This is a genomic window from Streptomyces sp. NPDC038280, assembly GCF_055600045.1.
Genome location: NZ_JBVJYZ010000001.1, coordinates 522,483 through 634,337 on the forward strand (window position 1 = coordinate 522,483; position 111,855 = coordinate 634,337).

Consider the following 111,855-nt stretch of genomic DNA (forward strand, 5'->3'; position numbering starts at 1 on the left):
GGCGAACGTGGTGCCGGAGGAGTAGCCGGGTTCACCGGAGTCGTCGCCGAAGACCGGGACGGTCCACACCGAGTCGGTGGTGTCTCCCGCCGCCGCGCCGTCGAGCTTGTTCAGGCCGAAGACGTACTTGGTGCCCTCGCCCGTGATGACGGTCCAGTACTCACCGTTGTCGTCACCGTTCGCGGCGCCCGTGCCTTGGGTGACGGTGGAGGCGTCATCGTTCTTCAGCCGCCACGTGCCGCTCGTGTCGTCCTTGACCAGCTCGGTCGCTTTGCCGTTCAGGACGAGGGAGGCGTTCTCGTACTTCCAGCACAGATCGAACTTGTCCGCCTGGCCGTCGTCGTCACACGAGCCGTACTTGCGCTCAACGTACGAGGATGTGAGGTCAAAGCCCTCACCGATCACTGAACCCTGGTTGTTTGTGGACGCGGTTCGGCCGTCTACACTGCCTGAGTCGTAGGAGATCTGCAGATCCGGCTTCGGGCCGGCCGCCGAGGGCGGCACCCGCAGGGGGTAGGACCAGGTGAAGTCTCCTGACGAACCGCCTGCCTCCCACGCCGCGGAGGAGGCCAGCGGGGTGGCCTTGTAGTCACCAGCGGCTGATGTGGTTCCGGCGGTGAGGGCCAGCACCATCGTCTGCCCGGCGGCCGGCGACGCCGACATCGGTGAGGCGGACTTGGGTGCCGTCGGCTTCGGCTGTACGGACTTCGATGCGACAGCAGGCTGGAAGGCCAGATGTGCATCCAGTCGCTGTGCCTTGCGCCGGTTGGTGAACTCCACCGGGACACGGCTACGGCACTTCGCGGCGCCCGCGTTGGTCAGGGCGCAGTCGGGCAGTCGTACGACCTGGAGGCGACCGGCCCAGTCACCGCCATATGCGGAGGCGAACGCCGCGTAATCGATGCCGAGCTCGGCACTTCCCCCGCCGGCCGGACCGGTGACGGTCAGCACGACGCCGTTGACACCGAGCGCGGCGGCCTGCTTCTGATCAAGGACGTTGATCCTGACCGCATGGCCGACCGCGACTGCCTTCTTGCCCTTGGTTGTCTTCGGCTGCGCGAGCGTGAGCGGCAGAGCGCCCGGCTCGGCGCTCGCCGAACCCTTCGCCGGCACGGTGAGGGTGGCGCTGTCCGCCTTCGGCCAGGTCACGCTTCGTCCGCGCTGTTCGACTGTCGCGCGGGCGGCATCCTTGGCCGTGTTCGCGGCGGCCTTGCGCGCGATCGCTGCGTTCTTCGCGTCCGGCTTGGCAGTGAAGGGCGAGACCTTGTCTGCACGTGCGGCCTGCAGTTTCGGCTTACCCAGCGGATCGGCTTCGGCGGCGAAGACAGCAGGGGTGAGCAGCCCGGGCAGAAGTGAGAAGCCCGTGATTGCCGCGATGCGGCGCAGTGCGCCGCCTCGTGTTCTGCCCCGGCCGCCGCCGGGTGCGGTCGGTCTCAGCCAGTTCATGTGTGTCCGTTTCCCAAGTGGAATCGCCTGTTGGCGAGATGTTCTTGCGTGGCATGCCGAGGAGGCCGGCCCGGGCTAAGCGCTGGCCGACCTCCCCGGGAGTTACTCGTCGCCGGAGTCGCCCATGGCTGTGGTCCTGATCTGCGGGGCCGTCATCGCCCCGGTCCAGATGCGGACCTCGTGCAGAGCGCCGGGCAGGTAGTGCCCTGTGGTGCCGTTTGCGGAACCGCGTCCCGCGGCGAGCTCTCCGAGCCCCTGCATAGCCGTACTGAAGGACGCTTTGCCTTCCGAGGGCTGCTCGCTACTGGTGACGTAGAGATGCGTGTTGCCGTAGCCGGAGTCAGTGGTTTCGGTCGCGTCGTAGACGCCGGTGATCTGCACCCATGTGTTCATCGCGGCGGCGTCAGAAGCGATGGAGGCCGTCTCGACGACCTTGCCCGTGGCGTCCGTGGCAGTGCGGCCGAAGCGCAAGACGTATCCCGTTTCCGACACCTTCTCGGCCCACAGCGCCCAGGACGACTCCGACTTCGACGGCGTCTGCTGGCCCAGGATCTGGGCGCGGTAGCCCACCGGTTTGCCCGCCAGTGTGGCGCTGTCCAGCTTCACGTTCGCGGTCACGGTGAAGGATCCGGTTTCGTCGATGACCGGGCCGATGGTGGACATGGCGCCGGATACGCCGTCCAGGACCAGCTCGTTGTTCACCGGGTCCAGAGTGGCGCCCGTGGAGGAGAGGGTCATGGCCGGGCCGGAATACGGCGCCCGCTGTGGCACCGTGGTTCCGGACGCCATGGAGGCGTCCCAGTAGCCCACCAGCTCGACCGCCGGCATGCTGTCCTCCTTGAGCGCGCTCTCTTCGCGGATCTCGTCAGCGGTGAGCGGACGGTCCCATACGGCGACCTCGTCGATGCGGCCCAAGAAATGACGCCCGAGCATCGCCCGGCCGATGAACATGCCTTGCGTCGATGCGGTCGGGATGTAGGTGGCGTTGGCCGCGGCCAGCACCACCGGCGTGCCCTGGGGACGGCCGTTGATGAACAGTTGGATGGTGTCGTTGGCCTTGTTGGTGTCGTTCTTGGTGTCGAAGACGCCCGCCAGATGGGTCCAGACCTTGGCCGGAGGGTTCGACGTCTCGGCCCAGGAAGTGACGTAGGTGGGGTCCTGTACATCCGTCGCAGCGCGGTTGAAGGCCCACTTCTTCGTCGTGGCCGAGTAGTACAGGTGGAACAGTGTCCCGGAAGCGCCCGGCGCGGAGACCACCACCCGGTTCTCCGAGGTGTTCGTCAGCAGCGCCCACGCGGAGATCGTGAACGACTCCTTCGTGTTCAGCGGCGGCGCGTCGGTCGATGCGTAGCCGATCTGCTGTACCGGGTCGGTGACGTCGTCGTTGAGTGCCAGGGAGTAGTCGCCTGTGCCGCGGCGCCCCATGACCGACCATGTCGCCGCCTTGTTGCCCGTCTGCTGGCGCAGAGTGACCGGGTGGCGCACACCCTCGGTGGCGCTGTCAGCGGCCGTGGTGACCGTCGAGCCGGGCGTGCCGTCAGCGAAGTGCCAGCGCCCGACGGCACTCTTGGCAGGAGCGACCTTGAAGGCGACTTCCTTCGGGGTTCCCCAACGGTTGTTCACGTCCTTGGCCTGGACGGTCAGCACCTGGACACCCGACAGAGGCGGTACGGGACTGATGGTTGCACTGGAGCCTGTCTCCGTATGGGCAGTCTTCTCGCTGATCAGCTTCCACTGGAAGCCGGTGATGTCGGTGTCCGCCGCGTTCGACTTGATTGTGAACGTGGACGCCACCCCAGGTCCGCCTGCGGCCTTACATGCGTCGGCAGTGCACTCGCTGTAGAGAGGGTTCGTGGGGAAGAGGATCTGGGGTTCCTTCGGCGCGGTCGTGTCGACCTTGAAGTAGCACCACGTCGTCACCCCCGACCCCACACTGGAGGTGACTCCGTTGGTGGTCCAGAAAGAGCGCGTCCACGCCCGGTACCGGTACAGCGAGCCATCCGACCGGGGCGTGACACGGACTCTTTCCAGGGTGTTGTCCGGGTGGTATCCGCTGGTCGGAAGCGTCGCGGCCCATGACTTCACCCAGCCCTGGGCGGGATCGGAGCGCTCGACGTCCATGTAGGCACGCAGCGAGCCGGCATATTCGCCCGACTTGGGAGCCACGAGCGTCTGCACCATCGCCTGCATCATGGGATCCGACCGCGTCGAGACGGTCGGCGCGGAGGCATTCGTGGAGCAGTACTGCACCGTCCCGTTGCCGGGGATGAGACCGACGCTGGTGGGCACACCCGGCTTGGGCACATAGGTGACCTGAAGCTCGGCGTTCTGGTTGAACCGCTTCCAGGCTGAGGCATCACCCTCGTCCTTGGCCCGCAGCATCAGCGTCAGCCGGGAGATCGATCCGTCCGCCAGCGCGCGGACCGTCGCCCGCAGGTTCTCGTCCGTCTCGGCGCTGTTGTCATGGAACTCGATCCACGAGTCCGGCTGATCGGGCGAGCAGTTGGATCCGCGTCCCGCTGATACGTCACGGTCGCCCAGATGGTCCAGTTCTCTGGGGCCTGGCCAGCGCGTGGCCTCGGAGATGTTGTCGGTGCGCTTGAGGTCCACCCAGTGCGGGTTGCAGTCGAACGACCAGGTCTCGTAGGCGCGGAAGGTGGCGTCGATAACCTGCTTGCCGACGAGCTTGGTGGGCGCGAACTCGTAGTACATGCGGTTCGTGTACGAGGCACCTGTGGTGCAGTAGTACGGGCCTGACCGGCTGCAGTGGCCGACTCCGTAGTCGCCGTCGAAGTTCCAGAACCGGTCGCCGTCCGAAGACAGCACCGTGCGCTCGGAGTACCCCACGCCCATCGGCGGATCGATGTAGACCGGGTAGACGGTGTCCTCGCCCCGCAGGATGCCGAGGTCCGGCGTCACCGTGACCGCCCCGTCCGCCACCTGCACCGGCAGAAGAGCGCTCGCGTCGCCCTTGCCCGGCTGGGCCGGGTCCTCGGGCTCCGCTGCCGGCGCACCGGGGTTGTCCTCACCAGCGGTGTCTTCGGCCGGCGCCTCGAAGGCTTGCGTGCGAGCCATCTGCGTCTGAGGACCGGAGGAGGCGTCCCCCGCCGAATCCCACATCTGACCGGCCGGCCCCTTGAAGACCACATTGCCGTCCTCGTCGATGGCCCGCAGGCCACCACCCGGACTCGGCCGCAGAGCGAGGCCCTGGCCCTTGGCGGACAGCTTGATCTGTCCGAGCTTCGGGTTCGCGGCCGCCTCGGCGGACTTCACGACCAGGACCTCGCGGTAACCCTCGGAGGTCGCGGTCAGCTGCAGGTCGACCCCCTCGAACACCTCGGGGTAGGTGGCAGTGGCGCCGGCGAGCACCGGCTCGGGAAGGGTTCCCGGCCAGCCGAAGGTGAGCGCGCCCCTCTCGTTGGCCAGGCGGATCATCCCCTCACCGCTGCCGCCCCCGGAGAAGGACAACTGCACCACGGCGGCCTTGGGCCCCACCGAACCGTCCGCACGGTGTTCCAGGGAGGCGTCGATCGCTCGCCACGCCCCGTCCGCGCCCCGTACCCGCTGCGGAGTCGTCGACTGCGTCAGCGTGAACGTCCCATCCGGGTTCGCCATGGTCTGCGTGTACTCACTGCGCTCCGCGACCACCTCCACCGGCTCACCACTCGCGGCCGCCTGAGCTGATGCACCGGACAGCGCGAGGGACTGCGGCATCTGTGAACCGACTTCAGCGAACGCCGGAGCCGGCAACGCCCCCGCTCCGAGTGCCGCGGCCAGCAGCACCACTGCCACCGGTCTGAATGCGCGCAGGCTCACGAACATGACTCCCCCACCCCCGGGCCTCCCCAGACCCGTAATAGAACACACGGTCCATTAACGGTCCGCATGCGGACAGTACGGTTCCGCGGCCATCGAAGACAAGGCCGAAAAGGCGACACCGTTGGCGCGTACAGCAACCTTGCTGCCCACAAACCGCACGAATGGGATAAATCGCCTAGGTCCCCTCAAGTAGCGCTGTGGTGCAGCGATTTGGCTTCGCTTTCTAGTCGTGAAGCCCGGACATCGTTCGCTCGATGATCCAGCGGTGATTGCCAAGGCGGTTGGGCGTTTCGATGCCTCGGCGAGCGATGCGCGGCACGATCTGCCGGCGTCGCATGAGGGGAGCCACAAGGGGCAACACTCGGCGGCCGTCCACGGACTTCAGCGGACGCCCAAGGCCCCCGGACGCAGGGTCTGCCGGTTGCCGAACTCAGTCGCTCTGCCAACGTCATTACGCCGGAGGTCATGGCGGGCCGGGGCTCGGTCCCCTGGCTGTCCGGGCGCCGTGGGTATCCTGCGCCCGGTCGGCCGGGCAGACCGTCCGGGCGTGTGGAGGGGGAGATGCCATGGCAAGGGTCAGTGAGCGGCCGCGGATGATAGCCACCGGGGACGACCATCGCGTCACACCCGCCGAGTTGTTCTTCGATCTGGTCTTCGTGTACGCGCTCACCCAGGTCACCGCTCTGATGGCAGCCGGGCCGTCGCCGCTGCGGATGGTCGGGGCGATGGTGGTGCTGGCGCTGCTGTGGTGGTGCTGGTGCTGCTTCGCGTGGCTCGGGAACGTGGTGCGGGCCGACTCGGGAGCGATGTTCGCCGTGCTCGTCGCGGTGATGACGGTGGTCCTCATCGTGTCGCTCACGGTTCCGGAGGCGTACGCGGACAAGCCCGGCGGGCTGCCGTCGCCGTTGGTCTTCGTGCTCTGTTACGGCGCCGTGCGGCTGCTGCACCTGGCGTCGTACTGGGTGTCCGCACCGGGCGACGCGGTGCTGCGCCGGACCCTGCGCCGGACGGCGCTCGTATCGGTGGCGCCACCGCTGGTGCTGCTGTTGGCCGGGACCGCGTTCACGGGTGCCGGGCAGGTCGGGTTGTGGCTGGGCGCGGTGGTCGTGGACTACTGCGGGGTCTATGTCACCGGTTCGTCGGGCTGGCGGGTCAACTCGCCGGGGCACTTCGCCGAGCGGTACGGCCTGATCGTCATCATCGCCCTGGGCGAGTCGATCGTCGCGATGGGCGTCGGGATGGCCGACTTCCCGGTCACCGCACCGGTTCTGGCGGCGGTGGCTGCGGGCCTGCTGGTGTCGGCGGGGCTGTGGCGGCTGTATTTCCGTCAGGTCGGCGAGGTGGCGGAACACCGGCTCGGCGCGCTGGAGGGCGACGACCGTACGCGGCTCGCCCGGGACGCCTACACCTTCCTCCATCTGCCGTTGGTCGCCGGCGTCGTGCTGCTGGCTCTCGGGATGAAGAAGATCCTCCATCAGGTCGCCGACACCGGCCACTACAGCCTGTCGGAGCCGCTGCACGGCCTGGTCGCCTGGGCGTTCACGGGCGGGGCGGGTCTGTTCCTCCTCGCGACGGCGGCGATCCTCGCCCGGGTGGGCGGGCGTTGGTCGCCCGCGTTGCTCGTCGGCGGGGTGGTCTGTCTGCTCGGCGGGACGGTGATCGTCCTGGTTCCGGCGCTGGTGGCGCTGGGGCTGCTGAGCGCGGTGGTGACGGGACTCGTGGTGCTGCACGGGCGGACGGTGAGGGCTTCGGCGCCGGAGGCGGCCACTCCCTGACCCTGCCTACGGGGGCAGCCGGCCCCGGCAGGTGCGAGCTGCCGGGGCCGACCGGTCAGGACGGGCTCAGCGGCTCGACGTGCCCTTCTCTGCGCGAGCTTCCTGCGGCTTGCTGGATTCGCGTTCCTCGCGCGCGGACCCGCGCTCCTCGGGCGCGCGGTCCCGGGCGGCCTCGGCACGCAGCAGGGCGTTCATGACGGCGAAGGGGTCGATGGGCATGGCTGTGCTCCTTGCGGTGGGGGTGGATGCGGGCTGCGGGAGGTACGGACCTCTCAGCAGCGCAGCACCACAAACCGCAGGGCGACCGGAGCCGGGGTCCCCTCTGTGGGAGCGCCGGCGTCGGGGCGCTGAGCCGTACGGGGGCCGTGGAGGGTCACCGGATGCGCGGCGCCACGCGGCCGGACCCGGCGGCCCCGGCCCGGCGCGGTGGTCTCCGTCTCGGCCGTGTCCTGCTGGGCCTCTCCGGAGGGGTCGGGCGCGGCCGAGGCCACGGGGCGGGGCTCGGCGGTGGCCGGGGTGAGCCCCTCCGCCGAGACGCCCAGGAGCGCGGCGAGCACCAGGAGCGCCACCACGGCGGCGCGGCGCACAGCGGTGGCGGGGCAGGGCATGGGCATGGGCGCGGTCCTCCTGGACCTGCGTCCTACCCGCCCGCCGGCGGGCTCGCCCGGAACGGGCCCGAGTTCCGCCCGTCCGGGCTATGCCCCGTGCCCCGTCGGCGCAGCGCGTTGCTCCGACCGTGCGGGCCGTGCGGGCCGTGCGGAACGCCCGCGTCGTTCCTGCCGGGCCGAGTCCGCCGTACGTGCCCGGCCATGCGCCGGCGGCGGACGGGTGGTGCCCTGGGAGGACGGCCATCGCGTCCCGGCCCGCGAGCGCCGCGCCGCCATCCACGCGCACACCGGTGCACGCCCGCGAAGAGGCCGGCACGCCCTGGTGGACGGGCGCCTACCGGAGCCGGCGAACAGCCACGTCGAGAAGGAGAACGCGGCCACGGCGAGGAACGCGTCGCGGACCAGCCGGGAGCGCAGCACCCGCACGGGGGCGTGCGCCTTCGTCGTACGAACCCGACCATGGGCCCGTACACGAAGGCCCGTTCACCATCAGCCGGTTGTGTCCGGCCCGACGGGTTGGGCAATCGGAAGAGCTTCTTCCGCTTCTCTGCGGGGCGGTGAATCCTTCACCGCCCCCACCGGCACCTGCGGCCCGCTGCCCTCCCGCAGCCAGCGTCTGAGCACCTCGTGGACCCGCTCGGCCCCCACCAGTTCGGCCCCGTCGTCCACCGGCGCCGACAATTCGACCGGCGACAGCAGGAACGGCCGCGCCTGCTCGCCGCCCATGCCTCCGTGCGACCCGATCTGTTCCTCGAAGGCATGCACCTCGCCGGTCGCCGGGTCGTACCTCGAGTTGACCATGATGTCCGCGACGTGCGGGAAGCCGTCGGTGCGCCGTACCGCCTCCGCCGCCCCGGTCCCGAAGACGGCGAGCGGCCCCCCGTCGTCGAGCTCGTCGACCGGCACCTCCACATCCCCCCGGCCGAGCACCACGGAACCGTGCTTCCCGTCGGCCACGAGCAGGAACCCGATGCCGGGATGGTTGGCGAGGGTGCGCAGCAGTGCCGGGTGACGCCGGTCGATCTCCTCGCGGGTCATGCGGTGCGGCACGTCGGGGAAGGAGACCAGACCGAGATTGCCGGAGGACAGCACGACCGGGTCGGACCCCTTGGCGGGCCGCTCCTCGTCGCTCTCCGCCACAGGCCGGTGCAGCGCGCTGCGCAGCGCGTCCCGGGCCGCGTCACGGGCCTCCGAGCCGCTGCGCGTGCGTCCCGCGCGGCGCGGCACGGGCAGCCCGCAGCCGGCTCGGACGAGATCCCTCAGGCTCAGCCCGTACCGTCCCTCGAAGGACTCGCCGGGGCTCTGGCCGTGGTCGGAGAGGAGCACGATCCGGTACGGCCGCGGCGCGTGCTCGGCGACCTTGGCGATCAGGGCGACGGACCGGTCGAGCCGCTGGAGCACCTTCTCGGCGTCCCTGGCGTGCGGCCCCGAGTGGTGGGCGACCTCGTCGTAGGCGACCAGGTCGGCGTAGATCGCGGTACGCCCCACCAGCATGTCGCCGATCACCGCGGCGACCACCACGTCCCGCTCGACGACGGTCGCGAAGGCGCGGATCAGCGGATAGAGGCCGCCGCGCGAGACGCGCGGGGTCTCCTTGCGGAGCCGCGCCCGGAGGGACTGTCCGATCTCGCGGACGGCTTCGGCGACGAAGGAGCCCGCCGTACGGACGGCGTTGGCGGGGTCGGAGAAGTAGGCGAAGTAGCCCGCCCGGGAGCGGTTGCGGCGGCCCCGGCGGGCGGCCACCGAGAGGACCAGGGCCAGCTGCTCGGCGCCGCCGCTGAAGAGGTTGCCCCGGCCGGCGCCGTCCAGGGTGAGCAGTCCGCCGTCGCCGGTGCGCGCGACGGCCCGGCGCTGGAGCTCGACGGCGCTAGCCGGCCGGTTGCTGACCATCAGTCGGCCGGTGTCCTTCTCGTACCAACGGAAGGCGGGCACGTCGTGGTTGGAGCCGTGGAGGATGCCGAGCTGGCTGGCGCCGGTCTGGCTGGACCAGTCGGTGCGCCAGGGCGTGAGGCGGTGCGTCGTGCCGAGCCAGCCGGCCACGGTCGGCATCAGGCCGTCCGCGACGGCCTCCTTGAGCACACGGTGGCCGACACCGTCGAGCTGGAGGAACAGGATGCCCGGCGGGGCCTCGGGGCCCGCGTCCGCGCCCGTGCGGCGACGCTTGCGGTCGGCGAGCCGGTAGAGCCTGCGCCGGTAGGCGGTGTCGTCGCGCACGGCGAGGGCGGTGGAGGTCGCCGACGCCACCGCGGACATCACGGCGGCGACCACGACGGCCGTCTCCGGCTCGGCGGCCCCGCGGCCGTCGGGGATGAGCCAGAGCGCTATCAGGAGCAGCGAACCGTTGAGGAAGAAGACCAGCAGACCGAGGACCAGGGCCGGTACGAGCAGCAGCGCGCGGACGATCACCGGCCACACCAGCGCGCCGAGCAGACCGAACGCGCCGGCGCCCCAGGCGGCCGTGACGGCGGTCCTCGTGACGCTGTCGCCGTCGCCCGACTGGAGCCGGAAGTCAGGCAGGATCCCGGCGAGGGCCAGCAGGGTCAGGCTGGACACCGCCCAGACCACCAGCACCCGCCCCAGGGCGCTGCCCGCCCTCCGCCATCGCCCGTCGCCCACGCCGCGCTCGCCGCCCCTTCGCGTTTCGCCCGTTCGCGTTTCACCCTTTCCTGCTTCAAGCGTGGCACAACGGTCTCGGGTCACGGCCTGCGTCCATGGGCCCCGGTCAGAACCGCCGGCCCGGGCAGAACCGCCGACCCGGTCGCAACCGCCGGTCCCGGTCGGAGCCGCTCATGGCCGGCTCAGAGACCACTCCTGGCAGAACGTCGAACCGCTGACGGGCCGCCCGTGGCTCAGCAGCCGTTGTAACCGGCCGTCGGCATCGAGAGCCTGCGGTGTACGTCCGCCTTCATCGCCGCGTCGTACGTCGGCTCGTCGAGGCCGGCCGTCTCCAGGCGCACTCCCCGCCGCTCACACTCCGCCGCGAAGTCCCGCACCGAGGTCAACGCCCGCTCGAGGACCCGTTCGTTGGGGGCGACGAACAGGTCCACCGTGCCGGCATCGACATCCGCCCACAGGCCGCCGTGGTCCGGGCGCAGGCCGTAGAAGAGCAACTGCCGCACCACGACACAGCCCTTGTCCTCGGCCCAACGCGCGCACATGGCGTGCTGGCTGCGGGTGTCCACCAGAAAGGGGTCGCTGTCGAGTTCCTCCAGCGGGGTCAGACTGGCGATCGCCGCCACCCGTACGCCGTCCATGGCCAACCCCCTGTACACGCCGTTCACCGCCGACCCTACTCCGCTCCCGCCCTGCCCGGGGAGGGCGTGCGACGCCGGCTCGGGCGCCCGTTCGCGGCCCCGGACACTTACGCTCGTACCGAGGGCCGGGCCGGCCGGAGCGGTGGGGTGCCGGAGCGAGGAGGAGGTGCGGGCCGGTGGAAGTCACCTGGTGGGGTCATGCCACGTGTACGGTCGAGGACTCCGGGATCCGGGTGCTCACCGACCCGCTCTTCGTGCGTCGGCTGGCCCATCTGCGGCGGCGGCGCGGTGAACTGCCGCCCGCGCGGGCCGCGGTGGCCGACGTCGTGCTCATCTCGCATCTGCACTCCGACCATCTGCATCTGCCGTCGCTGTCCCGGCTCGCGCCCGGCACGCTCCTGGTCGTTCCACGCGGCGCGACGCGCGCGGTGCCCGGGCTGCGGCGCCTCACCGGCCTGCGGCTGGCCGAGGTGGGGCCCGGCGACGAGGTGAAGGTGCGGACACTGACGGTACGGGCCGTCCCGGCGCTGCACGACGGGCGGCGGCTGCCGGTGGGACCGCACCGCTCCCCCGCGCTCGGCTACGTCGTCGACGGCGCGGCGCGCACCTACTTCGCGGGGGACACCGGGCTCTTCGACGGGATGGCGAACGCGGTCGGGCCGGTCGACCTGGCACTGCTGCCGGTCGGCGGCTGGGGCCCCTACCTCGGGCACGGCCATCTGGACGCGGGCCGGGCGGCGCAGGCCCTCGCCTCCCTGGCCCCCCGGGCGGCGGTGCCGGTGCACTACGGGACGTACTGGCCGATCGGGATGGACGGCGTCCGGCCGCATGAATTCCACGCTCCGGGGGACGAGTTCGTACGACATGCGGCGCGGCTCGCACCGGACGTGAGGGTGCATCTGCTGGCGCACGGCGAGACGGCGCGTCCGGAGGTCGGCCGGTGATCGGGGAGATCGTGCGGCAGTTGCCGCCCGAGTCGACACAACAGGCCGTCGGTTATCCGACGCTGTTCCTGCTGGTGGCGCTCGGATCGCTGGTGCCGGTGATCCCCACCGGCGCGGTCGTGAGCTCGGCGGCGGTGGTGGCATTCCACCAGACCGCCCCGCTGACGCTGCTGTTCGTCTTCCTGGTGGCGGCCTTCGCCGCGTTCCTGGGAGACGTGACGTTGTACTGGCTCGGGCAGCGCGGGCTGCGGTCACGTGACGGCTCGCGCCGGCCGGCGGCCCTGCGCGGCCGGGCCGCCCCCGAGCGCCTGGAGCAGGCGCGGGCCAAGCTGCGGACCCATCAGGTGTCGGTGCTGGTGTTGTCACGGCTGGTGCCGGCGGGACGCATCCCGGTGATGCTCGCGTGCCTGCTGACGCGGATGCCGCTGCGGCGGTTCGCGAAGGGGGACGTGCCGGCGTGCCTGGCGTGGGCGGCGACGTACCAGCTGATCGGCATCCTGGGCGGTTCGCTCTTCCCCGAGCCGTGGGAGGGCGTGGTGGCGGCGGTGAGCCTGGTGCTGCTGATCAGCGTGGTGCCGACGCTGTGGCGCAGGCTCCGGGGCGCAGGGGCGGAGGACTCCGGCCGTCAGGCGTGAGACGCCGGGCACGGGGCATCGGCCGTCAGGCACCAGACGCCAGGCCCGGGGACCCGCCCGGCAGGCTCCACCCGCCGGGCACCGGACCCGGCGGCGAGGCACGAGGCACCGGGCGCGCGCCGGTTCCCGCCGGGGGCCATGCGCCAGGCGCCGCTTGCAGTCGCCCCACGCCTCTCGCCTCTCGCGCACCGGGCCCGGGGCTCGCCGGGAACGGGCCCGCTCGTCAGTCCGGCAGCACCCGGGAGCCGCCGATCGGCAGGTCCCAGAGGTCCTCGCGGGGCAGCCCGGCCCGCTCCCACGCGGCGCGGACCCGGGTGAGGGGCTCCATGACCGGCTCCGAGGAGAGCACGAACGTCGCCCAGTGCATCGGCGCCATCCGCCGCGCCCCGAGGTCCTCGAACGCCCGGACCGCCTCCTCCGGGTCCGTGTGCACGTCCCGCAGCCACCAGCGGGGCTCGTACGCGCCGATCGGGAGCAGCGCCACGTCGATGTCCGGATGTCGACGGCCGATCTCCTTGAACCAGTGGCCGTAGCCGGTGTCTCCGGCGAAATACACGCGCCGGTCGAGCCGGTCCGTGAGCACCCAACCGCCCCACAGCGAACGGCAGGTGTCGGTGAGGGTGCGCTTGGACCAGTGGTGCGCGGGGACGAAGTCGAAGCGGACGCCGTCCAGTTCGGCCGTCTCCCACCAGTCGAGCTCGGTGACCCGGGTGAAGCGGCGCCGCCGGAACCAGCGGCCGAGGCCGGCCGGACAGAAAACGGGTGTCTCGCGCGGCAGCCGCTTCATGGTCGGGGCGTCGAGGTGGTCGTAGTGGTTGTGGCTGATGACGACCGCGTCGACCGGGGGCAGGTCCTCCCAGCGCACCCCGACCGGGGTGATCCGGGCGGGGGTTCCGAGGATTCTGCGGGACCAGACGGGGTCGGTCAGGACGGTCAGCCCGCCGGTCCGGATCACCCAGCTGGCGTGGCCGGCCCAGGTCACCGCGACCGTGCCGGCGTCCACGACCGGCAGCGGGCCGGGCGCGAACGGCAACAGCGGGATGGAGCGCAGCCCCTCCGGCCCGGGGCGCACGGCGCCCTCACGGGCGAGCCGGGCGACGGCGCGCACGCCGGGGAGCGGGGCGGTCAACCGGTCGGCGAAGGTGGGCGGCCAGTCGCGGACCAGGCCGAGTACCTGCAGATGACCGGTGGCACGCGCCGGCCGCTGCTCCGGCGCCGGCAGCGGCACCTCCACGCCCGCCGAGCCTCCCGCGCGCTTCGTACGGCCCGCCTCCCGTTCCGCGCCCGCTCCCCTCTCCGTGCCCGTGCCCGTGCCCGCGTCGGACGGAGTACCCGTCTCCGTGTACGTGTCCGCGCCCGCCTCCGTGTACGTGCCCGTCCCCGTGCCGGACAGGATTCCCGAGCCCGCGTCCGGGCCCGTCCCGTCCAGCTCGTCCGTATCGGGGGTCGTACGGGTCGTACGAGTCGTCCCCGCCGTCTCTTCCGTCATCCGCGGACTCCGTTCTCGGCGATTCAACCCGGTTCGTCGACACGTGGTGCTTCGATGCGCGGCTCCTCCATGCGTGGCTCCTCGGTGCGCAGTTCTTCGAAGGCCGACGCGAAGGTCCTCAACGCCCTGGCGAGGTGCGGCAGTTCAAGTGGTTCCGGCGCGGAGAGGGACTCCAGCTGTTCTTCGGGGGTGGCCCCGAGGAGCGGCCCGGTGGACAGGCGCACCCGCAGCGCCCCCAGCTCGTCACCGAAGCGATGGCCACCGGGCACGGAGGCGCCGAGACGGCCGGTGAGGTGTTCCTCCAGCTCCATGGAGTCGGTGACACCGCGCGCGGCGAGGCCCGCCCGGAGCGGGCCGAGGTCGGCGTAGAGGTGGCGGCCCGCCTGCGGAGGGCGGGCGAGTGCCCCCGACGCGAGGACCACCCCGTGGACGGCGGCCGCGACGCGCGCGTGGAGGGCGTTCGCGGCGGCGTTCCGGTCGGTGACCTCGCCCGGTTCGCCGAGGGCGTGCGCGGCCGCCGCGGCGAGCGGGGCGGCGATGACGGCGCCGAGGGCGGTGAGGATGTCGAGCGTACGGGCGCGGCGCCCCGCGGACGGGGCCGCGGGCGGGAAGCGGGCGACGGCGAGTGGCCAGGCCGCCGGGGCGAGCGCCCCCGCGAGGTCACACAGCACGGTGACATCGTCCGGGCACATCTCGGCGGGGCTGACGACGACCGTGTCGTGCGGCCGGTGCAGGGTGTCGCGCCAGGTCTCGTCGCTGATGATGTGCAGCCCCTCGGCGACGGCCGCCTCGCAGGCCTCGCGCACGAGTTCCGGCGGCGCGACGGTGGCGGTGGGGTCGTCGGCGACGGAGAGCAGGAGCAGCGTCGGCCGACCGCCCTCGGCACGCACCCTGCGGACGGTCTCCAGGAGCGCGAACGGATCGGGCACGCCTCCGCACTCGGCGGGGGTCGGCACGTGGTAGGCGGGCTGCCCGAGCAGCCGGGCCTGCGGAGTCCACCAGGCGGGGCAGGGCCGGGGCAGCAGGACGTCGCCGCCGTGCGCCGCGATCAGGGCCAGCAGCAGCGGCTGGGGTCCGGGTGCGGCGGCCACGTCCTCGGGGTGGCCGCGCAGGCCCCGCCGCCACCAGTAGCCGGCGGCCGCCTCCCGCAGGACCGGGCCACCGCCCGGGGGTTCCGCCCCGGGACCGCCCGCGGCGGCGGCCAGGACGGCGGCCAGCCCGGGCGGCACGGGTAGTCCCGGCTCGGGGGCGGGGGGTCCGTACCGCACGGGGCCGTGCCCTTCCGGAGCCGCCTGCCGCATGGCCGTACCTCCGACGCTTCGAGCCCTGGTTCCTCAGTGCCCTTTATACGGAGGTTCCTGAGGGTTCGCCGCCTCAGACGGCGGTGACCGGGTGCTGGACGACCGTGCGGAAGAAGTACCCCGGTGTCGTGGACCGTCCGTCCCGGCCACGTGGTGGCCGCCGCCTCGTGGTGCGCGACAGCAGCCGCTCCCGACCCCGTGTGGCGGACGGGCTTCACGGCCGTCCGGGCGCGGCCGGTCAGGTGAGGCACCCCGTCCGCGGGCAGGTGGCGAGGAAAGGGGGCTCGTACGCCCTTCCCGTACCGCCGGCCAGTCGGCGCGGAGCGGTGGACACGGCACCCTGGGAGTCTGCCGGCGCCGCTGCCGGCGACTCTCCGCCCGGCCCGCTTGGACGCGGGACTCGGGGGTACCCGCGTGCCATGTCCGAAACGCACGCTCATATCGCCACGGGTCCGCTTCCGCGCGCCGTCCCCCAGTCGGCGCGGGCCCGGGTCACCGCCCTGCTCGGGGACTGGGACCGTGAGGTCTTCGACCGGGTGGCGCGACGCCACTGGCCCGGCGCGGACCCGGTGCTCCCCCGGCTGAGCCGCGCCGCCAACCACGGGGTGCTGTGGTTCGGGACAGCCGCGGCGATCGCCGTCCTCGGCGGCAGCGCGCGGTCCCGGCGGGCCGCCGTCCGGGGAGTGGCGTCGCTGGCGCTCGCCTCGGCCGCGATCAACACGGTGGGCAAGCGCTCGGTGCGCCGGGCGCGCCCCCTCCTGGACGCCGTACCGCTGATGCGGCAGCTGAAGAAGCAGCCGTTCACCACATCGTTCCCGTCCGGGCACGCGGCGTCCGCCGCCGCCTTCGCCACGGGTGTCGCCCTGGAGTCGAAGGGCTGGGGCGCGGCCGTCGCGCCGGTGGCCGGCGCGGTGGCGCTGTCCCGCGTCTACACCGGAGTGCACTATCCGAGCGATGTCCTGGTGGGCGCGGCGCTCGGTGTGGGCGCGGCGTTCGCGCTGCGCGGGTTCGCACCCACCCGGCCCCAGACGCCGGAGCCGGGGCGCCCGCACACCGACGCCCCGGCCCTGCCGGCCGGCGAGGGCCTGGTCGTCGTGGTGAACCGGGCGTCGGGTTCGGCGGAGGGGGCGGACCTGGTGCGCAAGGCCCTGCCGCTCGCCGAGGTAGTGGAGTGCGAGCCCGAGGACGTGTCACAGGAGCTGGCGAAGGCGGCCGACGCGTGCCGGGCGCTGGGCGTACTCGGCGGCGATGGGACGGTGAACCGGGCGGCGCCGGTCGCCGCGCGCCGCGGGGTGCCGCTCGCGGTCTTCCCGGGCGGCACTCTGAACCACTTCGCCCAGGACCTGGGGATCGAGTCGGTCGCGGACACCTGCGCCGCGCTGACCTCGGGCGATGCGGTGCGGGTCGACCTGGGGCGCTTCTCCCCCGGCCCGGACGGTGAGCCGTACGGCTACTTCCTCAATACCTTCAGCCTCGGCGTGTATCCGGAACTGGTACGGCTGCGGGAGCGCTGGTCGCCCCGCATCGGCGGATGGCCGGCCGGCGTGCTGGCCGCCGTGCGCGTGCTGCGCGGCGAGCATCCGCTGGAGGCGGAGCTGCGCGGGGAGCGGCGGCCTCTGTGGCTCCTGTTCGCCGGCAACGGCGTGTACGGAAGCGTGGGGCCCGCGCCCGCCCGGCGCGCCGATCTGGCGGACGGTCTGCTCGACGTACGGGTGGTGCACGGCGGCCGGCTGCCCGGCCTGCGGCTCCTCGCGGCCGCGTTCGCCGGTCCGCTGAGCCGCTCTCCCGTCCACGCGGCCCGTACGGTGCGCCGGATGCGGATCGCCTCGCTCGCTCCCCGGACGCCGGTGGCGTTCGACGGCGAGGTCACTGAGACATCGGGTGAACTGACGGTCGACAAGGCGGCCGAGGCGCTGGTCGTGTACTGCCCGAGGGCGTTCTCGTAGCCTCGCGGAAGGCCCGCCCCGGCGCCATGGCAAAAGCAGTGGCCGCGCGCCCCGGACAGGGTGAGACTCGGCCCATGTCAACGCCCGTGCCCCTGCCCGGTCCCATACCCGCGCCCAGCCCCGGCCCCACCCCCGCGCCCGCGGTCGCCACCGAGCCCATCCGCACCGCGCGACTGCTCCTGGAGCCGCTGCGGGCCGAACACGCCGAGGGGATGGCGGGAGTGCTCGGGGACCCCGCTCTGCACACCTTCATCGGCGGCGCTCCTGCCACCGTCACCGAGCTGCGCGCCCGGTACGGGCGGATGCTCGCCGGACCGGCCGACCCCGCGGTGTCCTGGTGCAACTGGGTCGTACTGCTGCGCGAGGACGGGGGCCCGGGCGACGGAATCCCGGTCGGCACGGTCCAGGCGACGGTCACCGAAGGCGATCCGCGGACGGCAGAGGTGGCCTGGGTGATCGGCACGCCCTGGCAGGGCCGGGGAGTCGCCCGGGAGGCGGCCCGGGCCCTCGTCGACTGGCTCTGGGACCGGCCCGTGAACCGGGTGATCGCCCATGTGCACCCGGAACACCACGCGTCGGCCGCCGTCGCGGCGTGGGCCGGGCTCACCCCGACGGACGTGCGCCAGGACGGCGAGGTGCGCCACCAGGCAGACCACTGAGCCGCTCGGTCACGGCGACGGACCCCGGCGGCTGAAAGGGCTCACTTCGACGACAACTGCCGCTCGCGAGAGGTCCACTTCGCGGGCGGCAGACGCATGCCGCAGCCCATTGCCGTCCATATTTCAAGACGCGTATCTCATGATGCGACATCAAGCCGTACCGTGGTGACACCACTTCACGAGAGGGAGCCCGGTCATGACGTACGCGAGCCGTGAAACCGCCGTCTACACCCACGGTCACCACGAGTCGGTGCTGCGCTCGCACCGCTGGCGCACCGCCGCCAACTCGGCTGCCTACCTCCTCCCCGAACTGCGCCCGGGGCTGGACGTGCTGGACGTGGGCTGCGGGCCGGGCACGATCACCGCCGACCTGGCCGAGCTGGTCGCCCCCGGCCGGGTGACGGCCGTGGACCACGCCGAGGACGTACTGGGCCAGGCGCGCGAGGTCGCCGCCGAACGCGGCCTGGACAACGTGCGGTTCGCGGTCGCCGATGTTCACGCGCTGGACTTCCCCGACGACTCCTTCGATGTCGTGCACGCCCATCAGGTACTGCAGCACGTGGGAGACCCCGTGCAGGCGCTGCGGGAGATGCGGCGGGTGTGCCGCCCCGGCGGCGTCGTCGCGGCGCGCGACAGCGACTACGGGGCCTTCGCGTGGTTCCCCCAACCGCCGGCCCTGGACGAGTGGCAGGACCTGTACCACGTGGTGGCCCGCGCCAACGGCGGCGAGCCGGACGCCGGCCGACGGGTGTTCTCATGGGCCCGGCAGGCCGGCTTCACCGACATCACGGCCACCGCCGCGACCTGGTGTTTCGCCACACCCGAGGAACGCGCCTGGTGGAGCGGGCTGTGGGCGGACCGTACGACCGCGTCGGCGTACGCGCGGCTGGCGGTGGACGGTGGGCACACCACCCCGGAGCGGCTGACGGAGATCGCGGAGGGCTGGCGCGAGTGGGGCCGCCAGGACGACGCCTGGTTCATGGTCCCGCACGGGGAGATCCTCTGCCGGGTCAACTAGGCTTCTCCGTATGGAGATTCTCGGTACCACGCTGCGCGTTTGCGTCGATGACCTGGAAGCCTCGGTGCTCTTCTACGAGCGCCTCACCGGCGGGCAGGCCCTGCGCTTCGAGCGCGGGGGCGTGTCGGTCGCGGCCGTCGGATGCTTCCTGCTGATGAGCGGTCCCGAGGAGGAGCTGGAGATACTCCGCAAGGTCGCGGCGACGATCGCCGTCGACGACGTGGACACGGCGTACGCCACGCTCAGCGAGATCGGCGCCAAGATCGTCGCCGGTCCGGTCCCCACCCCGGTGGGCCGCAACCTGATCGCGGTCCATCCGGACGGCTCGGTCTTCGAGTACGTCGACCGCCGGAGCTGAGCCCCGACGGTTCGGCGCGCCCTCGGGCGGCCACGGGGCCGGCCGGGGCGGCCCGACGGCCGTGGGGGCGGGGGGAGCGGGCAGGCGCGGCAGGGCCGCGCCTTCGCCCGATCCGGGTGGTACTCCTCCGCCCGGGGCAGCTGCCGGCGTACGGCTCCAGCGCCCTACGCCCCGGTCGGCCATGCCTCCGCCCCCGCCGCCCGCATCCGGAACTCAGGGCGTCCGGGCAGCGGTTCGTCCGCCCGCCCGGCACCCCGCCCGCCCTACACCCCACCCGGCACCGTACCTCCGCCCTCCGGCCGCATCCGGAACTCGTATCGCTCCGGCAGCGGTTCGTCCGTCAGGGACGTCCATGCCTCCGTCAGGGTCTCCGCGCCCTCCCGGAGGTCCGCCACGTCGAAGCCGCCGTCGAAGACGGCGCGCGCCGCTGCCGGGTCGCCTTCCGCGAGGAGCAGTTGCGCATCGATCAACCGGAACGCGCCCCGCTCCCGCACCGTCGCGGGAAGGCGCTGCCAGATCGTCCGCGCCCGGTCCGGGAGCTGGGCGGCCAGCAGGGTGGTGAGGGCCTCGCGGGCCAGCGCGACCGTCGCCGCCGTCCATGCCTCGCCCTGGTCGCGACGCTCCTCGCACAGGTCGCCGAACGCCTCCGCATAGCGTTCCGCGGCCCTGGAGAGGTGGCCGCCCTCGCGGTCGGCGACCGCGAGGCAGCGCAGCAACGGCCAGCGCGACGGCGCGAGTTGAAGACCCCGCTCCCAGCTGCGGACGGCCTGGGCGAGGTCTCCGGCGTGCCACTGGGCGACGCCGAGGTGGTACTCGGTGTGCGGCTCGGCCGGGGCGGTCTCCAGCATGTCGCGCCAGTGGGGCGCGACGAGCGAGGGGCCCGGCGGGGCGACACGGTGCGGGGACGGGAGAACGCCGGTGTGCAACAGCGCGAGCCACGGCGCCTGTTCGTCGCCGAGTGTCGACTCGTCGAAGGGGGTCCCGGGCAGTTTGTGGCCCGCGCGCAGGACTTCCAGCGCTCCCCAGCCCGAGCCGGTGGCGAGGGGCGTCACCGGCGCGGTGTCGGCGCTGGCCCGCCACGCCCGGTAGGCACTGTCCACGGCGGCGCGCGGCAGGGCGTCCTCGAGGCGCCGCTCGGCCTCCGCGCGCGCTGCTCCCCAGTCGTCACCGTGCACGGCCCGGGCGTCGGCCGCCAGCGGGCCGTACGCCTCCAGCCAGCTGAGCTCTTCGCCGCCCTCCAGCTTCAGATGCTCCAGCTGGGTTCTGGCCAGGCCGGCCTGTATCTCCGCGTATCCGGGCGTGCCGGGCTCGGTCAGCCACTCCTGCCAGCGACGTCCGCCCCGGCCCCGGCCCCAGAGGAACAGCTTGCGGCCGCGCAGCAGGTCGGTGGAGGTCTGCACGAACCCCTCGCCCGCCGTGTCGAGGGAGGCGATCCAGCGCCGGGCGGTGTCGGGCACGTCGTAGAAGTAGTCGGCGGGATACTCGCTCCGCAGCGGATGGCTGCGGTCGACGCCCTCGGACTCCGGTACGGGCACCCGGCGCAGGGTGCGGTCGTAGCCGTGGTGCCAGGCCTGGTCGGCGGGGGCGAGGACGCGGCCGTCCTCCGGTACGGCGATGTTGGTCCACCAGTAGAGGGGCGCGGGGCGCTCGTGCGGATTGCGTACGCGGATGCCGGCGTAGAGGAAGTCCGACCCCTCGGGCAGCCACAGGTCCACCTGGAACGGCAGGTCGCGCAGCCGCTCCCATTCCCAGAGGCGGACCATCTCCCCGCCGTCGGGGGCGGGCACGATCGCGGCGTGCAGCGGTGCGCAGGCCAGGGTGGAGTGGCCGGTGGCACCGATGTTCCACTCGATGCCGCCGGAGAACCAGGCGCCGTTGAGCGCGAACGCCGCGGGCTGGAACACCGGGTTGCGGTAGAGCAGTTCCCGCCCGGTCGGCTTGTGGTGCAGGGAGTGGATACGGCCGCCGAGACCGGGCAGCACGGTCACCCGGAGCCGGTCGTTCTCGATCACGATCGTGTCGAGGTCCATGGGCGCGCGCTCACGTCCGTAGCCGTCCAGGACGCGCGTGGGGAGCAGGGTGCGCAGCGGCGCGTAACCGATCTGCCGCGCCATGTCCCGGGGCAGGTCCTGCCGGGCGCGGTCGTCGAGCGCGTGCGGCACCTGCCGTGCGCGCAGGGCGGGGAGCGGGTTCTCGGGGCCCAACGGGGCACCGGGCAGGGTGAGTACGGCGCGTCGCACGCTTGTCATGACGACCATGGAACACGCCGACCCAGGCCCTGACCAGGGGCTTGGGAGGTCAGGCTTCGGTAAAGGCAGCCGCCGGGAGAGCGGTGGGCAGCGCGCCGGCCGGCTTCCACGGGCCGGCGCCGTGCCCGGGCGCCGCCCTTCCGGTTGCGCGCGCCGCCCGATGCCGCCGCAGTGAGGCAACGATCGCCTGCACGCCGCCGCGTGCGGCCGGCGTCGCCGCGGTCGCCCCGGCCCGCCGCCGCCCGGCCTCCGACAGCGACGGATCCGAGCCACCACTGCCGGAGAACCGCCTCTCCGGCGTCAGCGGCGTCCTACCGTGCCTCAGCAGCGCGCACCGCCTTCGGCCCGGACGGTGTCCGGACCGGCGTCGGGGACCGTCGAGTGGTGCGTCGTGCGTTCACACCCGGTCTGCACGACAACCCCTCGTCAGTAGTCGACGCGGTCGGACTTGGCCAGCCACGCGTCGAACGGCGCCGTGCGGTTCGGCAGGTCCAGCCGGTCGACCGGCATCGGCCACATCGACGCGGGCTGCTTGTCGAACAGGTCGTAGAACTTGCGGTCGTCGAAACCGGCCACCGCGGCGTCGTGCCGATCGGCGGCGTAGATGATCCGGTCGACTCGCGCCCACAGTGCGGAGGAAAGACACATGGGACACGGCTCGCACGAGGTGATCAGGACACAGCCCTCGAGCGAGAAGGTCTCGAGTCGCTTGCAGGCGGCGCGCATCGCGCTCACCTCGGCGTGCGCCGTGGGGTCCAGGGTCGCGGTGACCTGGTTGTTCCCGATCGCGACAACCTCGCCGTCCTTGGCGACCAGTGCGCCGAACGGACCGCCGCCGTTCGCCACGCTGGTGGTGGCCAGTCTGATCGCCTCGTCAAGCCAGGCACGCTCGAAGTCCTGGACGTGCGCTTCTTGGATGTGTGCGGTCATGATCACTCCTCTTTCGGAGACGGTGGGGACTTTCCCGGAGGCCCGCCCGTGCGGGACGCGCGCCCGGGGCAACATGTGGCACCCCGCGGATGCCATGGCGTTCACGACCGAATTGCGGATCTGGCCGTCCTTGCCCTTGATCTCCTCCATCCGTTCCTGACGGCGCCGCCGGTGAGGCAGTTCTGCGGGAGCAGAACTCGACTCCGCGTCGCCGACGTCGGCCGGGTGGATGTTCACCCGCTCCACACCGCGTTCGCCGCGGGCGATCTGCTGCCACACGGTGATCAGGCAGACGGTGGTTCACGGTGATGCCGATTGGCACGCCGGCACACCCTCGATCGGCGGCGCGTCCGGGCGTCGGCCCTGAGCGGCCGGCGCACCGCTGCACGGCTGATCGGAGGAAGTCCACGGCGCGTCCCTTGCTTCGGCGCAACGCGCCTTGCCCCGTTGCAACTTGTGTCAGGAGTACACAGCCGACCGAGTGACGCCAGCCAGGCATGAAAGACATGAAAGCGTCCCCAGGCTCTTCGTAGACTTATACAAGATCAAGTCAGAACCGCGGCGTGCATCAACTTCTCTTGTCGCGAAGCGCGGTTAGCGAGCACTCCGTCGCCGACACCGGTGGGCGTCCGAGGTGATCGCCCAGCGTTCGTGGTCGCGCCAGGCCCCGTCGATGAAGAGCATCGCCGGTGAGAACCCTTCGAGCCGGAAGCCGGCCCGGCGCACGAGCGCGAGCGAACTGCTGTTGAGTGGCTGGATGTTGGCCTCCAGCCGGTGCAGGCCCAGCGGTCCGAAGGCATGGCCGAGGACCAGGTCGAGGGCCTCGCTCATCAGGCCCCGGCCCGCCGCGTGCGCGAAGGCGCCGTAGCCGAGCGCGCCGCTGAGGAACGCGCCGCGGACGATGTTGTTGATGTTGATGAACCCCACGAGGGCGTCGCCGCGGGTCCGTTCGCAGACGAGAAGGCCGATCCTCGCGGGGTCGTCGGCGAGGGAGGCGGCGTACCGCGCGTACGCCTCATCCGTCAGGGGCGGGAAGAGCCAGGGCCGGTGCAGCTCCGTACTCTCGCGGGCGCGCGCGATGAACTCGGCGGAGTCCCCGGCGGCGAAGGGGCGGATGCCCACCCGTACGCCCTCGGCGAGGTATCCAGGGGAGCGAGGGGTGTCGGCCACCGGCTCAGACTAGCGAGGCGGATCAGGGAACTGGCCCCCGCGGGGCCGGGGCGGACGGGCCTCGGTCCCACGGGGGCGGTCGAGCGGCGCTCGCGCCGTGCGCTCAGTGGTGGCTGACGATCAGCTGCGGCTCGTCGGCGTCCGAGGCCTGGGCCGGATCCGGGCGCTGGATGAGGAACGCGGTGAGGACACCGATGCCGAGGAGCGCGAGCGCCGCGTACATGGCGTGCTGGTAGCCCGCCTCGGTGACACCCCCGGCGTCGCTGCCCGCCGTGATCATGGCGGAGGCGAGGGCGATGCCGAGCGAGGCCCCGATGCCGAAGCAGGCGCCGTTGAGACCGGAGAGCGAGCCCGGCTTGTCCTTGGGCGCGGTGGTGACGGCGAGGCCGTTGAGGCCGGTGAGCATGAATCCGCCGTAGGTGACCCCGAGGGCGGCCAGCGAGCCGACCAGGATCCACTCGTTGTGCAGGAAGAAGGTGGCGAAGACGAAGATCGCGAAGTTGGCGACCGCGCCGGTGACCACGATCCTGCGCCAGCCGAGCCTCGGACCGAGCCGGCCGGTCAGCGGGGCCGAGATCACGCCGATGAGCTGGATGGGGGTGAGGAAGAGGACGGCGGCGGTGACGGCGGAGAGTCCGAGGCCGACCCGGGCGTCCTGGGAGAACAACGGGATGGTGAGGGCGATCGCGCCGAACGCGCCGCCCAGGGTGCAGATGGTGGTGATCAGCAGCGGCCAGGCGCGGCGGGAGGCGAGCACCTCGATGTCGATGACCGGGTTCGCCGCGCTCTTCTGCGAGACGACGAAGAAGACGAGCGCGGCGACGCCGCCGAGCAGGAAGCCGAGGGTCAGCGGGGAGGTCCAGCCCCAGGCCGCGCCCTGGGCGAGGCCGACGAGGACACCGGTGAGACCGAGGGCGAGGGCGGCGATGCCGCGCGAGTCGAACCGGCTGTCGGCGTTGGTCGCGGGGACGTCGGGGACGTACCTGCGCACGCCGAGGAGACCGGCGACGGCGATCAGGGTGGAGCAGACGAAGATGCCGCGGAAGCCGATGGTGTCGGCGATCTGACCGCCGGCGATGGCGTCGACGCCGGCGAGGCCGCCGTTGACAGCGGTGATGACGCCGGCGGCCTTGCCGAATCCGGCCGGGGTGAGCAGCTGGTTCAGGGTGAGGAAGGCGAGGGTGAACATCGCGGCCGAGATGCCCTGGAGAATGCGGCCGGCGATGAAGATCTCGATGTTCGGCGCGAAGACGCAGAGCAGATTGCCGAAGATCAGGACGATCGCGCAGACGATCATCATCGGCTTGCGGCCGCGCTGGTCGCTGAGGCGGGCGAGCGTGACCTGGCCGATGGCCGCCATGAGGAAGAACAGGGTCTGGGACAGGCCGGCCGCCGCCGTGGTCGTGCCGAGGCGCTCGATGACATCCGGCAGCGCGGGACTGAGCATGGTGGCGTTGATCTGATAGCCGAGCACGGCCAGGACCATCGCCAGCAGCATGGGCCCGCGGCCCGCGAGATCGGAATCGGCTCCGGAACGCGTCCGGCCGAGTGTGGGTGACATGTCGGCCCCTTTGCCCTGGATGTCATGTCATGAACGAATCGGTTCAGCAGCCTTGTCAGACAAGTACTGCCGAAACAGGGTGAGGTCTACGCGCGTAAAACGTCAAGACCCCTGGTCCTGTGAATCTGGATACCGTTGCTCACCGGGGCCGTGTCGGCTTAGCTTGCCGACAAGTCAGTCAAGGAGGGGCAGTGGCAGTCAGCGGACCGCAGCGGCGACCGGTCGTGGTGCTCTACGAGCGGATCGCGGACGCCATCCACGAGGGCGTCTATCCGCCCGGCTCGACCCTTCCCTCGGAGCCCCGGCTCGCCGCCGAACTCGGCGTGAGCAGGCCCGCCCTGCGCGAGGCCCTCCTGCTGCTCCAGGAGGACGGCCTGCTCTCCGTGCGCCGCGGGGTCGGCCGGACCGTCAACGACCACCCTCCGCGCCGCGGCTTCGAGCACATCCAGCCCCTGGAGGAGCTGATCGGCGCCGGCTCCCCGCTGCGGGTGCGCGCGCTCCTGCGGGCCGTCGAGGAGCCCACCGACTTCACCACCCAGCACCTGCTCGCGCCCGCCCGCGCCGAACTGCGCTTCTGGGAGTCCCTCCTCGCCGGGGAGGGGACGGCGGCTGCGCTGAGCCAGGAGTGGGCGGCCGCCGACGACGTACTGGACCGGGCGCACCCGGCCTTCTCGGCGGCGCTGCGGAACACGCCGGCGCCGGACCGGACCTCGATGCTCGCGGTGCTGGCGGGCGCCTCGCGCGGGGTGCAGCTGAGCGCGCACAGCAGCGTGACGGCGACCCTGCTCGGGCAGCGGCGCGGCGAGCAGCTGGAGCGCCCGGCCGACACCCCGGCCGTACTGATCACCCAGGTGGTGCGGGCCGGGGAGACCCCGATCCTGGCGGCCAAGCACATGCTGCCCACCGGCGCGCCCGCGCTTCCGGTGCTCCAGTCCAGCTGATGTCCTCGTTCCGTGCGGCTGGGCGAGACGCGGGTCACGGCACGAGGGCGCAGGTGTGCCGTACACTTCCGCGCCATGCACTTGTCTGACAACTCTGCCGCCGGCACCGCCACCCCTGTTGCCGACTGGATCCGCAGCGCCCCCAAGGCCGTCCTGCACGATCACCTCGACGGTGGTCTGCGTCCCGCCACCATCGTCGAGCTGGCCCGGGAGTGCGGCTACACCGCGCTGCCGACCGAGGACCCGGCGGCGCTCGCGGTGTGGTTCCGCGACGCCGCGGACTCCGGCTCGCTCGAGCGGTATCTGGAGACCTTCGCCCACACCTGCGCCGTGATGCAGACGCGCGAGGCGCTGTTCCGGGTCGCGGCCGAGTGCGCCGAGGATCTGGCGGCGGACGGCGTCGTCTACGCCGAGGTCCGCTACGCCCCCGAGCAGCACCTGGAGCGGGGGCTGACCCTCGACGAGGTCGTCGAGGCCGTCAACGAGGGCTTCCGCGAGGGCGAGCGCCGCACCGGCGGCCGGATCACCGTCGGCACGCTGCTGACCGGCATGCGGCACACCGCCCGGTCCCTCGAGATAGCCGAGCTGACCGTCGCCCACCGCGAGCGCGGTGTCGCCGGCTTCGACATCGCGGGCGGCGAGATCGGCAACCCGCCGGCCAACCACCTGCCGGCTTTCCAGCACCTGAAGCGGCACAACTGCCACTTCACGATCCACGCCGGCGAGGCCGTGGGCGCCGAGTCGATCCACGAGGCCGTGCAGATCTGCGGCGCCGAGCGGATCGGCCACGGGGTGCGCATCACCGACGACATCCGTCTGGACGACGACGGCACGGCCCACCTCGGCCACCTCGCCGCGTACGTCCGCGACAACGGGATCGCCCTGGAGGTCTGCCCGACCTCCAATCTGCAGACCGGCGCCGCGAAGGACTACGCCTCGCACCCGATCGACCTGCTGCGCCGCCTCGGCTTCCGGATCACCCTGAACACCGACAACCGTCTGGTCTCCGGCACCACCATGAGCGAGGAGTTCCAGCACATGGTGGACGCCTTCGGCTACGGCCCCGAGGTCTTCGAGCAGTTCACGGTCGCCGCGGTCGACTCCGCGTTCCTGCCGCTGCCGGAGCGCCGCCGGATCATCGACGAGATCGTCCTGCCGGGCTACGCGGCCCTCACCGCGACGACCCGCTGACCACGGGAAGTTCGAGAACGCCGGTGTCCTGCGGGGCACTGGTGACCGTCACCGGCTTGACGCCCCGGTTGCCGAAGTACGCGTCGTCGCTCGCGGCGATCACGAACTCCATCCGGTGGCCGCTCTCGTAGCGGTGCACGATGCCGGGGAGCTCCACGGTGAACGGCCTGGTCGCGTCCGGGACCCGCACGGGTGCGACCAGCCGGTGGACGAGGCTCCTGGAGCCGTCGGGAGCCACGTCGTACACCTTGGCGAAGAGGACGAGCTTGTCCGCGGCGTCCCCGGAGTCCTGGACGCGCTCGGTCCTCGGGGAGACGACCTTGAGGGTGGCCTTCGGGGAACCGACGACCTCGACCGGCTCCTTCAGGGGCGCGCTGGTCCAGCCGAGGTAGGTGCCCGGGGTGTCGTGGGGCCTGGGGTCGGGCAGTCCGATCAGCCCGGCCAGCGAGGACTCCGAATGGCTCGTCGGAACCAGCCAGTTGCGGTACTCGCGGGCGCCTCGGGCGACCTCGGAGCGGTTGTCGACGAGCTTGCCGTCACCGGAGAGGTACATCTTCCGCGACAGGGGCGGCACGGCGGCCGCGGTGCCGTAGCCGCCGCGCCAGTCGCGGTAGTACGCGAAGGCCGGGCCGGTGTCCGTGGCCTGGCGCCCCTGGAGGTAGCGGTCGAACCAGGCCAGGACGCGCCGGCCGACGTACGACGTCTCCAGGTTGCCCTCGGCCAGGTTCAGTTCGCCGGGCACCTGGCCTCCGCTGTGTCCCCACGCCTGCCAGATCATCTTGGTCTCGGTGCCCTGCGCCTTGAGCTGTTCGTAGCTGGCCCGGGCCTCGTTGAGGTTGAAGAGACTGTCGGCCTGGCCCTGGACGAGCAGGGTGGGTGCCTCGACGCGGTGGAGGTAGGAGACGGGGGACACGCTGTGGGCGAAGTCCAGCATGTCCCGCGTCCGGTCGGCGGGGTACCGGCCGGAGTTGAGGAGCCGGACGGTGTCGCAGGCCCGGGTGACGAAGTGCAGACAGCCCAGTGAGTTGATCCGGCTGGGGTCGAGGGCGGGTGCGAGCAGCGGCTGGCCCTCCCCCATCAGGTAGAAGCCGTTGGACCACTGCCACTTGAAGGCTCCGGGCGTGTCCGAACGGGCCGCGCGTGCCGCGGCGTTGGGATCGAGCGAGTACGCCAGGTCGTTCCAGGTGATCATCGGGACGAGCGCGTCGACGCGATGGTCGACGGCGGCCGTGGCGAGCTGGACGGCGCCGCCGTACGAGCCGCCGATCATGCCCACGCGCGGGTCGCCGCGCCCGTCCCGGGTGACGAAGTCCGCCGTGGTGCCGTCGTCGGCAGCGCGTGTGCCGCCGAGGAAGTCGATGAGGCGCGAGGCGGCGCGGCCGTCGATGGCCGGGTCGTCGAGGGAGACGAGGCAGCCGGACTTTCCGAAGCCGAGGCCGGAGTAGACGAGGGCGACATAGCCGCGCGCGGCGAACGCCTTGCCGATGGCGTCCGTCGAGCCGTCCGACTTGCTTCCCCCGAAGCCGTTGGTGGCGAGGACGGCGGGGGCGCGGTGGCCGGCGTCGACTCCGGCGGGCCGGTAGAGATCCGCGTCCACCGTGCAGGTGCGGCCGCCCGCACCGACCGTGAACTTCAGTGCCCTGACGGTGTGTTCACCCGCCGGGGCGGAGGCCGTGGCCCCGGCGGGTGCGGCGAGCGCGAGTGGCACGGCCAGTGCGGTGGCGGCGACGAGAGCGAGCGGCGTACGGAACCTGGGCAGGGCACGGGACACGCGGACCTCCACACGGTGAGCGCCTTACCGACCGGTAAGTATCTGGCCGTGCTCATGCTGTGACACGTGTCATAACCCCGTCAACGCCCGTGACGGAGGTTTCTTGACGAAGATTCAGTGAAGGCGGGGGCGGACAGCGGGAGTTCAGAGCAGGGCGGGCGCGTCCAGGGTGAGCGTGCCCTCCTCCGCGTCCAGTACGGCGGGCAGTCCGAGCGGCACCGTCAGCGCCGTCTCGCTGTGTCCGAAGCCCATCTCCTCCACCACCGGCACACCGAGACCACCCAGCCGTTCGGCGAGCAGCGCCCGCACCTCCTCGTAGGGGCCGCACTCCACCCATGACCCCAGGCCGATCCCGGCCACCCCCTCCAGGAAGCGGGCCCGCAGCAGTTGGGTGAGGATCCGGTCCAGGCGGTACGGCTCCTCGCCCACGTCCTCCAGGAGCAGCAAGCCGCCCCGGGCGGAGGCCCGGGACCCCGGGGTGCCCAGATCGGAGGCGAGAAGACTGGCGCAGCCGCCCAGCGTGATCCCGCGCGCCCGGCCGGGGACGAGGGCCCGGGCCGTCTCCAGGCCGAGGGTCCGCACCGATTCGGGCTCGAACAGCGTGGCCCGCAGCGACTCCTGGGTCCGGACGTCCTTGAGGAAGGTCACCGCCGCGACCATAGGGCCGTGCAGGGTGGCCAGGCCCATCCGCAGAGCGAAGGCCTCATGGAGCGCGGTGACGTCGCTGTAGCCGACGAAGACCTTGGGGCCCGCCGCCCGTATCGCCGTCCAGTCGAGCAGGTCCACCATCCGCTGGGCGCCGTAACCGCCGCGCGCGCAGATCACGGCGGACACCGTCGGATCGCACCACGCCTCCTGGAGGTCCCGGGCGCGCGCCTCGTCGGTACCGGCGAGATGGCCGAACTCGGGGTGGCTGCACAGGACATGGGGCGCCACCACCGGGTCGAGCCCCCAGCCGCGCAGGATGTCGAGCCCGGCAAGGAGGCGGTCCTCCGGCAGAGGGCCGCTCGGCGCGACGACGGCGACCCTGGCGCCGGGCCGCAGACGGGCGGGGCGCGTCAGCGCTATGACGGTCACTTCTTGAGCTCCAGGAGCGGGACGTCGGACCTGGAGATCCCGAACGTCTGGGCGTACAGGGAGAGTTCGGCCTCCAGCGCGCGCACCATGGTGTCGGCCCTGCGGAAACCGTGGCTCTCCCCTTCGAAGGCGATGTACGCGTGGGGGATGCCCCGTCCCGCCATGCGGGCGAGGAACCGCTCGGACTGCGCCGGCGGGCAGATCACGTCGTCGAGCCCCTGGAGCAGCAGGAACGGGGTGGTGATCCGGTCGCTGTGGTGCAGCGGCGAGCGCTCGCGGTAGCGCGCGGGCACGTCGTCGAGCGGGCCGATCAGCGATTCCAGGTACCTCGACTCGAAGTCGTGGGTCTCGTCCGTGGCCCAGCCGAGCAGATCGAGGATGGGGTACAGGATGGTGCCGCAGGCGTAGAGGCCGGTGGTGGTGAGGGAGGCCGCGGTGGTCCAGCCGCCCGCGCTGCCGCCGCGGACGGCGAGCCGCGCCGGGTCCGCCGTGCCCTCCGCGGAGAGTGCGGCTGCCACTGCGGCGCAGTCCTCCACGTCGACGACGCCCCACTGCTCGCGCAGTCGGTCACGGTACTCCCGGCCATAGCCCGTGGAGCCGCCGTAGTTGACCTCCGCGACGCCGATGCCGCGCGAGGTGAAGTAGGCGATCTCCAGGTCGAGGACGAGCGGGGCGTGCCCGGTGGGGCCGCCGTGCGCCCACACGACATAGGGCGGCAGTTCGTCGCCGGGCGCGATCCGGTCGGGGTTGTGCGGCGGATAGATGTGGGCGTGGATCTCGCGGTTGTCCGGGCCGGTGAAGGTGCGGATCTGCGGTTCGGGGTAGTAGGCGGGGTCGACCGGGTCGTCGTGGGCCGAGCCGATGACCCGGGTCCGGCCGGTGACCGTGTCCAGCTCCACGACCTCGTACGCGCTGCGCGGGCTGGCCGCGACCCCGACGACACGACTGCCGTGGACGGCGAGGGTGGGGGCCCATTCGGTCCAGGGGCCGGCCGCGTCGACCAGTTCGCCGCTCTCCGGGTCCAGGATCCCGAGCGACGTGGAGCCCCTGCCGTGGATGACCGCGATCAGGCCGTTCTCCAGCGGATGGAACCAGCTGAGCCCGATCTTCCACAGCGGACCGCCGAACTCCTCCTCGCGCGGACAGAGCGCCACGGTCCCCTGCGGGTCCTCGCGGTAGAGGTTCCACCAGCCGCTGCGGTCGCTGAGGTGCAGCAGCTGCCCGTCGGCTGTCCAGTCGACCTGCGGGACCGACTCCTCGGGGCCGCCGAGGACGCGCGACGCGTTCGCGAAGGTGCCGTCGTCGGTGACATCGGCGAGCATCACCTCCGTGCCGTCCCACGGCATCCGCGGGTGGTCCCAGTCGATCCACGCCACCCGCCGGCCGTCCGGGGATAGCCGTGGACCGGTGACGAACCGGTGACGCCCGTCCGAGAGCTCGCGCACGGCCGAGCGGTCCTCGGCGGCCGAGCCGTCCAGCGGGACGGCCGCGATCACCCGGCGCACATCGGTGGGCGCCTCGCCGATGAACTCCTCCAGCACGCACCAGACTTCACCGTGGGGGCCACGGTCGGGGCATATCCGGGGATCCACCCAGCGCAGACCTCCGCCGGTCCCCGACACCGGGGTGAGCGGCCGCGGCTCCTGACCGCTGTCGGGCTCGTACGCGTACAGCCGCTGATCGGGGAAGTGGCAGAAGACGACGAGGGGGCCCGCGCCGTCACGGGCAACCCCCGCCCATGGCTGCCCGCCGTACTCGATGACTCTGCTGCGTACGTTCCAGGGAGCGGGCAGTACCGATTCCTCGACGCCGTCGTTCCTGCGACGCACGAGCGCCCGGCGGCCGCCCTCGAGGGGACGCGGCGCCGTCCACCACACTTCCTCGCCGACCACACCGACGCATTCGGGCCTGCCGTCGTGCGCGGCGGCGAGCGTGGCGTCGATCGGCGACGGCCAGCTGCCGTATGCCCCCGTGGGAACCATGTCCTTCCCCCATTTTTTTCTGTGCGGTGTACCCGGTCGTGACGATCCGTGCCCGTCGATGGGCACGGCTACGCGCGTTGCAGGTAGTGGTCGAGGACGCGGACGCCGAAGTGCAGCGCGTCGACGGGGACCCGCTCGTCGACGCCATGGAAAAGCGCCTGGTAGTCCAGGCCCACGGGCAGCCTGAGCGGCGAGAAGCCGTAGCCGGTGATGCCGAGCCGGGAGAACTGCTTGGCATCGGTGCCGCCCGACATGCAGTACGGCACGACACGGGCATCCGGGTCGAAACGCTCCACGGCCTCCCGCATCCTTCGGAACGCCGGTGAGTCGACCGGCGCCTGGAGCGGTACTTCGCGGTGGTGGTACTCCCACTGCACGTCCGGTCCGGTGAGCCGGTCCATGGTCTCGGTGAACTCGTCCTCGCCGCCCGGCACTACCCGGCCGTCGATGTAGGCCGTGGCCTGCCCGGGGATGACGTTGACCTTGTAACCGGCGTCCAGCATCGTCGGGTTGGCGCTGTTGCGGACGGTCGGCGCGACGAGGGCGGCCGCCGGGCCGAGCTTGGCCAGCAGCGCGTCCACGTCGACGTCGTCGGCCGTCAACTCCGTCTCGACGCCGTGCAGGGCGGCGAGCTCGGCCAGCGCGGCACGCACGGTCGGCGTGAGCCGCACCGGCCACTGGTGCTCGCCGATCCGGGCGACGGCCGCAGCGAGGCGGCTGACCGCGTTGGCCCGGTTGACCTTGGAGCCGTGGCCGGCCGTGCCGTGGGCCGTGAGCTTCAGCCAGGCGGTCCCCCGCTCGCCCGCCGCGATGGGATAGAGCGTCATGCGCGGGCCGGCGTGGAAGCTGAACGCACCGGACTCGCTGACGCCTTCCGTGCAGCCCTCGAAGAGTTCGGGGTGACGGTCGGCGAGGAACCCGGAACCGTCGACCGCGCTGGCCTCCTCGTCCGCGGTGAAGGCCACGACGATGTCCCTGCGGGGGCGGACCCCCCGGCGCGCCCAGTCGCGTACGACGGCGAGGACCATCGCGTCCATGTTCTTCATGTCGACGGCGCCGCGGCCCCACACGACCCCGTCGCGGATCTCCCCGGAGAAGGGGTGCACGGACCAGTCGGCGGGCTCGGCGGGCACGACGTCCAGATGGCCGTGGACGAGCAGCGCGTCGGCGGACGGATCGGTGCCCTCGATCCTGGCCACCACATTGGTCCGCCCGGGGGTGCGTTCGAGGAGGAGCGGATGGAGGCCCGCGCCGGCCAGCCGCTCGGCGGCGTACTCGGCCGCCGGCCGCTCACGGCAGTCACCGCCCCCGCGGTTGGTGGTGTCGATGCGGATGAGGTCGGAGGTGAAGGTCACGACCTCGTCCAGTGCCAGCGCGCCCACGGACGAGCCCTCAGCCATACTGCTCCTCCACCGCCGCCGAGACGATCGTCGTGACCGCCTTGAACGTGCGGATCGCCTCGTACATCGTCTCGCTGGTGTAGGCGACGCGACGCTCCCCGCTCGGTGCCGCGCCCGGGACGACCGTCGCCGCCGCGGCGAGGTGTTCCGCGTCGAACTCCAGCTCCACCGTGAACGGCCCTCCCCTTACCGGCTCGTGGCGTACGGCCAGGGCGGCGGCCTCCTTGGCGGCCGCCCGGATCGCGCCCGACGTGCGGGCGGGGGTACGGCACACCGCCGCGTACCGTGACACATGGTCCTTCACCGCGACCTTGAGCGCCTGCGGGGCGTAGCCGAGGGCGTCCTCGCAGGTGAGGTCGTCGCCGGTGACGAGGACGACGGGGACGCCGTACTCGGCGACGACGTGCGCGTTGAGCAGCCCCTCGCTCGCCCGCTCACCGTTGAGCCAGACACCGGTGATGGAGTTGGCGAGATAGGTGTGGGCGAGGACCCCCTCGGCGCCGGCGCCCGTGTGGTAGCCGACGAAGGCGATGCCGTCCACGTCCCCGTGCTGTACGCCCTCCACCATGGAGAGCGACTTGTGCTTGCCGGTGAGCATCTCGGCGCGTTCGTCGAGCCGTTCGAGGAGCAGATTCCGCATCGACCAGTGCGCTTCGTTGATGAGCACCTCGTCCGCGCCGCCGTCGAAGAAGCCGAGCACGGCCGCGTTCACGTCGGAGGTGAACATCGAGCGGCACCGCTCCCACTGCGGCATGCCGGGCAGCACATCGGCCGGCCAGGTCACACCAGTGGCGCCTTCCATGTCGGCGCTGATGAGGATCTTCACGACTCACCTGTCCCGTCGCGGGTCGTCCATGCCCGTGCCGCGTCACGTTACGCGCCGGAGAACGACCAGGCCAGAACCCCGGGCCGCTCATCGGGCGGGCCGGCGACGCCGTGGGGGCGCCGCCCGGTCCGCGCCGGGCGGCGCCCCGTCGTACCGGTCTCGGCCCTACCCCAGGGCGGCGAGGCCCTTCTTCAGATCGTCGGCGTTCATCACCGGGGAGATCTCGATCCTGGCTCCGAGCTGCTCGAACAACGGCTCCGCGATGCTGGGCATCTGGGAGCTGTCCTGCAGGTCGAAGACGAAGGTGGAACACCGTCCGCCCTCGCTGGGGCCGAAGTAGGCGGCTTCCGGCTTGAGCTGTTCCATCATCGTCTGCATGATCTTGGGAAGATCACCGTTCCTGACCGCCTCGTTCGCGGCCTTGGTGTCCAGATGGGCTCTCAGCATGACCCTCATCGCGCCGTTCCTTCCGTCCACCACGGTCGGCGCGGTTCCGCCCGCGCTCCCTGAGACCCGGTGACGTCCCACTCAGCCTCACGCCGGGCGATCAGGGGCGCCAACATCTCCTCCTCCGTCCGTGGGCGCGCTGGGCCGACGGCGTCAGGCGGCCCTGCCGACCACCAACCACTTCGACGGCAGCTCCAGGCGATCGCCGGCCGTCGTGTGCTCGGTCGTCATCAGCGGGAGGTCGCCCGAGGCGACCACGTCGAGTCCGGCCATGCCGAAGATCTCCGGCATGGCCGCGTCGGCCACCGCGCCCGGTTCGATGCCGTGCCGGAACACCGGCCGGAGCTTGGGCGGCGGGCCGGCCGGGCTCTCGGCCAGGCTCCTCAGCATCCGCCCGGCCGCCTCACCGAGCTCCACCACGAAGGCCCGCCCGCGCTGACCCACGAGCGTCGCTATCGAGTCGGCGAGCGCCTGCCTGTCCTGCGGCTCGCTCTGGTGCAGCACACCCCGCATGTAGACGTTGGCGTCGCCCAGTTCGGTGTGCAGCTGGGTGACGGCCTTCCCGTCGACGGCGTCGATCTCCCGGAACAGGCCCTCGGCGCCCTTCGGGACGGCACGACGGGCGTGGGTGATCGCGGCCGGGGCCAGGTCCACGCCGAGGACGCGGGGGAACCGGCCGGCGAGGTAGCGGGTCTGGGTGCCGTTCCCGCAGCCGAGGTCGATCAGGGGGAGTCCGGGGTCGGTGAGGTGCGGTTCGAAGACGCTGAGGTGCAGTCCGGCGGTGAGCGCGGGCTCGGCGTCCCAGATGACCGCGCCCGCCTCCTCGGGCGCCTCGCGCCAGAAGCCTTCCCAGGCGTCCTTGTACCGACTCGTCACGCTCATGGCCACTCCCCGCAGGACGACGGACTCCAAAGCCGGTCTATCGCGCGCCGGTGGTACGGACAAGCGCTGGGCCCGAACTTCACCGGTCGTTCGAACCGGACTCCCGCCCGGCGCGCGGCAGCGCCAGCTCGAACCAGACCGACTTCCCCTCGCCCGCGGGGCTCGCGCCCCACTCCCTCGCGAGCCGGCTCACCACCTTGAGCCCCCGGCCGGCCTCGGCCCCGGGGCCCGCTCCGAGCAGCGTCGGAAGGGTGTGTCCGTCGTCCACGACCTCGCAGAACAGCCCCTCGGCGCGCACCAGACGCAGTTCCACGCGGCGGCTCGCCGTGTGCCGCAGGGCGTTGGTCACGACCTCGCTGACCAGCAGCTCCACCGTCTCCGCGAGCTCGCCGAGGCCCCATTCGACGAGCCGTGCGCGCACCAGGCGGCGGGCCCTGGGCACCTGGGACGGCTCGGGCGCGAGCTCCCACCGGGCCACATCGTCGGCGGCGACCCCGCGCAGCCGCGCCATCAGCAGGGCGACGTCGTCCTTGCGCCCGCCGCGGGTGTTGAGGGCCCGGATGATCGTGTCGCAGGCGTCGTCCATGGAGGCCGCGGGGTGGGCCGCCGATTCGCAGAGGGTGGCGAGCCCGACGCCGATGTCCTCCCCGCGGACCTCGACCAGTCCGTCGGTGCACATGACGAGCCGGTCGCCCGGTTCCACCGGCACCCGCACGGTCTCGAAGGGCACCCCTCCGACACCGATCGGTGCCCCGGACGGCAGATCGAGCAGTTCGCTGCGCCCGTCGGCGGCCCGTACGAGCACCGGGGGCACATGGCCGGCGTTGGCGAGGACCAGTTCCCCGCCGATCGGGTCGTACACCGCGTACAGGCAGGTCGCGAGGTAGTGCTCGCCGAGCCGCTGCGCCAGGTCGTCGAGGTTCCGCAGCAGTCGCCCCGGAGGCAGGTCGAGGCCCGCCATGGTCTGTACGGCGGTGCGCAACTGGCCCATCATCGCGGCCGAGTTGAGCCCGTGACCCATGACGTCACCGACCACCAGCGCGGTCCGGGAGCCGGGCAGCTTGATGGAGTCGAACCAGTCGCCGCCGACGCGGCCGAGCAGGGTCCCGGGCAGATAGCGGGTCGCCGTGTCGCACCCGGTCATCCGCGGTGTGTTCTGCGGCAGCATCGAGTCCTGAAGGGTCTCGGCCACGCTCTCCTGGTACGTGTACATGCGGGCGTTGTCGAGGACGAGCCCGGCGCGGGCGGCGAGTTCGGCGCCGGTCACCCGGTCCATGTCGTTGAAGGAGGGCCGCCCGGGGTGGCGCAGCAGGATCATGAAGCCGAGCACCACGTCGCGTGCCTTCAGCGGGACGACCAGCATCGAGCGTCCGTGGAGCAGGGGGCGGATGTCGCGCTTCTCGAACTGTGAGGCGACGGCGTTGCTCATCTCCTCGCTGATGCGGGGCAGGAGGACCGGCTCGCCGCTCGTCATGCACTGGAAGAACGGGGTCTGTACGGGGAACTGCATGGTTTCGCCCACCGGCACCACGTCGTCCCAACGGCCCGGCTCGTCGACGTGCTCGACGGCCACGCGGTGCCACAGGGTGGTGGTGTCGGGCACTCCGTCGGGGAAGCCCTCACCGGCCATGATCTGCTCGCGCAGGTAGGTGCCGGCGAAGTCGCCGAAGCGGGGCACGACGGCCGCGGTGACCTCCTGGATCGTGCGGGTGAGGTCGAGTGAGGAGCCGATGCGGCCGCTCACCTCGTTGAGGAACTCGAGCCGCTCGCGCACGGCGGCGTACTCCAGGTCCTCGACCGGGTCGGCACCGGCCACGGCCCGACCGCGCGGTGCGGCCTCGGCGGCGGCCTGCCCGCGCCGGCCGCGCGCGGCCCGCAGGGGCACACCCCAGTCGGGGGTGACGGGCACCCGGGCGTGGTGACTGAACTCCACGACCGGATAGCCGAGTTCGAGTATCTGGGAGACGATCCGGGTGGACTCGCGGACGCTCATGTTGGGCAGGATCTCGGGCAGCCGCCAGGCCAGCTCCTCCGAGCCGTCGAACTCGGTGTGCAGGGCGAAGCCGGGCGCGATGCGCTCGAAGTCCTCCCGGTCGGACTCCTCGACACGGAACTGCTCGGCGTCCGCGGCCAGGACGAGCAGCCGCTCGCGACCCGGCCCGACCAGCGGATACGCCCACCAGAGGACATCGAGGCGGTCGGTGCGGCGCTCGGTGAGCCGGGCGCGTCCAGCGGTCGGATAGGCGGTGAGGCCGTTCAGCGAGGCGTCGAGCCCGCCTCCGAGCCCGTAGTACACGTCGTGTTCGCCGGGGCCCGGCGTGTCACCGGCCAGTGCACCGGTCACGGGGAGCAGTTCGACGGCGGGCTGCCCCACGGCGTCCTCCTTGGCGTGGCCGAACAGCCGCCGCGCCCCCGTGGACCAGTGGGAGACCAGGCCTTCGCCGTCGACGACGACCACGGCGAGCGGCACCCTTCCGGACGTGAGGAGAGGCGGCGACGACTCCGGCGGAACACCACTGGCCATGGGTGGAAGTCCTTCCTCGCGAGCCCGGGGCTCTGCGGCCTACTCCACGGTACGGCTACGCGCCCGTCGTGCGCCGGGCATCGGAGGAATCACCCGCGCGCCCGGCGGATCTCTGACAAAGGGTCAGTCCTCGTGCCCCAGCTGGAGATCGCGTTCGGTGCGCCCGCCGCCCGCGACCTGCAGCACGGTCGCGACCGGTGGATAGCCGGCGGCGATCACCGTGTACTCGCCGGAGGACAGATCGACGAAGCGGAACGCGCCGTCGGGACCGGTGGTGAGGGTGTCCACCACGTTGCCCGCAGCGTCGAGCAGGGTGACCCGTGCGTCCTCGACGGTCCGGCCGTCTCCCGCCCGTACCGTTCCGCGCAGGACCGCCCCGCCGGCCAGCTCGATGTCCTGCCGGGTCTCACGGGCGGCCTGCACGGTGACCGCGAGGGCGGTGGGCCGGAAGGCGGGGGCGCCGGCGGCCAGGGTGTACTCCCCCGCCACCAACTCGGTGAGCACATAGCCGCCTTCGCGGCCGCTGCGGGTGGTGGCGACGACCTCGCCCCGTACATCGGTCAGGGTCACCGCCGCGTCGCGGACCGGGGTGCCGTCGGCGGTGACGACGGTCCCCGCGAGCCGCCCGGCGCCGCCCAGGACCAGATCGAGCTCCACCGGCCGCTCGCCGACCGTCACGGTCACGGCCTGCGGCTGGTGCCCGCCGGCGGCCGCGATCATCACGTACGAGCCGGCTCCGGGCGCGCTCAGCGCGTACCGGCCGTCCTCGCCGCTGGCACCGCGTCCCACCTGCCGGCCTCGGACGTCGATGAGGGTGAGGGCGGCGCGCGGGACGCAGGAGCCGTCGTGGTGCTGGACGGTGCCGCAGACCGGGACTCCGGAGCCGGACGAGGGCTGCTGCGCCGCGCCGGCGGCGCGGGCCTGCGGCACGGTGGCGGGGGTGGGAGCGGCGTGGGACACCAGCGGTTTCTCCTTGAGGAAGAAGGCGAGGAAGAGTCCGAGCAGGAGCACCGGCACGAGGTACAGGAAGATGCGGGGCATCGCGTCCGCGTACGCCTGGATGTAGCCGTCGCGCAGGGCGGGCGGCAGGGAGTGCACCATCTGCGGAGTGATGGACTCGGGGTCGGGCAGGTGCGCGCCGGTGGGGAGGCGTTCGGTGAGGGCGTGGGCGAGGCGGTCGGCGAAGAGGGTGCCGAAGACGGCGGCGCCGACGCTGCCGCCGATCTGCCGGAAGTAGGTGTTGGCGCTGGTGGCGGTGCCGAGATCGGCGGGCGGGACGGCGTTCTGCACGGCGAGGACGAGGACCGGCATCACCAGTCCGATGCCGATGCCGAGGACGGCCTGCCAGACGCCGAGGTCGAGGCGTGGCGTGTCGGTGTCGAGCCGGGACAGCAGCCACATGCCGGCCACGGAGATCGCGCTGCCGAGGATCGGGTAGATCTTGTAGTGGCCGGTGCGGCTGATGAGCTGCCCGGAGATGACCGAAGCGGCGACGATGCCGCCCATCATCGGCAGCATGAGCAGCCCGGATTCGGTGGCGGAGGCGCCGTCGACCATCTGCAGGTACGTCGGCAGATAGCTGGCGGCGCCGAAGAGCGCGACGCCGATGACGGCGCCGACGAGGCTGGTGACATTGAAGACGGCGTCGCGGAACAGCCGCAGCGGGATGATCGGTTCGGGGGCGAAGCGCTCGACCACGAGCAGGAGCAGGGTCGTTCCGACGGCTCCGGCGGCCAGCCCGAGGATGACCCGGGAGTTCCACGCGTACTGGGTGCCGCCCCAACTGGTCAGCAGGACGAGGCAGGTGGAGGCGGCGGCGAGGAACAGCGCGCCCAGGATGTCGAGCCGCGCCCTGACGCGGGGCCTCGGGAGCTTCAGTACGACGGTCACGACGGCGAGGGTGACCAGCCCGAAGGGGACGTTGAAGTAGAAGCACCAGCGCCAGGAGACATGGTCGGTGAAGAAGCCGCCGAGCAGCGGTCCGGCGACCGACGCGAGACCGAAGGCGGCTCCGATGAGGCCCATGAAGCGGCCGCGCTCCCGGGCCGGGACGATGTCGGCGATGATCGCCTGGACGCCGATCATCAGGCCGCCCGCGCCGACGCCCTGGATCGCGCGGAAGACGATGAGCTGGTCCATGGTGCGGGACCAGCCGGCCAACGCGGAGCCGAGGACGAAGACGACGATGGCGAACTGGAAGACGCCCTTGCGGCCGAAGAGGTCGCCGAGCTTGCCGTAGACCGGCAGACCGACCGTCGCCGTGAGGAGATAGGCGGTGATCGCCCAGGGCATCCGGTCCAGACCCTGGAGTTCGCCGACGATCTTCGGCAGCGCGGTGGCGACGATCATCTGCTCGAGCGCCGCCAGCAGCAGCGCGAGCATCAGCCCGACGAAGACGAGGCGTACGCGGCGGGGGCTGAGCCCGGCGACGGTGGCGGTCTCGGCGGGCGGCCCGCCGGGGGGCGGTGGTTCGGAGGCGGGCGTGGCGGCCGTCTCCGGACTGGTTCGTGCGGTCTGCTCGCCCTTCACCAGCGTGATCCCGCCCACCGTCTGCTCCCCTCGTCGCGCCTGCGCGGGCCCATTTCTCGCATTACGCGACAACTGAGGGCAAGCGCGACGAGTTGCGCCGGAGGCGTGCGGGAACGGCTTATGCGCCGGTGGGAGCACCTACGGCGCACAACGGGCGCGTACGGAGAACCACCCGAACCGGTGACCGCCGCGACGCGCCCGGAGGGCTACTTCTCCACCTCCGCGGCGAGGTTGGCGAGCACCGCGTCGTAGATGCGCCCGAGTCCCTTGGGCGCGAAGGTCCGCTCGAAGAAGCCTCCGATGCCGCCCGCGCCGTTCCAGACGCTGGTGACGACCGCCTTCGAGCTGCCCTCGCCGGCCGGGGTGACCGTCCAGGTGGTGACCATCGAGGAGTTGCGGTCCTTCTCGACCAGTTGGCCGTCGCTGGGCTCGGTGACCTCGAGAAGGCAGTCGCGGACGCGCTTGCTGGTGGCCTGGAGCTTCCAGTGCACCAGTGTCCCCTCGCCGTCGCCGCCCTCGCGCACCTCGTACTCGCTGAAGTGCTCGGGCAGCAGCTTCGCGCGGGTGTCCTGATAGTCGGCCAGAGCGTCGAACACCGTCTCCGCGTCCGCCGCGATGATCCGCTCCGTCGTGGCCTCGACCTGCGCCATCCCTCGTCCTCCAGCACTCGTTCCTCAGGGGAGGCACCAGCCAACCACCCGGGCCGGGCCCGCCCAAATCCGGGTCGCACGATCATGGGAACGTGTGTTCTATTGTGGAGGACGTACGACGGGGAGCAGCGAGCGAGGAGGCGTCCATGCGCTGGGACAATCTGGCCGAGAACGCGGCCCCGGGCGGGGACGCCGCCCTGTTCGGCGCCGACGCGGTCACTACGCGCACCTTCGACACACCGGAGTTCCGCGGGATCACCTTCCACGAGGTGCGGGCCCGCTCGATCCTGAACCGGGTGCCGGGCGCCTCCCGGATGCCGTTCGAGTGGACGGTCAACCCGTACCGCGGCTGCACACACGCGTGCGTGTACTGCTTCGCCCGCAAGACCCACAGTTATCTGGACCTCGACACGGGCCTCGGCTTCGACTCCCAGATAGTGGTGAAGGTCAACGCGCCGGAGCTGCTGTCAAGGCAGCTCGCCTCGCCCCGCTGGCACGGTGCGCACATCGCCATGGGCACCAATGTCGACTGCTACCAGCGGGCCGAGGGACGCTACCGGCTGATGCCCGGGATCATCGCCGCCCTGCGCGACCGCGCCAATCCCTTCTCGATCCTCACCAAGGGGACGCTGATCCTGCGCGACCTGGAGCTGCTGAAGCAGTCGGCGGCGGTGACCGACGTGGGAACCTCCGTCTCGGTCGGCTTCGTCGACCAGGAGCTGTGGCGCACCGTCGAGCCGGGGACGCCGTCGCCCGAGCGCCGCCTCGACGTCGTACGGACCCTCACGGACAACGGCATCGGATGCGGTGTGCTGATGGCCCCGGTGATCCCCTTCCTGGGCGACCGCCCGGACCAGCTGCGTGCGACGGTCCGGGCGATCGCGGCGGCCGGGGCCACGTCGGTCACCCCGCTCGTCCTGCATCTGCGGCCGGGCGCGCGCGAGTGGTTCATGGCCTGGCTGCGGCAGCACCACCCCGAGCTCGTCGGGCGGTACGAGCGGATGTACGCGGAAGGCGCGTACGCCCCCACCTGGTACCAGCGCCGGATCACCCGGCAGGTGCACGAGCTGGCAGCGGAGTTCGGGATCGGTCCGGCGCGCCGGGGCGCGGCGCGGCGCATCACCGCCCCCGGTCCCGCCACCGCGGAGCACACCGACACGGGCACCGAGGCCACCCAGCTCACACTGCTCTGAGCGCGCGTGACAGCCCGCGCGTCCGCGCCGGCACCCGCGGCGGCCCGATTGTCAGTGGTGTGCGCCAGGATGTCGGCCATGACTGCGCACCTCACCCACATCGCCGCCCCCGAGGGCGTCGCGCCCGCCACCGGCTACACCCATGTCGTCGTGGGCCAAGGGCGTTTCATCGCCGTATCGGGGCAGATCGCCCTCGATGAGGACGGTCAGGTGGTGGGTGTGGGCGATCCGGCCGCCCAGGCCCGGCAGGTCTTCGAGAATCTGCGGCGCTGCCTCGCCTCCGCCGGCGCGGGCTTCGAGGACGTGGTGAAACTGACCTACTTCCTCACCGACATCGCCCATCTGCCGGCCGTCAGGGAGGCCCGTGACGCGTCCATCACGGGGCAGTTGCCGGCGAGCTCGGCGGTGCAGGTCTCCTCACTGGTCGATCCCCGGCTGCTGCTGGAGATAGAGGCCTTCGCGGTCCTCCCCGACTGATGGCCGAGCGCCTGGGCCTACCCGGCGGCGGGCGGGCGAGGGGGCCTGCTTCCGGGTCCTGACGGCCCGGCCGCCCAGGCCCCGCCTTCCGGACCGTGCCGGGCGGGCCGCCCCCGGGGCGCGTCTTTCGGGTCCGCCGTCCGGCGCACGCTCCGCGCAACGGCTAAGAAGACGGGCCCTCGCCCAGCTTGCGCAGTGCCTCGGACGCCGCCGGGCCGAGCCGGGGGTGGATGCGGGCCGCCTCCAGTGCCGGGCGGGCCCGCTCGTCCCCCAGCGCGCCCAGTCCCTCCGCGCAGGCGACGCCCACCCTCCAGTGCGGATCCCCGTCGGCCAGCCGCCGCTCCAGTACGGTCACGAGCGCCGGCACGGACTCCGGCGCGCGCAGCTGTGCGAGTAGCCGTACGGGCAACAGCGCGTACGCGACCCGCAGTTCATTGGTGGCGAGCGCCGCGGCCGCCCGTGCCGTGCGTGGGTCGCCGAGCCGGGCCAGGGCGTGCGCGGCGGAGACGCAGCGCTCCGGATCGCGGTGGTTGAGGAGCAGGACCAGGGCCTCGAAGGCCCGTCGGTCGCCGGCCACCCCGAGGCGGAAGGCGGCGATCTCCCTCGCCCACAGAGGCTGCCGCGGCTCGGTGAGGACGCGGGCGAGCTCCTCGCGGTCCTCGGTGGCAGCCAGCCGGCGACACGCCGCCGGACCTGCGGGCTCCTGCCGCGTCTCGTTCCCCAACCGATCGATCATCGAGCGGAGTTCCTCGGCCGTGGCGGTGTCCATGGCGGTCAGCGTATCGGCGACCCAGATCACAGTTCCGGTGCTTCCCGCAGACTGGCGCGCTCGTTACTCGCCGGTTAATCTCAGGTGAGCGGAACACACACCGCTGACTCGCCGGGCCTGGTGACGCAGCCCATGCGAGTGCTTGTCGGTTCGGCAGTTCTCTTACGACACGACTCCGGGACAGAGTCCGTCGGCTTCTTCAGTGCGGTCCGCACGCTCCGCGTGCGACCGGCCTCTCACGCACCGCACTTCGCGCCGCGTCTTCTTCGCGCCGTACGCCCGCCGCGGCCACGCGCGCCCCGCTCTCGCCTCAGTCGTCACTCACCCTGGAGTCCCCTGATGGACACCCCTCTCTCCACCATCGCCGTCGTCGGCCTCGGCACCATGGGCACCGGCATCGCCGAGGTCCTCGCCCGGGCCGGCCGTGAGGTCATCGGCATCGACATCAGCGACGCCGCCGCGCGCCAGGCCGTGACCACCCTGGAGGCCGCCACCGATCGCGCCGTGCAGCGCGGGCGGATCACCGAGGAGGAGCGCAGCAACGTCCTCGCGCGCTTCCGCACCTTCTCCGACCTGCAGGCCGCCGCCGACGCCGACCTCGTGATCGAGGTCGTGCCCGAGACGTACGAGGCCAAGCAGCAGGTCTTCCGCGCGCTGGACTCCATCGTCCGCCCCGGTGCCATTCTCGCCACCGGCACCAACGCCCTCTCGGTGACCCGGCTCGCCGCCGACTCGGCCCACCCGGAGCGCGTCCTTGGTCTGCACTTCTTCAATCCGGCGCCCGCGATGAAGCTGGTCGAGGTGGTCTCCTCGGTCCTCACCTCGCCGCAGGCGGTCGCCGCCGTCACCACCCTCGCCCACGAGCTCGGCAAGGAGCCGGTCGCGGTCGGCGACCGCCCCGGTTTCGTCGCCGACGGGCTGCTCTTCGGCTACCTCAACCAGGCCGCCGCGATGTACGAGGCGAAGTACGCCTCCCGCGAGGACATCGACGCCGCGATGAAGCTCGGCTGCGGGCTGCCGATGGGCCCCCTGGCGCTGCTCGACCTGATCGGGATCGACACGGCCCGTACCGTCCTCGACGCCATGTACGCGGAGTCCCGCGACCGTCTGCACGCCCCCGCGCCGATCCTGAAGCAGCTCAGCGAGGCGGGCTTGACCGGCCGCAAGGCGGGCCGCGGTTTCTACTCCTACGAGGCGCCCGGCTCGGCGGTCACGGTGCGCGACGCGCTGACCCCGCTGGAGTCGGCGGAGGCCGGGGAGGGCCGTGAGGTCCGTTCCGTCGGCGTCGCGGGCTCCGGGACCATGGCGAGCGGTATCGCCGAGGTCTTCGCCAAGGCCGGGTACGACGTGGTGCTCGCCGCCCGCTCGCAGGAGAAGGCGGACACCGCCAAGGCCCGGATCGCCAAGTCGCTGGCCCGTTCGGTCGACAAGGGCCGGATGACCTCCGAGGTCCGCGACGAGACGCTGGCCCGCATCTCGGCCGCCGGCTCGCTCGACGCGTTCGCCGACGTCGACCTCGCCCTGGAGGCCGTCGCCGAGGACCTGGAGATCAAGCAGCAGCTCTTCGCGACCCTCGACAAGGTCTGCAAGCCGGGCGCGGTGCTCGCCACCACCACCTCGTCGCTGCCGGTCGTCGCCATCGCGCGCGCCACGAGCCGCCCGCAGGACGTCATCGGGATGCACTTCTTCAACCCGGCGCCGGCGATGAAGCTGGTCGAGGTGGTCCGCACGGTCCTGACCGCCGACGACGTCCACGCCACCGTCCGGGCGATCACCACGAAGATCAGGAAGCACCCGGTGGACTGCGGCGACCGCGCCGGCTTCATCGTGAACGCGCTGCTCTTCCCGTACCTGAACAACGCGATCAAGATGGTCGAGGAGCACTACGCCTCGCTGGACGACATCGACGCCGCGATGAAGCTGGGCGGAGGCTACCCGATGGGTCCCTTCGAGCTCCTCGACGTGGTCGGGCTCGATGTCTCGCTCGCCATCGAGAAGGTGCTGCACCGCGAGTTCCGTGACCCGGGTCTGGCTCCGGCGCCCCTCCTGGAGCACCTGGTCGCCGCGGGCTGCCTGGGCCGCAAGACGGGTCGCGGCTTCCGCGAATATGCCCGGCGCTGATCCCGGCGCGGGGTGGGGAGGGCTGCTCGGACCTTCGGGCGGCCCTCCCCCGCAGGAGCGGTCTCCTGCACGGATGCAGTACGTTCAGGTCATGTCCCAGCCCGCCAAGACACCCCGTGCCACGCCCCCGCCCGACGCGCCGGAAAGTGCCGCGAGCACGCGCGCGGCCGCCCAGCGGCTCAAAATGCGCCGCGAGCTGGCGACGGCGGCCATGGAGCTCTTCGCGACCAAGGGCTACGAGGCGACGACGGTCGACGAGATCGCCGCGACCGCCGGGGTGGCCCGCCGGACCTTCTTCCGGCACTTCCGGTCGAAGGAAGAGGCGATCTTCCCGGACCACGACGACACCCTGGTGCGCGCCGAGGCGGTCCTGAACGCCGCGCCGGCGCACGAGCACCCGCTGGACACCGTCTGCCGGGGCATCAAGGAAGTCATGAAGATGTACGCGGCGTCGCCCGCGGTCTCGGTGGAGCGCTATCGCCTCACCCGTGAGGTGCCCACGCTCCGGGAGCGTGAGATCGCCTCGGTGGCCCGCTACGAGCGGCTGTTCACCCGCTATCTGCTGGGCCACTTCGACGAGCGCGACCACCACGACGGCAATGACGACCCGCTGCTGGCCGAGGTGGCCGCCTCCGCGGTGGTCACCGCCCACAACCATGTGCTGCGACGCTGGCTGAGGGCGGGCGGCCAGGGCGACGTGGAGAGCCAACTGGACCACGCCTTCGCCATCGTGCGGGAGACCTTCGGATCGGGCATAGGCGCCGGCCGCCCGGCCACGGGCCAGACCTCCCCGGCCGGCTCCGCGGGCGCCGCCACCGCGTCCGTGGAGGGCGAGGTCCTGGTCGCCGTGGCCCGCACCGACGCCCCGCTCGACGAGGTCATGCGCACCATCCAGCAGGCCCTCAAGGCGAACTGACACACCCTCACTACGACGGCCGGCCCCCCGCGGGGCCGGCCGTTTTCGTACGCCCTGACCTGCCATTCGATCGATCATCGCTCATGTGTGACCAGCGGATTGCATCTGAGTGAAATTGTTGGCACCCAGTGCCTTGCCAGGTGACACGGCGTGCCATACGTTGATGTTGTCCGGGCGGCCGGCGCGCCGAGTCCATCTCGTGCGCCGGCTGTCCCCACAAGCCATCGTGATTGTGCGCCCGGACGCCTGCGTCACAGGCAACCTCCCGCGCCACCCGCGCTGCCACGCACCACCCGCCGAAACCGACGGCACACCTCCACACACAGCACCGCCCTCTCCGCGGAGAGGTCCACCCTCAAAGAACGCGCATCGCCGGAGGCAATACCGTGAAGGAAATCCTGGACGCGATCCAGTCGCCGGACGCCACGTCCGCCGACTTCGCCGCTCTGCCGCTTCCCGACTCGTACCGCGCGGTGACCGTGCACAAGGACGAGGCCGAGATGTTCGCCGGTCTCCCCAGCCGCGAGAAGGACCCGCGCAAGTCCCTGCACCTCGACGACGTGCCGCTGCCGGAGCTCGGCCCGGGCGAGGCCCTGGTGGCGGTCATGGCCAGCTCTGTGAACTACAACTCGGTCTGGACCTCCATCTTCGAGCCGGTGTCGACCTTCGGGTTCCTGGAGCGCTACGGAAAGCTCTCCGACCTCACCAAGCGTCACGACCTGCCGTACCACATCATCGGCTCCGACCTCGCGGGCGTCGTCCTGCGCACCGGCCCGGGCGTCAACGCCTGGAAGCCCGGCGACGAGGTCGTCGCGCACTGCCTGTCCGTCGAGCTCGAGTCGAGCGACGGCCACAACGACACGATGCTCGACCCCGAGCAGCGGATCTGGGGCTTCGAGACCAACTTCGGCGGCCTCGCCGAGATCGCGCTCGTCAAGTCGAACCAGCTGATGCCGAAGCCTGACCACCTCTCCTGGGAGGAGGCGGCGGCGCCCGGCCTGGTCAACTCCACCGCGTACCGCCAGCTGGTCTCGCGCAACGGCGCCGGAATGAAGCAGGGCGACAACGTCCTGATCTGGGGAGCGAGCGGCGGCCTCGGCTCGTACGCCACCCAGTTCGCCCTGGCCGGCGGCGCCAACCCGATCTGTGTCGTCTCCAGCCCCCAGAAGGCGGACATCTGCCGCGCGATGGGCGCCGAGGCGATCATCGACCGCAACGCCGAGGACTACAAGTTCTGGAAGGACGAGCACACCCAGGACCCGAAGGAGTGGAAGCGCTTCGGCAAGCGCATCCGCGAGCTCACCGGCGGCGAGGACGTGGACATCGTCTTCGAGCACCCGGGCCGCGAGACCTTCGGCGCGAGCGTCTACGTCACCCGCAAGGGCGGCACCATCGTGACCTGCGCCTCGACCTCCGGCTACAACCACGAGTACGACAACCGCTACCTGTGGATGTCGCTCAAGCGGATCATCGGCTCGCACTTCGCCAACTACCGCGAGGCCTGGGAGGCGAACCGGCTGGTCGCCAAGGGCAAGATCCACCCGACGCTCTCCAAGGTCTACTCCCTGGAGGACACCGGCCAGGCCGCGTATGACGTCCACCGCAATCTGCACCAGGGCAAGGTCGGCGTCCTGGCGCTGGCGCCCCGCGAGGGCATGGGCGTGCGCGACCAGGAGCTGCGCGACAAGCACATCGACGCCATCAACCGCTTCCGCAACATCTGAGGCCCACACATGACAGAGCGTCAGAAGGACCGGCCGTGGCTCATGCGGACGTACGCCGGTCACTCGACCGCCGAGGCGTCGAACGAGCTCTACCGGCGTAACCTCGCCAAGGGTCAGACCGGCCTGTCGGTCGCGTTCGACCTGCCGACGCAGACCGGCTACGACCCCGACCACATCCTCGCCCGCGGCGAGGTGGGCCGGGTCGGTGTCCCGGTCTCGCATCTCGGTGACATGCGGCGGCTGTTCCAGGACATCCCCCTGGAGCAGATGAACACCTCGATGACCATCAACGCCACCGCCATGTGGCTGCTGGCGCTCTATCAGGTGGTCGCCGAGGAGCAGGGTGCGGACATCACCAGGCTCCAGGGCACCACGCAGAACGACATCGTGAAGGAGTACCTGTCGCGCGGGACGCACGTCTTCCCGCCCGGCCCGTCGCTGCGCCTCACGACGGACATGATCACCTACACGGTGAACCACATCCCGAAGTGGAACCCGATCAACATCTGCAGCTACCACCTGCAGGAGGCGGGGGCCACTCCGGTCCAGGAGATCTCGTACGCGATGTCCACGGCCATCGCCGTACTCGACGCGGTCCGCGCCTCCGGGCAGGTCCCGGAGGACCGCTTCGGCGATGTCGTCGCCCGGATCTCCTTCTTCGTGAACGCGGGCGTCCGCTTCGTCGAGGAGATGTGCAAGATGCGCGCCTTCGGCCGCATCTGGGACAAGGTCACCCGCGAGCGGTACGGCATCGAGAACGAGAAGCAGCGCCGCTTCCGCTACGGCGTCCAGGTCAACTCGCTCGGTCTGACCGAGGCGCAGCCGGAGAACAACGTCCAGCGCATCGTCCTCGAGATGCTGGCCGTGACCCTCTCCAAGGACGCCCGTGCCCGGGCCGTCCAGCTCCCCGCCTGGAACGAGGCGCTGGGGCTTCCCCGGCCCTGGGACCAGCAGTGGTCGCTGCGCATCCAGCAGGTCCTGGCGCACGAGTCGGACCTGCTGGAGTACGAGGACATCTTCGAGGGATCCCACGTCATCGAGGCCAAGGTGAGCGCCCTGGTCACCGAGTGCCTCGCGGAGATCGACCGGATCCAGGAGATGGGCGGCGCGATGGCCGCCGTCGAGTCCGGCTACCTCAAGTCGCAGCTGGTCTCCTCGCACGCCGAGCGGCGGGCCCGGATCGAGGCGGGCGACGAGAAGATCGTCGGCGTCAACATCTTCGAGACGACCGAGGAGAACCCGCTCACCGCGGACCTCGACACGGCGATCATGACGGTCGACCCGGCGAACGAGGCCCGGGTGGTCGCCAAGCTGCACGAGTGGCGCGACAACCGCGACGAGTCCCGTGCGCAGGAGGCGCTGGCCGCGCTGAAGGCGACGGCCGCCGGTGAGGGCAACCTCTTCGAGGCCACCGTGGAGTGCGCCCGGGCGGGCGTCACCACCGGCGAGTGGTCGTGGGCGCTGCGGGACGTGTTCGGCGAGTTCCGCGCTCCCACGGGGGTGTCGTCGGCCCCGGTCGCCGTCACCGCCGAGGCGGGCACGCCGCTGGCCGCCGTACGCGAGAAGGTGACGCGCACCGCCGAGGAGCTCGGCTCCGGGCGGCTGCGTCTGCTGGTCGGCAAGCCCGGTCTCGACGGGCACTCCAACGGCGCCGAGCAGATCGCCGTACGCGCCCGGGACGCCGGTTTCGAGGTGGTCTACCAGGGCATCCGGCTGACCCCCGAGCAGATCGTCAACGCCGCTCTGGCGGAGGACGTGCACTGCGTCGGCCTGTCCATCCTCTCCGGCTCGCACGCCGAGCTGGTGCCGGACGTGCTGGGCCGGCTGCGCGAGGCGGGAGCCACCGACATTCCGGTCATCGTCGGCGGGATCATTCCGAACGCCGACGCCGCAGATCTGAAGCGCGCGGGTGTGGCCGCCGTCTTCACCCCGAAGGACTTCGGTATCACGGAGATCATCGGCCGTATCGTCGACGAGATCCGCACAGCGAACAAGCTCGACCCTCTGGAGGTCCCCGCATGACGGTCAACCGTCTCCGCCCGCGCCGCTCCTGTCTGGCGGTCCCCGGCTCCAACCCGCGCTTCCTCGAAAAGGCGCAGGGCCTGCCGGCCGACCAGGTCTTCCTGGACCTGGAGGACGCCTGCGCGCCGCTCGCCAAGCCCGAGGCGCGGCACACGATCGTGAAGTTCCTCAACGAGGGCGACTGGGCCGGCAAGACGCGTGTCGTACGGGTCAACGACTGGACGACCGAGTGGACGTACCGCGATGTCGTCACCGTCGTCGAGGGCGCCGGCCAGAACCTCGACTGCATCATGCTGCCGAAGGTCCAGGACGCCCAGCAGATCGTGGCGCTCGACCTGCTCCTGACGCAGATCGAGAAGACCATGGGCTTCGAGATCGGCAAGATCGGCATCGAGGCGCAGATCGAGAACGCCCAGGGCCTCAACAACGTCAACGCGATCGCGCAGGCCTCCCCGCGCGTCGAGACGATCATCTTCGGCCCGGCCGACTTCATGGCCTCCATCAACATGAAGTCCCTGGTCGTCGGTGAGCAGCCGCCCGGCTACGACGCCGACGCGTACCACTACATCCTGATGAAGATCCTGATGGCCGCCCGCGCCAACAACCTCCAGGCGATCGACGGCCCCTACCTGCAGATCCGCAACCAGGAGGGCTACAAGGCCGTCGCGCGCCGCGCCGCCGCCCTCGGGTTCGACGGCAAGTGGGTGCTGCACCCGGACCAGGTCGCCGCGGCGAACGAGATCTTCTCGCCGTCGCAGGAGGACTTCGACCACGCCGAGCTGATCCTGGACGCGTACGACTACTACACGTCCGAGGCCGGCGGCAAGAAGGGCTCCGCGATGCTCGGCGACGAGATGATCGACGAGGCCAGCCGCAAGATGGCCCTGGTCATCTCCGGCAAGGGCCGCGCCGCCGGTATGCGGCGCACCACCAAGTTCGAGATCCCGGAGGCCTGAGGACCATGCAGTTCGGCCGCACCTACGAAGAGTTCGAAGTCGGCGCCGTCTACAAGCACTGGCCCGGAAAGACGGTCACCGAGTACGACGACCACCTCTTCTGCCTGCTGACGATGAACCACCACCCGCTCCACATGGACACCAACTATGCGGAGAAGACGACCGACTTCGGGAAGAACGTCGTCGTCGGCAACTACATCTACTCGCTGCTCCTCGGCATGTCGGTGCCGGACGTCTCCGGCAAGGCCATCGCCAACCTGGAGATCGAGTCGCTGAAGCACGTGGCGCCGACCTTCCACGGCGACACCATCTACGGCGAGACGACCGTGCTCGACAAGACGCCGTCGAGGTCGAAGAGCGACCGCGGCATCGTCTACGTCGAGACCAAGGGCTACAAGCAGGACGGCACGCTGGTCTGCGTGTTCCGCCGCAAGGTGATGGTCCCCACCGAGACGTACATCAAGGAGCGCGGCGGCGAGCAGCCCGGCCGCCCGGAACTCAAGGCGCAGGAGAAGTAGTCATGGCGCGACTCGCCCAGACCCACGGTCTGACCGATGTGCAGCAGGAGATCCTGTCCACCGTCCGGGAGTTCGTCGACAAGGAGATCATCCCTGTCGCGACGGAGCTGGAGCACCGCGACGAGTACCCCCAGGACATCGTGGACGGGCTCAAGGAGCTCGGTGTCTTCGGTCTGATGATCCCCGAGGAGTACGGGGGCCTGGGTGAGTCGCTGCTCACCTACGCGCTGTGCGTGGAGGAGATCGCCCGGGGCTGGATGTCGGTCTCCGGCATCATCAACACGCACTTCATCGTGGCGTACATGCTCAAGCAGCACGGCACGCAGGAGCAGAAGGACACCTTCCTGCCGCGGATGGCGGCGGGCGAGGTGCGGGGCGCGTTCTCGATGTCGGAGCCGGCTCTCGGCTCCGATGTGTCGGCGATCACGTCCAAGGCGGTCAAGGACGGCGACGAGTACGTCCTGAACGGCCAGAAGATGTGGCTCACGAACGGCGGAACGTCAACGCTCGTCGCCGTTCTCGTCCGAAGTGACGAAGGCCACCCCGAGGGCACCGCCCCGCACAAGTCGATGACGACCTTCCTCGTCGAGAAGGAGCCCGGCTTCGGAGAGGTCCGCCCCGGCCTCACCATTCCCGGGAAGATCGACAAGATGGGTTACAAGGGGGTCGACACCACCGAACTCATCATGGACGGACTGCGCATTCCGGCCAATCGCGTCCTTGGCGGCACCACTGGCCGAGGGTTTTACCAAATGATGGACGGTGTCGAGGTCGGCCGCGTGAATGTCGCGGCCCGTGGCTGCGGCGTCGCTCAGCGTGCCTTTGAACTGGGTGTCTCCTATGCCCAGCAGCGTCACACTTTCGGCAAGGCGATCGCGCAGCACCAGGCGATCCAGTTCAAGTTGGCCGAAATGGCTACCAAGGTCGAGGCCGCTCATGCGATGATGGTGAACGCAGCGCGCAAAAAGGACTCCGGGGAACGAAACGACCTCGAAGCGGGGATGGCGAAGTACCTCGCCTCCGAATACTGCAAGGAAGTCGTGGAGGACGCGTTCCGCATTCATGGCGGATACGGGTTCTCGAAGGAGTACGAGATCGAGCGCCTCTACCGAGAGGCTCCGATGCTGCTCATCGGTGAAGGTACCGCCGAGATCCAGAAAATGATCATTGGTCGTCGGCTGCTCGAGGAGTACCGATTCCAGGGTTGATTGTCGCATTTGGGTCGGTTTGGCCGCGAAGAAGATCACACCCTGTCATCTTCTTCCGGCCGTCGACTCGGCTTCTGGCTTGCCCAGTTGCGGCCCGCAACCGATAGCATCGCCCGAAAGCCGCCGTCCCCCGCCAGTGCGGCATCATCCGCTACGAAGGTCATCCATGCCCCACAGCCAAACCTCTGCACCTCGCGACAGCCGTGTCGGCGTACGCCTCGCGCGCGGAGCATCGCCGTGGCTCCTGCCGACCGTCGCCACCGCAGCACTCAGCCTTGCCCGTGCGCGCCGTTCCAAGCGTGCCGCGGCCATCGCCGTGCCCGCCACCGCTCTGGCGGCGGGCATGCTGTGGTTCTTCCGCGACCCCGAGCGTGAGATCGCTCAGGGCCGGGTGATCTCGCCCGCCGACGGCGTCGTGCAGAGCATCATGCCGTGGAAGGACGGGCGCACCCGGGTCGCCATCTTCATGAGCCCGCTGAACGTCCACGTCAACCGCGCGCCCCTCGCGGGCACGGTGACGTCCGTCGAGCACGTGCCCGGCGGCTTCGTTCCGGCGTTCAACAAGGAGAGCGAGAACAACGAGCGCGTTGTCTGGCACTTCGACACCGAGCTCGGCGACATCGAGATGGTGCAGATCGCGGGCGCCGTCGCCCGGCGCATCGTGCCGTACCTCCCGCAGGGGACGAAGGTCGAGCAGGGCGAGCGCATCGGACTGATCCGTTTCGGATCGCGCGTTGACATCTACCTTCCGGAAGGTGTCGACGTCGCTGTCGAGGTCGGTCAGACCACGACCGCGGGGGTGACTCGAATTGACCGTGATTGATCCCGAGACTCAGGCCGGCTGGGTGGCCGAGGCCGAGGCCGAGTCGGCGGACGCCGTCGAGGAGATGCCTCTCTCGCTGCGGCTGTCGATAGCGGACACCCTCACGCTCGGTAACGCGACCTGCGGATTCATGGCGGTGTACTTCACCACCACCGGAATCCTCATCCCGCACCTCACGGGCAGCAACGAATCCGGCATGGCGCGCAACAGCGCCGCCACCGCCGTGATCCTGATGCTGTGCGCGGCGATCTTCGACCTGTTCGACGGACTCGTGGCCCGCAAGCTGCGCAGCTCGCCGATGGGTGCGGAGCTGGACAACCTGTCGGACCTGATCAGCTTCGGTCTGGCCCCCGCGTACTTCGTCCTGGTGTACGGGATGGTCGCCGACGACGCTCAGCAGAAGGTGTCGGCGGTGGCCGCGATCGTGGTGCTGCTGGCGGTGGTGCTGCGACTGGCGAGATTCTCGTGCGTGACGATGAAGGACGGCATGTTCCAGGGCATGCCGAGCCCGTTCGGCGCGCTCACCGTCGTCTCGATCGTGCTCCTCGAGCTGCCGTTCATCCCGACGCTGCTCGCGATCATCGGAGTGGCCTGGCTGATGGTGAGCCGGGTCGAGTACCCCAAGCCGCGGGGTGTCCTCGCGGTGGCGATGCTCGGCTGGATCGTCGGAGCGATGGGCATGCTGGCGGCCTGGGCGTTCGACGCTCCGGGCGGACAGATCCTGCTCCAGACCGGCTGCGCGCTGCAGGTGGTCATGGGCGCGGTGATCCCGCTCTTCGCGACGGCCCGCCGGGTGAACACCTTCCGCGGCAACCGCCGCGAAACGCGCGAAGCCCGCGCGGAGGCGAGGGCAGCGCAGCTGCCGTAAGGGCGGCGACAACCAACCGAAGGGCCCGGGCGCGGACAACCGCCCCGGGCCCTTCGGCATGCCTGGGGCACGGTGCGCCCCGGGGGCGCCTGGTTCTGGGTTTGGGGCGGACGCCGGAGGCCGTGGTCACCCACGAGGCCCGTGGGGCGCGGCTCGGCGGGGAGGCGCCGCCGGAGGCGCCCGGACGCCGGGACCGCCTACGTGGAGGCGAGGGCGCGTCTCGTCGGGGATACGGGGGCCGAGGCGGCCTGCGGGCCGCTGGGGCACACCAGCGGCGGAGCGCGGCTCGGAGGCGCGGTCCGCCGCCTGCCGGCAGCGGGGGCCGCGTTGTCCGGCAGCTGGGCACGGGGGGCCGCCGCCTGCCGGCAGCGGGGCCGCGCCGTCCGGCAGGCGGGCACGCGGGCGTGGCGCTCACCGGGGGCAGCGGTTCGCTCAGGCGCGCGGCCGGGCAGGGCTGCGGCCGCCCGCAACGCGCGCAGCTCGGCGGGGCACCGGTCCAGGCGCCCTGCGGCCGCCGCAGTCGCCCGGAGGCTGCGACGTCCCACACGGCTATGCGGGCGGCGGTGGTAACGCGGCGCCTGGCGGCCGTCGGCCGGGCTGGGCTGCGCGGTCCGGAGCCGGCGTGCCGGGCCAAAGATCCGGGGGCCCGGACGGGGCGCCTCGCGGCCTCCGGCCGGCCGGGGCTGGGCGGTGCAGGGCGGCGTCCCGGCCGGACGGTCCGGACGCGGCGTGCCGGGCCAAAGGGTCCGGCCGTCGGCCGGGGCTGGGCGGTCCGGCGCGGCGTCCGGGCCTGGTGCCCGAAGGGCCTTCTGCGGTGCGCAGCGCCGTGGGCTGCCCCCGGCCAGGGGTTCGGGAAGGGGCGGGGTGGGGGAAAAGCCCCGCCCCGCCCGCACCGCTACGCCAGGAAGTCGCCCGCGATGTTCGACGCCACCTGCTCCAGCAGCGGGCCCGCGTTCGCGATGCACTTCGCCGTGTCCGGTTCCAGGTCCGTCAGCGGGTAGGCGCGCCGGATGCCCGCCTCGCTCAGGGCCTCCTTCGGGAGGGCCAGGCGGCCGCAGACCGCGACCACCTCCTTGCCCGCCGCACGGGCCGCCGCGGCGACACCCGCCGGGGCCTTTCCGTGGAGGGTCTGCTCGTCCAGGGAACCCTCGCCGGTGATGACGAGCGTCGCCCGCTCCAGCGCCGGCGCGAAGCCCAGCACGTCCAGCATCAGCTCGATGCCGGGACGGAAGCTCGCGCCGAGGCCGACGAGGGCGCCGTACCCGATGCCGCCCGCGCCACCCGCGCCCGGCGCCACCGCGCACTCCGCCGCCTTGGGCCCGATGGCCTTCTCCAGCACCGTCACGAAGTGCGAGAGCGCCGCGTCGAGGGTCTCGACGTCCTCGGGCGAGGCGCCCTTCTGCGGGCCGTAGACGGCCGGCGCGCCCTTCGGGCCGGTCAGCGGGTTGTCCACGTCGCTGGCGAGAACCAGGTCGACGTCCGCGAAACGGGGGTCGAGGCCGCTGAGGTCGGCCGTGGCGAGCTCCCGCAGGCCGCCGCCGCCGGGACCGACCGGCTCGCCGTCCGCCGTCAGGAACCGCGCGCCCAGCGCGGCCAGCATGCCGGCCCCGCCGTCCGTCGTCGCGCTGCCGCCGACGCCGAAGACGATCGTGCGGGCCCCCGCGTCCAGCGCCGCGCGCAGCAGCTCACCGGAGCCGTACGTCGTCGACGTCAGCGCCGCGAAGACCCCGGGGGGCAGCAGCTGGAGGCCCGACGCCTCCGCCATCTCGACGACCGCCGTGCCGTCCCGCAGGGCGTACGCGGCCGTCACCGGCTCGCCGAGCGGCCCGGTGACCCGTACCTCCCGGCGTTCGAAACCGGCCGCGACCGCCGCCGCGACGGTGCCGTCGCCGCCGTCCGCGACGGGCAATGTCTCCACTTCGAGCTCCGGGACGACCCGTCGCAGACCTTCGGTGACCCGCTCCGCGACCTGTACGGCCGTGAGCGAGCCCTTGAACTTGTCGGCCGCGACGAGCACGCGTGCGACCTCAGTTACTGCTCCGTCCGTCACCTTGCATCCCTTGCTTTCGAACAGGCAGTCGCGCCGAGGCAGACCCTATCCGTACCGTCAGACCACGTGCCACCCCCTCATAGACCGATATTCCTCTCCAAAGGAGGACGAAATGACCACAGGACTGATCGATCAAAGCGAGCCACCGAGCGCCACCGCCGTTCTTTCGGTAGACCGGATGTATGGGCCCACACACGACGGACCACCCCGTACGGACGCCCGTACGGACGCCGGACGGCCATGACCCGGAGGACTGGGTGCCCGAGGACGGTGCGCCCGACGCCGTACCGGAGGACTGGGCGCCGGAGGCCGGCGAGGCCAAGGAGGGCGTGCCCCGGGGCGCCGCCCTCGCGGACCGGATCCTCGGCGGCTGGAGCGGCCGTATCGCCGGGAACATGCTCGGCAAACCCGTCGAGCGCGGTGACTACTGGACCCCCGACCGCATCGACCGCTATCTGCGCCTCACCGACGCGCTCCCCCTGACCGACTACATCCCCCCTCCCCCGCCCGGCGCGACGGGCTTCGAGCTGCGGCCCGAGTGGCCCGAGTGCGTGCGGGGCCGCATCCACGGCAGCGCCCGCGACGACGACGTCGACTACGCGATCCTCGGCCTGCACCTGCTGGAGACGCACGGCTTCGGTTTCACCACCGAGCAACTGGGCCAGTTGTGGCTGCTGTGCCTGCCCTACCGGCAGACCTTCACCGCCGAGCGCGCCGCCTACCGCAATCTCGCGAACGGTCTGCGTCCCCCGGTCACCGCCACGTACGACAATCCGTACCAGGAGTGGATCGGCGCGCTCATCCGGGCCGACGTCTTCGGCTGGACCTCCCCCGGCGACCCCCGTCGCGCCGCCGCGCTGGCCCGGCGGGACGCGGTGCTCTCCCACACCGGCAACGGCGTCTACGGCGCGATGTGGGCCGCCTCCCTGGTGGCCGCCGCCTTCACCGCCCCCGGCCCGCGCGCCGCGATCGAGACGGCCCTGGAGCGGATCCCGGCGAGCAGCCGCCTCGCCAGGACGGTTCGGCACACGGTCGCGCTGTACGACGCGGGGGTCGCGTGGTCCGACACCCTAGTGGAGCTGGCGGAGGAGACGGGCCGGCTCGGTTGGATCCACGTCGTCCCGAACGCCGCCGTGATCACCGCCGGGCTGCTGTACGGGGAGGGCGACTTCACCCGGTCCATCGCGCTGACCGTGCGCGGCGGCCTGGACACCGACTCCAACGGTGCGACTGCGGGCTCCGTGGCGGGGGTGCTGTGTGGCGCGTCGGCGATCCCCGCCCAGTGGACGGACCCCCTGGAGGACCGCGTGCGCAGTGCGGTGTTCGGCTTCGACGGGGTACGGATCAGTGAACTGGCCGAGCGGACACTGCGGTTGGCCGTCGCGGCGGCGGCGCCCGGCTAGGGTGCCGGGTGTGACGACCACCGATTACGCCACGTACATCGCGGGGCTGCCCCGCGTCCTGGCCGGCGCCGCCGCCCTCTTCCGGGACGCGGAGGGTCGCGTCCTGCTCGTCGAGCCGAACTACCGGGAGGGCTGGACGCTGCCGGGCGGCACGATCGAGTCCGACCGGGGCGAGACCCCGCGTCAGGCGGCCCGGCGCGAGACGGCGGAGGAGATCGGCCTGGACGTGGAGCTGGGCCGGCTGCTCGCCGTCGACTGGGTTCCGGGAGCGTCCCGGCCGCCGCTCGCCGCGTACGTCTACGACGGCGGCGTGCTCGACGAGGAGCGGCTCACGGCGATCCGGCTGCAGGAGGACGAGCTCCTGTCCTGGAAGCTGGTGGCGCGCGAGGAGGTCACCGACTACCTGCTCCCCGCCATGGGGCGCCGCGTCCTGGCCGCGCTCGACGCGCTGGACACGGGCGCCGGCGCCGTCGAGCTGGAGAACGGCCACCCGCCGCGCTGACTCGCGGGCGCCGCCTTCGCCCTCAAGCCCTCGGGCGACCGCGTCGGCGGCGCGGGACCGGCCGCCCGGCCCCGGCGCCCCGTTCGGACCCGGTTCGCCCACCCGCCCCCGGGCGCCACTCCGTCGAGGCTGCCCCGCGCCGCCCCGGCGCTCACTCCCGGACGGCTTCAGCCGCGCCGGCCCCGGCGCCCCGTTCGGGACCGGCCGCCCGACCCCGACGCCCCATTGCGACACCAGGGCCCAGCCACCCCGGCCCCCACCCCGCGTCGCTCCGACGGAGGGCCAGCCGCCCCCGTTAATCGGCTCGCGGTGCCGCACCCCGCTGCATACGCTCCCCGCATGACTCTCGTCGCCATCCTCAGCGGCGCCGGCATCTCCACGGACTCCGGCATTCCCGACTACCGCGGGCCGGACGGGCTGTGGCGGCGTGACCCGGAGGCCGAGAAGCTCGTCACGTACGACTTCTACATGGCCGACCCGGAGATCCGGCGCCGTGCCTGGCGGATGCGGCGCGACAGCAAGGCGCTGCGCGCCGAGCCGAACGCCGCGCACCGGGCCATCGCCGAGCTGGACAAGGCGCCGGGCGTCGCCGTGCGGGTGATCACCCAGAACGTCGACGGCCTCCACCAGCTCGCGGGCCTTCCCGACCGAAAGGTCCTCGAACTCCACGGCACGGCACGCACGGTGGTCTGCACCGGCTGTCACGCGCGTTCCCCGATGACGGACGCGCTGGCCCGGGTCGCGGCGGGCGAGGAGGATCCGGCGTGCCTGGCGTGCGGGGGGATCCTCAAGTCGGCGACGGTGATGTTCGGACAGCGGCTCGACCCGGTCGTTCTCGGCGAGGCGCTGTCGATCGCGAAGGCCGCCGAGGTCTTCCTCGCCGTCGGCACGAGCCTGCAGGTCCAGCCGGCCGCCTCCCTCGCGGGCATCGCGGCCGACAACGGCGCCCGCCTGATCGTCGTCAACGCCCAGCCGACGCCCTACGACGACCGCGCCGCCGAGATCGTCCGCGAACCGATCGGCACCTCGCTGCCCGCTCTGCTGGAACGGCTGCGCGCAACAGGACGGTAGGCCACGCGGGACGGGGGCGTGGAAGAGGGCGCGGCGTTAGAAGAGGGCGTCCTCCGGCGCCCCGCTCTCGAAGGCGAGCAGGCGCTGCTTGCGGTCGAGCCCGCCTCCGTAGCCGGTGAGGCCGCCGCTCGCGCCGATGACGCGGTGGCACGGCACGATGATGCCGATGGGGTTCTTGCCGTTGGCGAGGCCGACCGCGCGGGAGGCCCCGGGGCTGCCGAGGCCGTCGGCGAGTTCACCGTAGGAGCGGGTCTCGCCGTACGGGATCGCCCGGAGCTGTTCCCAGACGCGGCGCTGGAAGTCGGTGCCGTCGAGGTGGAGCGGCAGGTCGAAGTCCCGTAGCTCACCGGCGAAGTAGGCGTCGAGCTGGCGGATCACCTCCGGGAAGGGGCCCGGGTCCGGGTCCCCGAAGGTCTCCTCGGCGGGGCGGTGGCGCTGGGCCACCATGTAGAGGCCGCTCAGGACCCCGTCCGTGGCGACGAGGGTCAGGGGGCCGTAGGGGCTGCCGACGACCGTGTACTGGCGGGACATCTCTGAACTTCCTTACAGGGGGAGGTGGTTGATGGGGTGGCTGTCCGTCGCCCAGAGGTACTGGACGGCGTACGCCCGCCAGGGCCTCCACGCCGCCGCGCGGCCCGTGAGCGCTGCCGGGGTGGACGGCAGGCCGAGACCGCCGGCCGCTCGGCGGACGCCGAGGTCGGACGGAAGGAACGCGTCCGGGTCGCCGAGGGCCCGCATCGCGATCACCTCCACCGTCCAGGGGCCGAAGCCGGGGAGGGTGAAGAGCCGGGCGCGGGCCTCCTCCCAGTCGCTGTCGACGCCGAGCCGGAGTGACCCGTCGGCCAGCGCCTCGACGAGGGTGAGCAGGGTGGTGCGGCGGCTGCGCGGCAGGGCCAGCGACTCGGGGTCGAGGGCGGCCAGCGCCTGTGGGGTCGGGAAGAGATGAGTGAGCCCGCCCTCGGAGTCCTCGACGGGGACGCCGTGCGCCGTGACCAGCCGGGCCGCGTGGGTGCGGGCCGCGGCCGTCGACACCTGCTGGCCGAGCACGGCCCGTACGGCGAACTCGGCGGCATCGACGGTACGCGGCACCCGCCTGCCCGGTGCCTTGTCGACGAGGGGCGCCAGCAGCGGGTCCGCCCGCAGCCGGTCGTCGATGGCGACCGGGTCGGCGTCCAGGTCGAGCAGCCGGCGGCAGCGGCTGATGGCGATCGTCAGATCGCGCGGGTCGGTCAGGGACAGGCGGCAGGCGATGTGGTCGGGCCGCGGGGCGAGGGCGACGATGCCGTGTCCGTAGGGGAGGTTCAGGGTGCGGCGGTAGGCGCCGTCGCGCCACTCCTCGACGCCGGGCACGGCGGTCGCGGCGAGGTGGCCGAAGAGGTTGTCGGGATTGAGCGGGGCACGGTACGGCAGCCGCAGCGTGATCACGCCCGGTGTGCCGGGGGCCGTCGCGGTGCCGCGCGCGGCGCGGGCGCGCAGGTCCCCCGGGGCGAGAGCGAAGACCTCGCGGACGGTGTCGTTGAACGTGCGGATCGAGGAGAACCCGGCGGCGAAGGCGATCTCCGCCATCTGCAGCCCCGTGGTCTCGACGAGCACCCGGGCGGTCTGGGCGCGCTGGGCGCGGGCCAGGGCGAGCGGGCCGGCGCCGAGCTCCGCCAGGAGCTGCCGTTCGATCTGCCGGGCGGAGTACCCGAGCCGGGCGGCCAGACCGGGTACGCCCTCCCGGTCGACGACTCCGTCCTGGATGAGCCGCATGGCGCGGGCGACGGCGTCGGCGCGGGCGTTCCACTCCGGCGAGCCGGGGCTGGTGTCGGGCCGGCACCGCTTGCAGGCGCGGAAACCGGCGCGCTGGCAGGAGGCGGCGCTCGGGTGGAAGACCATGTTCTCGGCCTTGGGCGGCACGACCGGGCAGCTGGGTCGGCAGTAGATCCGGGTGGTCAGGACAGCGGTGAAGAAGACGCCGTCGAACCGGGCGTCCTTGGACTGGACCGCTCTGACGCAGCGCTCGGTGTCGGTGTGCATGGGTCAAGCATCGACGACGACCCGGGGTGGGGCTGGCGAAAAAACGACATCAACCCTGGAGCGCCGGTCTCCCGGCTCACGCCCGCAGAAACGCCGACGGGGGCACGGGCGCGGACTCGCTGCGCGTTCGCGCGGTCACCCGCCGCCACGGGCGCGTGGAGTTGTTTCACGGGATCAGCCTCGGGCAGGCGCCCCGCGTATCCGAATCAGTCCTAACCTGGATATATCCGCAAGCCACGAGCCTGGGGGTCTCATCATGGAACTTGGCTTTCTGAAACCGCTCTTCGCCCGGCCAGGCCCCTGGGCGTCGGTCTATATCGACACCTCACGCGCGACGGAGGACGCGGTGAAGGTGCAGCAGTTGCGGGAGCGCTCGGTCGCGTCCCAGCTCATCGACGCCGGCGCCGACGCGTACACGGTCAGGGCGGTCATCGAGCGGCTCGCCCACGAACCCGTCTCCGGGGCACCCCCCGGCCGCGCGCTGTTCGCCTCCGGCGCCGAGGTCGTGCTCGACGTGCCGCTGGCGGTGAGCCCGCCCGCCGTCGAGGCGACCTGGTCGACCCTGCCGCACGTCTCGCCGCTCGCCGATCTCAAGGACGACGGGCCGGCGTGTCTGGTGGCCTACATCGACCGCACGGGAGCCGATCTGGAGCTGCGCGACGCCCACCACCGCGAGCCCATGGGCAAGGCGGACGGCAAGGAGCGGAGTGGCCGCGGGCACCGCAGCATGCCCGGCGACCGGTACGAGTGGCACTACCGCAACAAGGTCGAGAACAGCTGGAGCGAGACCGCCGAGGCCATCGCGGCCGAGATCATCAAGCAGTGGCCCGAGTGCGGTGCGGAGCTGCTGGTCCTGACGGGCGACTCACGCGAGCGCAGGGCCGTCCACAACCGGCTGCCCGAGCGGATCCAGACGGCCACCGTGGAGCTGGAGAGCGGCAGCAGGTCGCCGGGCTCCTCCAACAGCGCGCTGGACCGGCAGATCGAGCAGATCTGCGCGAGGGTCACGTACGACCGGATCGAAGGCGCTCTTGAGCGCTTCCGGATGGGCCGTGGCCGGCCCGGCGAGCACCGTGAGGCCTCGGTGGACACCGGGCCCGGGCATGCCGCCGAGGGCGTCCCCGCGGTCGTGGACGCCGCACGCAGCCACCAGGTCGCGACGCTGCTGCTCGCCCAGAACGCCTCCGACGCCGGTCGCGAGGTGTGGATCGGCCCCGGGGTCGACCAGGTCGCCGTGCAGCGCGGCGAGGCGCAGGCGATGGGCGTCGCCAAGCCCGAGCGGGCCCGCGCGGACGACGCTCTGCTGCGGGCCGCCGCGGCCGCCGACAGCGAGGTCCTCATGGTCCCGGCGGGCATGAACGGCCCGGCGGGCGGCCTCGGGGCGGTACTCCGGTGGACGGTGTGATCCGGAGCCGGAGAGGGGTACGGCGGTGGACCGCGTGAACCGGTTCGGTGCTGTGATGGACCGTACGAACCGGGCGTGGGCGCGGCCCGTTCCACCGCGCCGCTGACGCGAACGCCCCGCGTGGACCTCCTACGCGGGGCGTGGCGCTGCGAGCCGGTCAGGCGGGGCTGACGTTCTCCGCCTGCGGCCCCTTCGGGCCCTGAACGACATCGAACTGGACCTGCTGGCCCTCATTGAGTTCGCGGTACCCGGTGGTGGCGATGGCCGAGTAGTGGACGAACACGTCCGGGCCGCCGCCGTCCTGGGCGATGAAGCCGAAGCCCTTCTCCGCGTTGAACCACTTCACTGTGCCGGTAGCCATGCTGATCTCCTTCATGGGACGGGAGCGAGTCCCGCTTCGTGCGTTTCCGATCCGATCGTCATGGCCTCCAGGGTCCGGGGGCTGCAGACACTCCCATGGTGTCTCAACACGAGTGATACCTGAAGATTCCGGACACCCTCCCGGACCCCGGATTCGACCCTCGCCCGGCGGCGGCCGGCGGGTCAGCCGAGGTGGTCGGCGAACGTCTCGTACGCCTTCTCGTCGAAGAGCACGAACCGCACGTCGGTGACGGACGGCGGCGTGGCCTCACGGACCGTACGGACGGCGATCCGCGCGCCGTCGTCCATGGGCCAGCCGTAGATCCCCGTCGAGATCGCCGGGAAGGCGATGGACGTGGCGCCCAGCTCGCCCGCCACGCGCAGGGACTCGCGATAGCAGGACGCCAGCAGGTCCGAGCGGTCCTCGGTGGTGCTGTGGACCGGGCCGACGGTGTGGATCACCCACTGGGCGTGGAGGCGGCCCGCGGTGGTGGCGACGGCGCGGCCGGTCGCCAGGCCGCGCCCGTAGTGGGAGGCGCGGAGCCTGCGGCAGTCGGCGAGGATCTCGGGGCCCCCTCGGCGGTGAATAGCGCCGTCGACACCGCCGCCACCGAGCAGCGAGGAGTTCGCGGCGTTGACGATGGCGTCGACGCGCTGGTCGGTGATGTCGCCCCGGACCAGGGTGATCGTGGGCGTGGTCATCGCCTGCCTCCGTCGGTGGCGCGCAGATGGCGCCACACCGCCTTCGCCGCGTTGTGGCCGGACATGCCGTGCACGCCGGGGCCGGGCGGGGTCGCCGAGGAGCAGAGGAAGACCGCCGGGTGGGGCGTGTTGTACGGGAAGAGCGAGATCCGGGGGCGCAGGATCAGCTGGATACCGGTCGCCGCGCCGCAGGCGATGTCGCCGCCCACGTAGTTGGCGTTGCGCGCGGCCAGCTCGGGCGGGCCGGCGGTGGCGCGGGCCAGTACACGGTCCCGGAAGCCGGGGGCGAACCGCTCGATCTGCCGCTCGATGGCCTCGGTGAGGTCGCCGTCCCAGGCGTGCGGGACATGCCCGTACGCCCAGAACACGTGCTTGCCCGCAGGGGCGCGGGACGGGTCCACGAGGCTGGGCTGAGCGGTGATCAGGAACGGCGTCCTGGGCGGCGTCCCGCTGGACGCCTGGTCCAGGGCGGCGCCGATCTCGGCGCTCGTGGGGCCGATCTGCACGGTCCCGGCGTGACGGGGCTCCTCGGCGGTCCACGGCACCGGGCCGTCCAAGGCGTAGTCGATCTTGAAGACGCTCGCGCCGTAGCGGTACCTGTCGTAGGCCCCGCCGAAGCCGGCGATCCGCGCCAGGGCGGTCGGGGAGGTGTCGAAGACGTACGCACGGGCGGGCGGGAGGTCGTCGAGGCGCTTCACCTCGAAGTCGGTGTGGACGACGCCGCCGAGATCTTTCAGGTACGCGGCGAGCGCGTCGGAGACCGACTGCGAGCCGCCGCGTGGCATGGGCCAGCCGCCGGCGTGGGCCGCCAGCGCGAACATCAGGCCCACGGCGCCGGTGGCAAGGCCGTTCAGTGGTGCGATGACATGCGCGACGAGCCCCGCGAACAGGGCCCGCGCCTTCTCGTCCCGGAACCGGCGCATCAGCCAGCCGTACGGGGGCAGTCCGTCGATACCGAACCGGGCCAGGGTGACGGGGTCACGGGGCAGCGCGGTGAGCGGCAGCGACATGAAGTCCTGGGCGAGGGTGTCCCACTTGCCGAGATACGGGGCCACGAGGCGCCGGTACGCGCCGGCGTCGCGCGGCCCGAACGAGGCCGCCGTCTCGGCGACCGAGCGGGAGAGCACCGCGGCGGTGCCGTCGTCGAAGGGATGCGCCATGGGCAGTTCGGGGTGCAGCCACTTAAGGCCGTACCGGTCGAGCGGCAGCGCCTTGAACGCGGGCGAGCCGACACCGAGCGGATGGACGGCGGAACAGGGGTCGTGGCGGAAGCCGGGCAGCGTCAGCTCCTCGGTCCTCGCGCCGCCGCCCACGGTGTCCCGCGCCTCGAACACGGCGACGGAGAACCCTCGGCGGGCCAGTTCGACGGCGGCGGTGAGTCCATTGGGCCCCGCCCCCACGACGACGGCATCGAACATCGACGGCACCTTCGGACTCCTTTGTCAGCCGACGGCCAGGGTTCCCAGGATATTCCGGCGGGAGGCGGTACCCGTCACCCCGTCAGCAGTTCCAGGATCCGCCTCATGGTGGACGCGTCGCGCGCCGCCGTGAACGGCAGGGTGTTGCCGCCCGTGACACGGAAGGGCACGCCCGCGATCGTGCTCTGCGCGCCCCCGGCCTCCTCGACCAGGAGCAGACCCGCCGCGTGGTCCCAGGCGTACTCCCAGGAGAACGTGACCGCGTCCAGCGCGCCCCGGGCCACGCCCAGGTACTCCAGGCCCGCCGAGCCGCAGGGGCGGGCGCGGACGCCGTCGGCGTTCAGTCCCAGCAGCGCCCGCTTCTGGTCGGGGGTGGTGTAGTCGGGATGGGACATCGCGACCTCCAGGACCGCTCCGGGGGCCGGCGCCCCGGCCCGTATCGGCTCGCCGTTCAGCCGCGCCCCTCCGCCGCGTATCGCGATCGCCATCTCCTCCAGCGCCGGCGCGTACGTCCAGGAGGCGAACACCTCACCGCCCTGCGCGAGCGCGACGAGCGAGCAGAAGCCCGGCTCGCCGTGGACGAACTGCCGGGTGCCGTCGACCGGGTCGACGATCCACACGGGGGCGTCGCCGCCCAGCGCCGCGTACACCGCCGGATCGGCGTGGACGGCCTCCTCGCCGACCACCACGGAGCCCGGGAGCAGCGCGGTGAGCGAGGCGGTCAGATGCTCTTCGGCGGCGCGGTCGGCGACCGTCACCAGGTCGTGAGGGCCGTTCTTCTCGACGATCTCGTGGGCGGCGAGCTGCCGGTACCGCGGCATGATCTCGGCGGCGGCCGCCTTGCGGACCGCCTCCTCTACGTCGGACAGATCACCGGCAAGGAAGTCTTCGATCATGCGTCCAGCTAAGCACGGACCGCTGACAACGCGGGGTGCGTTCGGCTCCCCGTCCCGTAACGTCCCCGTCCCCCGGTGTTCCGGTCAGCGGCCGTTGGAGGAGAAGTGCTGGTAGTCGGGCGCGTGCCAGCGGCCGCCCCACAGCCAGTCGATCGCGGCGAACGCCGTGGTGATCACGTCCCCAGGCTGGATCATGCCCATGACGTCCTGGTCCCGGTCCAGATTCCGCTCGCCGGCGGCGGGATGGACCTTGCCGTTCAGATCGACGTACGGGTTCTCCAGCGGGTTGATGTCGATGGCGTCGCCATAGGCGTGCTGGGAGATGTGGCGCGGATCGCCGGTCACCTGACGGCAGTTGAAGCCGGAGGTGTTGTCGGCGGCCATCGAGGCGGGGTCGCTGCTGCCGTACTCCGCGACGACCTTCATCCGGCGGATGGGGAAGTGCTCGGCGAAGGCCTTGTCGAAGACGGAGAGGACGGGCGTGACCACGTTCTTGTGGACGATCAGCTCGCCGCGGTGGACGGCGCCGTCGAAGCCCCAGTGGTTCATGGAGATCAGTCGGAGATCCCCGGGCGGGACGGGGCAGCCCGCGCGGTACGACGACCCGAGCTTCGCCGCGGACACCCCTCCGACGAGGGCGGCGAGACCGGATGCACGGGCCTCGACGGCCGCGGGGCGGGCGAGGGCGGGGACCAGCGTCAGGGGCAGGGCCAGAGCTGCTGCGACACCTCGGAGGTCGTTTCGCACTTTTTCACACTAGATCCAGATGCCGGACCCGGCCCCTCGCCGTCAGCCACGCCGCCCCGCCGTCCGGTCGCCGCCCCCGCGTCACCCCCGCCCCGCCCCGTCCCGCTCCCACCCCGTCCCGCGCGGGCGATCACACGGCGGCAAGATCCGGTGTCTTCGCGAACCACCGACGCTCGTCCTCCAGTTGAGCCGCGAGAGAGATGAGCAGTTCCTCGCTGCCGTACGGCCCGAGGAGCTGCGCGCCCACCGGAAGGCCCTCGGACGTGAACCCCGCCGGGACATTCACCCCCGGCCAGCCCAGGACGTTCCAGGGCCAGGCATACGGGCAGGCCGCGGCCATCGTCAGATCCGTGCGCCAGGCGGGCATGCCGTCGAAGGTCCCGACGCGCGGCGGCGGCGCGGCGGTCGTCGGGGCGAGCACCACGTCGTACGTGTCGAAGATCGCGCCGATCCTGCCGTGCTGGCGCCCTTCGCGGGCCCTGGCGGCGCGCAGGACCCGGCCACCGAGGCGGCGTCCGGTGCGGGTGGCGCTGCGGGTGCGGGGATCGAGGAGGGAGGGCTCGGGGTGGCGGTCGGCGTAGGCGGCGATGCCGGCGGTGGCGCGCGGCAGGAAGCTGAGGCCGATCAGGCCGTAGCGGGGGCGGGCCTCCTCGACGGTGTGCCCCAGGCGGGCGAGGCTGTCGGCGAGACCGGTGACGGCCCGGCGTATGTCCGGGTGGAGCGGGTTGCGGGTGGCGGTGAACGCCGAGCGCAGGGCGACCGCGATCCGCAGCCTGCCCGGCTCGCGGCGCGCCGCGGCCGACGCGTCGATCGCCCGCACCGGGGCGTCCTCGGTTCCGCTGACGGCGTCGAGCAGCAGGGCGGCGTCGGCGACCGTACGGGCGAGGGGCCCGTTGACGGTGAGCCCTTCGAAGCAGTCGGTGTACGGATGGACGGAGACCCGGCCGCGCTGCGGTTTGATGCCGACGAGATGGGTCCAGGCGGCCGGGATGCGGATGGAGCCGGCGCCGTCCGAGCCGAGCGCGGCGGGCACGAGCCCGGCCGCGACGGCGGCGGCCGAACCGCCCGAGGACCCTCCGGGGGTGTGTTCGGTCGACCAGGGGTTGCGGGTGGCGCCGAAGGCGGGGCCCTCGGTGAAGGGCCACTGGCCGAGCTCGCACGAGTTGGTCTTGCCGACGACGACCGCTCCCGCGGCGCGCAGCCGGCGGACCACTTCGCCGTCGGCGACGGCCGGTGGAAGGTCTCCGGCGCAGCCGAAGGCGGTGGGCAGACCGGCCACATCGGTGTCGTCCTTGACGGCGACGGGCACGCCGAGCAGCGGCAGCCTCTCCCCGGCCGCCAGCCTGCGGTCGGCCGCCGCGGCCTCCCGCAGGGCCTCTTCGGCGCGTACGAGCCGGAAGGCGTTGAGGGTGGTCCGAGTCGCCTCGATCCGGTCGAGCGACGCGGCGACGAGGGCGGCGGACGAGGCCTCCCCGTCCGCCAACTTCCTTGCCTGCTCGGCCAGTCCCATGAACTCGTCGTCGGCCACGGCCGCCCCGCCTCCCTGTCGTCGCCACGAACGACAGGGACATTACTCGCGCGTAACCTCGCTGTCAGCCGATCGACCGAGGGCCGTCAGCGCCACGTACAGCACCAGTGACGCCGCGAGTCCCACGGCCCAGCCGTAGTCGGCGAGCGGTTTCAGGAACGGAACGAGCCCGTCGGCGGGGAAGGGTCCCTTGCCCGGCGCCGAGTGCGAGCCCCCGATGGCGAGGACACCGCCCACCGCGAAGGCGGCGACCGCGCGCGGGTTCCAGCCGCCCACGTACCAGTAGCGGCCCCCGGCCCGGTAGAGGTCCCGCAGGTCGAGGGCGGTCCGGCGGACGATCCAGTAGTCGGCGATGAGAATGCCGGCGACCGTGCCGAGGAGTCCGCCGACCAGCCCGAGCCAGGTGAAGATGTACAGCTCGGGCGTCTGCGTCAGCTTCCAGGGCATGATCAGTACCCCCACGACACCCGTGATGAGCGCACCCCTGCGGAAGTTGACGATCTTGGGCGCGAGGTTGGCGAGGTCGTACGCGGGAGAGACGACGTTCGCCGCGATGTTCACCGAGATGGTGGCGACGAGCACGGTCACCAGCGCGAACAGCAGCCCGAAGACGTTGTCGGTCTTGGCGGCCAGCTGGACCGGGTCCCAGACCGCCGCCCCGTACACCGCCTGCGAGCCCGAGGTCACGAAGACCGAGAGCAGGGCGAAGAGCGTCATCGTGGTGGGCAGCCCGAGGGTCTGCCCCCAGATCTGGGCCCGCTGCCCGGCCCCGAAGCGGGTGAAGTCGGGGATGTTGAGGGAGAGAGTCGACCAGAAGGCGATCATTCCCATCAACGACGGGAAGAAGACCGGCCAGAAGTCGGCGCCCCAGCCCAGCTTCGACGGCTGGTCGAGCAGCGGCCCGGGACCGCCCGCCTTGACCGCGATCCACACCAGCAGGGCCAGCGCGCCGACGATGACGAAGGGCGCGGCCCAGTTCTCGAAGCGCCGCAGCGCCTCCATCCCCCGGTAGATGATGGCCAGTTCGAGCGCCCAGAAGATCACGAAGCACACCCAGAGGGTCCACGGCTGACCGCCGATCCGCGAGACCTCCGCCCAGCCGCCGAAGATCTTGCCCAGCAGCACGAAGATGCCCTGCCCGCCGATCCAGGTCTGGATGCCGAACCAGGCGCAGGCCACACCGGCCCGGATCAGCGCCGGCAGATTGGCGCCGCGCAGCCCGAACGACGCCCGGGCCAGGACGGGGAACGGAATGCCGTACTTGGGTCCCGCGTGGCCGGTCAACAGCATCGGCACCAGGACGACGACATTGGCCAGACCGATGGTGAACACCGCTTGTTTCCAGTCCATGCCGAGGGCGACGAGCCCCGAGGCGAGCAGCCAGGACGGGATGTTGTGGGCCATGCCGACCCAGAGTGCGGCGAAGTTGTACGTGGTCCAGCGGCGGCGGGCCACCGGCACGGGCAGCAGGTCGTCGTTGACGAAGCGGCTGTCGGCCGGCGCAGCGCCGGGGACGAGCTCGACGCGGCCCCGCGGGTCGGACACCTGGGAGGGGCCCGGTGGGACGGTTGTGTTCATGGCGGCGGAACCCTTCGTTCGGGGACGGAACGAGGCCGTGCGGGCAGGGGGTTCGGCGTGGGGGGTGCGTTGCTGATGGGGCCGGGACGGTCGGGGTGGGGGCGGTGGCCTCGCCGGGGCCGGGGTTCAGCGGTTGACGGCGGGGATGATCTCGTCGCCGTACGCGTCGATCACGGCCTCCCGCGCGTCGTGCATGGCGTACACCGCGAACTGGTCGACACCCAGCTCCCGCAGCGCCTTCAGCCGCTCGATGTGCGCGGCGGGCGGGCCCAGCAGACAGAACCGGTCGACGATCTCGTCGGGCACGAAGTGCGTGGACGGGTTGTCCGCGCGGCCGTGGTGGCTGTAGTCGTACCCCTCGCGGGCCTTGATGTACGCGGTGAGGGCCTCGGGCACGAGCCCGGAGTGCTCGCCGTACCGGGAGACGAGGTCCGCGACGTGATTGCCCACCATTCCGCCGAACCACCGGCACTGTTCGCGGGCGTGCGCGAGGTCGTCACCGACGTACGCGGGCGCGGCGACGCAGATGGTGACCGCGTCGGGGTCCCGCCCGGCGTCGGCCGCCGCGGACCGTACCGCCTTGACCATCCACTCCGTCAGGAAGGGGTCGGCGAGCTGGAGGATGAACCCGTCGGCCTTCTGTCCGGCCAGCGCCAGCGCCTTGGGCCCGTAGGCCGCCATCCACACCGGGAGCTTCCCGTCGCGTACCCAGGGCAGCCGCAGGGGCTGCCCGTCGACGACGGCCTCACGGCCCTCGGCGAGGTCGCGGATCACGCCGATCGCCTCGCCGAGCCGGGCCAGGGTGTTGGGCTTGCGGCCGGCGACGCGCATCGCGGAGTCGCCCCGGCCGATCCCGCACACGGTCCGGTTGCCGTACATGTCGTTGAGGGTGGCGAAGGTGGAGGCGGTGACCTCCCAGGTCCTGGTGCCCGGGTTGGTGACCATCGGGCCGATGGTCATCTTCGTCGTGTGTTCCAGGATCCTGCTGTAGATGACGAAGGGTTCCTGCCAGAGCACGGCCGAGTCGAAGGTCCAGCCGTAGCGGAAGCCGTTGCGTTCCGCGCGCCGCATCAGACCGACGACCTCCGAGGCCGGCGGGTCGGTCTGCAGGACGAGTCCGAAGTCCACGTCGGGGACCTCCTAGTTCAGATACTGGCAGGTGGCACGGGGGGTGAAGCAGCCATGGCCGGCGCGTCCGGTGAACTGCCTCCGGTCGATGACGGGTTCGCCGCGCGAGAGGACCGTCTCCACCTGGCCGGTGACGGTCTTGCCCTCGTACGCCGAGTAGTCGACGTTCATGTGGTGGGTGGTGACCGAGAGGGTCTGCTGGACATGGGGGTCGTAGATGACGACGTCGGCGTCGGCGCCGGGCGCGATGGTGCCCTTCTTCGGGTAGAGGCCGAACATCCGGGCCGGGGTGGCGCAGGCGATCTCGATCCAGCGGCGGCGGCCGATGTGGCCGTCGACGACGGCCTGGTGGAGCAGGTCCATCCGGTTCTCGACGCCCGGCAGACCGTTGGGGATCTTCGAGAAGTCACCGCGGCCGAGCTCCTTCTGACCCGTGAAGCAGAAGGGACAGTGGTCGGTGGAGACGACCTGGAGGTCGTTGGTGCGCAGCCCGCGCCAGAGCGCCGCCTGGTGCTCCCTGGGCCGCAGCGGTGTCGAGCAGACGTACTTGGCGCCTTCGAAGTCGGGCTCGGCGAGGTTGTCGGTGGAGAGGAAGAGGTACTGGGGGCAGGTCTCGCCGAAGACGGGAAGGCCCTTGTCGCGGGCCGCGGCGAGCTCGGCGACGGCTTCCTCCGCCGACACGTGCACGACGTAGAGGGGCGCCCCGGCGACCCGGGCGAGCTGGATCGCGCGGTGGGTCGCCTCCGCCTCCAGGAGGGCCTTGCGGACTTCCCCGTGGAAGCGGGGGTCGGTCTCGCCGCGGGCCAGGGCCTGTTCCACGAGGACGTCGATGGCGATGCCGTTCTCGGCGTGCATCATGATCAGCCCGCCGTTGGCGGAGGAGCGCTGCATGGCGCGCAGGATCTGTCCGTCGTCGCTGTAGAAGACGCCGGGGTAGGCCATGAAGAGCTTGAAGGAGGTGATGCCCTCCTGGACGAGCAGGTCCATCTCCTTGAGCGAGGACTCGTTGACGTCGGAGAGGATCATGTGGAAGCCGTAGTCGATGGCGCAGACGCCGTCGGCCTTGGCGTACCAGGCGTCGAGCCCTTCGCGCACGGAGTGGCCGACGCTCTGCACGGCGAAGTCGACGATGGTGGTGGTGCCGCCCCACGCGGCGGCGCGGGTCCCGGTCTCGAAGGTGTCGGAGGCGAAGGTCCCGCCGAAGGGCAGTTCCATATGGGTGTGTGCGTCGACGCCGCCCGGGATGACGTACTTGTCGGTGGCGTCGATGGTCCGGTCCGCGGTCCAGGAGGCGGCGGCGTCGGACCCGTGCGCGGCGAGGGCGGCGATCCGGCCATCCTCGATGAGGACGTCGGCGTGGAGTTCGTCCGCGGCGGTGATGACCAGACCGCCGCGGATCAGGGTGCGGGTACTCACGGGTCTCCCCCTCGATTGAGGTGAACTAGACGGTCCACAGGGCTCGTTCGAGGATCGCGGCGCCCTCCTCGGCCTCGGCGACGGTGAGCGAGAGGGGCGGGGCGATCCGCAGGGCGGTGGTGCTGTGGCCGCCTCCCTTGCCGATCAGCAGGCCGCCTTCGCGGGACGCCTCCAGGACCGCCGCGGCGGCCTCGGGGTGGGGCTCGTCGGTACCGGGCTTCACCAGCTCCATGCCGATCATCAGACCGCGGCCACGCACTTCCCGTACGCACTCGACGCCCGCGCCGATGGCGCGCAGCCGCTCGATGAGCAGACCGCCGACGCGGCGGGCGTTGCCCTGGAGGTCGTGCTCGAGGAGGTAGGAGAGGTTGGCGAGGCCGGCGGCCATGGTGACCGGGGAGCCGCCGAAGGTGGAGATGGAGTTGGCGTCGAGACAGTTCATGAGCTCGGCGCGGGCGACGACCCCGCCGACGGACATGCCGTTGCCGATGCCCTTGGCGAAGGTGAGGATGTCCGGCGGGCCGCTCGCGCCGTGCGCCTGCCAGCCCCAGAAGTGATCGCCGGTGCGGCCCCAGCCCGTCTGCACCTCGTCGGCGATCCACAGGATGCCGTGGCGGTGGAGCACCTCACGGAAGGCCGCGTAGAGACCGTCGGGCGGGGAGGTGAAGCCGCCGACGCCCTGGATGGGCTCGGCGATCAGCGCGGCGATGTCACGGGTGTGGCCGAGCAGGTCCTCCAGGTCCGCGACGCACGCGTCGATGAACCGGGCATCCGAGAGATGCGCGTAGGGGCCGCGGGTGCGGACACCGCCGTGGACGTACAGCGTCTGGAGCGGAGAGAGGCCCGTCGGGGACCAGGCGCGGTTGCCGGTGATGCCGACCGCGCTGAAGGAACGGCCGTGGTAGCTGTTGCGCATCGCCAGGATCTGGTTGGAGCGGCGGTACGCGGTCGCGAGGAGAAGCGCGGTGTCGTTGGCCTCGGTGCCCGAGGTGGTGAAGAAGACGCGGGCGTCCGGGATGCCGGAGAGGGTCGCGACGCGCTCGGCGAGTTCGACCATCGGGCGGTTGAGGTAGAGCGTGGAGGAGTGAATGATCCGCCCGGCCTGGTCGCTCACCGCCTTGGTGACCTCGGGCAGGGCGTGGGCGGTCATCGTGGTGAGGATGCCGCCGAAGAAGTCCAGGTACTTGTTGCCCTCGGCGTCCCAGACGTGGCGGCCCTCGCCGTGGGTGATCTCGATGGGCTGCTTGTAGTACAGGGCGACCCAGTCGGGGAGCACGGCGCGGTGGCGGTCGTAGAGGGCCGGGTGGGCGTCGGGCGGGGGCAGAGGTGTCACGGCTGCACCAGCCCGTCGTAGGCGTCGGGGCGGCGGTCCCGGTAGAAGGCCCACTGCCGGCGCACGTCCTCGATGAGGTCGAAGTCGAGGTCGCGGACGAGGAGTTCCTCCTCCTTGTCGGAGGCGACATCGCCGACGAACTGGCCGCGCGGGTCGACGAAGTAGCTGGTGCCGTAGAAGTCGTTGTCGCCGTACTCCTCCTGGCCGACGCGGTTGATCGCGGCGACGAAGTACTCGTTGGCGACGGCGGCGGCCGGCTGCTCCAACTGCCAGAGGTAGCCGGAGAGACCACGGGAGGTCGCGGACGGGTTGTAGACCAACTGTGCCCCATTGAGACCGAGTTGGCGCCACCCCTCCGGGAAGTGGCGGTCGTAGCAGATGTAGACGCCCACCTTGCCGACGGCGGTGTCGAAGACGGGCCAGCCCGCGTTGCCCGGCCTGAAGTAGTACTTTTCCCAGAAGCCCCTCACCTGGGGGATGTGGTGCTTGCGGTACTTCCCGAGGTAGGTGCCGTCGGCGTCGATCACGGCCGCGGTGTTGTAGTAGAAGCCCGCGTCCTCGACCTCGAAGACGGGGACGACGATCACCATGCCGGTCTCGCGGGCGAGCTCCCGCATGCGGCTGACGGTCGGGCCGTCGGGTACGGGCTCCGCCCAGCGGTAGTGCTCCGGCTCCTGCACCTGGCAGAAGTACGGCGCGTTGAACACCTCTTGGAAACCGATGACCTTGGCGCCCTGGCGGGCCGCCTCGCGGGCGTGCTCCTCATGCTTGGCGATCATGGATTCGGTGTCGCCGGTCCAGGTCGCCTGGACGAGGGCGGCGCGTACGACAGTGGCCATGAGCTGCTCCTTCGGCACGGCGTCAGAGAGCCTCTACGCACGTAGACGCGGTGCGTAGGAGGAGAACGTAAGCCCCGTCACAACGCGGAGCAAGACCGCCGCCGTGAACCAGCGGAGTCGATCATGTTTCATACCCGAGTGGTCCACATCGGACACATAAGGGCACCCTCGGTAGCCTCCCCGGACCCCTGCGTAGCCTCAGGCGGAGAGGAGTCCCGCGACGCGCAGCGCGTGGACGAGGTCCCGCTCGCGCGGCGGGGACACCTCACGTGCGGCGTCGAGCAGTTGCGGGACGAGCCGGTGGGGGTCGGCGGCGGCGAGCCGGGCGCTGTCCTCGGGCGTGCGCGTCCGCACGAAGGCCGACAGCAGACCGCGGGCCTCACGCGCGCGGCCCCCCTCGGCCAGGGCGAGCACGGCTCCGGCGATCTCCTCGGCGGTGCGGGCGATGCCCTGGCGCAGCAACTGCCCGGCGTCGTCGACCCGTCCGGCGTCGGCGAGCACCCCGGCGACGGCGGCGAGCCGCTCGGGCGGCAGCGAGGCCGCCTCCCACAGGAGGGTGCCCCAGTCCGCGCCGAGCCCGGCGCGGTGCAGCTCGTGCGCGAGCGGCGGCAGGGACAGGGGGTCCCCTGCGGCGGCCTCGCAGAGCACCGCGTGCGCCTCCCCGCCGCGCCCCTCGGCCCGCAGCTGTACGAGCGTGCCGACGATCGCCGCCGCGGCGCGACGGGCGGTGACGGGGTCGGGGGCGGGAGGGGGTACCTGCGGGGGCGCCACCTGCGCGCCGCCCCCGAATCGCGCCCCCTTCGGCGCCGCCCCTGCCACCGGCAACCCGGGCGCCTGCTGGGGCACGGGCACCGCCCCCTGATCGTCCGTTTCCTCCAGCCATGCGTACCGGGCTCCCCGGGGCCGCCGCTTGGACCCGGGACGCCGGCGGTGGGCTCGGGGTTCGTGGGCATGGGGCTCGGGGGCGTGGGGCTGGGGGGCGTGGGGTTCTCGGGCTCGGGGTTCGCGGGCGTGAGACTCGCGTGCCGGAGGTTCGGGGGCGTGGGGGTGGCGGCCGGGCGCGGTGTTGGCGCCCGTCACGAGTTCGGCGGTCCCCGCTTCCGGGGGCGCCGACAGGGCTGCCAGACGGGCCCGGAGTTCCGTCGCACGGGCCGCCGCGCGGGCCACGTCGTCGTGGGCCCAGGCCAGGTCCTGGGTCAGCCGGTCCACGTTCGCGGAAGCCGGGGCGGCGGCCAGGAGGGCGGTCAGTTCCTCGGCGCGACCCGCCGCCCGAGCGCGCTCGCGTTCCATCAGGTCGAGCCGCGCCCACAGCGCCTCGTGGCCGCCGGGACGGCGGTCGTGGACGGTTGCCGCCGCCGCGTGGAGGGACCGCGCCCGCGCCTCCCAGGCCTCCGCCGACTCCGGTCCCCCTGCCTCCGCGAGGTCGTGGAGAAGGGCCTCGACGACGTCCCACGGAAGGACCTCGGCCCCCTCGAAGCAGGCCCGCAGCCCGTGCGGATCGCGGGCCCCGAAGACTCCGTACCAGCCGCCTCCCGGGTCCAGCAGGCTCGCGAGTTCTCGCAGACAGCGCGCGAACGCGTCCATCTCCGACGGGAGTTGCTTCTCCGTCATCCCTGCCCCTGCCCCGCTCGACGGGAGTCTTCCGGTCCGCAGGCATTCGACCCCAGGCGTGTTACGCCACGGCTACAGGGAGTTTTCGTCTCAGAACTTCACGGCGATCCCGGTGTGCGGCCGGGCGCCCCGCCGGGCGATCGCCGCCGGCACGTCGACGAGCCAGAACTGCCAGGTGTACTTGCGGGCGAGCAGCCGCCGTACGGCCCTCATCTCGGATCCCTCCATCAGCCGCGCGGTGCCCTCGGCGCTCGGCGCGCCCTCGGCCGTGCGGCCGCGCACGTCGCAGGGGGTGACGACGACGCGCGGGTCGTTGCGCAGCCGCTTGACCTTCCAGGAGTCGGACCGGGTCCACACGATCAGCCGGCCGCCCCCACCACCGTCGCCTCCGTCCACCGCGAACCACACGGGCGTGGCGACGGGCGTTCCGTCCTTGCGGAAGGTCGTGAGACTGACATAGCGGCCGCGCCGCAGCTCCTCGGGAATCATGCCGCGAGACTACGCAGCCCCCGCGGCGCCGTAGGTCCGCGGGCCCCCGGACTCCCCGTACGCCTGCCTGGCATCGACGATCTCCGGGACGTGCGCGCGGGCCCAGTCGCAGGCGGTGTCCAACGGGCCGAGAAGCGAGCGGCCGAGCGCGGTCAGGGCGTATTCGACGCGGGGCGGGTTCTCGTCGTGGACGGTCCGGGTCAGGAAGCCGTTGCGCTCCATCGAGCGGAGCGTCTCGGTGAGGACCTTGGGGGTGATCCAGTGCAACGGCACACGCAGTTCGGTGAAGCGGCGCGGGCCGCTCTCCAGAACACGCAGGACCATCCCGGTCCACTTGTCGCCGACCCGGAACGGCTGCGCCCGGTCTCCGCAGTCGGGGTCGTCGAACATGCCCGCGTCCAGGGGCTCCGATCGGGGGTCATCCACGTGCTCGCTCATCCGTCCGACGCTAGCCCAGTACCGTTGAAGTAACCAGGCACCCCCGTTCTAACTTCTCCCCATGAGCAACGACATCATCATTTTCGGAGCGGGTGGACGGGTCGGCCGGGCGGCCGTGGCGGAGGCGGTGGCCCGTGGCCACCGGGTGACGGCGGTGGTCCGCGACCCCGCCAAGCACGTGGACCTGGGCGGCGACCACGTCACGGTCGTACAGGGGGATGTGACCGATCCGGCGTCGGTGGCGGCGCTGGCAGCGGGCCACGACGCGGCGCTGAACGCGTCGGCGCGGCTGGACATCCCGTCGGAGGAGTACTTCACGGCAGCGGCCAAGGCCCTGATCGAGGGGCTGGCGCGGGCAGGCGTCCGGCGGCTGCTGACGCTGGGCATCGCGACGACGCTGGAGACGGCGCCGGGCGTACGCATCATGGACGCACCGGAGTTCCCCGAGGCGTGGCGGGCGTTCGCGCAGGGCCATGTCGCGGAGTTCGAGCTGCTGGGCACGGCGGGGCCGGAGCTCGACTGGCTGATGGTCGTGCCGCCGCTGGACCTCAACGCGGACGCCGAGCCCACCGGGGCCTACCGGACGGCGGTCGGGACGGTCCTGGACGGCCCGGGCCGGATCGCGCACGCGGACCTCGCCCTGGCGCTGCTGGACGAGATCGAGACGCCGCGCCACAGCCGCGTCCAGTTGGCCGTCTCGGTCTAGACGGGCTGGAGGGCCGCCCGTACGAGGAGTTCGTCCAGGGAGAGCCCCAGTACCCCCGCCACCGCCGCGACGGTGAAGAAGGCGGGGGTCGGGGCGCGGCCGGTCTCGATCTTGCGGAGGGTCTCGGCGGAGAGTCCGGCGGTCGCGGCGACGTCGACCATGCTCCGCGTACCGCGCGCCTCGCGCAGCAACCGGCCGAGCCGCTCGCCGCGTTCGCGCTCTTCGGGGGTCAGGGGCGTACGAACCATGCCGTCATTCTAATACCGCTCACCCCTCCCTGGACCGGTATAGTAATTGGCATGGTGGAAATCAAGACCGACGCCGCCCTGGACGCCATGCGGGTCTCCGGACGGATCGTCGCCCATGCCCTCGCCGCCGCCCGTGACGCGGCGGCTCCCGGTGTTCCCCTGCGCGCGCTCGACGAGGCGGCCCGTGGCGTCCTGCGGGAGGCGGGCGCGGGCTCGCCCTTCCTCGACTACCACCCGGGGTGGGCCCCGGTCCCGTTCCCCGCGGTCGTCTGTGTCTCCGTCAACGACGCGATCGTGCACGGCATCCCCGACGACCTCCGGATCGGCGACGGCGACCTGGTCAGCATCGACTGCGGCGCCGTCCTCGACGGCTGGGTCGGCGACGCGGCCATCAGCTTCACGGTGGGTCGCGCCCGCCCCGAGGACACCCGGCTGATCGACACCGCCTACGCCGCCCTGGAGGCGGGGATCGCCGCCGCCGTCGTCGGCAACCGGATCGGCGACATCGCCCACGCCGTCGGCCGGGTCTGCCGCACCGCCGGGTACGGCATCCCCGACGGCTACGGCGGCCACGGCGTGGGCCGCACGATGCACGAGGACCCGGGCGTCCCCAACGAGGGTCGCCCGGGCCGCGGGATGCCGCTGCGCCACGGCATGGTGCTGGCCATCGAACCGATGCTGATCGCGGGCGGCGGCGACGACCACTACACGGCCCGCGACGGCTGGACCGTCCGTACGCTCGACGGCAGCCGCGCGGCCCACACCGAGCACACGGTGGCGATCACCCACGACGGACCCCGCGTCCTCACCGCGCCGTAACGGCGCCCGCTACGGCCGGCCCGCCGGGTGCACCACCATCGCCGAACCGCCGCCCCTGCGGACCTTCTCCGCCGCCGCGAGCCAGCCTCCGTCGGGCAGACGCTGGACGCCCGTCGCCGCGCCGATCTCGGGGTTCTGCCGGAAGGCATGCCCCAGGGACTCCAGCTCCTGCTTCAACGGGCTGTTCCACAGGCCCGGTTCGAGCTCCGTGGTCGTCTGGTTGCGCTGGCTGGCACGGGGCGCGGCGATCGCCTCGACCAGGGGCAGCCCCCGGTCCAGGTGGCCCGTCAGGGTCTGGAGCACGGTGGTGATGATGGTCGAGCCGCCCGGGGAGCCGAGCGCCAGGACCGGCTTCGCGTGGGCGTCGAGGACGATGGTCGGGGACATCGAGGAGCGCGGGCGCTTGCCCGGGCCCGGCAGGTTCGGGTCGTGGACCGCCGGGTCGGCCGGGGCGAAGGAGAAGTCGGTGAGCTCGTTGTTGAGCAGGAAGCCCCGGCCCGGGACGGTGATCCCGCTGCCGCCGGTCGACTCGATCGTCAGCGTGTAGGCGACGACGTTTCCCCACCGGTCGGCGGTCGTCAGATGCGTGGTGTTCTCGCCCTCGTAGGTCGTCGGGGCGGCCCTGCCGCCGGTGGCGCACCGGTCGGGGTGGCGCGGGTCGCCCGGGGCCAGCGGGCTGGTCAGCGCCTTGTCGTCGCGGATCAGGCACTCCCGCGCGTCGGCGAACCGCTGCGAGAGCAGGCCCCTCGTGGGCACGTCCTCGAAGGCCGGGTCGCCGACCCAGCGCCCTCGGTCGGCGAAGGCGATCCGGCTCGCTTCGATGTAGCGGTGCAGGTACTGGGCGTTCGTCGCCCGGGAGAGGCGGGTGCGCTCCAGGATGTTGAGGGCCTCGCCGACGCTGGTGCCGCCGGACGACGAGGGGGCCATGCCGTAGACGTCAAGACCCCGGTACGAGACCCGGGTCGGCGCCTGCCGCTTGGTGCGGTAGGCGGCGAGGTCCCGCTCCGTGAGGTCCCCGGCCCGCACGATCCGGGTCGCCCCGTCCCGTACCGGAGGCCTGCGCACCGTGTCGACGATGTCGCGCGCCAGGTCGCCCCGGTAGAGCGCGCCGGCCCCGGACGTGCCGAGCGTCCGGTAGGTGCGGGCGAGGTCGGGGTTCTTGAACACCGAGCCGACCACCGGCAGTTGCCCGCCCGGCAGGAACAGCTGCGCCGTGTCGGGGAAGTCCCGGAAGCGCGCCTCGTTGGCCTGGGTCTGTGCGCGGAAGGTGGCGTCGACGGTGAAGCCGTTCTCGGCCAGTCGCTCGGCGGGCTTCAGGAGCTGTCGCAGCGGCCGGGTGCCCCAGGCGTCGAGCGCGCTCTGCCAGGTGGCCGGAGTGCCGGGGGTGCCCACGCCGAGCCCGCTGGTCTGGCCCTCCTCGAACGGGATCGCCTTGCCGTTCTCCTGGAAGAGCGTCGCGTCCGCCGAGCGCGGCGCGGTCTCCCGGCCGTCGATGGTGTGGACCTGGCGTGTCCTCGCGTCGTAGTGGACGAAGTAGCCGCCACCGCCGATACCCGCCGAATACGGCTCGGTGACCCCGAGGGCGGCCGCCGTGGCGACCGCCGCGTCCACGGCGTTGCCGCCGCGCCGCAGTACCTCGATACCGGCGGCCGAGGCATCGGCGTCCACGCTGGCGACCGCTCCGCCGTAGCCGGCCGCCACCGGTTCCTTGACGGGTGGTTCCGTGGCCGCCGGCGGGGCCGCGGCGCCCACCGACAGCACCGTCGCGGCGACGGCGAGAACCGACACATTCCGAGCAGCGGAACGACGCATCCGTACCTCCAGTCAACGACCGTCCGAGCAGCCTAACTTCAGCCCGGGGCGCTCGTCAGGACCGCCTCGAACACCGGTCCGCTCTCCCGCTACCATGCGCGCCCATGAACGAAGACCTGCGCAATGTCGTCCTCGGCGTACTGGCCACCGGCGTCAGCGCCTCCCTCGGCTGGCTGACGCGCACGTACCTCTGGCGGCGCGGGCTCCGCCGCCAGCAGGCCTTCTTCGGGCTTCCCGCCCACTCCGAATGCCTGCTCGTCGTCAATCGCGAGGCCGGCAACGACGGCGTCGTGCACCGCTTCGACGTGTTCGCGCTGCTCGAACTGTCCGCCCTCATCAAGGACTGCGGGGCGCACGCGCGGATCGTCCAGCACGACCTGGCGCGGCAGGGCTTCGGAGACCGTACGGAGTTCTGCGTGGGCGGGCCGTACTCGAACCGCCGCATGGCGGCGCACCTGTCATCGTTCCTGCCCGGACTGCGGGTCGACGTGAAGGTGGAGCCGGGTCCCGACCGGGGCTCGTTCCGGATCGGCTCCGAGACGTACCGCCTGGAGACGGGCGTGGTGGAGTACGTGATCCTGGCGCGGCTCACCGTGGGCGAGGGCGGCCGTCCCGTCTTCCTCTTCTGCGGGCAGCGGGCGATCACCAACCAGGCGGCGACCCGATATCTGGCCCGGCACCACGCGCGGCTGGCACGCACCTACGGCAACGGCTCCTTCGTGCTGCTGCTGAAGGTGGTCAACTCCGAGGCCTACGGCCCCGATGTGGTCGAGCTGGTCGCCGATGTCACCGTCCCCGCCCGGACGGATCCACCCGTACCGGCAGGGACTTGATGCCGTGGATGAAGTTGGAGACCAGCCGCCGGGGGGACCCCGCGAGGGTCAGGTCCGCGGTGGTCTCCAGCAGCTCCTCGTACAGCACGCGGAGCTGGAGGCGTGCGAAGTGCGCGCCGAGGCAGATGTGCGGACCGTCACCGAAGGAGAGATGCGGGTTCGGGGTGCGGGCGAGGTCCAGCGTGTACGGGTCGGGGAAGGCGCGGGCGTCGTAGTTGGCGGAGGCGTGGAAGACGACGACCTTGTCACCGGCGGCGATCCACTGCCCGGCGAGCTCGGTGTCGCGCGTGGCGGTGCGGCGGAACGAGAGGACCGGCGGGTGCCAGCGCAGCAGCTCGTCGACCGCCGTCCCCGCGGAGACGTCCCCCTGCCTCAGCAGCCGTTGCTGGTCCGGGTGCTCGGCCAGGGCGAGCAGCCCTCCGGGGGCCGCGGCCCGTACGGTGTCGTTGCCGGCGACGGTCAGCAGGAAGAAGAACATCTCCAGTTCGGCGTCGAGCAGCTCGGAGCCGGCCAGCGCGGTCATGATGTCGTCGCCGGGGCGGATCCGTTTGTGGGCGGCGAGTTCCTGGGCGTACGCGAACATCTCGGCCAGCATCGCCGGTGAGCGGGGGTTGACCGGCCGGCCGTCGTCGCCGAGGACGGGCGGCTCGTCCGGGTCCTGGTAGGCGATGACCCGCTCGGTCCACGCGAGGAGCAGTCCCCGGTCACTCGCCGGGATGCCGAGCAGGTCGGTCAGATTGAGCAGCGCGTAGTCGTCGGTGACGGCGGTGACCAGGTCCGCCTCGGGCCCCTTCTCGTGGAGCGCGGTGAGCAGTTCGCGGGCGCGGACGCGGGCGGTGGCGGCGAAGCGTTCGATGCGGCCAGGCGTGAAGGCGCGGCTGACCAGGCGGCGCAGCCGGCCGTGGCCGGGAGGGTCCTGGTTGAGCATCATCCGCCGGATGAACGGCAGATCGGCCGGGTCGGGATCGCGGATCTGGGTGGCGCCGAGGTGTGACGAGTACGCCGTGGAGTCCTTGAGGGCGCGCGCGACGTCGGCGTGGCGGGTGACGGCCCAGAATCCGGGCCCCGCGGGCCAGCCCAGGACTTCGTACTCCTCCTGCCAGGCCACGGGGTGCCGGTCGCGCAGCTCGCGGAAGGCGTGGTGCGGCAGCCCGGCCGCGTAGATCCGGGGGTCGAAGACATCGGGCGCGTCCGCGCCGGGGAGATCGGCCATGTCAGTACTGCCAGGAGCTCGGTAGGGGTTGCCCGGTCCGGTCCTCGACCGGCACGCCGTCGGGTGCGTGGGCGCGCAGCGCCGCCAGGCACTCGGCCGGGTCGATGCCGAAGATCTGGCCCTCGAAGCACAGGCCCCGCCGCCCGGGCCGGCCGAGAACGGGAGCGAGCTTGCGGTACATGGACACGGGGCGTGCGGCGCGGGGCAGGCGCCCCTCGGAGGGGCGCAGGTCCACGACCACGAACTGCCGGATCCTGCCGCCCGCCCGCGTCGCGACCGCCGCGGCGCCGGTGACGGCCGTCCACGGCACGGTCCGCGCCGGCCAGGTGGGCAGGTGGACCGTCAGCCCGTCGGGGCCGATGTCCAGCCGCAGGGGGCGCACCACATATCCGGCGTAGGTGAAGGCGATGCCGGCGATCATGACGCCGACGGCGGCCATCACCGGAGCGGCCAGGGTGCCGTTGGGTCCGGTCGAGGCCGCCGCGACGGCGAGGGCCCAGGCGACCGCGACGATGACCGCGGCCACGGGCACCAGTTCCACACCGCGGCGCAGCCGCAGGGTCAGCCGTACCGATTCCTTGGACGTGCCGGTCGTGTTGTCCACGCCCCGAGGCTAGGGAGTGGGGCTCGCGCGCGCCACTGTCGGACTTGTCACAGAGAAGCGGTGGAAAATCCCCACCGCTCCCCGCAACCTTCCCCGCCCGTTCGGCCTCTCCTTGTGCGACAGAGATCGATTCGGAGGTTGTCCCCTTGAGCCGTATACGCCCCCGCACCTCTCCGCGTACCGCCGCGACGGCTGGTACCGCGCTCCTCGTCGCGGCCCTGACCGCGTGCGGTGGTGGCGGGTCCGGTTCGGGCGGCGCCGTCCCGGACGCGAAGCCGGAGACGAGGATCTCCGTGAGCCTCTCGGGCAGGGGGGCCAGGGCGGGCGAGCCGGTGACGGTGACGCTGGCCGAGGGCCGGCTCCAGCAGGTGACGGTGGTGGACTCGCAGGGCGGAAGGCTGGACGGGAAGGTCTCCGCCGACGGCAGGTCCTGGACCTCGCTGCGCAGGGCCGCACCCGGCACCGGCTACACGGTCGAGGCCCGGGACGACAAAGGCGGCACGGCCACGGCGGACTTCGCGACGGCCGCGCCCGACAAGGTGAACAAGCTGACGCTCGCCCCGGGGAAGAACACCACGGTCGGGATCGCCCAGCCGCTGTCGATCGTCTTCGACCACCCGGTGAAGAACAGGGCCGACGTGGAGAGGCAGTTGAAGGTCACCACCTCCGACCACACGGTCGGCTCATGGGGCTGGATGCGGGACTGGTCGGGCAAGGACCGCGTGGACTGGCGGCCCAAGGAGTACTGGAAGTCGGGCACGAAGGTCACGCTGAGGGCCGAGCTGAACGGCGTCGACTCGGGCGGCGGCTGGTTCGTGCGCGACTACACGACAGGCTTCACCATCGGGAAGAACCAGGTCGTCAAGGTCGACCTGGACAGCCACCGGCTGACGCTGCTGCGGGACGGCGAGGAGATCAGGGACGTGCCGGTGTCGGGCGGCACGCCCGGCGGCGACAAGGCGTCCTGGCGCGGAAGGACCGTTCTGATGTCGAAGGAGGGCACGATCAACATGCGCTCCGAGACGGTGGGCCTGGGCGACGCCTACGACAAGATGGTCGACTACTCGATGCGGCTGACCTGGTCGGGGATGTACGCGCACGCGGCGCCCTGGAACTCGGCCTACTTCGGCAGCGCCAACAAGAGTTCCGGCTGCGTCGGCATGAGCGATGCGCATGCGAAGTGGATCTACGACCAGGTACAGCCGGGCGATCCGTTCGAGATCACGGGCGACGACACCAAGGGCACGCAGGCGCTCAGCAACGGCTACGGCGAGTGGAACCTGTCCTGGACCGAGTGGCAGGCGAAGAGCGCGCTGAAGGGATCAAGCCACTGACACAACGTCCAATAATCGTTACCAGGGCGTAACTTACTGGGGAGTTACCTTCAGTAAGCCCATGCGGTTACCGTCGGGTCACTTTGCAGTGACACGAGTGAGGAGTGACCCGTGGGACACCCGCGCAAGGCCCTGCGTACGGCATCGATCGGCACCGTCTCGGCCGCCCTGGTGGCCGGCACGGCCCTCGGCCTCGCCCCGGGTGCCCACGCGGCCGACTCGGCGGCTGCCCCGGTCGTGCGGTTCGTCGACATCACCGGTGACGGCGGCACCGTGCTCAAGGCCAACGTCGTCACTCCGGCCGGCGCCGACGGCAGCCGTACGTATCCGGTCATCGTGCTGCCCACCAGTTGGGCCATGCCCCAGATCGAGTACCTCGCCCAGGCGAGAAAACTCGCCGACTCCGGCTATGTCGTGGTGAGTTACAACTCGCGCGGCTTCTGGCAGTCCGGTGGAGAGATCGAGGTCGCCGGACCGCCGGACATCGCGGACGTCTCCAAGGTCATCGACTGGGCCCTGGCCAACACCCCCGCGGACCCCTCGAAGGTCGGCATGGCGGGCGTCTCCTACGGCGCCGGCATCAGCCTGCTCGCCTCCGCGTACGACAAGCGGATCAAGGCCGTGGTGGCGATGAGCGGCTGGGCCGATCTCGTCGACTCGATCTACAGCGGCCGCACCCAGCACCTCCAGGCGACCGCGATGCTCGGCGGCGCCGGCTACCTCACCGGGCGCCCGAGCGCCGAACTCCAGCAGATCCTGGGCAACTTCCTCTCCTCGAACCTCGACAAGGAGCAGGAGATGATCGCGTGGGGCAAGAAGCGCTCCCCCGCCTTCCAACTGGACCGGATCAACGCCAACGGCGCGGCGATCATGCTGGGCAACGCCTGGGGCGACACGATCTTCCCGCCCAACCAGTACGCCTCGTTCTACGAGAAGCTCACCGGCCCCAAGCGCCTGGAGTTCCGGCCCGGCGACCACGCCACCGCCGAGGCCACGGGTCTGCTGGGGCTGCCCAACGACACCTGGACCAACGCCCACCGGTGGTTCGACCGCTATCTCAAGGGCGCCGACAACGGCGTCGACCGGGAGCAGCCCGTACAGCTCAAGTCCCGCTCCACCGACGGCTACGAGGGCTACCCGGACTGGAAGTCGGTCGGCGCGAACGAGCGGAAGATCGCCCTCGGCGGATCCCGGAGGATCTACGCGAACATCGACTCGGGGGCCAACGGCGGAGTCATCTTCCTCTCCAACATCCTCGACCAGTTCCTGAGGACTCCCCCGGTCGCGTCGATCCCGCTGCTGCCCCGCTCGTTCGCCGCCGTGTGGCAGTCCGAGCGCTACGACACCGTCCAGCGGGTGCGCGGTACCACCCGGGTGCACACCACGGTGACCCCGACCAAGGAGAGCGGCACCCTCGTCGCCTACCTCTACGACGTGGGCCCTCTCGGCCTCGGCAAGCTGGTCAGCAACGCGCCGTACACCTTCCACGACAAGGCGCCGGGCACGCCCTTCGCCGTCGACCTGGAGCTCTTCTCCACCGCCTACGACGTTCCGGCAGGACACCGGCTGGCCCTTGTCGTCGACACCGTCGACCCGCTCTACATCGAGCACAACCCGACCGGCGCGCAGCTGACCTTCTCCTCACCGTCGTCCGACCCGTCCTACGTGTCGGTCCCACTGCGCGAGAAGTGATCACCGGCTGCTGCCGGGCGGGCTTGGCCCTGCGAGCTACTGCCCTATGCCCTCGGGGGCGTGGGGGGACCCCCCGGCAGCAGCGTCCCTGGATCGGCCGGAGCGACACCCACGGCCTCTGTCTTGGGACTGCGCCGCTCCTGCCTGGCCACCCAGGTGGCGAACCAGGAGAGCAGCATGCACATCCCGATATAGATCGGCGAGATCACCAGTACCACCGGGATGAACGGCAGATCGTAGTCGAGGTTCGACGCGATCAGCTTGCCCGCGTGGAGGAACTCCTCGTAGGTGATGAGGAATCCGAGGGAGGTGTCCTTCAGGGCGACCACCAGCTGGCTGATGATGGCCGGCAGCATGGCGCGCACGCCCTGCGGCACCAGGACGAAGGTCATGACCTGCGTCTTGCGCATGCCGAGCGAGTACGCGGCCTCCCGCTGCCCGCGCTCGACCGAGTTGACGCCCGTGCGGAACACCTCGGCGAGCACCGATCCGTTGTAGAGCGTCAGTCCGGCGACGAGCGCGGGCAGCGGCTGCACCTTCAGCGCCACGAAGATGAAGAAGATCATCACCAGTACGGGCATCGCGCGGAAGAACTCGACGAGCAGGGTCGACACCCAGCGCAGCACCCGGTGTTCGGAGAGTCTGCCCGTGGCGAGGACCGCGCCGAGCGCGAGGGAGAGCACGGAGGCGCAGGCGAAGGCCTTCAGCGTGTTGCCGAGGCCGCGCAGCAGCAGCTCCTGGATTCCCTGGTATTCGAAGGGTGTCCATTTGGCCTCGGTGAACTGGTCGGTGTCGAACAGGAGATAGAGGATCCAGCCGGCGAGTCCCAGGATCACGACGGTGGACAGGATCCCGTAGAGCAGGTGCCGCCGCTCGGTGAGCGGCCCCGGGACGTCGTAGAGGGCGGTGGACTGGGTCATCGGGCGACTCCCCAGCGCTTCTCCAGCACATTGAAGACGGCGCTGATGGTGAGGGTGATGATCAGGTAGCCGACGGCGATCCAGACGAAGGTCCAGATGATGTTGTAGCCGAGTTCGCTCAGTGTCTTGTACGTGCCGAGCAGCTCGGTGACGCTGAAGGCCCCGGCGATCGCCGAGTTCTTCGCGAGGGCGATGAGGGTGGAGCCGACCGGCGGGATGACGGTGCGGAAGGCCTGGGGCAGCACGATCGCCCCGAGGGTCTGCCGGAACGTCATACCCAGGCTGCGGGCCGCCTCGCCCTGCCCCTTCGGCACGGTGTTGATGCCCGAGCGCAGTGCCTCGCAGATGAAGGCGGAGGTGTAGCAGCCCAGCGCCAGGACCGCGAAGACCTGGAAGGGCAGGACGAGCCCGAAGCGCGGCAGGCCGAGGAGGACGGCGAAGAAGAGCAGGGTCAGGGGTGTGTTGCGCAGGACCGTGACCCAGGCGGTGCCGAAGACCCGGAGGGACCTGACGGGCGCGACCCGGAAGGACGCCATGACGAAGCCGAGGACCAGCGCGAGCGCGGAGGCGTAGACGGTGAGTTCGACGGTGCCGAGGAAGCCCTTGCCGTAGAGCGAGAAGTTCTCTGTCAATACGTCCATGTCACGTCCATGTCGTCACCGGGGTCCTCAGCTCGCCGGATAGCGGTCGATGGCGGGGGGCTCGGGCGCCGGGACGCCGGAGAGTCCGAGCGTCGCGTCGTACGCCTTCTTCCAGTCGCCGTTCTTCTCATGGGCCTCGATGGCGTTGTCGAGGGCGAACCGCAGCGCGTTGTCGGAGCGCGGGACGCCGATGCCGTACGGCTCCTTGGAGAACGGCTTGCCGACGACCTTGAGCTCGTCGGGGACCTTGGCGGCGTATCCCATCAGGATCGTGTCGTCCGTGGTGACGGCGTCGACCTGGAAGGTGAGCAGGTTGTCCACGCAGACCGAGTAGGTGTCGTACGCGACGAGGTCGGCCTCGGGGTAGTCGTCCTCGATGCGCTGGTAGGGGGTGGAGCCGGCGGCCGAGCAGACGAGCTTGCCGTCGAGGTCCTGCGGGCCGTTGATGTCCTTCTCGGCGGTCCGCACGAGCAGGGACTGGCCGGCCTGGTAGTAGGGGCCGGCGAAGCCGACGAGCTTCTTTCGGTTGTCGTTGATCGTGTAGGTGCCGACGTAGTAGTCGATCTGGCCGTTCTGCAGGGCGGTTTCACGGTTGGCCGAGGCGATCGTACGGAACTCGATGGTGGCCGGGGGGAAGCCGAGCGAGGCCGACATCATCTTGGCGATCTCGATGTCGAAGCCGGAGTACCGGCCGGTGGCCGGGTCCTTCTCGCCCATGTACGGCTGGTCCTCCTTGGCGCCGACCACGAGGTGGCCGCGCCGCTTCGCCGAGGACCAGGTCTTCGAGTCGGGCAGGTCGAAGCCGGTCGCGACCCGGTAGGCGGGCAGCTCGTCGGGCTGCGGGCCCTTGACCGGCGGGCTGCCCTGCTTGCCGCAGGCGGTCAGCGCGGCGAACAGCGCGAGGGCCAGGACGCCGAGCGGACGGCGGGTGCGCAGCATGAGTCCCTCCCGGTCAGTGCTTGAGGATCTTGGAAAGGAAGTCCTTGGCCCGGTTGCTCTCCGGGTGGGTGAAGAAGTCCTCGGGTGACCGGTCCTCGACGATCTTTCCGTCGGCCATGAAGACGACCCGGTTCGCGGCGGAGCGGGCGAAGCCCATCTCGTGCGTGACGACGACCATCGTCATGCCGTCGCGGGCCAGCTGCTGTATGACCTCCAGGACCTCGTTGATCATCTCCGGGTCGAGCGCCGACGTGGGCTCGTCGAAGAGCATCACCTTGGGATCCATCGCCAGGGCACGGGCGATGGCGACGCGCTGCTGCTGCCCGCCCGAGAGCTGCGCCGGGTACTTGTCGGCCTGCGAGGCGAGTCCGACGCGCTCCAGGAGTTCGCGGGAGCGCTGGTCCGCCCGCTCCCTCTTGAGGCGGCGGACCTTGACGGGGGCGAGAGAGACGTTCTGCAGGACGCTCTTGTGGGCGAAGAGGTTGAAGGACTGGAAGACCATGCCGACGTCGGCCCGCAGCGCGGCGAGTCCCTTGCCCTCCGCCGGCAGCGGCCGCCCGTCGATCGCGATGTGACCGGACGCGGTGGTCTCGAGCCTGTTCATGGTGCGGCAGAGCGTCGACTTCCCGGACCCCGAGGGCCCGATGACGACCACCACCTCGCCCCGGCCGACGCTGAGATTGATGTTCTGGAGAACGTGCAAGGAGCCGTAGTACTTGTTGACGTCACGTAGTTCGATCAACGGATCGACGGCCATGCGCTGCCCTGCCCCATCTCAGCGGTGTCGAGGTCAGCGCAAACTATCCAGCACGAAAGGGGACTTCAGAGGAGACACGCATAAAGGCGGCATAAGCCGTATTTACTGCAAAAGGGTGTGCTGCCCGGCCTCCCGGGGGTCAGCTCTCGGCCGCCTCGGCGTACACCTGAGACAGCTCGGGTGCCCCGCTCACCGCCCAGTCGAGCCCCGCCGCCACCACATTGATCTCCCGGCCCGACACGAGCCGGACGACCGGCTGGCCGTCGGGCCGGACGTGCCAGGAAGCGCCCGGGACCGTGCGCACGATGACCGTGCCGAGATACAGGCCCGCGTCATTGCCGAACCAGGGCAGCTCCTCGGCGTCGTCGCGCCAGCGCGGCGGGAGCTGGTCGATCGCCTCCAACGAGGCGGGTGTGTCGTCCAGTTCGACCCCCGAGTCCTGGACCCTGGCCCGCAGCAGCTCGCACTCGGCGAGCACCTGCGCCACGCCCTCGGGGTCGCGGTCGAAGGCCGAGACGAGCGCCGGGGCCTCCTCGGTACCGTGCCACTTACGCCAGGCGTCCAAGAATGGGATGTTCATCAGTCCAGCCTCGCACTGCGGGGGCCCGGCGCACCATAGGGCGCGCGGATCCCCCGGCGGGCCGGGGCCGCGGCCCCCTCAGAGATCCAGGTCGACGACGACCGGCGCGTGGTCCGACGCGCCCTTGCCCTTGCGCTCCTCGCGGTCGACATAGCTGTCCTTGACGGCGTCGGCGAAGGGCTTGTTGCCGTAGACCAGGTCGATGCGCATGCCCTTGTTCTTGGGGAAGCAGAGCTGGCGGTAGTCCCAGTACGTGAAGGGGTGGTCGTACTTCAGCGGGCGCGGCACCACGTCGGCGAGCCCGAGCTCGCGCAGACCCGCGAGGGCGGCCCGCTCGGGCGCGGTGACGTGCGTGGCTCCCTCGAAGAGCGAGACGTCCCAGACGTCGTCGTCGGTCGGCGCGATGTTGAAGTCGCCGAGCACGGCGAAGGGGCGCTCGCCCGCCGCGTCCTCGGCGACCGCGCCCTGGAGCGCCTCCAGCCAGCGCAGCTTGTACGCGTAATGGTCGTGGGCGACCTCACGGCCGTTCGGCACGTACACCGACCAGACCCGGGCCGGGCCGCAGGTCGCCGAGATCGCCCGGGGTTCGTGGACGCTCTCGTAGTCCGGGGCGCCGGGCAGGCCGTGGACGACGTCCTCCAGTCCGACGCGGGAGATCAGGGCCACGCCGTTCCACCGCCCGGTGGCGTGCACCGACGACTCGTACCCCAGCTCACGCAGCTGGTCGGTGGGGAACTGCTCCGCGGTGCACTTGGTCTCCTGGACGCACAGCACGTCCGTGCCGGTGCTCTCCAGCCAGGCCAGCAGCCGGGGCAGTCGGGCGGTGATCGAATTGACGTTCCAGGTGGCGATGCGCATACCCGGAAGCCTAACGGCGGGGTGTGACAGCCGGCCGGGTGCGGTCGGCCGGGGCGGTCACAGGTCGGTGGAGTCCCCGGGGACGAGCCGCCCGTGGTCCGTGCCGCCGAGCGCGCCGATCTGGTTGTCGTAGATCGGCCGCGCGAGATCGGTGAGGAGAGCGTCGTGGATGTCGATGGCCCGCCGCGGCTTGACCTCGCGGACGTAGTCGATGACCTCGGAGATCTTGTTCCAGGGGGCCATCACCGGCAGCATCAGCGTGTCGACGGAGTGCTCGGGAACCGTGAGCGCGTCGCCCGGGTGGAACACCGAACCGTCCACCAGGAAGCCCACATTGGTGATCCGCGGGATGTCCGGGTGGATCACCGCGTGCAGCTCGCCGTGGACCTGGACGTCGAATCCGGCGGCGCTGAAGGTGTCGCCGTGGCCGACGGTGTGGACCCGGCCGGGGAAGGCGGCCGAGAGCTTCTCCGCCACGCTCCTCAGCGTCCAGATCTCGGCGCCCGGGCTGGACTCGAGCCCGGCCCGCAGCCGGTCCTCGTTGAAGTGGTCGATGTGCTCGTGCGTGACCAGGATGACGTCGGCGCCGACGGCCGCGTCCTCCTCGCTGAAGGTGCCCGGGTCGATGACGAGCGTCCGCCCGTCCTTCTCCAGCCGGATGCACGCGTGCGACTTCTTCGTCAGCTTCACTCGACCCCACCTCACGACGCCGGTACCGGCCGTCACCCTACTCCTGCGGGGTGGTCTCTTCCTTGATCACCCGCTGCACCACGCGGAAGGCGCTGTTGGCCGCCGGGACGCCGCAGTAGATGGCCGTCTGGATCAGTACTTCCTTGATCTCGTCCGGGGCCAGGCCGTTGCGCAGGGCGGCCCTGGTGTGGAAGGCCAGCTCCTGCAGATGGCCGCCGGCGATCAGCGCGGTGAGGGTGACACAGCTGCGGGTGCGACGGTCGAGGCCGTCGCGGGTCCACACCTCGCCCCAGGCGTAGCGGGTGATCAGCTCCTGGAAGTCGGCGGCGAAGCCGGTGCCGTCGCCGAGCGCGTGGTCGACGTGCGCGTCCCCGAGCACCTCCCGGCGGACCTTGATCCCCGCCTCGAAGGGGTCGGGACGGCCGCCGTCCGTGGCTCCGGGAGTGGACCGCGGCGCGGGGCCGATCTCGGCGACGGGGGCGACCGGCGAGGAGAGGGCGGGCATCTGCGGCGGCGGCGCGATCGCCGTCAGGCCCGTCGCCGTGTCGGACGCGGTCTGCCGGGCCGTGGAGAAGTGGCGGACGAGCAGGTCGGTGACGGCGGCGGGCTGCTCGACGGGCGCGAGGTGGGAGGCGCCGGGGACGACGGCGAGGCGCGCGTCCGGAATGCCGGCGACGAGGGTGCGGGCCTCGGCCGGGCCGGTCACCTGGTCGTCGGAGCCGACGAGGACGAGCGCCGGGATGCCGATGCGGCCCAGCTCGGAGCGGACGTCGAAGGTGGCCAGCGCCTCGCAGGCGGCGATGTAGCAGCCGGGGTCGGTCGTGCGGACCATCTGCACGGCCCACTCGACGATGGCGGGCTGGGCCGCGGCGAAGCCGGGCGTGAACCACTGTTCGGGGGCGCTGCGGGCCATCGGGTCCAGGCCGTTGGTGCGGACGACCACGCCGCGGTGGCGGAACTCGTCGGCGGTGCCGAACCGGGGCGAGGCGGCGATCAGCGCGAGCGAGGCGACCCGGTGGGGCGCCCGCAGGGCCAGATCGGTGCCGATGGCGCCGCCGATGGAACAGCCCGCGAAGCCGAAGCGCTGGACGCCGAGGTCGTCGAGGGTGGCCAGGAGCCGGTCGGCGAGGTCGGTGACCGAGGCGGCCGGGTGGGCGGGGGCGCCGCCGTGGCCCGGCAGGTCGAAGCGGATGACCCGCCACTGGCGTGCCAGCTCGGGTATCTGCCGGTCCCACATGTGCAGGGTGGTGCCGAGCGAGGGACCGAGGACCAGCACGGGCGCGTCGTCGGGCCCGTCACTGCGGTACTGCAGGGGTCTGAGCGCCTGCGGGGGGTCCTGGGACAGGGGTGCCTGGGGCTGCGTCATCGGGGCCGGGGGCGTCTGCGTCTCACTCACTCGCGCCAGGGTAGTGAGCGGACTACCGCCTTCCGGTCACGGGGTCGTGGTCGAGACGACGTACACCCGGGGCGTGGCCGGATCGGTGAGGTCGACCGTGACGTCGAGGCTCGGCCGCGGGTCGGGGCGGGTCAGCGAGGTGCCCGACCAGACCTGCTCCGGCGGGAAGTGCCAGCCGACGACCTCGGCCTCGTGGCTGGTGATGCTGACCTCGCCCGGACGCAGCTGGGAGCGGCTGGAGCCGACGTTCATCAGGAAGTCGTCGAGGCCGCTCGCGTTGGTGGTGAACTGCACGTAGAGCCGGCTGGACTTCCAGTTGCTGGTCTCGAAGTACGCGACCCGGGCGGAACCGTCGGGGATCGGGATCTCGAAGACGCGGCGCTTCATCAGCGAGGGCCAGCTGGCCCGGAGCCCCGTGGCCGACGACTCGGCCTCTTTGTCACGGCCGCTGTCGCGGCTCTGTTCGGCGGAGACCACCAGATAGCCGGCCGGGACGCCGATGAGCAGCACGATCACGATCGCGGTGAACCAGCGCCGCCGCGTCCTGTGGCGTCGGTCCTCCGGCAGCCCGGCGCTGTCGTCGGGGGACGTGGACTGGTGGGGCACGGTCATGGTGTGGGGTCCTGGGGGGTGCTGTCGGTGCGGGTGGTGCTGTCGGTGCCGGCCGGGCCGTCGGTGGGTCCGGTGCCCGTGGCGCTCTCGGTACGGGTACCGAAGCCGGCGCCGCCGTTGCGGATGGCCTGGGCGTACCGCTCGTACCGCTCGTAGCGCTCCAGGCGGCGGCGGTTCGCGCGGCGGAACCGGCGCGCGACGAGCCGGGCGAGGTCGGCCGCACCGACCATACCCGCCTCCGGGCCGAGCTGGGCCTTGGCGATCCGCGCCTCGGGGCGGTAGCCGCGGCCGGTGAGGTGGCGGCGGAAGGCCTCCCGGGCCGGGCCGATGAGCAGGTCGTCGGCGGCGCTGACGCCTCCGCCGATGACGAAGCAGGAGGGGTCGAGGGCGGCCGCGAGATTGGCGATGCCGACCCCGAGCCACTGCCCGATGTCCTGGAAGAGCTCGACGCACATGGCGTCGCCCTCGCGGGCGAGCTCGGTGATCAGGGGCCCGGTGATCTCCGGGATGTTGCCGTTGACCCGGTCGATGATGTTGTAGGCGACCGGGGAGTCGGCGGCCGCGAGCTCCCGGGCCTCGCGGACCAGGGCGTTGCCGGAGCTGTACTGCTCCCAGCAGCCGCGGTTGCCGCAGGGGCAGCGGTGGCCGCCGGGCACGACCTGCATATGGCCGAACTCACCCGCCACCCCGAACTTGCCGCGCTTGACCCGGCCGTCCTCCAGGATCGCGCCGCCGATACCGGTACCGAGGGTGATCATGACGAGGTGGTCCTCGCCACGCCCCGCGCCGAAGCGCCACTCGGCCCACGCGGCGGTGTTGGCGTCGTTGTCGACCATGACGGGCACGGCGAGGCGGGACTGGAGCGCGTCGCGCAGCGGCTCGTTGCGCCAGGCCAGATGGGGCGCGAAGAGAACCGTCGCCCGGTCGGCGTCGACCCAGCCGGCGGCGCCGATGCCGACGGCGTGCACGTCGTGCCGGTCGGAGAGGTCGAGGACCAGTTCGGCGATGGTGTCCTCGACGACCTTGGCGCTCTTGGACTTGTCCGGCGTCTCGGTCTTGATCTTCTCCAGGATGACGCCGTCCGCGTCCACGACACCGGCCATCACCTTCGTACCGCCGATGTCGATGCCGACCGTGGGCACGCGCGGGGCGGTCAGATGCGAGCGCCGCTCCCGCGTGCCGATGGTCCGCAGGGCGGTGGCCCGCGCGGAGGCACCGGGCGTACCCCCTGCTCGAAGAGCCCGGGGGAAGGTGAGATCGCGGTACGTACTCATCGGTTCGATTCTGCCAGGTGCCACTGGACGTGGTTACGAGGACGCGGGCCGCTCCAGCTCGTGCCGCAGGTCCTCGAGCTCGCTGCCGCCCGCCATCTGGCGGGTCAGTTCGTCCAGGGTGACGGAGTCCCGGGTGTGGCTGCCGGACATGACCCCGCGCTTCAGCAGCACGAAACGATCGCCCACGAGATAGGCGTGGTGCGGATTGTGTGTGATCAGTACGACTCCGAGGCCGGCGTCGCGGGCCGCCGCCACATACTTCAGGACCACACCGGACTGCTTCACGCCGAGGGCCGCGGTCGGCTCGTCCAGCACCAGCACCTTGGCTCCGAAGTGGACCGCGCGGGCGATCGCCACGCACTGGCGCTCGCCGCCCGAGAGGGTGCCGATCGGCTGGTCGACATCGCGCAGGTCGATGCCCATGCGCAGCAGCTCCGCGTGGGTGGTGCGGCGCATCAGGTCCACGTCGAGGCGCTTGAACGGGCCCGCGCCCCTGGTCGGCTCGGAGCCGAGGAAGAAGTTCCGCCAGACCGGCATCAGCGGGACGACGGCGAGGTCCTGGTAAACGGTGGCGATGCCCCGGTCCAGTGCCTCGCGCGGGGACGCGAGGGAGGTCTCCTCGCCCTCGATCCGCAGCGCGCCCGCGTCGTGCCGGTGGAGCCCGGCGATGATCTTGATGAGGGTGGACTTGCCGGCGCCGTTGTCGCCGAGGACGCAGGAGATCTCGCCCGCGTGGACCTCCAGGGAGACGCCTTCGAGGGCGCGGATGTTGCCGTAGTACTTACTGACGTCGTCGAGCTCGACGAGAGCGGTCGACGGGGTGTCCGATGTCATCGCGTGGCCTCCGCGCGCTTGCGGACCCATGCGTTCAGCAGGGTCGCGAGAAGGAGCATCGCCCCGAGGAAGAACTTGAACCAGTCGGGGTTCCACTCCGCGTACACGATGCCCTTGCTGGTCATGCCGAAGATGAAGGCACCGACGGCCGAGCCGATGGCGGAGCCGTAGCCGCCGGTGATGAGGCATCCGCCGATCACCGCGGCGATGATGTAGATCAGCTCATTGCCGACACCCTCGCCCGACTGCACGACGTCGAACGAGAACAGCAGGTGCTGGCCGGAGATCCAGGCGCAGAAAGCCACCCCCATATAGAGGCCGATCTTGGTCCTGAAGACCGGGACGCCGACCGCGCGGGCCGCGTCCGAGCCGCCTCCCACGGCGAAGATCCAGTTGCCGAAGCGGGTGCGCAGCAGGATCCAGGTGGCGACGGCGACCAGGGCGAACCACCACAGGATGGTCACCTTCAGATCGACGCTGCCGAGGGTGAGCTGCGAGGCGAAGAGGGACTTGGCGGAGGCGAAGCCCTCCATGTCCGCGATGGACTTGGTGGAGACCGTTCCGCTGATGAGCTTGGTGAAGCCGAGGTTCAGTCCGGTCAGCATCAGGAACGTGCCGAGCGTGATGATGAAGCTCGGAAGTTTGGTGCGGGTCAGCATGAAGCCGTTGAAGAACCCGAACGCCAGGGTGACGAGCAGGGAGACCCCGACGCCCACCCAGACGTTCGCGGTCATCTGGTAGCTGAACATCGACGAGACCAGGGCGGAGGTCGTGACCATGACGCCCGCGGACAGGTCGAATTCGCCACCGATCATCAGCAGCGCGACCGGCACCGCCATGATCCCGATGGTCGACGCGGCGTAGAGGACGGTCCCGAAGCTGGACGTCCGCAGAAAACTGTCCGCGACGATCGAGAAGAAGACGAAGACGGCGGCGGCGCCGACGACCGAGCCGAGCTCGGGACGGCCGAGGAGGCGGCGCAGCGGCGAGGTGCGCAGCAGCCGCTCGTCGGCCGGTGCCCGGGGAGCGGGTGGTGCGGTCGTGCTCATCGGGTCCCCCGCTCCGTGAAGTCCTGGAGTGCGGCCGCGTCCTTGTCGGTGATGATCTGCGGTCCCGTCAGCACCGGCCGCCCCCCGCCGAGCACGTCCGCGTTGTACCGGTAGAGCCAGAGCAGGTCCACGGCCTCGTATCCCTGGAGGTAGGGCTGCTGGTCGACGGCGAAGCCGAGCGTCCCGGCGGTCAGGGCGGTGGCGACCTTGGCGTTGAGGTCGAAGGTGTCGATCTCGGCCTTGCTCTGCGCGGTCTTCTTGGCCTGGACGGCGGCGTCCGCGAACGGCGCGCCCAGGGTGACCACCGCGTCGATCGACGGATCGGACTGGAGCTTCGCCTCGATGGAGGCCTGCACGTCGGGCATGTTGGTGCCGTCGACATAGAGGTTCTGCATCGCGCCGCCGAAGGTCTTCTTGGCCCCGGCGCAGCGCTGTTCGTGGCCGACATTGCCCTGCTCGTGCAGGACGCACAGCGCCTTCTTCCGGCCGCGCTCGTCGAGCTCGTCACCGACGGCCTCACCGGCGATGGTCTCGTCCTGGCCGATGTGGGTGAGCGCGCCGTACGCCTTGGACTGCTCCGAGCCCGAGTTGACGGTGATCACCGGGATGCCGGCCTTGACGGCCTTGGCGACGGCGGCCTTCATCGCGTCGGGCTTGGCGAGGGTGACGATCAGTCCGTCGACCTTCTTGTCGATGGCCGCGTCGACGAGCTGCGCCTGCTGCTGTGCCTCGTCGCTGTGCGAGTACAGGAAGTTGATGTTGTCCTTGACGGCGGCCTGCTTGGCGCCGTTCTGGACGATGTCCCAGAAGGTGTCGCCATCACCCGAGTGGGTGACCATGGCGAAGGTCCAGCGGGGGGTGCTCACCGCCGAGCGGCCCTGGGCCGCGGCCGCCTTGCGGGCGTCCTCGGCCCGCTTGCCCCCGGTGCTGCTGCATCCCGCGAGCGAGACTCCGAGGACCGCCGCCAGTACGGCGCCGATCGCGCGTACCCCTGTCCGAACCTTTGCCACGAAGCCGTGCCCTTCTCGCTGTTCTTCCCGGTGCGGCCGGGGCACATTGAGCCTGGTCCCGACCGCCCAAGTATCGGTCATGGGGATTCGCCGGACGGTCCTCGGGTGCGTGTTCGGGTGTGGCATCCGATCCGTCGTGCCATCGGGCATCCGATCCGTCACCGTGTTCCGCGCGCGGTGAATTCCTCGAGCTTCGGTACGTCCTTACCGGTGACGAGGGCGGGTCCGGTGAGGACCGGCTTTCCGCCTCCGACGACGTTTCCGTTGGTCCTGTGGAGCCAGAGTTCATCGACGCCCAGATAGCCCTGGAGATAGGGCTGCTGGTCGACGGCGAAGCCGATCTCCTCGGCCTTGAGCTGCTTCACCACCGCCGCGTTGAGGTCGAAGGTGTCGATCTCGGCCTTGCTCTGCGCGCCTTTCCTGGCCTGAACGCTCGCCGCCGCGAAGGGCGCGCCGAGGGTCACGACGGCGTCGATGTCCTTGGCGCTCTGGAGCTTCGCCTCGATGGAGGACGTCGAGGCGGGCATATTGGTGCCCTCGACATTGAGGTTCTCCACCGTGCCGTTGAAGGCCTTCTTCACTCCGGCGCAGCGTTCTTCGAGCGAGACATTGCCCTGTTCATGGATGACGCACAGGGCCTTTTTCTTCCCTCTTCGGGCGAGTTCTTCGCCGACGGCCTCTCCCGCCACGGTCTCGTCCTGGCCGATATGGCCGAGAGCGCCGAAAGGGAGGGAGTGCTGGGCACCGGAGTTGATGGTGACGACGGGTATCCCGGCGGCGACGGCCTTGGCGATCGCGGCTTTCACGGCGTCGGGTTTGGCGAGGGTGACGATGATGCCGTCGACCTTCTTGGCGACGGCCGTTTCGATGAGCTGGGCCTGTTCCTTGCCCTCGGGCGCGGCGGAGTAGAGGAACTCGACGTCGTCCTTGGCCGCGGCCGCCTTGGCGCCGCTCTGGACGATGTCCCAGAAGGTGTCTCCGGCCCCGGAGTGGGTGACCATCGCGATCTTCATCCGCGGGGTGGTGGCGGCCTTGCCGTCGGTGCCGTCGGCCTCCTTGCCGCCGGAGCCGCTGCACCCGGCGGCGGTGAGCGCGACCGCGGTGAGCAGCGCCGCGGTGGTCGTACGGGTGGTACGCATCCTGGGTCCGCCTTGTCTCCCCGGCCGCCCCGTTGCGGCTGGGTGCGTTTCTACGGCGGTGACGCGACCCCGTCAAGAGTTTGTCCGAACATTCTTACAGAGATGGCCGAAGCGCGAGCGGAGGGGAACTACGGCCGGACGAGGAGCTGGAACTCGAAGGCGTAACGAGAGGCGCGGTAGATGTGCGAGCCGAACTCGACCGCCCGGCCGGTGTCGTCGAAGGTGGTCCGCTCCATCGTGAGCAGCGGGGCACCCTCCTGCTCGGTGAGCAGTTCGGCCTCGGCCGGGGTGGCCGCGCGGGCACCGACCGTCTGGCGGGCGCTGTGCAGGGTGATGCCGGCGCCCCGCATCATCCGGTAGAGGCCGGTGGCTTCGAGCACCTCGGTCGCCGGCTCCAGCAGCCCGACCGGCAGATGGTTGCGCAGCCGCGCCATGGGCTCGCTGTGGGTGCAGCGGAGCCGCTCGATGTACCGGACGTCGCTGCCCTCGGGGACGCCGAGCGCGGCCGCGACGGGCGCGGTCGCGGGCTCGACCCGGTTGGTCAGCACGAGGGTGGCGGGGCGCTGACCGGCCGCCTCCAGGTCGTCGTAGAGGCTGCTGAGCTCCAGGGGGCGCTTGACCTGACTGTGGACGACCTGGGTGCCGACGCCGCGGCGGCGCACCAGGAGGCCCTTGTCGACGAGGGACTGGATGGCCTGGCGCACGGTCGGCCGGGAGAGGCCGAGCCGGTTCGCGAGGTCGATCTCGTTGCCGAGGAGGCTGCCGGGGGTCAGCGCGCCGTTCTCGATGGCGGCTTCGAGCTGCTGGGCGAGCTGGAAGTAGAGCGGGACCGGGCTGGTGCGGTCCACTCCGAGGGGGAGCGACACGGCGGGACCGGCCTCGGCGCGCGGCACTCTCGGCCTTCTCGGCTCTCTCGGCTGCTGGGACACGGCCCGAGCCTAGTACCGGGAAATGATGACGGGAAGTCGTGAAGTCCGGTTGTCAGGACAAACGCTTGACATGGTGACGGGTCGCCGCCACCTTGGGGCCATGCGCATCGGACTGATCGGAACGGGACGTATCGGGGCTTTTCACGCGGGCGCGCTCAGTCGCCACCCCGCGGTCGACTCCCTGGTGCTGGCGGACGCGGATCCGGCACGGGCGGAGCAGGTCGCGCAGGCGATCGGGGCGACGGCCGCGCCGAGCGTCGACGCGCTCTTCGACCGGGGCCCGGACGCCGTGGTCATCAGCTCGGCCACCGCCTCCCACGCCGAACTGATCGCCCGCACCGCCCGCGCCGGGCTGCCCGCCTTCTGCGAGAAGCCCATCGCCCTGGACCTGCCCGGAACCATCGACGCGCTGCGCGCCGTCGAGTCGGCCGGCACGGAACTCCAACTCGGCTTCATGCGCCGTTTCGACGCCGGATACGGCGTGGCCCGTGAGGCCGTACGGTCGGGCCGGCTCGGACGGCTGCACACCGTCCGCGCCACGACCGCGGACCCCGCGCCGCCGCCCGCCGCCTATCTGCCGCTCTCCGGGGGTCTCTACCGGGACTGCCTGGTCCATGACTTCGACATCCTGCGCTGGGTCACCGGGCGGGAGATCACCGAGGTGTACGCCACCGGCTCGGACGCGGGGCCGTCCATGTTCCGCGAGGCGGGGGACGTCGACACGGCGGCCGTGCTGCTCACCCTGGACGACGGGACACTCGCGACGGCGACCGCCACGCGCTGCAACGGCGCCGGCTACGACGTCCGTATGGAGCTCGCCGGTGAGCGCGACCAGATCGCCGTGGGCCTGGACGACAGGACTCCGCTCACCTCGGTGGAGCCGCAGGGTCCGCCCGCGCCGGACAAGGCGTGGCCGGGCTTCCTGGAGCGGTTCGCCCCCGCGTACGAGGCGGAGCTGGACACCTTCGTACGGCTCGTGCGCGCCGAGGTGCCCAATCCCTGCGACGGGCGCGAGGCACTGAACGCCCTGCGGGTCGCCGAGGCCTGCGAGCTCTCCCGCCGGGAGCGCCGTCCGGTGGTGCTGGACGAGGTCGACGCGGAGGTCTGACGGCGGCGCGCCCGCCCGCCGGCTGGGAGGAGGACCTCACGGCCTCACCTCGTCACGGCCTCAGTCCGTCACCGGAGCACCAGCTCACCAGGTCACCAGGTGACGGGCACGTGGCGGACGCCGGATCGATGACGGGCATCGCGCCGGCCTACGCACCGCCGTGCGTGTCCAGCAGCCCCGCGTCATGGACCAGCAGCGCGATCTGGACACGGTTGTTGAGGCCGAGTTTGGCGAGGATCCGCGAGACATGGGTCTTGACGGTGGGGACGCTCATGTAAAGGGCCGCCGCGATCTCGGCGTTGGAGCGTCCCTGGCCCACGGCGACGGCGACCTCCCTCTCCCGCTGGGCGAGTTCGGCGATGCGGCCCGCCGCGGTGACGCGCCGCGGCTGCTCGGGGGTGTCGGCGACATGGGTCATCAACTGCCGGGTGACGGCGGGAGAGAGGACGGGGTCACCGGCAGCCACGCGGCGTACCGAGGCGACGATCTCGGCGGGCGGGGTGTCCTTGAGTACGAAGCCGGCGGCCCCGGCGCGCAGGGCGCGCAGGACCTGCTCGTCGGCGTGGAAGGTGGTGAGCACGACGACCTCGGGGGCGCCGGGCCGGGAGCGGAGCCGTTCGGTGGCGGTGAGCCCGTCGATGTGCGGCATCCGGATGTCCATCAGGACGACGTCGGGGCTCAGATCCCCTACGAGCGCGGGCACTTCGGACCCGTCGGCGCCCTCTCCGACGATCTCGATGCCGTCGGCTCCGCCGAGCATGAAGGTGAGTCCCGCGCGCACGAGTGGGTCGTCGTCGATGATGAGCAGCCGGATGGTCATGAGGGCCACGGTAGCCAGGCGCGCAGGGCGAATCCGCCGTCGGGCGCCGTTCCGTGGGTCAGCCGTCCACCGGCGAGGGTGGCGCGTTCGGTCAGTCCGATGAGGCCCTGGCCCGATCCGGGGACGTGCGGGACGGAGCCGGTGGGCGCGGGGTTGTGGAGGTCCACCGTCAGCCCCTCCCCCGGGCGGCCGCGCACGGTGAGGGTCACCTCGGTGCCGGGGGCGTGCTTGCGGGCGTTGGTGAGTCCCTCCTGCGCGATGCGGTAGACCGTGCGGCCGGTGGCGGCGGGGACGCCGGCCGGATCGTCGATCGCGTCGTCGAGGACGACCCGCATGCCGGCCTGCCGGGACTCGGTGATCAGGGCGCCGAGCGTGGCCAGGGTGGGCTGCGGCCGGTCGCTCTCGTCGCCGCCCTCACCCGGGGCGCGCAGGACACCGATGATCTCGCGAAGGTCCTGGAGGGCCTCGTGGGCGCTGTCCCGGATCACTCCGGCGGCCCTGGCGACCTGCGCAGGGGGCGCGTCGGGCCGGAATTCCAGAGCCCCCGCGTGGACGCTGAGCAGGGTCAGCCGGTGGGCGAGCACATCGTGCATCTCCCGGGCGATCGCCTCGCGGGCGGCCCGCTGGGCCTGCCGCGCCCGGAGTTCGGCCTCGGCCTCCGCCCGCCGGGCGCGCTCCCGCAGCGCGGCGACGAGCTGTCGGCGGGAGCGTACGAGCATGCCCCAGCCGGTGATCAGCAGGAACATCATCACGGTGATGGCGATCGCGAGGCCGGTGTGGACGCTCGGATCGGGGCGTACGAAGACCTGGACGACACCGGCCGCCACCGCCACCGAGGTGATCGCGGCGACCTGTTTGAACGGCCGGTGCACGGCGGCCCCGAACAGGCTGACCAGGAGCGCCCCCGAGGTGGCCGGAGCCACCGCGCTGACCACCGAGAGGACGACGGTGAGACCAGCGGGCCACCGGCGGCGCAGCCAGAGCGCACAGCACGCGGCGGCGCCCGCCAGCTGGTCGGCGAAGACGACGGCGTCCGAGGTGTTGTACTGATCGCTCGCCTCGGCGGCGAGGAGCCCGATGAACGCGGCGAGGACGAAGCCACAGGTGTCGACGACCCAGTCGCGTACGGTCCGGCGCGGCCGGGCCGCGCCTCGTGGATCGCCGTCGCGTCCGGCCCGGTCGCCGGGGAGCCCGAGGTCGAGCGGGTCCGCCATGGCCGAGGGCAGCAGCCAGGGGTGGTACGTGCGGGTCATGCGGCCCAAGTTACGCAGGCGAGGAGTGGGGGACCTCCCGTTCCGGCCCGGCGGATACCAAAGTCGCGCGGTCGAAGACTTTCGGACCACGCGGCGGCCCGGCGGACTGGATCACCATCGGCACATGAAGAGGTTTCTGGAGATCCTGGGTGCGGTTCTGCTGTTCGGCGGCGGCTGTGGAGTGATACGTGAACTGACGGACGGCTGGTTCCGTCTTCTCGGCTTCACTCACATCCTGACCGACCATGTCGCGTTTCTGCAGGGCCGGGAGCTGTTCGCCAACATCGTGATCGCGGTGCTCGGTTTCGCGGTGCTGATGATCTCCGACCGACGGGCGAAGGCCTGATCGAGCTCCTAGGACCGGCTTTCGGCGGCGCCCCGGCCCCAGCTCGTGCCGGCGAGAACCAGCAGCGCGCCCACCAGCCCCAGGACGCCCAGGTGTTCGTTCCCGATCGCGATACCGGCGGCCGCGGCCCACAGCGGTTCCGTACCGAGCAGCAGGCTCACCCTCGACGGGGAGGTCCGGCGCACGGCCCACATCTGCACGAAGAAGGCGAAGAGCGTGCAGAAGACGGAAAGGAAGAGCAGTCCCGCCCACTCGCGCGGGCCGAAGCCGACGGCCACCGCCCAGGGCGAGGCTCCGGTGCCGGGGGCGGCGGCGAGCACGGCGAAGACGGCGACCGCGCTGCCCAGCTGGACGGTGGTGAGGGAGAGCGAGTCGGCGCTCCGCACGGCCTTGATCCGGGACATCGCCAGAACGTGCACCGTCCGGGCGACGGCCGCGAGCAGCATCAGCAGGTCGCCGGTGGAGGGGGTGGTGAACCCGCCCCCCTGCGTCAGCAGGACGACACCGGCGACCGACAGGCCGGCCGCGGCCAGGAACGCCCTGGGCGGACGGGTCCTGGTCACCGCCGCCTCCGCCAGCGGGGTGAAGATCATGGTGAGGCTGATGATGAGCCCGGCGTTGGTGGCCGAGGTGTGGACGACTCCGTAGGTCTCCAGCAGGAAGATCCCGCTGAGGACGAGCCCGAGCAGCCCCGCTCCACGCCACTGCGCCGCGCTCAGCGCCCGCAGCCGGCGCCGTCCGGCGACGGCGAGGACGGGCAGGACGACGGCGAAGCGCAGCACCAGGACGGCGATGACGGTGTGCGTGGTCGTGATGCCCTTGGCGGCCAGATAGCTGGCGCCCCACACGACCGCGACGGCCAGGACGGGCAGATCGGTGAGCCAGGCCCGGCGGGGAGCGAGGGCGGGCGGGGAGGCGGATGCGGCGATCGACGACATGGAGGGCCGTTGCTCCCACTCGGTGAAGGGTGTCGCGGTGACGAGTGTGGAGACGTCGGCGGCTCGCACGCGGAACGATCACCGTACCGGCGGGCCGCTCACTGGTCGAGGGAGAATTCGCCGAACCGCGCGGCGCCGGTGGGCCGGTAGACCTGGATCGTGGATCCGGCGGGGGTGGTGCGGTGCTCGGTCAGCTCGAAGGCGGTCGGTACGCCGCCGTCGGGGAAGAGCCGGCGGCCCTTGCCGAGGAAGACGGGGAAGACGAGGAGGTTGTACTCGTCGATGAGGCCGTGGGCGATGAGAGTCTGGGCGAGCCGGGCACTGCCGTGGATCTGCAGCTCGCGTCCGGGGGCTTCCTTGAGCCTGGCGACCTCGGTGAGGACATCGCCGCCGATGACCGTGGAGTTGTTCCACTCGGCCTTGTCGAGGGTCTTCGACACGACGTACTTGGGAAGGGTGTTGAGGCGGCTCGCGATGGGGTCGTTCTCGTCGGTGACTTTGGGCCAGTAGCCGGCGAACGTCTCGTACGTCCGGCGGCCGAGGAGGAACGCGTCCACGCGTTCGAAGACCTCCGTCATGAACTGGCCCGTGACGTCGTCCCAGAAGGGGACGAGCCAGCCGCCGTACTCGAAGCCGTCACTGCGGTCCTCGTCGGGGCCGCCGGGGGCCTGCATGACGCCGTCGAGCGACAAGAAGGTGGTGAGGGTGAGCTTCGGCATGACGTGCGCCTTTCGTTCCGTTCTCCATCGTGTCCCAGATGTACCGACTCCACCCGCCGCCGGAACTCATCGCGGAGGCCGGGCGGGGGCCCGCGTCGCTGTCCGATTCCCGCCAGCGTGGGGGCGGCCGCGACGGTTTCCTTGAACTCGCAACCACTACTGAGCACTACACGGAGGTTTCGAGATGTCCACGACGTCGACCACATCGGCCCTGGTCACCGGCGGCAGCCGCGGCATCGGAGCGGCGACCGCGCTCCGGCTCGCGCGGGACGGCGCGAACGTGGCCTTCACCTATGCGCGGGACGAGGCGGCGGCCAAGGAGGTCGTCCGCGGGATCGAGGCGGTCGGGCGGCGCGCGCTCGCGATCCGCGCCGACGCGGGGGACCCGGCGGACGCGGCCGGAGCCGTCGAGCGGGCCGCCGCGGAGTTCGGCCGGATCGACGTCCTGGTCAACAACGCCGGTGTCGGCGTGCTCGGCCCGCTGGAGAGCCTCTCCACCGAGGACGTCGACCGGATCCTGGCGGTCAATGTGCGCGGTGCCTTCCTGGCCTCCCAGGCGGCCGCGGCCCGGATGGAGCGCGGCGCGCGGATCATCACCATCGGCACCTGCATGACGCAGCGCGTCCCGGGGCCGGGCGGGACGCTGTACGCGATGAGCAAGTCGGCCCTGATCGGCCTGACCAAGGCCCTCGCCCGTGAGCTGGGCGAGCGGGGCATCACGGCGAACATCGTCCACCCCGGGCCGATCGACACCGACATGAACCCTGCGGACGGACCGTACGCCGGCGGCCAGAGCACGATGACGGCCCTCGGCCGCTTCGGGGACCCGGACGAGGTCGCGTCGATGGTGTCGTTCCTGGCGGGACCGGGCGCGCGGTACGTGACGGGCGCGGAGTTCTCGGTCGACGGGGGGCACGCGGCGTAGGAAGTCCGCCCCGCCCGCGCGGGCGGGGCGGAACGCGCGCGAAGACGCACCGGTGCTGTCGGGTCGGTGCGTCTTCGCGCATCCGGGCGGGTGTCGTTGCCGCCCGGGGTCATCAGGCGGTCGTCAGCCGCCCAGCTCCTGGTGGCGGGCCGACAGGCGCGCCGCGCCCGCCTCCGTCAGGGAGCCGAAGAGACGCAGACGGGAGATGCCGCCGTCCGGGTAGATGTCGATGCGGACGCGACGGCCCACGGCCGGCTCCGACAGGACGAAGCGGTGGTTCGTGTCGGGCTGCAGGCGAGTCCGGGGCAGGACCTCGGTCCACTCCTCGCCGCCGTCGGACACCGACAGGGAAGCCCAGCCGGCGCTGTTGCCCTTCAGGTACGCCGTGTCGATCTCGATCGCGCGGATCTCGGACTGCTCCACCAGCTGGTAGCGGATCCAGTCGTTGCCCTTGTCGCGACGGCGACGGGTCTCCCAGCCGTCGTCCATCTTCCGCGAGCGGCCCGGCTGGATGGTGTTGGTGGCCGGGGAGTAGAAGCGGTCGGACGCGTCCTCGACCTGGCCGCCGTTCTCGAGCGCGACGAGGTCGAAGGTGCCGAGCACACCCAGCCACGCCGGGTCCGGCGCCACCTCGCCGTAGACGCGCAGGCGTGCGATGCCGCCGTCCGGGTGCTGGTTGACGCGCAGGTGCGTGAAGCGCTGCTCGACGTCGACGGCGAAGCCGTTGGCCGCGTGCCCGCCGATGGCCGTACGCGGCACCAGCGTCACCCACTTGACGTCGTCGGCGAGGAGCTCCTCGGGGGACGGCGAGCCGGTGACCGAGGTCGCCTGGACCGAGACGGCCTGCGGGTAGTTGCCGCGGAAGTGGGCGGTGTCGATGACGATGCCGCGCACGACGCCGGGCGCACCGAGGCGTACGAGCGCCCAGTCGTGGTCCTCGTCCGTGGGGTGGGGCTGCTGGGCGGAGACGCCACGGCGGCGGCGGGTCTCCCAGCCGTCCATGATCTTGCCCTTGTGACCGAAGTGCTCCGGGTCGAACTCCGCGGCCTCCGGCTTCAGCATGTTCTCGCGCTCGGCGAAGAACTCGTCGTTGGCGGCGATGACGCCCGCGCCGAGCCGCCGGTCGGCGAGGTCCGCGTACTGCGTGAAGGGGAAGTCGGCCGTGCGGTAGTCGGCGTACGGGTCGCCTCCGCCGTACGGGCTCGCGTCACCGGTGAAGCTGGGTATCCCGTTGGGGTTCGCCACGGTCAGTTGTTCCTTTCGAGGAGGCGGCCGGAGGGCTCGGCGAGGGTGCCGTTGTCGGCGATCCGCTCACCGCGCAGCCAAGTGGACTTGACGACTCCGTACAGGGTCCTGCCGGCGTACGCGGTGATCCGGTTGCGGTGCTGGAGCTCGGCCGGGTCGACGGTGAACGTCTCGTCGGGCGCGAGGACGGCGAAGTCGGCGTCGCGGCCGGCCTCGATCGCGCCCTTCTGGGTGAGGCCCGCGAGGCGCGCCGGGGCCGACGACATCCAGCGGACCACGTCCTCCAGCGTGCGGCCGCGGCGCCGGGCCTCGGTCCAGATCGCGGGAAGGCCGAGCTGCAGGGAGGAGATCCCGCCCCACGCGGAGGCGAAGTCGGGGGTCTTGAGGTCGGCGGTGGAGGGCGAGTGGTCCGAGACGATGCAGTCGATGGTGCCGTCGGCCAGGCCCTCCCACAGCGCGTCCTGGTTCGAGGCCTCGCGGATCGGCGGGCAGCACTTGAACTCGGTGGCGCCGTCCGGGACCTCCTCGGCCGTGAGGGTGAGGAAGTGGGGGCAGCTCTCGACGGTGACCTGGACGCCCTCGCGCTTGGCGGCGGCGATCAGCGGCAGCGCGTCGCTGGAGGACAGGTGCAGGACGTGCACGCGAGCGCCGAGCCGGCGGGCCTGGGCGATCAGGTTCTCGATCGCGGTGTTCTCGGCGTCGCGCGGCCGGGAGGCGAGGAAGTCGGCGTACTTCTCACTGCTCTTCTGCGGAGCCGCCGCGAGGTGGTGCGGGTCCTCGGCGTGGACGATCATCAGCCCGCCGAAGCCGGCGATCTCCGCCAGCGACTGGGCGAGCTGCTCCTGGTCGAGCTCGGGGAACTCCTCCACGCCCGAGGGCGAGAGGAAGCACTTGAACCCGAACACACCGGCGTCGTGCAGCGGCGCCAGGTCCTTGACGTTGTCGGGCAGGGCGCCGCCCCAGAAGCCGACGTCGATGTGCGCCTTGGCGCGGGCCACGTCCTGCTTCACGCGCAGGTTGTCGACCGTCGTGGTGGGCGGCAGGGAGTTGAGGGGCATGTCCAGGAGCGTGGTGATACCACCGGCGGCGGCCGCGCGGGTGGCCGTCCAGAAGCCCTCCCACTCGGTGCGGCCCGGGTCGTTCACATGGACATGCGTGTCGACGAGGCCGGGGAGCACGACGTCGTCACCGAAGTCCTCCAGCCGGGCACCGGCGGGCACCTCGGCGTCGTACGCCAGCACGGCCGCGATCTTCCCGTCGGCGACGGCGACCGATGCGGCGCGCGTCCCCTCGGGGGTGACGACGCGTGTCGAACGCAGTACCAGGTTCACGTCCAGGTCGGACACCCGTACCCCTCTCTCTCAGATCCCACCGATTCCACCCAGCGGAATTCAACGAACTGTTGAAGGAGTCTTCACTCCGGACCGCCCTCCGTCAAGGAGACGATTCCAGGATCCTGCGCCTCGGAATGTGGCGCTCACCTCACTTGGATGTTTCCATGAAGTGGAATGGAAATTTCACACAGCAGAACGTAGCTCCGCACATGCGGGGGAGCTGCGACCTCACCACCCGCGACCGCAGACACCGGACAAACAGCCCCACCGACCGCTTCCGACCGGCCCTGACCGGCCCGGACGCCGGGGCAGGGCCCGTGTGTACCGGCGGACGGCCCGGTAGGCTGCTGGCTTGCCCGCCCGCCTCGAAAGGACCGTTGCCGTGCCGACGTCCAGCGCCAGCACCACCGACGCCAAAACCGCAGCCAACTCCAGCGGTGGCGTCCAGTCCCTTGAGCGTGCCTTCGACCTCCTGGAACGGATGGCCGACGCCGGGGGCGAGGTCGGGCTCAGCGAGCTCTCCGCCAGCAGCGGCCTGCCGCTGCCCACCATCCACCGGCTCATGCGGACCCTGGTCGCCTGCGGTTACGTCCGCCAGCAGCCCAACCGCCGCTACGCCCTCGGCCCGCGCCTGATCCGCCTCGGCGAGTCCGCCGCCCGGCTGCTCGGCACCTGGGCCCGCCCCTATCTGGCGCGGCTGGTCGAGGAGACCGGCGAGACCGCCAACATGGCGCTGCTCGACGGCGACGAGATCGTGTACGTGGCGCAGGTGCCGTCCAAGCACTCGATGCGCATGTTCACCGAGGTCGGCCGGCGCGTGCTGCCGCACTCCACGGGCGTGGGCAAGGCGCTGCTCGCGCACACCCCGGCCGAGGAGGTGCGTGCCCTGCTCGCCCGCACGGGCATGCCCGCCGCGACCGAGAAGACGATCACGACGCCGGACGGCTTCCTCGCCGCTCTGGAGCTGGTGCGGAACACGGGCTACGCGGTCGACGACAACGAGCAGGAGATAGGGGTCCGCTGCCTCGCGGTGCCGGTGCCCAACTCCCCCACCGCGGCGGCCATTTCGATCTCGGGTCCGGCGGGCCGGGTGACGGAGGCGGCGACGGAGAAGATCGTCCCGATCCTCCAGGAAGTGGCGGAGGAGCTGTCGACGGCGCTCGCCAACACGGCGAACGGCCAGGCCTGACCCGTCACGGACCGACCATGAAGAAGGTCCCCGCCCGGTGCTGACGGGGCGGGGACCTTCTTCATGTCCGCCCTACCGGCTCGCCGGCTCGGACAGGCGGCCGTCCTGCACCGTGACCGTGCGGTCCATCCGTTCCAGGTGCGCGCGGTCATGCGTCACCAGGACCGTGGCGGTCCCCCGCTCCCGGGTCAGGGTGACCAGCAGGTCCAGTACCGCCGCCCCCCGCTCGTGATCGAGTGCGCTGGTCGGCTCGTCGACCAGCAGGACGGCCGGTTCGTTCATCAGCGCCCGCGCGATGTTGACGCGCTGGCGCTGACCGCCGGAGAGCTGGTGCGGGCGGCGGCCCGCCTGCCCGCCGAGGCCCACCGCGTCGAGCAGGCCCAGGGCCCGCTCCCGCGCCCCGCCGCGACCGCTGCCCTCGTACCCCGCCAGATGGGCCATCACTTGGAGCTGCTCCGCTGCTGTCAGGGAAGGCAGCAGATTGGGCTGCTGGAAGACGATGCCGACGCGCTCGCGACGCAGCGCCGCCTTGCCGGCCGGGTCGAGTCCGGCGGTGTCCGTCCCGTCGACCACCACCCGGCCCCGGTCCGGGGACACCAGCGTGGCCGCGACCGCGAGCAGACTCGACTTGCCGGAGCCGGAAGGGCCGACGACCGCGGTCAGCGTCCCCGCCGGGACCTCAAGGGAGACGGAGTCCAGGGCGGTCAGGCGCCCGTCGCCGTCCGGGTAGGTGAGCGTCACGTCATCGAGGCGCAAGGTCATCGTGCACTTCCCAGCGCGGTCAGAGGGTCGACGGCGGTGATCCGCCGGATGGAGAGAGCCGCGCCGAGCATCCCGAGACCGATCATCACAGCGGCCGGGCCCAGCACGGTGAGCGGTTCGAGGACGAAGGGCACGTTCCCGCCGCTCACCAGCGCGCCGATGCCGACCGCGAGCGCGGTCCCGAGGAGCGTGCCCGCGCCGAGCATCAGCACCGCCTGCCCCAGCGCGTCCTTCAGCAGATACGGAGTCGAGGCGCCGAGCGCCTTCAGTACGGCCACGTCACCGCTGCGCTGGATCGTCCAGACGGTGAAGAACGCCCCTATGACCAGGGCCGAAATGACGAAGAGGAAGCCGCGCATCAGCTGGAGCGAGCCGTTCTCGGCCTGGTAGGACCCTATGGCCGTGAGGGCGCCGTCG

The 111,855-nt window shown here is 71.6% G+C and carries 100 protein-coding genes and 2 pseudogenes (2 of these 102 running past the window's edge); 33 read left to right on the plus strand and 69 right to left on the minus strand.

Annotated features, from left to right (window positions below):
- The 3 genes and pseudogenes from ACZ7J0_RS02280 to ACZ7J0_RS02290 all read right to left on the minus strand — a co-directional run.
- Positions 1-1,446: the start of a polymorphic toxin-type HINT domain-containing protein gene (locus ACZ7J0_RS02280; RefSeq protein ID WP_470883149.1), read on the minus strand. Its footprint begins 5,577 nt before the window's first position; 1,446 of the gene's 7,023 nt are visible here — the first part of the coding sequence; the start codon lies at positions 1,444-1,446; its stop codon lies beyond the left edge, outside the window.
- Positions 1,447-1,548: 102 nt separating this feature from the next.
- Complete coding sequence (locus ACZ7J0_RS02285; RefSeq protein WP_470883151.1) at positions 1,549-5,262, minus strand: laminin G domain-containing protein; 3,714 nt, start codon at positions 5,260-5,262, stop codon at positions 1,549-1,551.
- Positions 5,263-5,503: 241 nt separating this feature from the next.
- Positions 5,504-5,599 (minus strand): annotated as a pseudogene (locus ACZ7J0_RS02290) (IS5/IS1182 family transposase); the annotation flags it as partial.
- Positions 5,600-5,831: 232 nt separating this feature from the next.
- On the opposite strand from ACZ7J0_RS02290, the gene ACZ7J0_RS02295 reads away from it, so the two are divergent.
- Positions 5,832-7,040 carry a low temperature requirement protein A gene (locus tag ACZ7J0_RS02295; protein WP_470883153.1) on the plus strand — a complete coding sequence of 403 codons (1,209 nt, stop codon included), beginning with the start codon at positions 5,832-5,834 and terminating at the stop codon, positions 7,038-7,040.
- Positions 7,041-7,106: 66 nt separating this feature from the next.
- Here ACZ7J0_RS02295 and ACZ7J0_RS02300 read toward each other — a convergent pair whose 3' ends face one another.
- The 4 genes from ACZ7J0_RS02300 to ACZ7J0_RS02315 form a co-directional block, all read right to left on the minus strand.
- Positions 7,107-7,259: a hypothetical protein gene (locus ACZ7J0_RS02300; protein ID WP_470883155.1), complete on the minus strand. Its 153-nt coding sequence runs from the start codon at positions 7,257-7,259 to the stop codon at positions 7,107-7,109.
- Positions 7,260-7,312: 53 nt separating this feature from the next.
- A complete protein-coding gene (locus ACZ7J0_RS02305) occupies positions 7,313-7,654 on the minus strand; it encodes a hypothetical protein (protein WP_470883157.1) in 342 nt (113 codons plus the stop codon).
- A gap of 483 nt (positions 7,655-8,137) precedes the next feature.
- Complete coding sequence (locus ACZ7J0_RS02310; RefSeq protein ID WP_470883159.1) at positions 8,138-10,264, minus strand: phage holin family protein; 2,127 nt, start codon at positions 10,262-10,264, stop codon at positions 8,138-8,140.
- Positions 10,265-10,497: 233 nt separating this feature from the next.
- Entirely contained in the window at positions 10,498-10,902 is a 405-nt protein-coding gene (locus ACZ7J0_RS02315) for a hypothetical protein (protein ID WP_468703761.1), read from the minus strand.
- 176 nt (positions 10,903-11,078) lie between these two features.
- Here ACZ7J0_RS02315 and ACZ7J0_RS02320 point away from each other — a divergent pair, with 176 nt between their 5' ends.
- Entirely contained in the window at positions 11,079-11,846 is a 768-nt protein-coding gene (locus ACZ7J0_RS02320) for an MBL fold metallo-hydrolase (RefSeq protein ID WP_470883161.1), read from the plus strand.
- Entirely contained in the window at positions 11,843-12,481 is a 639-nt protein-coding gene (locus ACZ7J0_RS02325; RefSeq protein ID WP_470883163.1) for a DedA family protein, read from the plus strand. Before ACZ7J0_RS02320 ends, ACZ7J0_RS02325 begins: the two co-directional genes overlap by 4 nt.
- A gap of 223 nt (positions 12,482-12,704) precedes the next feature.
- Here ACZ7J0_RS02325 and ACZ7J0_RS02330 read toward each other — a convergent pair whose 3' ends face one another.
- Positions 12,705-13,970, minus strand: coding sequence for an MBL fold metallo-hydrolase (locus tag ACZ7J0_RS02330; protein WP_470883165.1), 1,266 nt, complete (start codon positions 13,968-13,970; stop codon positions 12,705-12,707).
- A 23-nt stretch (positions 13,971-13,993) separates the two neighbouring features.
- On the minus strand, positions 13,994-15,271 hold the full coding sequence (locus tag ACZ7J0_RS02335; RefSeq protein ID WP_470883167.1) for an aminotransferase class I/II-fold pyridoxal phosphate-dependent enzyme: 1,278 nt from the start codon (positions 15,269-15,271) through the stop codon (positions 13,994-13,996).
- Between the two features lie 419 nt (positions 15,272-15,690).
- Here ACZ7J0_RS02335 and ACZ7J0_RS02340 point away from each other — a divergent pair, with 419 nt between their 5' ends.
- From ACZ7J0_RS02340 to ACZ7J0_RS02355, 4 genes are all read left to right on the plus strand, one after another.
- Positions 15,691-17,217 carry a phosphatase PAP2 family protein gene (locus ACZ7J0_RS02340; RefSeq protein WP_470883168.1) on the plus strand — a complete coding sequence of 509 codons (1,527 nt, stop codon included), beginning with the start codon at positions 15,691-15,693 and terminating at the stop codon, positions 17,215-17,217.
- 74 nt (positions 17,218-17,291) lie between these two features.
- On the plus strand, positions 17,292-17,876 hold the full coding sequence (locus ACZ7J0_RS02345) for a GNAT family N-acetyltransferase (protein ID WP_470883170.1): 585 nt from the start codon (positions 17,292-17,294) through the stop codon (positions 17,874-17,876).
- Positions 17,877-18,072: 196 nt separating this feature from the next.
- Positions 18,073-18,894, plus strand: a complete 822-nt coding sequence (locus ACZ7J0_RS02350) for a class I SAM-dependent methyltransferase (RefSeq protein ID WP_470883172.1) — start codon at positions 18,073-18,075, stop codon at positions 18,892-18,894.
- Between the two features lie 10 nt (positions 18,895-18,904).
- Complete coding sequence (locus ACZ7J0_RS02355; RefSeq protein ID WP_470883174.1) at positions 18,905-19,252, plus strand: VOC family protein; 348 nt, start codon at positions 18,905-18,907, stop codon at positions 19,250-19,252.
- A gap of 263 nt (positions 19,253-19,515) precedes the next feature.
- Here ACZ7J0_RS02355 and ACZ7J0_RS02360 read toward each other — a convergent pair whose 3' ends face one another.
- The 5 genes and pseudogenes from ACZ7J0_RS02360 to ACZ7J0_RS02380 form a co-directional block, all read right to left on the minus strand.
- Positions 19,516-21,501, minus strand: a complete 1,986-nt coding sequence (locus tag ACZ7J0_RS02360; RefSeq protein ID WP_470883176.1) for a DUF5107 domain-containing protein — start codon at positions 21,499-21,501, stop codon at positions 19,516-19,518.
- A gap of 145 nt (positions 21,502-21,646) precedes the next feature.
- Positions 21,647-21,829, minus strand: a pseudogene (locus ACZ7J0_RS02365) (histidine phosphatase family protein); the annotation flags it as partial.
- A 98-nt stretch (positions 21,830-21,927) separates the two neighbouring features.
- Positions 21,928-22,431, minus strand: coding sequence for a nucleoside deaminase (locus tag ACZ7J0_RS02370; RefSeq protein ID WP_470884097.1), 504 nt, complete (start codon positions 22,429-22,431; stop codon positions 21,928-21,930).
- A gap of 594 nt (positions 22,432-23,025) precedes the next feature.
- Positions 23,026-23,601 carry a GNAT family N-acetyltransferase gene (locus ACZ7J0_RS02375; protein ID WP_470883178.1) on the minus strand — a complete coding sequence of 192 codons (576 nt, stop codon included), beginning with the start codon at positions 23,599-23,601 and terminating at the stop codon, positions 23,026-23,028.
- Positions 23,602-23,704: 103 nt separating this feature from the next.
- Entirely contained in the window at positions 23,705-25,162 is a 1,458-nt protein-coding gene (locus tag ACZ7J0_RS02380; protein ID WP_470883180.1) for an MFS transporter, read from the minus strand.
- A gap of 191 nt (positions 25,163-25,353) precedes the next feature.
- Between ACZ7J0_RS02380 and ACZ7J0_RS02385 the strand changes: the two genes are divergently transcribed.
- Positions 25,354-26,103, plus strand: coding sequence for a GntR family transcriptional regulator (locus ACZ7J0_RS02385; protein WP_470883181.1), 750 nt, complete (start codon positions 25,354-25,356; stop codon positions 26,101-26,103).
- 75 nt (positions 26,104-26,178) lie between these two features.
- Positions 26,179-27,294, plus strand: coding sequence for an adenosine deaminase (locus ACZ7J0_RS02390; protein ID WP_470883182.1), 1,116 nt, complete (start codon positions 26,179-26,181; stop codon positions 27,292-27,294).
- On the opposite strand, the gene ACZ7J0_RS02395 is transcribed toward ACZ7J0_RS02390, so the two are convergent.
- From ACZ7J0_RS02395 to ACZ7J0_RS02440, 10 genes are all read right to left on the minus strand, one after another.
- Positions 27,275-29,077, minus strand: a complete 1,803-nt coding sequence (locus ACZ7J0_RS02395) for a CocE/NonD family hydrolase (protein ID WP_470883184.1) — start codon at positions 29,075-29,077, stop codon at positions 27,275-27,277. The genes ACZ7J0_RS02390 and ACZ7J0_RS02395 overlap by 20 nt on opposite strands.
- A 132-nt stretch (positions 29,078-29,209) precedes the next feature.
- Positions 29,210-30,142: a S66 peptidase family protein gene (locus ACZ7J0_RS02400; RefSeq protein WP_470883185.1), complete on the minus strand. Its 933-nt coding sequence runs from the start codon at positions 30,140-30,142 to the stop codon at positions 29,210-29,212.
- Positions 30,139-32,124 carry a prolyl oligopeptidase family serine peptidase gene (locus ACZ7J0_RS02405; RefSeq protein WP_470883187.1) on the minus strand — a complete coding sequence of 662 codons (1,986 nt, stop codon included), beginning with the start codon at positions 32,122-32,124 and terminating at the stop codon, positions 30,139-30,141. Before ACZ7J0_RS02405 ends, ACZ7J0_RS02400 begins: the two co-directional genes overlap by 4 nt.
- 68 nt (positions 32,125-32,192) lie before the next feature.
- Complete coding sequence (locus ACZ7J0_RS02410; RefSeq protein WP_470883189.1) at positions 32,193-33,524, minus strand: M20/M25/M40 family metallo-hydrolase; 1,332 nt, start codon at positions 33,522-33,524, stop codon at positions 32,193-32,195.
- Positions 33,517-34,350: a M55 family metallopeptidase gene (locus ACZ7J0_RS02415; protein ID WP_470883191.1), complete on the minus strand. Its 834-nt coding sequence runs from the start codon at positions 34,348-34,350 to the stop codon at positions 33,517-33,519. The genes ACZ7J0_RS02410 and ACZ7J0_RS02415 overlap by 8 nt, the downstream gene beginning before the upstream one ends.
- 165 nt (positions 34,351-34,515) lie before the next feature.
- Entirely contained in the window at positions 34,516-34,806 is a 291-nt protein-coding gene (locus ACZ7J0_RS02420; RefSeq protein WP_470883192.1) for a hypothetical protein, read from the minus strand.
- 144 nt (positions 34,807-34,950) lie between these two features.
- The gene (locus ACZ7J0_RS02425; RefSeq protein ID WP_470883193.1) at positions 34,951-35,679 is read right to left on the minus strand and encodes a class I SAM-dependent methyltransferase; all 729 of its coding nucleotides are present in this window, start codon (positions 35,677-35,679) and stop codon (positions 34,951-34,953) included.
- Between the two features lie 79 nt (positions 35,680-35,758).
- On the minus strand, positions 35,759-38,203 hold the full coding sequence (locus ACZ7J0_RS02430) for a SpoIIE family protein phosphatase (protein WP_470883195.1): 2,445 nt from the start codon (positions 38,201-38,203) through the stop codon (positions 35,759-35,761).
- 123 nt (positions 38,204-38,326) lie between these two features.
- Positions 38,327-40,750, minus strand: coding sequence for an MFS transporter (locus ACZ7J0_RS02435; protein WP_470883196.1), 2,424 nt, complete (start codon positions 40,748-40,750; stop codon positions 38,327-38,329).
- Positions 40,751-40,938: 188 nt separating this feature from the next.
- Positions 40,939-41,382 carry an SRPBCC family protein gene (locus ACZ7J0_RS02440; protein WP_470883198.1) on the minus strand — a complete coding sequence of 148 codons (444 nt, stop codon included), beginning with the start codon at positions 41,380-41,382 and terminating at the stop codon, positions 40,939-40,941.
- 146 nt (positions 41,383-41,528) lie between these two features.
- On the opposite strand from ACZ7J0_RS02440, the gene ACZ7J0_RS02445 reads away from it, so the two are divergent.
- Together ACZ7J0_RS02445 and ACZ7J0_RS02450 are read left to right on the plus strand one after the other, a co-directional pair.
- Positions 41,529-42,575 carry an Rv2578c family radical SAM protein gene (locus ACZ7J0_RS02445; RefSeq protein ID WP_470883200.1) on the plus strand — a complete coding sequence of 349 codons (1,047 nt, stop codon included), beginning with the start codon at positions 41,529-41,531 and terminating at the stop codon, positions 42,573-42,575.
- 78 nt (positions 42,576-42,653) lie between these two features.
- Positions 42,654-43,052: a RidA family protein gene (locus ACZ7J0_RS02450; RefSeq protein ID WP_470883202.1), complete on the plus strand. Its 399-nt coding sequence runs from the start codon at positions 42,654-42,656 to the stop codon at positions 43,050-43,052.
- Positions 43,053-43,215: 163 nt separating this feature from the next.
- On the opposite strand, the gene ACZ7J0_RS02455 is transcribed toward ACZ7J0_RS02450, so the two are convergent.
- Positions 43,216-43,821 carry a HEAT repeat domain-containing protein gene (locus ACZ7J0_RS02455; RefSeq protein WP_470883203.1) on the minus strand — a complete coding sequence of 202 codons (606 nt, stop codon included), beginning with the start codon at positions 43,819-43,821 and terminating at the stop codon, positions 43,216-43,218.
- A 339-nt stretch (positions 43,822-44,160) separates the two neighbouring features.
- Here ACZ7J0_RS02455 and ACZ7J0_RS02460 point away from each other — a divergent pair, with 339 nt between their 5' ends.
- The 9 genes from ACZ7J0_RS02460 to pssA all read left to right on the plus strand — a co-directional run bounded on the left by ACZ7J0_RS02460 (position 44,161) and on the right by pssA (position 54,977).
- Positions 44,161-45,942 carry a 3-hydroxyacyl-CoA dehydrogenase family protein gene (locus ACZ7J0_RS02460; RefSeq protein ID WP_470883205.1) on the plus strand — a complete coding sequence of 594 codons (1,782 nt, stop codon included), beginning with the start codon at positions 44,161-44,163 and terminating at the stop codon, positions 45,940-45,942.
- A 91-nt stretch (positions 45,943-46,033) separates the two neighbouring features.
- The gene (locus ACZ7J0_RS02465; RefSeq protein WP_470883207.1) at positions 46,034-46,858 is read left to right on the plus strand and encodes a TetR family transcriptional regulator; all 825 of its coding nucleotides are present in this window, start codon (positions 46,034-46,036) and stop codon (positions 46,856-46,858) included.
- Positions 46,859-47,244: 386 nt separating this feature from the next.
- Positions 47,245-48,582, plus strand: a complete 1,338-nt coding sequence (gene ccrA / locus ACZ7J0_RS02470; RefSeq protein WP_470883209.1) for a crotonyl-CoA carboxylase/reductase — start codon at positions 47,245-47,247, stop codon at positions 48,580-48,582.
- 9 nt (positions 48,583-48,591) lie between these two features.
- Positions 48,592-50,604: a protein meaA gene (locus tag ACZ7J0_RS02475; protein ID WP_470883211.1), complete on the plus strand. Its 2,013-nt coding sequence runs from the start codon at positions 48,592-48,594 to the stop codon at positions 50,602-50,604.
- On the plus strand, positions 50,601-51,560 hold the full coding sequence (locus tag ACZ7J0_RS02480; RefSeq protein ID WP_470883213.1) for an HpcH/HpaI aldolase/citrate lyase family protein: 960 nt from the start codon (positions 50,601-50,603) through the stop codon (positions 51,558-51,560). The genes ACZ7J0_RS02475 and ACZ7J0_RS02480 overlap by 4 nt, the downstream gene beginning before the upstream one ends.
- Positions 51,561-51,565: 5 nt before the next feature.
- On the plus strand, positions 51,566-52,078 hold the full coding sequence (locus ACZ7J0_RS02485) for a MaoC family dehydratase (protein ID WP_324974567.1): 513 nt from the start codon (positions 51,566-51,568) through the stop codon (positions 52,076-52,078).
- Between the two features lie 2 nt (positions 52,079-52,080).
- Positions 52,081-53,286, plus strand: a complete 1,206-nt coding sequence (locus tag ACZ7J0_RS02490) for an acyl-CoA dehydrogenase family protein (RefSeq protein WP_468703827.1) — start codon at positions 52,081-52,083, stop codon at positions 53,284-53,286.
- A gap of 166 nt (positions 53,287-53,452) precedes the next feature.
- Positions 53,453-54,109, plus strand: a complete 657-nt coding sequence (locus tag ACZ7J0_RS02495; RefSeq protein ID WP_470883215.1) for a phosphatidylserine decarboxylase — start codon at positions 53,453-53,455, stop codon at positions 54,107-54,109.
- On the plus strand, positions 54,102-54,977 hold the full coding sequence (pssA, locus tag ACZ7J0_RS02500; RefSeq protein ID WP_468704812.1) for a CDP-diacylglycerol--serine O-phosphatidyltransferase: 876 nt from the start codon (positions 54,102-54,104) through the stop codon (positions 54,975-54,977). The genes ACZ7J0_RS02495 and pssA overlap by 8 nt, the downstream gene beginning before the upstream one ends.
- An 895-nt stretch (positions 54,978-55,872) precedes the next feature.
- Here pssA and ACZ7J0_RS02505 read toward each other — a convergent pair.
- Positions 55,873-57,027, minus strand: a complete 1,155-nt coding sequence (locus tag ACZ7J0_RS02505) for a glycerate kinase (protein ID WP_470883217.1) — start codon at positions 57,025-57,027, stop codon at positions 55,873-55,875.
- Between the two features lie 182 nt (positions 57,028-57,209).
- Between ACZ7J0_RS02505 and ACZ7J0_RS02510 the strand changes: the two genes are divergently transcribed.
- From ACZ7J0_RS02510 to ACZ7J0_RS02520, 3 genes are all read left to right on the plus strand, one after another.
- Entirely contained in the window at positions 57,210-58,430 is a 1,221-nt protein-coding gene (locus ACZ7J0_RS02510) for an ADP-ribosylglycohydrolase family protein (RefSeq protein WP_470883219.1), read from the plus strand.
- A gap of 10 nt (positions 58,431-58,440) precedes the next feature.
- Positions 58,441-58,932: an NUDIX domain-containing protein gene (locus ACZ7J0_RS02515; protein WP_470883221.1), complete on the plus strand. Its 492-nt coding sequence runs from the start codon at positions 58,441-58,443 to the stop codon at positions 58,930-58,932.
- Positions 58,933-59,271: 339 nt separating this feature from the next.
- A complete protein-coding gene (locus ACZ7J0_RS02520; protein WP_470883223.1) occupies positions 59,272-60,003 on the plus strand; it encodes an SIR2 family NAD-dependent protein deacylase in 732 nt (243 codons plus the stop codon).
- A gap of 36 nt (positions 60,004-60,039) precedes the next feature.
- Here the strand turns inward: ACZ7J0_RS02520 and ACZ7J0_RS02525 are convergent, their stop codons facing one another.
- Entirely contained in the window at positions 60,040-60,534 is a 495-nt protein-coding gene (locus ACZ7J0_RS02525) for a methylated-DNA--[protein]-cysteine S-methyltransferase (protein WP_470883224.1), read from the minus strand.
- Positions 60,535-60,546: 12 nt separating this feature from the next.
- The gene (locus tag ACZ7J0_RS02530; protein WP_470883226.1) at positions 60,547-62,022 is read right to left on the minus strand and encodes an AlkA N-terminal domain-containing protein; all 1,476 of its coding nucleotides are present in this window, start codon (positions 62,020-62,022) and stop codon (positions 60,547-60,549) included.
- A 256-nt stretch (positions 62,023-62,278) separates the two neighbouring features.
- Here ACZ7J0_RS02530 and ACZ7J0_RS02535 point away from each other — a divergent pair, with 256 nt between their 5' ends.
- Positions 62,279-63,427, plus strand: coding sequence for a baeRF2 domain-containing protein (locus tag ACZ7J0_RS02535; protein WP_470883227.1), 1,149 nt, complete (start codon positions 62,279-62,281; stop codon positions 63,425-63,427).
- A 157-nt stretch (positions 63,428-63,584) separates the two neighbouring features.
- Here the strand turns inward: ACZ7J0_RS02535 and ACZ7J0_RS02540 are convergent, their stop codons facing one another.
- From ACZ7J0_RS02540 to ACZ7J0_RS02605, 14 genes are all read right to left on the minus strand, one after another.
- Complete coding sequence (locus ACZ7J0_RS02540) at positions 63,585-63,788, minus strand: cold-shock protein (RefSeq protein WP_470883229.1); 204 nt, start codon at positions 63,786-63,788, stop codon at positions 63,585-63,587.
- Positions 63,789-63,970: 182 nt separating this feature from the next.
- Entirely contained in the window at positions 63,971-64,489 is a 519-nt protein-coding gene (locus tag ACZ7J0_RS02545; RefSeq protein WP_470883231.1) for an O-acetyl-ADP-ribose deacetylase, read from the minus strand.
- Positions 64,486-65,916: a phytoene desaturase family protein gene (locus ACZ7J0_RS02550; RefSeq protein WP_470883233.1), complete on the minus strand. Its 1,431-nt coding sequence runs from the start codon at positions 65,914-65,916 to the stop codon at positions 64,486-64,488. The genes ACZ7J0_RS02545 and ACZ7J0_RS02550 overlap by 4 nt, the downstream gene beginning before the upstream one ends.
- Before the next feature lie 65 nt (positions 65,917-65,981).
- Positions 65,982-66,803, minus strand: coding sequence for an inositol monophosphatase family protein (locus ACZ7J0_RS02555; RefSeq protein WP_470883235.1), 822 nt, complete (start codon positions 66,801-66,803; stop codon positions 65,982-65,984).
- Positions 66,804-66,887: 84 nt separating this feature from the next.
- On the minus strand, positions 66,888-67,550 hold the full coding sequence (locus tag ACZ7J0_RS02560) for a M15 family metallopeptidase (RefSeq protein WP_470883237.1): 663 nt from the start codon (positions 67,548-67,550) through the stop codon (positions 66,888-66,890).
- 130 nt (positions 67,551-67,680) lie between these two features.
- Positions 67,681-69,078 (minus strand): amidase, encoded by a 1,398-nt coding sequence (locus ACZ7J0_RS02565; RefSeq protein ID WP_470883239.1) that lies wholly within the window; start codon positions 69,076-69,078, stop codon positions 67,681-67,683.
- Positions 69,079-69,120: 42 nt separating this feature from the next.
- Positions 69,121-70,656, minus strand: coding sequence for an NCS1 family nucleobase:cation symporter-1 (locus ACZ7J0_RS02570; RefSeq protein ID WP_470883240.1), 1,536 nt, complete (start codon positions 70,654-70,656; stop codon positions 69,121-69,123).
- Between the two features lie 126 nt (positions 70,657-70,782).
- Complete coding sequence (locus ACZ7J0_RS02575; protein WP_470883241.1) at positions 70,783-71,784, minus strand: TIGR03842 family LLM class F420-dependent oxidoreductase; 1,002 nt, start codon at positions 71,782-71,784, stop codon at positions 70,783-70,785.
- Positions 71,785-71,796: 12 nt separating this feature from the next.
- A complete protein-coding gene (gene hydA, locus ACZ7J0_RS02580) occupies positions 71,797-73,200 on the minus strand; it encodes a dihydropyrimidinase (RefSeq protein WP_470883248.1) in 1,404 nt (467 codons plus the stop codon).
- A 25-nt stretch (positions 73,201-73,225) separates the two neighbouring features.
- Entirely contained in the window at positions 73,226-74,533 is a 1,308-nt protein-coding gene (locus ACZ7J0_RS02585) for an aspartate aminotransferase family protein (protein WP_470883249.1), read from the minus strand.
- Entirely contained in the window at positions 74,530-75,372 is an 843-nt protein-coding gene (locus ACZ7J0_RS02590; RefSeq protein WP_470883251.1) for a nitrilase-related carbon-nitrogen hydrolase, read from the minus strand. Before ACZ7J0_RS02590 ends, ACZ7J0_RS02585 begins: the two co-directional genes overlap by 4 nt.
- Before the next feature lie 198 nt (positions 75,373-75,570).
- The gene (locus ACZ7J0_RS02595) at positions 75,571-76,983 is read right to left on the minus strand and encodes a UL36 very large tegument protein (protein WP_470883253.1); all 1,413 of its coding nucleotides are present in this window, start codon (positions 76,981-76,983) and stop codon (positions 75,571-75,573) included.
- A 90-nt stretch (positions 76,984-77,073) separates the two neighbouring features.
- Positions 77,074-77,472 carry a PPOX class F420-dependent oxidoreductase gene (locus ACZ7J0_RS02600; protein WP_470883255.1) on the minus strand — a complete coding sequence of 133 codons (399 nt, stop codon included), beginning with the start codon at positions 77,470-77,472 and terminating at the stop codon, positions 77,074-77,076.
- A 9-nt stretch (positions 77,473-77,481) separates the two neighbouring features.
- Positions 77,482-77,910: a winged helix-turn-helix transcriptional regulator gene (locus tag ACZ7J0_RS02605; RefSeq protein WP_470883257.1), complete on the minus strand. Its 429-nt coding sequence runs from the start codon at positions 77,908-77,910 to the stop codon at positions 77,482-77,484.
- A 61-nt stretch (positions 77,911-77,971) separates the two neighbouring features.
- Between ACZ7J0_RS02605 and ACZ7J0_RS02610 the strand changes: the two genes are divergently transcribed.
- Entirely contained in the window at positions 77,972-78,616 is a 645-nt protein-coding gene (locus ACZ7J0_RS02610; protein ID WP_470883259.1) for an NAD(P)-dependent oxidoreductase, read from the plus strand.
- Here the strand turns inward: ACZ7J0_RS02610 and ACZ7J0_RS02615 are convergent.
- Positions 78,613-78,864, minus strand: a complete 252-nt coding sequence (locus ACZ7J0_RS02615) for a helix-turn-helix domain-containing protein (protein ID WP_470883260.1) — start codon at positions 78,862-78,864, stop codon at positions 78,613-78,615. The two genes, ACZ7J0_RS02610 and ACZ7J0_RS02615, sit on opposite strands and share 4 nt — an antisense overlap.
- A gap of 51 nt (positions 78,865-78,915) precedes the next feature.
- On the opposite strand from ACZ7J0_RS02615, the gene map reads away from it, so the two are divergent.
- Positions 78,916-79,683, plus strand: coding sequence for a type I methionyl aminopeptidase (gene map / locus ACZ7J0_RS02620; protein WP_470883262.1), 768 nt, complete (start codon positions 78,916-78,918; stop codon positions 79,681-79,683).
- A 9-nt stretch (positions 79,684-79,692) separates the two neighbouring features.
- Here map and ggt read toward each other — a convergent pair whose 3' ends face one another.
- Positions 79,693-81,495 carry a gamma-glutamyltransferase gene (gene ggt, locus ACZ7J0_RS02625; RefSeq protein WP_470883264.1) on the minus strand — a complete coding sequence of 601 codons (1,803 nt, stop codon included), beginning with the start codon at positions 81,493-81,495 and terminating at the stop codon, positions 79,693-79,695.
- Between the two features lie 104 nt (positions 81,496-81,599).
- Between ggt and ACZ7J0_RS02630 the strand changes: the two genes are divergently transcribed.
- Positions 81,600-82,328, plus strand: a complete 729-nt coding sequence (locus ACZ7J0_RS02630; protein WP_470883266.1) for a hypothetical protein — start codon at positions 81,600-81,602, stop codon at positions 82,326-82,328.
- Here ACZ7J0_RS02630 and ACZ7J0_RS02635 read toward each other — a convergent pair.
- Together ACZ7J0_RS02635 and ACZ7J0_RS02640 are read right to left on the minus strand one after the other, a co-directional pair.
- A complete protein-coding gene (locus tag ACZ7J0_RS02635) occupies positions 82,282-83,541 on the minus strand; it encodes a cytochrome P450 (protein WP_470883268.1) in 1,260 nt (419 codons plus the stop codon). The genes ACZ7J0_RS02630 and ACZ7J0_RS02635 overlap by 47 nt on opposite strands.
- A 1-nt stretch (position 83,542) precedes the next feature.
- On the minus strand, positions 83,543-84,145 hold the full coding sequence (locus tag ACZ7J0_RS02640) for a hypothetical protein (protein ID WP_470883270.1): 603 nt from the start codon (positions 84,143-84,145) through the stop codon (positions 83,543-83,545).
- A 146-nt stretch (positions 84,146-84,291) separates the two neighbouring features.
- On the opposite strand from ACZ7J0_RS02640, the gene ACZ7J0_RS02645 reads away from it, so the two are divergent.
- Both ACZ7J0_RS02645 and ACZ7J0_RS02650 read left to right on the plus strand, forming a co-directional pair.
- On the plus strand, positions 84,292-85,479 hold the full coding sequence (locus ACZ7J0_RS02645; RefSeq protein ID WP_470883272.1) for a L,D-transpeptidase: 1,188 nt from the start codon (positions 84,292-84,294) through the stop codon (positions 85,477-85,479).
- Positions 85,480-85,590: 111 nt separating this feature from the next.
- The gene (locus ACZ7J0_RS02650) at positions 85,591-87,171 is read left to right on the plus strand and encodes a CocE/NonD family hydrolase (RefSeq protein WP_470883274.1); all 1,581 of its coding nucleotides are present in this window, start codon (positions 85,591-85,593) and stop codon (positions 87,169-87,171) included.
- Positions 87,172-87,215: 44 nt separating this feature from the next.
- Here ACZ7J0_RS02650 and ACZ7J0_RS02655 read toward each other — a convergent pair whose 3' ends face one another.
- The 15 genes from ACZ7J0_RS02655 to ACZ7J0_RS02725 form a co-directional block, all read right to left on the minus strand.
- Positions 87,216-88,091, minus strand: coding sequence for an amino acid ABC transporter permease (locus ACZ7J0_RS02655; protein ID WP_470883276.1), 876 nt, complete (start codon positions 88,089-88,091; stop codon positions 87,216-87,218).
- A complete protein-coding gene (locus ACZ7J0_RS02660) occupies positions 88,088-88,732 on the minus strand; it encodes an amino acid ABC transporter permease (protein ID WP_470883277.1) in 645 nt (214 codons plus the stop codon). The genes ACZ7J0_RS02655 and ACZ7J0_RS02660 overlap by 4 nt, the downstream gene beginning before the upstream one ends.
- 27 nt (positions 88,733-88,759) lie before the next feature.
- Positions 88,760-89,671: a glutamate ABC transporter substrate-binding protein gene (locus tag ACZ7J0_RS02665; RefSeq protein WP_470883279.1), complete on the minus strand. Its 912-nt coding sequence runs from the start codon at positions 89,669-89,671 to the stop codon at positions 88,760-88,762.
- Positions 89,672-89,684: 13 nt separating this feature from the next.
- Positions 89,685-90,428 carry an amino acid ABC transporter ATP-binding protein gene (locus ACZ7J0_RS02670; protein WP_470883281.1) on the minus strand — a complete coding sequence of 248 codons (744 nt, stop codon included), beginning with the start codon at positions 90,426-90,428 and terminating at the stop codon, positions 89,685-89,687.
- A gap of 139 nt (positions 90,429-90,567) precedes the next feature.
- Positions 90,568-91,008, minus strand: coding sequence for a DUF6278 family protein (locus ACZ7J0_RS02675; protein WP_470883283.1), 441 nt, complete (start codon positions 91,006-91,008; stop codon positions 90,568-90,570).
- 78 nt (positions 91,009-91,086) lie between these two features.
- Positions 91,087-91,866: an exodeoxyribonuclease III gene (locus tag ACZ7J0_RS02680; RefSeq protein WP_470883285.1), complete on the minus strand. Its 780-nt coding sequence runs from the start codon at positions 91,864-91,866 to the stop codon at positions 91,087-91,089.
- Positions 91,867-91,923: 57 nt separating this feature from the next.
- Positions 91,924-92,556 carry an MBL fold metallo-hydrolase gene (locus ACZ7J0_RS02685; RefSeq protein ID WP_470883287.1) on the minus strand — a complete coding sequence of 211 codons (633 nt, stop codon included), beginning with the start codon at positions 92,554-92,556 and terminating at the stop codon, positions 91,924-91,926.
- A 37-nt stretch (positions 92,557-92,593) separates the two neighbouring features.
- The gene (gene pcaDC, locus ACZ7J0_RS02690; protein WP_470884099.1) at positions 92,594-93,922 is read right to left on the minus strand and encodes a bifunctional 3-oxoadipate enol-lactonase/4-carboxymuconolactone decarboxylase PcaDC; all 1,329 of its coding nucleotides are present in this window, start codon (positions 93,920-93,922) and stop codon (positions 92,594-92,596) included.
- 66 nt (positions 93,923-93,988) lie between these two features.
- A complete protein-coding gene (locus ACZ7J0_RS02695; RefSeq protein WP_470883289.1) occupies positions 93,989-94,564 on the minus strand; it encodes a hypothetical protein in 576 nt (191 codons plus the stop codon).
- The gene (locus tag ACZ7J0_RS02700) at positions 94,561-95,838 is read right to left on the minus strand and encodes an ROK family glucokinase (protein WP_470883291.1); all 1,278 of its coding nucleotides are present in this window, start codon (positions 95,836-95,838) and stop codon (positions 94,561-94,563) included. Before ACZ7J0_RS02700 ends, ACZ7J0_RS02695 begins: the two co-directional genes overlap by 4 nt.
- Positions 95,839-95,871: 33 nt before the next feature.
- Positions 95,872-96,702, minus strand: a complete 831-nt coding sequence (locus ACZ7J0_RS02705; RefSeq protein ID WP_470883293.1) for an ATP-binding cassette domain-containing protein — start codon at positions 96,700-96,702, stop codon at positions 95,872-95,874.
- Positions 96,669-97,721: an ABC transporter permease gene (locus tag ACZ7J0_RS02710; RefSeq protein ID WP_470883295.1), complete on the minus strand. Its 1,053-nt coding sequence runs from the start codon at positions 97,719-97,721 to the stop codon at positions 96,669-96,671. Before ACZ7J0_RS02710 ends, ACZ7J0_RS02705 begins: the two co-directional genes overlap by 34 nt.
- The gene (locus ACZ7J0_RS02715; RefSeq protein ID WP_470883297.1) at positions 97,718-98,731 is read right to left on the minus strand and encodes a sugar ABC transporter substrate-binding protein; all 1,014 of its coding nucleotides are present in this window, start codon (positions 98,729-98,731) and stop codon (positions 97,718-97,720) included. Before ACZ7J0_RS02715 ends, ACZ7J0_RS02710 begins: the two co-directional genes overlap by 4 nt.
- Positions 98,732-98,889: 158 nt before the next feature.
- Positions 98,890-99,870: a substrate-binding domain-containing protein gene (locus tag ACZ7J0_RS02720; protein WP_470883299.1), complete on the minus strand. Its 981-nt coding sequence runs from the start codon at positions 99,868-99,870 to the stop codon at positions 98,890-98,892.
- Between the two features lie 128 nt (positions 99,871-99,998).
- Complete coding sequence (locus ACZ7J0_RS02725) at positions 99,999-100,718, minus strand: GntR family transcriptional regulator (RefSeq protein ID WP_470884101.1); 720 nt, start codon at positions 100,716-100,718, stop codon at positions 99,999-100,001.
- A 181-nt stretch (positions 100,719-100,899) separates the two neighbouring features.
- Here ACZ7J0_RS02725 and ACZ7J0_RS02730 point away from each other — a divergent pair, with 181 nt between their 5' ends.
- Entirely contained in the window at positions 100,900-101,907 is a 1,008-nt protein-coding gene (locus tag ACZ7J0_RS02730) for a Gfo/Idh/MocA family protein (protein ID WP_470883301.1), read from the plus strand.
- A 148-nt stretch (positions 101,908-102,055) separates the two neighbouring features.
- Here ACZ7J0_RS02730 and ACZ7J0_RS02735 read toward each other — a convergent pair whose 3' ends face one another.
- A complete protein-coding gene (locus ACZ7J0_RS02735; protein WP_470883303.1) occupies positions 102,056-102,727 on the minus strand; it encodes a response regulator in 672 nt (223 codons plus the stop codon).
- Entirely contained in the window at positions 102,724-103,980 is a 1,257-nt protein-coding gene (locus tag ACZ7J0_RS02740) for a sensor histidine kinase (protein ID WP_470883305.1), read from the minus strand. Before ACZ7J0_RS02740 ends, ACZ7J0_RS02735 begins: the two co-directional genes overlap by 4 nt.
- 124 nt (positions 103,981-104,104) lie before the next feature.
- Between ACZ7J0_RS02740 and ACZ7J0_RS02745 the strand changes: the two genes are divergently transcribed.
- Positions 104,105-104,326, plus strand: a complete 222-nt coding sequence (locus ACZ7J0_RS02745) for a hypothetical protein (protein WP_470883307.1) — start codon at positions 104,105-104,107, stop codon at positions 104,324-104,326.
- Between the two features lie 8 nt (positions 104,327-104,334).
- On the opposite strand, the gene ACZ7J0_RS02750 is transcribed toward ACZ7J0_RS02745, so the two are convergent.
- Both ACZ7J0_RS02750 and ACZ7J0_RS02755 read right to left on the minus strand, forming a co-directional pair.
- Positions 104,335-105,264: a DMT family transporter gene (locus tag ACZ7J0_RS02750; RefSeq protein WP_470884103.1), complete on the minus strand. Its 930-nt coding sequence runs from the start codon at positions 105,262-105,264 to the stop codon at positions 104,335-104,337.
- A 98-nt stretch (positions 105,265-105,362) separates the two neighbouring features.
- Positions 105,363-105,983 (minus strand): dihydrofolate reductase family protein, encoded by a 621-nt coding sequence (locus ACZ7J0_RS02755; RefSeq protein WP_470883309.1) that lies wholly within the window; start codon positions 105,981-105,983, stop codon positions 105,363-105,365.
- Positions 105,984-106,167: 184 nt separating this feature from the next.
- On the opposite strand from ACZ7J0_RS02755, the gene ACZ7J0_RS02760 reads away from it, so the two are divergent.
- Positions 106,168-106,908 (plus strand): SDR family oxidoreductase, encoded by a 741-nt coding sequence (locus ACZ7J0_RS02760; RefSeq protein ID WP_470883311.1) that lies wholly within the window; start codon positions 106,168-106,170, stop codon positions 106,906-106,908.
- 123 nt (positions 106,909-107,031) lie between these two features.
- Here the strand turns inward: ACZ7J0_RS02760 and alc are convergent, their stop codons facing one another.
- The gene (gene alc / locus ACZ7J0_RS02765; RefSeq protein ID WP_470883313.1) at positions 107,032-108,153 is read right to left on the minus strand and encodes an allantoicase; all 1,122 of its coding nucleotides are present in this window, start codon (positions 108,151-108,153) and stop codon (positions 107,032-107,034) included.
- 2 nt (positions 108,154-108,155) lie between these two features.
- Entirely contained in the window at positions 108,156-109,499 is a 1,344-nt protein-coding gene (gene allB / locus ACZ7J0_RS02770; protein WP_470883315.1) for an allantoinase AllB, read from the minus strand.
- Positions 109,500-109,869: 370 nt separating this feature from the next.
- Between allB and ACZ7J0_RS02775 the strand changes: the two genes are divergently transcribed.
- A complete protein-coding gene (locus ACZ7J0_RS02775; RefSeq protein WP_470883316.1) occupies positions 109,870-110,676 on the plus strand; it encodes an IclR family transcriptional regulator in 807 nt (268 codons plus the stop codon).
- Between the two features lie 72 nt (positions 110,677-110,748).
- Here ACZ7J0_RS02775 and ACZ7J0_RS02780 read toward each other — a convergent pair whose 3' ends face one another.
- Positions 110,749-111,438, minus strand: a complete 690-nt coding sequence (locus ACZ7J0_RS02780) for an ABC transporter ATP-binding protein (protein ID WP_470883318.1) — start codon at positions 111,436-111,438, stop codon at positions 110,749-110,751.
- Positions 111,435-111,855 carry the end of an ABC transporter permease gene (locus tag ACZ7J0_RS02785; RefSeq protein WP_470883320.1) on the minus strand. It continues 665 nt past the right edge of the window, so 421 of the gene's 1,086 nt are visible here — the last part of the coding sequence; its start codon lies off the right edge, out of view; its stop codon occupies positions 111,435-111,437. The genes ACZ7J0_RS02780 and ACZ7J0_RS02785 overlap by 4 nt, the downstream gene beginning before the upstream one ends.

What these genes read in the sequence shown, in the direction of transcription:
- ACZ7J0_RS02295 (WP_470883153.1), top strand. Translation starts at nt 5,832, where the DNA reads ATGGCAAGGGTCAGTGAGCGGCCGCGGATGATAGCCACCGGGGACGAC.
- ACZ7J0_RS02300 (WP_470883155.1), bottom strand. Translation starts at nt 7,259, where the DNA reads ATGCCCATCGACCCCTTCGCCGTCATGAACGCCCTGCTGCGTGCCGAG.
- ACZ7J0_RS02305 (WP_470883157.1), bottom strand. Translation starts at nt 7,654, where the DNA reads ATGCCCATGCCCTGCCCCGCCACCGCTGTGCGCCGCGCCGCCGTGGTG.
- ACZ7J0_RS02315 (WP_468703761.1), bottom strand. Translation starts at nt 10,902, where the DNA reads ATGGACGGCGTACGGGTGGCGGCGATCGCCAGTCTGACCCCGCTGGAG.
- ACZ7J0_RS02330 (WP_470883165.1), bottom strand. Translation starts at nt 13,970, where the DNA reads ATGACGGAAGAGACGGCGGGGACGACTCGTACGACCCGTACGACCCCC.
- ACZ7J0_RS02335 (WP_470883167.1), bottom strand. Translation starts at nt 15,271, where the DNA reads ATGCGGCAGGCGGCTCCGGAAGGGCACGGCCCCGTGCGGTACGGACCC.
- ACZ7J0_RS02340 (WP_470883168.1), top strand. Translation starts at nt 15,691, where the DNA reads ATGTCCGAAACGCACGCTCATATCGCCACGGGTCCGCTTCCGCGCGCC.
- ACZ7J0_RS02345 (WP_470883170.1), top strand. Translation starts at nt 17,292, where the DNA reads ATGTCAACGCCCGTGCCCCTGCCCGGTCCCATACCCGCGCCCAGCCCC.
- ACZ7J0_RS02350 (WP_470883172.1), top strand. Translation starts at nt 18,073, where the DNA reads ATGACGTACGCGAGCCGTGAAACCGCCGTCTACACCCACGGTCACCAC.
- ACZ7J0_RS02355 (WP_470883174.1), top strand. Translation starts at nt 18,905, where the DNA reads ATGGAGATTCTCGGTACCACGCTGCGCGTTTGCGTCGATGACCTGGAA.
- ACZ7J0_RS02360 (WP_470883176.1), bottom strand. Translation starts at nt 21,501, where the DNA reads ATGACAAGCGTGCGACGCGCCGTACTCACCCTGCCCGGTGCCCCGTTG.
- ACZ7J0_RS02370 (WP_470884097.1), bottom strand. Translation starts at nt 22,431, where the DNA reads ATGACCGCACACATCCAAGAAGCGCACGTCCAGGACTTCGAGCGTGCC.
- ACZ7J0_RS02380 (WP_470883180.1), bottom strand. Translation starts at nt 25,162, where the DNA reads ATGTCACCCACACTCGGCCGGACGCGTTCCGGAGCCGATTCCGATCTC.
- ACZ7J0_RS02390 (WP_470883182.1), top strand. Translation starts at nt 26,179, where the DNA reads ATGCACTTGTCTGACAACTCTGCCGCCGGCACCGCCACCCCTGTTGCC.
- ACZ7J0_RS02405 (WP_470883187.1), bottom strand. Translation starts at nt 32,124, where the DNA reads ATGGTTCCCACGGGGGCATACGGCAGCTGGCCGTCGCCGATCGACGCC.
- ACZ7J0_RS02410 (WP_470883189.1), bottom strand. Translation starts at nt 33,524, where the DNA reads ATGGCTGAGGGCTCGTCCGTGGGCGCGCTGGCACTGGACGAGGTCGTG.
- ACZ7J0_RS02420 (WP_470883192.1), bottom strand. Translation starts at nt 34,806, where the DNA reads ATGAGGGTCATGCTGAGAGCCCATCTGGACACCAAGGCCGCGAACGAG.
- ACZ7J0_RS02425 (WP_470883193.1), bottom strand. Translation starts at nt 35,679, where the DNA reads ATGAGCGTGACGAGTCGGTACAAGGACGCCTGGGAAGGCTTCTGGCGC.
- ACZ7J0_RS02430 (WP_470883195.1), bottom strand. Translation starts at nt 38,203, where the DNA reads ATGGCCAGTGGTGTTCCGCCGGAGTCGTCGCCGCCTCTCCTCACGTCC.
- ACZ7J0_RS02440 (WP_470883198.1), bottom strand. Translation starts at nt 41,382, where the DNA reads ATGGCGCAGGTCGAGGCCACGACGGAGCGGATCATCGCGGCGGACGCG.
- ACZ7J0_RS02445 (WP_470883200.1), top strand. Translation starts at nt 41,529, where the DNA reads ATGCGCTGGGACAATCTGGCCGAGAACGCGGCCCCGGGCGGGGACGCC.
- ACZ7J0_RS02450 (WP_470883202.1), top strand. Translation starts at nt 42,654, where the DNA reads ATGACTGCGCACCTCACCCACATCGCCGCCCCCGAGGGCGTCGCGCCC.
- ACZ7J0_RS02455 (WP_470883203.1), bottom strand. Translation starts at nt 43,821, where the DNA reads ATGGACACCGCCACGGCCGAGGAACTCCGCTCGATGATCGATCGGTTG.
- ACZ7J0_RS02460 (WP_470883205.1), top strand. Translation starts at nt 44,161, where the DNA reads ATGGACACCCCTCTCTCCACCATCGCCGTCGTCGGCCTCGGCACCATG.
- ACZ7J0_RS02465 (WP_470883207.1), top strand. Translation starts at nt 46,034, where the DNA reads ATGTCCCAGCCCGCCAAGACACCCCGTGCCACGCCCCCGCCCGACGCG.
- ACZ7J0_RS02475 (WP_470883211.1), top strand. Translation starts at nt 48,592, where the DNA reads ATGACAGAGCGTCAGAAGGACCGGCCGTGGCTCATGCGGACGTACGCC.
- ACZ7J0_RS02480 (WP_470883213.1), top strand. Translation starts at nt 50,601, where the DNA reads ATGACGGTCAACCGTCTCCGCCCGCGCCGCTCCTGTCTGGCGGTCCCC.
- ACZ7J0_RS02485 (WP_324974567.1), top strand. Translation starts at nt 51,566, where the DNA reads ATGCAGTTCGGCCGCACCTACGAAGAGTTCGAAGTCGGCGCCGTCTAC.
- ACZ7J0_RS02490 (WP_468703827.1), top strand. Translation starts at nt 52,081, where the DNA reads ATGGCGCGACTCGCCCAGACCCACGGTCTGACCGATGTGCAGCAGGAG.
- ACZ7J0_RS02495 (WP_470883215.1), top strand. Translation starts at nt 53,453, where the DNA reads ATGCCCCACAGCCAAACCTCTGCACCTCGCGACAGCCGTGTCGGCGTA.
- ACZ7J0_RS02510 (WP_470883219.1), top strand. Translation starts at nt 57,210, where the DNA reads ATGGGCCCACACACGACGGACCACCCCGTACGGACGCCCGTACGGACG.
- ACZ7J0_RS02520 (WP_470883223.1), top strand. Translation starts at nt 59,272, where the DNA reads ATGACTCTCGTCGCCATCCTCAGCGGCGCCGGCATCTCCACGGACTCC.
- ACZ7J0_RS02525 (WP_470883224.1), bottom strand. Translation starts at nt 60,534, where the DNA reads ATGTCCCGCCAGTACACGGTCGTCGGCAGCCCCTACGGCCCCCTGACC.
- ACZ7J0_RS02530 (WP_470883226.1), bottom strand. Translation starts at nt 62,022, where the DNA reads ATGCACACCGACACCGAGCGCTGCGTCAGAGCGGTCCAGTCCAAGGAC.
- ACZ7J0_RS02535 (WP_470883227.1), top strand. Translation starts at nt 62,279, where the DNA reads ATGGAACTTGGCTTTCTGAAACCGCTCTTCGCCCGGCCAGGCCCCTGG.
- ACZ7J0_RS02540 (WP_470883229.1), bottom strand. Translation starts at nt 63,788, where the DNA reads ATGGCTACCGGCACAGTGAAGTGGTTCAACGCGGAGAAGGGCTTCGGC.
- ACZ7J0_RS02545 (WP_470883231.1), bottom strand. Translation starts at nt 64,489, where the DNA reads ATGACCACGCCCACGATCACCCTGGTCCGGGGCGACATCACCGACCAG.
- ACZ7J0_RS02555 (WP_470883235.1), bottom strand. Translation starts at nt 66,803, where the DNA reads ATGATCGAAGACTTCCTTGCCGGTGATCTGTCCGACGTAGAGGAGGCG.
- ACZ7J0_RS02570 (WP_470883240.1), bottom strand. Translation starts at nt 70,656, where the DNA reads ATGAACACAACCGTCCCACCGGGCCCCTCCCAGGTGTCCGACCCGCGG.
- ACZ7J0_RS02590 (WP_470883251.1), bottom strand. Translation starts at nt 75,372, where the DNA reads ATGGCCACTGTCGTACGCGCCGCCCTCGTCCAGGCGACCTGGACCGGC.
- ACZ7J0_RS02595 (WP_470883253.1), bottom strand. Translation starts at nt 76,983, where the DNA reads ATGACGGAGAAGCAACTCCCGTCGGAGATGGACGCGTTCGCGCGCTGT.
- ACZ7J0_RS02600 (WP_470883255.1), bottom strand. Translation starts at nt 77,472, where the DNA reads ATGATTCCCGAGGAGCTGCGGCGCGGCCGCTATGTCAGTCTCACGACC.
- ACZ7J0_RS02605 (WP_470883257.1), bottom strand. Translation starts at nt 77,910, where the DNA reads ATGAGCGAGCACGTGGATGACCCCCGATCGGAGCCCCTGGACGCGGGC.
- ACZ7J0_RS02610 (WP_470883259.1), top strand. Translation starts at nt 77,972, where the DNA reads ATGAGCAACGACATCATCATTTTCGGAGCGGGTGGACGGGTCGGCCGG.
- ACZ7J0_RS02615 (WP_470883260.1), bottom strand. Translation starts at nt 78,864, where the DNA reads ATGGTTCGTACGCCCCTGACCCCCGAAGAGCGCGAACGCGGCGAGCGG.
- map (WP_470883262.1), top strand. Translation starts at nt 78,916, where the DNA reads ATGGTGGAAATCAAGACCGACGCCGCCCTGGACGCCATGCGGGTCTCC.
- ggt (WP_470883264.1), bottom strand. Translation starts at nt 81,495, where the DNA reads ATGCGTCGTTCCGCTGCTCGGAATGTGTCGGTTCTCGCCGTCGCCGCG.
- ACZ7J0_RS02630 (WP_470883266.1), top strand. Translation starts at nt 81,600, where the DNA reads ATGAACGAAGACCTGCGCAATGTCGTCCTCGGCGTACTGGCCACCGGC.
- ACZ7J0_RS02635 (WP_470883268.1), bottom strand. Translation starts at nt 83,541, where the DNA reads ATGGCCGATCTCCCCGGCGCGGACGCGCCCGATGTCTTCGACCCCCGG.
- ACZ7J0_RS02655 (WP_470883276.1), bottom strand. Translation starts at nt 88,091, where the DNA reads ATGACCCAGTCCACCGCCCTCTACGACGTCCCGGGGCCGCTCACCGAG.
- ACZ7J0_RS02660 (WP_470883277.1), bottom strand. Translation starts at nt 88,732, where the DNA reads ATGGACGTATTGACAGAGAACTTCTCGCTCTACGGCAAGGGCTTCCTC.
- ACZ7J0_RS02665 (WP_470883279.1), bottom strand. Translation starts at nt 89,671, where the DNA reads ATGCTGCGCACCCGCCGTCCGCTCGGCGTCCTGGCCCTCGCGCTGTTC.
- ACZ7J0_RS02670 (WP_470883281.1), bottom strand. Translation starts at nt 90,428, where the DNA reads ATGGCCGTCGATCCGTTGATCGAACTACGTGACGTCAACAAGTACTAC.
- ACZ7J0_RS02675 (WP_470883283.1), bottom strand. Translation starts at nt 91,008, where the DNA reads ATGAACATCCCATTCTTGGACGCCTGGCGTAAGTGGCACGGTACCGAG.
- ACZ7J0_RS02680 (WP_470883285.1), bottom strand. Translation starts at nt 91,866, where the DNA reads ATGCGCATCGCCACCTGGAACGTCAATTCGATCACCGCCCGACTGCCC.
- pcaDC (WP_470884099.1), bottom strand. Translation starts at nt 93,922, where the DNA reads ATGACGCAGCCCCAGGCACCCCTGTCCCAGGACCCCCCGCAGGCGCTC.
- ACZ7J0_RS02695 (WP_470883289.1), bottom strand. Translation starts at nt 94,564, where the DNA reads ATGACCGTGCCCCACCAGTCCACGTCCCCCGACGACAGCGCCGGGCTG.
- ACZ7J0_RS02700 (WP_470883291.1), bottom strand. Translation starts at nt 95,838, where the DNA reads ATGAGTACGTACCGCGATCTCACCTTCCCCCGGGCTCTTCGAGCAGGG.
- ACZ7J0_RS02705 (WP_470883293.1), bottom strand. Translation starts at nt 96,702, where the DNA reads ATGGGTCCGCAAGCGCGCGGAGGCCACGCGATGACATCGGACACCCCG.
- ACZ7J0_RS02710 (WP_470883295.1), bottom strand. Translation starts at nt 97,721, where the DNA reads ATGAGCACGACCGCACCACCCGCTCCCCGGGCACCGGCCGACGAGCGG.
- ACZ7J0_RS02720 (WP_470883299.1), bottom strand. Translation starts at nt 99,870, where the DNA reads ATGCGTACCACCCGTACGACCACCGCGGCGCTGCTCACCGCGGTCGCG.
- ACZ7J0_RS02730 (WP_470883301.1), top strand. Translation starts at nt 100,900, where the DNA reads ATGCGCATCGGACTGATCGGAACGGGACGTATCGGGGCTTTTCACGCG.
- ACZ7J0_RS02735 (WP_470883303.1), bottom strand. Translation starts at nt 102,727, where the DNA reads ATGACCATCCGGCTGCTCATCATCGACGACGACCCACTCGTGCGCGCG.
- ACZ7J0_RS02740 (WP_470883305.1), bottom strand. Translation starts at nt 103,980, where the DNA reads ATGACCCGCACGTACCACCCCTGGCTGCTGCCCTCGGCCATGGCGGAC.
- ACZ7J0_RS02745 (WP_470883307.1), top strand. Translation starts at nt 104,105, where the DNA reads ATGAAGAGGTTTCTGGAGATCCTGGGTGCGGTTCTGCTGTTCGGCGGC.
- ACZ7J0_RS02750 (WP_470884103.1), bottom strand. Translation starts at nt 105,264, where the DNA reads ATGTCGTCGATCGCCGCATCCGCCTCCCCGCCCGCCCTCGCTCCCCGC.
- ACZ7J0_RS02755 (WP_470883309.1), bottom strand. Translation starts at nt 105,983, where the DNA reads ATGCCGAAGCTCACCCTCACCACCTTCTTGTCGCTCGACGGCGTCATG.
- ACZ7J0_RS02760 (WP_470883311.1), top strand. Translation starts at nt 106,168, where the DNA reads ATGTCCACGACGTCGACCACATCGGCCCTGGTCACCGGCGGCAGCCGC.
- ACZ7J0_RS02780 (WP_470883318.1), bottom strand. Translation starts at nt 111,438, where the DNA reads ATGACCTTGCGCCTCGATGACGTGACGCTCACCTACCCGGACGGCGAC.